Below are 115343 nucleotides of genomic sequence, written 5' to 3' on the forward strand. Positions count from 1 at the left end.
GTCCCTTTGCCTCTGGTTCCCCCAGGCAGAGTGCCAGGTCCAGCTCTGCCGGTACCTCCCGGGTATAGGGCTCGAGGGTGTGCAGGCGCAGGGTGGCTTCGGGATAGCGCGCGCTGAACCGCGACAGCAGTTCCGGCAACCAGTTAATCGACATGGTGGCCGTAGCGCCCAGCGCCAGTTCGCCTTCGAGGGACTCGTGATCGAGGTCGTCGACGCCCTGTTGCAGAATGGCCAGGGCGCTCTGTACCGCTGTCAGGAAGCGTTGGCCTGCCGCGGTCAGGTGCAGGCGGTTGCCGGCCCGCTCGAACAGGCTGACTTGTAAGCGCTGTTCCAGGTTGCGGATCTGGCGGCTCAGGGCCGTATGGCTCAGGTGTAATTCTTCGGCCGCCGCCCGTACGAACCCGTGCCGCCCTACGGCTTCAAAGGCGCGCAGGGTATTGAGTGGCAAGCGGCGATGGTCCAGGGCCAGTTGGTGCGTTTTTGTAACCAATATCGTGCAAATAAATCAATTGTGGAAACAAAATAATCACATAGAATTCCATCAACAGCCATAACTTCCTGCCCTCCCGGTCGTGGGGCTGAATTGGCGGTAACACTGTCGGCAGGCGACGGAGGCAAAATGACCCAGCGACACACATTACGCATCAACGGCGAGCGCCTGTGGGCGCGGCTGGAGGAGATCGGCCAGATCGGCGCGACCGCCGGTGGCGGGTGTAATCGCCAGGCACTGACCGATGAGGACCGTATTGGCCGCGAGCTGTTTGCCAGCTGGTGTGAGCAGGCCGGTTGCAGCCTGCGTCGCGATGCCGTCGGCAACCTGTTTGCCCGGCGAGAAGGAACCGAACCGGGCCTGGCGCCGGTGATGACCGGCAGCCACCTGGATACCCAGCCCAGCGGTGGCAAGTACGATGGTATCTACGGGGTGCTGGCTGGCTTGGAAGTCCTGCAGACGCTGGAGGAGGGGGCGCTGCATACCCGTCACCCGCTGGAAGTGGTGGTCTGGACCAACGAGGAAGGTTGCCGCTTCGACACCGCCATGATGGGGTCTGCGGTCTGGTCTGGCGCGATGTCACTGGAGGATGCCTACGCCCTTGCCGATCGCACGGGCGCCAGCGTCAGGGACGAGCTTGAGCGCACTGGTCAACTGGGCGACCTGCCCGCCGTGGCCGGGCCTGTACACGCCGCTTTCGAGTTGCACATCGAACAGGGGCCGGTGCTCGAGGCAGAGCGCAAAACCATTGGCGTGGTCACCGGGGTGCAGCATATGAGCCGCCACCGGGTGGTGTACTACGGCCAGGAAGCCCACGCTGGCCCGACTCCCATGACCCTGCGCAAGGACCCGATGATGGCCCTTGGTCAGTGCCTGCCAGAGCTGTATGCCATGACTGAACAGCACGGTCCGGATGCGCGGGTCACCTTTGGCTTTGTGCACGCCGAGCCGGGTTCCAGTAACACGGTCCCCGGGCGCCTGGAGTTCACTGTAGACCTGCGCCATCCCGACGCCGGTCAGTACCAGTCGATGCTGCAGGCCTACGAGGCCATCATCAATGCGGCCGCCCGGCGGTTCGACCTGGCAATGGAATACGCGTGTTTCTGGGAGGCCCCCGGTGTTGAGTTCGACTCTGACTGCGTGGCTGCGGTGCAGAGTGCGGTCGACAACCTGGGTTACTCGTACCGCCGCATGGTATCCGGTGCCGGTCACGATGCCTGCAACGTCTCCAGGGTTGCTCCCACCTCGATGATCTTCATTCCCTGCGAAGGTGGCCTCAGCCACAACGAAAAGGAAGCTGTCAGTGCGGCGGACGTCGAGGCGGGCGCGAACGTCCTGCTGCAAGCCATGCTGGTGCGGGCCGAACTGGATAGCTGAACACACTGACACACTATTAACGGAAACCTCGATGAAATTTGCCAATCGCATCTCCGGTGGAAAGTCCCCGGTACTGGAGCAGTGGGGTATGGACTCCGAGTACGGCGTGCTGGAGAAAGTCCTGATCGGCCCTATGGATCACTACAACTGGCAGACCGGCAACGCCATGTCGCGCCGGTCCCTGCGCCTGGGTCGCGAGTTTGATCACGCCGTTGCCAGAGCCCAGTACCAGGAGATGGTCGAGGCCTATCAGCAGGCTGGCGTGGAAACCCATATTCTGGAAGCCGACGCCAGCCTGCCCTACCAGTTGTACGCCCGCGACTCCTCTGTCATGACCCCCTGGGGGCCCATCGTGACGCAGATGTACAGCCCCTGGCGTCGCGGGGAGTGGAAGGCCGTGCTGGAGTTCTACCAGAGCCAGCAGATTCCGGTGTATGACATTGTCACCGCCGGTACCCTGGAGGGCGGCGATTTCATGGTACTGGAACCGGGCCTGATTCTGTGTGGTTACACTGGCGAGCGCACCAGTGAAGAAGGGCTGGCCCAGGTGAAAGCCTGGGTCGAGGCCGAGGGCTGGGAATTCAGGAGCTACAAATTCGACCCGTACTTTTTGCACCTGGACGTGAAGCTGGCGATGCTGGCGCCCAAGCTGGCGGCGGCCTGCATCCAGGCGCTGGAGCAGGAGTTTGTCGACTGGTTGCAGGGCCGCGGCATCGAGCTGATCGACATCTCCTACCGCGCCATGCTGGAGTTGGGCTGCAACGTGGTGGCCCTGGGCAATGACCGCGTCTTGCTGCCCTTCGACAACCTCGAGCTCAAGGAGAAGTGCCGGGCCCGCGGCCTGACCGTGATCGACCCGGACGTGAGCATGTTTACCTCCGGCGGTGGTGGCGTGCATTGCATGTGCCAGCCGCTCAAGCGACAGCCTGGCTAAGCGCGCAGCGGTCGTGAAAACGTGCCGGATCTAAAAAAGCCCCGCCAGAACTGACGGGGCTTTTCATTTTCAGGTGGCGTAACGCCGGCCTAGATTGGATCACCGGGCGGCAGTACCAGTACTTCACTGATGGCCTTGTCGCTCCCTGCCTGCCAGCTGCGGATATCGGCGGCTACGCTCACTGCGAATGCGCCGGGCTTTCTCCTGCTTTCCAGTTCCTCGGCCAGCGTCTCGAGGCGGCTCGACAACACCGCTCGTACTGCCGGTGAACTTTCCGCGCTGCGGGCTTGCCGCATCATTTCATCCACCGTGACACGCCGGACCACGTCGAGCACTTGCTGCTGGTAGTCATTCCCGGGTGCGTCCGCCCCCCAGGTGACTTCCAGCAGGCGTTCGATGACTTCTTCCAGGTCGGGATAGTCCCCCATGGCGCCGTAGGCAACGATCCGGGCCATGCGCGCCGGGTGCAGAATCTGTTTGACCGACAGGCTGGCCGAACCTTCCGCCGCACCCAGTGGGTCGAACATCAGCCCGGTCCTGCCGGGGAAGGGCTCGGCGGGATTGTGGCGATAGGCGGGGGCGCCGCCTATCAGGGACAGGGTGTCTTGCGGCAGGGCCAGGAATTCCAGCGTCAGTGTGGAAAGCACGGTCTCCAGCGCGTCGCGTTGCTCTTCGGCATCGATGATCTGGAAGGCCGTCTGGCCATCACCACGAACCGCGTAGCGGTAGTCTGCACCGCCGATGCTCTGGGCTGCCGAGTTCAGCTGGAAGCGATGATGCATGTACAGGGGTAGCAAGACATCCTCCAGATTGGACAGGGGTTCGCCGGGCCGGATATTCGCTTCCCCGAAGTTCGCGAGGCCAATACGGCGCACCTCGATTTCATGCTTCAGATGGTCGACCAGGTTTTCGCCGTTGTCCCAGACCCCCGCATACTGGTGGCCGGCACCGATAAAATTGTTGTTGTTGTGGGCCATGAACAGCAGGCCGCTGTCCAGGCTCTCCTGCACGATCTTGCCCAGTTCTTCGGCCTCGTCTGCACCGGCGGGGAACTGGGTGTAGGAGTAACGCACCGCCAGCTTGTCGTATTCGCCGATACGCTGGACGTAGGCCGTAGAGAAATCCAGTCGTCCATCATCGGTGATCTCGACGCGGGGCGCCGGATAATCCATTACGCTTTCCCGGCCGTAGGTGCTGGCCAGGTAGTTGTGCGGGTAACCCAGGGTGTGGCCCACTTCGTGCGCCGACAATTGGCGAACCCGGTCCAGTGCCATGTTGACCGCGGCGGTGTGCGTGGCAGCGGCGGCATTCTCCGCGAGTGCATCCAGGTATTCAAAACCGGGGATCATACCCTGGCCGTGCAGGTAGTCCTGGCGCAGGCGCAGGCTGCCCAGATTGACGTTGCCCTTGAGGATTTCGCCGGTGCGAGGGTCCTGCACACTCATGCCGTAGGAATAGCCCCGGGTGCGGCGGTGGGTCCAGTGGATCATGTTGTAGCGCACGTCCTGCGGGTCCACGCCTTCGGGCAGCTCCCTGACCTGGAAGGCGTTGATGAACCCGGCAGCCTCATAGGCCTGGTTCCACCAGCTGGCCCCTTCGATCAGCGCGCTCTTCACCGGCTCCGGGGTGCCGGAATCGACGTAGTAGACAATGGGCTCCACCGCTTCGGAGCGGGCAGCATCCGGGTCTTTCTTTTCCAGTCGGTGGCGGGCCACCAGCCGAATGTCGGTATCCCGGCCGATCTCGGCACTGTAGTTACGGATGACGGGGCCATTGGTACCGATGCGTGGGTCTGCCAGGCGGATAGCCATTTTGCTCTCTGGCAGTTTTACCAGGGAGTGGTGCTGGCGCAGGGTCACGGCGTTGCCGGACGCGGCCACCTCGTTGACCAGTTGCCCCGGGTTGTCGCTGGTAAAGGTCAGGGTTACTTCCACCTCCACGTTCTCGGGGAAGGCCTTGGTGTTGTCCAGGTAGAAGGCGCTGCGGCTTTTGTCGAGGGTGAACTTGCCCTGGTCCCGGCGTGCTATTGCCGCGGTGACATTGCGGGCATCCCGGACGAAGAAGTCGGTGGCATCTACCAGTACCCGGCCGTCGCTTTCCGCGGCAATGTCAAAACCCCAGATAATCGAAGGGGCGAAGGCGTCCTTCACCGCCAGGCGTTCCAACGGGTTGTCGCTCAGGGCCTGGTAGGCGTAGTTGGGTTGCTTCAATAGTACTCGCGGCCCGACGCGGTTGGCTTCCAGCACCCAGGTGCCGCGTAACTGGCCGCGGTCGATGCCGATGGGATTGGCGCCCAGGCCCGAGCCCATGGAGACCTGGTAGAGAAATTCGGTATCGAGCTGGTCGATTTCCCAGTACATCTTGCCACTGGTTTCGTCCCAGTAGAGGTTGAAATACCCGTCCAGTTTGTTGCTGCCGGCGACAACTTCGGTGATGGAGGGCAGGGCGCTGGCCTTGCCGATGGTGGAAAGCAGGAGAACAAGAAAGGTCAGGACAGGCCGTGTAAAGCTCCCTGGCGGGCAGGGTAGCCAACCTGTTCTGAAATCAGTTGACGCCATATTCAATTACCTTTTCGAGTGATGTTGGATGCCGGCAATGCCGGCATTGGCTGGTGGATAAAAGGGTATATTGTATGCAATATCAATGCCACGACATTCCACATTGTGGCAAGCACACAGCGAGCGGCCTCGTTCGCTCGGAGCACGGTCGCACAGCCAGCTTGTGGTGCATTTCGTGCAATCGCGCACCAAACTGACAAGTTGCTCGACAAAGCAGCCTTAGCCAATTGGGCTACACTCGTTTTGGAGGACTGCTTCCGGCGGTTTTGAGGACGGTTTCCGGCAGCCCAGCCTGTCTTTCGGTGGCGGCCGCTTGCGCACTCTCCCAATTGACGGCAGAAGGAATCTGCATCGTAGGCACTAAAACACTCATCTTCGATATCACCAAGGACAGCAGCGGGAACGTGGTCTACAGCAAGGGCTCCGGCGCAGACAATGGCAGGCTGCTTGGAACGAAAGTAGCCAGTAAACCGACCTGCATTCAACAGCCGTTTTGCGAGTGTTAACATTCGAAACTGGTGTAAGCGGCCCGGCGTGCCGCCGATTCCTGCAACGCACTTACCTGACGAGACGAGAGAGGCCAGGTGGCTAATCCAGCAATTCCAATCAGTGAGATCCAGCCTGTCAGGGAAGTCATTGCCGGGATAGGGATATGCCCTGATGAGTTGAGCAACGCTTTCGACCTGCCGCCGGGCGCGTTCAGCGGTAGCGCTACCCAAACACTGCTGCTCTCTGATTATTTCAGAATCCTCGAGTATCTGACCGCGCAAGCGGGTGATGAAACCGGGCGCCTGTCCACGCGTTCGATCATGTCGGGCAGCCTGGCGTTCCTGGTAAACCAACTCGACGACTGCAATACGGTCTTCGATGTCATGCGAAAAGTGGCCGATACCTGTAACTTTCTGCACGGTGGACCCTATAACCAGATCGAAAAGCGGGATGGGTACATTGCCTATCTCATCAATGATGAGGACTTTCCCTATACCTTGACGAACCATTCCTATCAGTACCTGACCATGGAGTGTGTACTGATTTTCCTTCACCAGTTGTTGTCATACTTCAGTGTGGAGCCCCTCACGCCCTTGTTGAGGAAAACCTATACCCGGCGTCCGCGACCGAAAAGCAATGTACCCCTGTCATGCTGGGATCTGCCGACCCGTTACGAATCCGCAAATTACGCCCTGATCTATGATCGCCGAATCGAGCGACAGCCAGTTCGAGGCGATAGAGTAATGCCCTCTACCGAGTCGCTCCTGCGCATGGTGATCGATACCCTGTCGGCCAATGATGACAACCCTCCGCGCTTCAAGAATTTTTCCGAGGCGGTGACATCCCTGTTCGAGCAGGGAATCTATGATCAGCGCGTTATCGCCAAACGCCTGCATATCAGTGTTGCCACTCTGCGTCGGCGTCTGGAAGACGAGGGGCGGCAGTTTCGCAGCTTGCGCCTGGCCGCACAGAACCAGCAGGCCCTGCAACTCTTGCGGCAGCCCCGCTCGATCAGGGACATCTCCGAGCACCTGGGATTTTCGGATATTCGCAGTTTCAGCAGGGCCTTCAAAAAGCTCAACGGGGTGACGCCAAAGTCCTATCGTCAGGAACTTGCCGACGCCCCGTGACTGGCAGATCTGAGCGAAAGTGTTCACTAAAGTTGAATGCTTGGGTCGTGGTGCCCGCCTCCCGGTTTTTCTAGCATTAGCGCAATAAAAATAAAGGGAGCTAATGATGAAAAAGACCCTGCTGGCCGCCGCCTTGCTATCCACCGTAGTTCCCGCCTGGGCCCAGGAACTTGAAGAGGTCGTCGTGATCGCGCAGAAGCGCGAATCAAATCTTCAGGAAACACCCATTGCCATCACGGTCATGAGTGAAAGTTTTATCCAGACTAACCGGATCGAAGATTTTCGTGATATCTCGGCCTACACCCCCAACATGGTGTTCTCCTCCAGCCAGGGTTTCTCGCTGATTGCGCTGCGCGGCGTAGGCCTCAATATATCCAATCTGGCAGGCGAGGCCGCCGTCGCGATGTATGTCGACGGAGTCTACAACGGGCAGACATTCCTTTATGGCGTGCCGGACTTCGACCTCAAGCGTATCGAAGTGCTGCGCGGGCCGCAGGGTACGCTGTACGGCCGCAACAGCACCGGGGGTGCGGTCAATATCATCACCCGCAAACCGTCGTTTGACCCGGAACTCGATATCGCAGCGACCGTCGAGGAATATGAGCGCTACCGCCTGGATGCGGGTGGGTCGTTGCCGCTGACAGACACCATTGCCCTGCGCGGTAGCGTGGTAGCGGACAAGCAGGAAGAGGGGTACCGGGACAATCCGGTGCTGGGCACAGACCAGGACAAGGGCGATGTCTATTCCACGCGGCTGTCGGCCCTGTGGCAACCCGTCGACACTGTCGAAGTGCAATGGGCCGCCGATTATCTGAATGAAGACCGCAGCAGTTACGTGCTGGAAAGTCTTGCGTCTGCGCCCAATGCTGCGTTTATTTCTCCTTCCAATGTCGGCGGCTTTCTCGTGTTACCCAATCCGGCACTTGGAGGACTCAGCCTTGCCGACCTGTTCGGACTGGAATTTCCGGTTGTGGGTACAAGCGCCGAATACGACCCCGATGACAAAACCTGGTATTCCAATGAGTCATCAAACCAGGAAGTCGAGAGCTATGGCTCCAGCCTCACCATCAGCTGGGCCGGCGAAGGGCTGGGGTTCAAGTCCATCACGGGCTACCGGGACGCAAGCCTTGATCGCCGCTCCGACAACGACGGTACTGATCTGACATTGCTGCACCTGTCCGCCTACCAGGAAGCGCAGCAGTTTACCCAGGAGTTCAATCTCACCGGCGAGTCATTCGACGACAGGCTCGAATGGATTGTCGGCGCTTTCTACTTTGATGAGGATGCCAGAGCGGACTTCTTCTTCGACCTGGACGATTTCCAGACGACCTACGAGGCATTGTTTGGCCTTCCCGCAGGCGCGCCGCTTCCTCCTGGATCGTTCCTGGCATTCGGTCCACGCCTGAAAACCGGTGAGGGTAGCCCCTATCCGTTTCTCGATTTCTCGATGAAGCAGAGCTCGGAGTCGGTGGCGGCGTTTACGCAACTGGACTACGCCATAAGCGAGCACTGGTCTGTGTCGGGCGGCTTGCGCTACACCGTGGACAAGAAGCAGGTCAACCGGAGTCTCACCGGCAATATTGCGGGCGGCATACTCTGCATGAATGACAGGGAGTCGGAAACCTGGGAAGAAGGTACCGGCATGCTGGGTGTCGAGTACGCGCTGTCCGACACTGCCATGCTGTTTGCAAAAGCGTCATCCGGGTACAAAGCGGGAGGGTTTAACCCCGGTGAGTGTTCCGGCAGCTTCGATCCGGAGACGCTGCTGGCCTACGAAGTGGGTGCCAAGACACGATTGCTCGGCAACTCGCTGCAACTCAATGTGGCGGCTTTCAGTTATGACTACGAGGATATCCAGGTTAATCGCTATATCAACAACTCAGCGTCAATCGCCAACGCGGCGAAAGCCGACGTGTACGGTATCGAGGCCGAGTTCGTATATGCACCGACAGCCGGTTTGCAACTGGATGGCGGGTTTGGATTTCTCGACTCCGAATACGGCGAAGCCTACTTTTCCGATCCAGTGCTGAATGACGATCCGGTGAATATCGAGGGAAACCGGCTGATCCGTGCGCCAGAATGGACTGCGGTTCTCGGCGTTCAGTATTCGTGGGATACCAGAGCCGGATTGTTTGTTCTCAGGGCAGACACCAGTTACAAGAGCGAGTATGCCTTTGATGTTTTCGAGGCTTCTTTACCCAATCAGCAGTCCCTGATGCAGGACGCCTACACCCAGTCAAACCTGCGACTGACATGGATCAAGGACCACTTCAGTGTGCAGGCGTTTGTGGAAAACATAGAAGACGAGGTCTACGGCGAGTCGATCACCGCGGTGGGTACCACGGGCAGTGTGGTCGGTTCCTTTTCCCGGCCGCGTGTATTCGGCGGCAGATTGACGTACTCAATGTAGGCACCGAGAGAGGCGCGCTACCAATTCATCGACTCACCGGATTAATCATGGATCACGCATCGCGAGCGCTGTTGGCTGAAATCAATAAACCTGACCGGTATCCGGCAGAGTTTGACATCGAGTCCGTCCGCGCGTCAGGACGTGACACCTGGCTACGGTTCGCCGGCCCGGTCAACGCCGACTGTAGCGTCGAGGAGCTGGCAATCAATGAGTCGGTGTCCGCGAGACTCTATCGTCCGCTGTGGACCGGCAAGCCTGCGACCATAGTGTATTTTCACGGTGGCGGCTGGACCATGGGCGACCTCGATAGCTATGACGGCCTGATGCGTTATCTCGCCGGGGTGGGCGGCTACACCGTACTGGGCGTGGAGTACCGGTTGGCTCCCGAACATCCATTTCCAGCGGCCTTTAACGATTGTCGTGCGGCCGTGAAGTGGGTGCTGGATGACGGGGTGCTGGCAGGCGAAGCCTCTCCTGACCTGTTCCTGATGGGAGACAGCGCCGGGGCCACCCTGGCCGCCGGGCTAGCTATCGAAATGATCCGTGAGAAGGAAGTCGAACTGCTGGGGATATGCCTTGTTTACCCCGTGGCTGACCTTTATTCCCCTCATGAAACCTACCCATCCCGCCTGGAGTTCGGCGACGGCAATTATCTGATCGGAAGAGACGGGATCGACCTGGCTCGGGCCCTTTATCTACAACCAGGCCAGGACCCGAGGGACCCGCGCGTTTCCCCGATATTTTCCGAGGAGCTGCACTGCTTACCTCCGACCATCGTCATAACCGCGGGCTACGACCCGCTGAAAGACGAGGGGCGTGTACTGGCCGAGCGTATAGCGTCCACGGGGGTAGTCGTGCGGCAGCGTTGCTTTGAATCCACCATGCATGCGTTTCTGTCGTTTGGTGAGCTCCCGGTTGCCATTGAGGCACGAGATTACGTGATCCGGGAGCTGGATGATTTAGCTGCAGGGCGGTGTGACTCCAGTTGATGGCATGCGGGGCAGGGTCCTGTGCGCCAGCCAATAATCCAGGTAAGCGAAATCGACTCGATTATACGCAGGTCTTTTTAAGCTATGGTCAGGCCAGCGTTAAAGGGACCGCAGTCCCTTGGTGATACTCCATCAAATCCCGACGCGGGTCAGGCCGTGGTTAAAAGGGTCAGAGCCCATTAATGCATGGGTGGCTTTTGTGGCAGGGTTAAAGGGCCAGAGCCCTTTAATTTAGGAAAGAGAAAACTGGAAAGTGGGGGCTGACGCGTGAATGCTCGGCGTGAATAGTTTTATGGTAAACCGGAAAATCGATCGGCGTTCGATGAGTCAGCCCCGGATGGCGAGCACTTGCTGTTCAAAGTCTGCGCGCGCCTGTTTTAGTGCTGGGCTGTATTTACCATTGCGGGGCGTGAGCTCAAGGTATTTCTCAATAATCAGAGAGCAGCGCCTGGCCTTGTAAGACAAAAGGTAGGGACCTATCGGATAAAGGATTTGCAGGGCCTGGCGGTTGTACAAGGCGTAGGTGTAGCTCTGCCGGTGGTGTGACTGATACCGGACTTTGGTGGTGATCTTGCCCACCCCCGTTTTGGTCAGCACGAAGTCGAGCAACGGGCACTCGGTGCTGCTGATGGAAAGCGACAATTGGCGGTTTTCGGCCCGGTGTTTGCGTACCAGGGTGACGGTGCCTTCTCCGTCGACGACCGGCAGTATAGGCGGCTTCGCTGCTGGTCAGCGAGCGAGCAATGCGGGGCGCAACCATCCTTGTTACTCCCGAATAAGGGATCGCCGCCCCGGAGTCGGGACGGCGGAATTGGTGGAGGCGGCGGGACAGCTGATCCATGCCTTTCGACATGGGCTGGACTATTCCTTCACCTGCGATACTGCTGCAGGGGAGAGCGTTTGTGAGCTTGCGCCCACCCTAGTACTCCGTGGGTTTCCCGTTAGGAGCCTATGAGTCTCTAGCCGGCTTACTGGTTTCCCATTCACCGGACGGCGTTGGCATAGGGCATTGCCCCTTAGCGTTCACCGTATGAGCTCTCTTTTTCCAATGGGGATCACTCCCCATGGCGACCATTGTGTTAATCGAACCCGCGTCCGCCAGCACTCTGCCTTCGGCTCTACATGCTTAGATTCCGTTAATTAGTTTAACCGCACACAGCCCAACGGGCAGGACGTGATTGGCGAGCCCTGTAAAAGTTTAGCAACGCGGCCCAGGGCGCGCTTTGCTGCGATCCAGTTCTATATGACGGTCAGTAGCGCGATACTGGCACCTTGCTAAAGACCGCTAGCGGGGTTTATGCCGCCAGAGCGTAGTTGTCGTCGTTGGCAACTATAAGTTTACAGCTTTTGATTAACGTGATTCGCTGCCATCACGGCATGCACCTCAGGGTTCGTTACCGTCGTCGAATCCAGATCGCCCCCATAAGTGAGTTGCGGAGTATACCGCAATCTGTGAGGAATAGACCGGGTTTTCTGGTAAAAGTTCCGCGATCCGGCCATGACCAGGTGGCGATGTAGCTCAAGGATTCGGTCACTGGGCTCCGGGGAGATTCGAGCCGACAGGTGGCTTGAAGGCAGTCGGTCCTATCCTTTACCGTGGGGGTGTCTTGTTTGGGAACCTCGTTATGAGCCATCGCTACACCGCCACCGAATTGCAACAGTCTGTCACCGACCTGTTCTGCGCCGCAGGTTTGAGTGGCGACCGCGCCCAGGTGCTCGCCGAGGTATTTCTGGAGGCGGACCTCATGGGATTTTCCACCCACGGCCTGAACCGGGTGCCCCACAACCTGCGCTGGCTGCTGGACGGTGATAGCCGCGCTCAGGGTGAGCCAGAGGTGCTGGCTGACCGCGGTGCCCTGTTTAACTGGGATGCCAACTTCCTGCCGGGCCCCTGGGTGGTTCGGCAGGCGCTGGATACTGCCATGGCGCGAGTACCGGAGCATGGTGTGGTCACCGCTACCCTGCGCCGCAGCCAACATATCGCCTGCCTGGCGGCCTATCTGCCGCGCGTGGTGGAAGCGGGTTACGCGGTCCTGATGACCTGTTCCACCCCGGCTGAGAACACGGTCAGTGCGTTTGGCGGCATTACACCCCTGTTCTCCGCCAACCCCATCGCCTTTGCCGCACCGGGGGAGGATTGCCCGCTGTTTTTCGATATCAGTATGTCGGTTACCGCCGGCGGTTATGTCGCCCGGGCCCAGCGCGAGGGCAAAGCCATGGCCGAGCCCTGCCTGAAAAACAACCGGGGCGAGGTGACCGATGACCCTGCTGCGCTGGATGAGGGCGGCAGTATCATGCCGATTGGGGGCGCCTCCCACGGCTACAAGGGGGCAGCCCTGTCCCTGTTGACGGAGGTTCTGAGTATGGCGCTGGGTGGCTATGGACGGGCGGATGCCAGCGCCGCGGGCGACGGCGAGGCCAACTCGGTGTTCCTGCAGGTGATGGACCCGGGCGCCTTTACTTCACCGGAAAACTTTCGCCAGCAGATGGCCGCGCTGCAGCAGCTGTGTGAGCAGAGCGCGGTGGCGGAGGGGGCACCACCGGTGCGTTTCCCCGGGCGCCGGGCCTGGGAGTTGCGCCGGCGTCAATTGGTGGAGGGTGTCGATCTCTATCCCTCCATCATGACGGACCTGGCCCCCTGGTCAGAGCGGCTGGGTGTAGCACTGCCCTCGCCATTGGCTTGAGCCCCGGCCGCTAATCACCCGACTTGGCCTGATTTAACCCTTCTGGCGGGTGCCGGGCTTGTCTAGACTTCCGCCCATTATGTTAACAATGAATGGGCGGCCGCAGCCCGGGAGCTTTCATGCACTACGACCTGAAGATCATCAACGGCACGGTATTCGACGGTGAGGGTAATGACCCTGTCCAGGCCGGTGTGGCCGTCAAGGACGGCATCATCGTGGCGCTGGGCGACTGCGAGGGCGAGGCCACTCGCGTGATCGACGCCGCGGGCAGGATTGTCACCCCGGGTTTTATCGACCTGCATACCCATTACGATGGCCAGGTTTCCTGGGACGCCGACATGCAGCCGAGCGTCAATCACGGTGTCAGCACGGTGGTGATGGGAAGCTGTGGCGTGGGGTTTGCCCCGGTGCGGGAAGCGGATCGCGACAAACTGATCCGGATCATGGAAGGGGTGGAAGACATTCCCGGGACGGCGCTGGCAGAAGGTATTACCTGGGATTGGGAAACCCTGCCCGAGTATATGGATGCCCTGGATGCCAAGCCCCACAGCATTGATTTTGCGGTACAGGTAACCCACGACCCCCTGCGCGTGTATGTCATGGGGGACCGGGCAGTATTCGACGAAGAGGCCACCGACAGCGATATCGCCGAAATGCGCCGCCTGACCCGGGAAGCCCTCGAGGCGGGCGCCATCGGGTTTTCCACCGGTCGTTCCGATGTGCACCGCAGCGCAGACGGCGAGTGGACCCCGGCGTCGGAAGCGTCCTCGGGAGAGCTGGCGGGTATCGCCAGCGCCTTCGATGGCCTGTACCACGGTGTCCTGCAGGCCGTGAACGATTTCAACCTGGAGCGGGTGGCGGACGATGGTGACCGTTTCGACGAGGAGTTCGACCTGCTGGAAAGCTTTGCCAGCGCGGCCAATGGCCGGCCCTTTTCCCTGTCGCTGATGCAGCGTGACTTCGCGCCAGACCAGTGGTTGCGCATTATCGATCGCGCGGAACAGGCGATCGGAAAAGGCCTGAACATGCGCTTGCAGACGGCGCCCCGGGGAATCGGGGTCACGGTTGGCCTGCAGTGTACCTTCCATCCTTTTATTGGCTTTCCCAGCTACAAGCGCATCTGTCACCTGTCGCTGGCGGAGCGGGTCGAAAAAATGCGCGACCCGGCCTTCAAGGCCCAGTTACTCACCGAGAAATCGGAGCCCGTGGCGGGCGACGGCACCCCGGTGCCCCCGATTGCCGACGCGCTGCTGGCGGCGGTGGATTTTGTCGCCAGTAAAACCTTCCGCCTGGGCGAAAACCCGGACTACGAGCAGACCGAGGAAACCTCGGTGTTGCAGATGGCGAAAGACAAGCGGGTACCGACCCTGGAAATGATCTACGACCTGATGCTGGAAAGCGACGGCAAGGAACTGCTCTATTTCCCGATCTACAACTATACCGAGATGAACTACGACAACGTGTTCACCATGATGAAGCACCCGCTGTCGATCATGGGCTTGTCAGATGGCGGCGCCCACGTGGGTACGGTCTGTGATTCCAGCTTTCCCACCTACCTGCTGAGTTACTGGACCCGCGATCGGCAACGCGGCGGCAAACTCGAGTTGAAGGACGCCGTGCGTCGCCTCACCAGTGATATCGCCGACTATTGCGGCATGGTGGATCGCGGTCGACTGCGGGTGGGCCTGAAGGCCAACATCAACGTGATCGACATGGATGGCCTGCGGCTGCACGCGCCGCACATGGAGCAGGACCTTCCGGCGGGCGGACAGCGCCTGCTGCAGGAGGCGACGGGCTATAACGCAGTCATTGTGGCTGGCGAGGTTGTCGTCGAGAACGATCAGCTCACCGGGGCCTACCCCGGTCGACTAGTGCGAGTGAACCAACTGGCTCGGGAACTGGCCGCCTGAAGCCAGCCTGCCGGCGCAGCCGGATCTCCTCGTGAGCCTGCTGGGCGAACTGCTCGCGGGCCTCGACCTCGCCCGCATGGTGCTGGTGTGGGGCGTGGTGATCTTTGCTGCGGTCATGCGCGCCTTTACCGGTTTCGGCTTTGCGCTGGCGGCGGTGCCGGTGTTCTCCCAGATCATGGCGCCGTCGGAAGCGGTGGTGCTGAGTGCGTCGCTGACCCTGGCGGTCAGCCTGTTGACCCGCAAGACCTACTGGGGCGAGAGCTCCCTCAAACCGATGATCCCCATGCTGCTCCTCGCGCTGCTCGGTACCCTGCTGGGCGCCCGGTTGCTGATGGGCTTGTCACCCGCACAGTTCCAGTTGTGGATCGGGCTGGCGGTAGTGGCGGCGTCCCTGGTGTTGTCGCTGTACCGGCCAGCCCAGGGCGCGCGCCTGCCTGGCGGTGTGTGGCGGGCCGTGGCCGGCGCTGCTTCCGGATTATTGAACGGGGCATTCGCCATCCCCGGCCCACCGGTAGTGGTGTACGCGGTGGCTGCAGAACCGGAGCCGCGGCGGGCGCGAGCGCTGCTGATGACCTTCTTCCTGTTTTCCGCGGTGATGGCGCTGGCATCCTATGCCCTGGCGGGGCTGGTGACGCCGCAGGCTCCGCTACTCTTTGCGCTGGCTTTTCCCGCCATGTACCTGGGTGACAAGCTGGGCTATTACCTGTTCACGCGCTATGGCAGCCGGTTTTACCGCCGGGTCGCGGTGGCAGTGCTGTTGGCGGTAGGCGTGACCACGACGGTCAGGGCCCTGCTGCAACTGGGTGCGTGGAACGGGTAACAGGCGGGCATAAGAAAGCCGCAGTCGACTGGCAGAGTGCCACCCGAGTGCGGCCGGGACGGTTTGTCAGCCATAGGCGGGGGGGTTGCGTCGCGCAAGTGCCCCTCGCCGGGCACTCTCCTCCATGGGAGAGTATTGCGGTGTGTTAACCGTATTACCAGTAAGCCGGGGTTGTTGCCGTTGCCAGATGTAGGGCGCGAGCGCCGGTTACGGTTTTACTATGGTAGCCGGGGGCCGGTTTCGCAAGTGCAGACTTAGATCGATCCTGCATAAGCAAAAAGGGCGGCAAGAAAACCGGTTATTGTTTGACGTTTTCGCGGATGATGCGCTGCTTCTGGCGGCCCCAGTCGCGATCCTTCTCGGTGTCGCGCTTGTCGTGGCTCTGCTTGCCCTCGGCCAGGGCGATGCGCGCCTTCACCAGGTGTCCCTTCCAGTACAGTTGCGTGCACACGCAGGTCTGTCCCTTTTGCGACACGGCCGCGCGAATCCGCGCCAGCTCTTTCTTGTGCAGCAGGAGCTTGCGGGTGCGAGTGGGGTCGGTCACGAAGTGGGTCGATGCCGTTGGTAGGGGGGTAATCTGTGCACCGAGCAGCCACGCCTCGCCGTCCTTCATCAGTACGTAGGAGTCGGTGAGCTGTGCCTTGCCGGCACGCAAGCTTTTCACTTCCCAGCCGCTCAGGGCCATGCCGGCCTCAAAGGTGTCCAGCAGGTGGTAGTCAAAGCTCGCACGCTTGTTGCGCACGATAACGTTGTCCGGGGTCTTGTGCTTCTTCTTTGCCATGGCGCGCATTATACGGGCCACTGCGATTGGGGGAAGGTGAATCTTTCCCTTTTCATGACACCTCGCCTGATACATCCTAAGCCCATGATTAAAAGGCGTTTTTCATTTGTTGCAACGTAATCCTCCGGGCCCTGTCCTGTGGCGCTCGCGAATGACCTTTGTGCTCGCGCTGGCTGTTTTCGCGGTGGGGCTGGGTAATCTCTGGCGTTTCTCCTACCTCACCGGCGAACACGGTGGCGGGGCATTTGTCCTGCTGTATGTGATCTGCCTGTTTGCGCTGGCCGTGCCGGCGCTGATCGCCGAAGTGGTGCTGGGCAATTACACCCGCGCCGGCCCCCTGCTGGCGGTGCGGGATGCCGCGGATCGCTCGCTGCGCTCCCGTGGCTGGACGCTGTTGGCCATCATGGCCAGCGCTTCCGCCCTGCTGGTGCTGGCTTATTACGTGGTGGTGGCGGGGTGGGCCCTGTCCTTCGCCGGCAGCATCCATGCTGGCGCATTTTCCTCCGCCAGCCTGGTGAACGTTGGCGAGTTCTTCGACGCGTTGTTGCAGGATCTGCCACGCCAGCTGCAGGGGCAGGGCTTGTTCCTGCTGCTGGTCCTGGGGGTTGTCGGTGTCGGGGTGCGTCGCGGCACCGGGCTCGCCGTATGGTTACTGTTGCCAGGCTTTATCGCCCTGCTGGGGGTTCTGGTGCAATTCGCCTTCGAGGAGGGCGACCTGGCCGCCACCCGGGAGTTTCTGTTCTCCGCGCAGTTACTGGATTTCGACCGCCGCTCCCTGCTCGCCGCCATGGGGCAGGCATTCTATACCCTGGGTATTGGCCTCGCGGTGGGGGTGGTTTACGGTGCCAGCGCGCCAGAGCGCGTTCCGGTAGGGCGCAGTGTGATTGCCGTCGCCCTGTTCGATACCCTCATCAGCATTGCGGCGGGCATTGCCATTTTTCCGGTGCTGTTCGCCCATAACGTAGCGCCGGCGTCAGGCCCGGGGTTGCTGTTTATCGCCGCGCCCTACGCCTTTGGCAATACCGTGAACGGCGAGCTGTTTGGGGCGTTGTTCTTCCTGCTGGTGGTCGTGGCGGCCCTGGGCGCGGCCATTGCCCTGCTGGAAGTGGTGGTGTCGGCACTCTGTGCCTGTCTGCCCCTGCGCAGGCGGGCGGCGGTGCCGGTGGCCGGCGGCTTGTGCGCGATACTGGTGGTGTTGTTGACCGAGTCCCTGGCGATGAATCCGTCCGGGCAGGGCGGGTTGTTCGTCTGGCTCGACCGGCTTACCGGGGAGTGGCTGTTACCGGTGAACGCCCTCCTTCTGTGCCTGTTCGTGGGCTGGCGGATGCGCCGCGAACTGCTGCGGGCCTGCCTGTACCGCGAGCAGGACGGATTTTTTTCGCTTTGGTACGGACTGATACGCTATATTGCCCCGCCGGCAATCGCCCTGGTGCTACTGTCGACCCTGTGGTCGCAGTGGTGGCCAGTCGCAGGCTGAAGTGACAGGAAGCATGACGAATATCAATCGCAGCGCGCTGCTGCCCTACCGGGCCGCGCAAATCTATGACCTGGTCAACGACATTGAGGCCTATCCGAGTTTCATGGAGGGCTGCGTGGGGGCCACCGTGCTGCACCGTGAGCCCGGTCTGGTGGAGGCGCGCCTCGACCTGTCCAAGGGGGGCATCAGCCAGAGTTTCAGTACCCGGAACTTCCTGGAGGAAAACCGTGCCATCCGCCTGGAGTTGCTGGACGGCCCCTTCGATCGTTTCCACGGCTGTTGGGATTTCAAGGCCCTCGGCGAAACGGCTTGCAAGGTGAGCCTGCAACTGGAATTCACCGCATCCAATGCCGTGCTCGGCTTGGCCGCAGCGCGGCTCTTTGACAAGGTGACCAATAACCTGGTCGATGCCCTGGCCCAGCGAGCCATGCAGGTCTACGGCAAGGAGGGGGCGCTGTGAGCGAAAGTATTCACGTGGAAGTGGCCTACGCACTGCCCGACAGGCAGGCGATTGTGCCGCTGCAGGTTCCGGCCGGGACCACGGCCATCGAGGCCATTCACCAGTCGGGGCTGCAGCGCCAGTTCGAGGACCTCGATCCCGACAGCGCCAAGCTCGGTATTTTCGGCAAGGTCGTCAGTCCGCAGCAGGCACTGCGGGATGGTGACCGTGTGGAGATCTACCGGCCGCTGATCGCCGACCCGAAAGAGGTCAGGAAAGCGCGTGCGGCAAAGGCGAAGGAGCGTCGCAAGGGCGAGGCTGAAGGCTGAGGTATTTCCGCGGGCTGATCAGGCGTCGCTGTCGTTCTCGTCGCTGGACTCCTGGTCGGAAGCGGCGCCACTGGCCCAGTCGGGTTGATAGTCGCCGGTCACGTCGACCAGTCGGTCCCCATCAAAATACACACTCATCTGCGCTTCGCGGATGACCTTGGTGCCATTGCGGATCACGTAGGGGTAGTCCCAGCGAGTCGGGTTGAACGGGTCTTCCACCAGCGGCGTGCCGAGGATGAACCGCACCTGGCGGCGGCTCATGCCCGGCTGCAGCTGATCCACCATGTCCTGCTCGACAAGGTTGCCCTGTTCCACGTCGATGCGGTACACGCCGGGAAAGCCCAGGGCGCCGCAGCCGCTCAGGGAAAAGGCAATCAGTAGCAGGAGGATGCTGCGCATGGGGACTAAACTTCCACTTCAGTAACAGGGGTGGCATCATACCCCCACTGCAACGCAACGAGAACCCCTCCCCAATGGCCGTAGAGAATCAGGAACTGCGCAAAGCAGGCCTTAAAGTCACCCTGCCGCGTGTAAAAATCCTGCAAATTCTGGAGTCCACCGGCGATACCGCCGAGCATCTCAGCGCCGAAGATGTCTACCGCGCGCTGCTGGATGCCGGTGAGGATGTGGGGCTTGCTACGGTGTACCGGGTCCTCACCCAGTTCGAGACGGCCGGCCTGGTGACGCGCCACAATTTTGAAACCGGCCACTCGGTCTTTGAACTGGCCCGGGGCGAGCACCACGATCACATGGTCTGCGTGAGCAGTGGCGATGTGGTCGAATTCCACGACGAAATCATCGAGAAGCGGCAGCAGGAGATTGCCGCGGAGCACGGCTTCGAGCTGGTGGACCACTCCCTCGTTCTTTACGTTCGCAAGCACGGCGAAAAGTAAGCCCCGCTGTCAGGGCGGCCGGTCGCAGTCTGCACCAGGGCCGCCATTCCCCCCCCCTCCAGAGTTCCCCCGAGCTGCCTCGCTGGCTGGGCCATACTGTGCCTGACCGTCGCGAGTTTGTGCTCCCTGTCTGTCGATGGGCCCTCCCGGGGGCGCCGCCCGAAGGTGACACATCTCTGAAGCCGGTTATTACCAAAAGTAAACTTGTGAGCAAGAATGCACATATGTATATTTGTGCCCAGTAGCAGATCGCCACAGGAGCGAGTCCATGACCGCCGCCACAGAAGCCAGCACCGAGCAGCCTGTCGAAGCGCTGTTTGATCCCTCCTCGCAAGCCTATCTGACGGATCCGGTGCCCCAGTGCCTGGCGCTGGCCCGGCGTGGGCCACTGGTGTGGTACGCGCCCTGGCAGGCCTGGATCATGACCCGCATGCCTGACATCATGGATTGCTGGCGCCGGGAGTACCTGTCGTCGGATTTTTACGACTGGGAGTTCGCCCCACCGCGCCCGCCAGAGGATCAGTGGAGTAACTTTGAGCGCGCCATGATTGGCCATAGTCTGCTGGCGGATCACGACCACCACCGCCTGATTCGCAAGGTGGTGTCGCCGGCGTTCTCCCGCAACGTGGTGGACGAGATCCAGCGCCGGATCAAGCCCGATGTGGAAAAGCTGTTTGACGAGTTGGGTGAGGTCGAGCGCTTCGATTACATCGACAAAATCGCCAGCCGGATTCCCTTCATCTCCATCAGCCGGATGGTGGGCGTACCGGAGCGCTACTGGCCCGAGATTGAGCGGGTGGTGATGACCTTCACTGAAACCTGGAACCCGACCATCTCTGACGAGCGTCGTGAGGCCGCCCGCCAGGACAGCAACCGCGCCATCGATATCCTGCACCGGGTGATCGCCGAGCGCCGGGAAAATCCTGGCGAGGACGACGACTTCCTCAGCGTCCTGCTCAGGATCGAAGCGGAGAACGACAAGTTTACCGAGTGGGATATTGTTACCCTGATCCTGGCCCTGATTGGCGCCGGGGCCGATACCACCCTGGTCGCCCAGCAGTGGACGGTGTACTCGCTGCTCAAGCACCCTGAGCAGATTGCCACTGCGCTGGCTTCACCAGACGCCTTCTCCAACGCCTTCAGCGAAATCATGCGCTGGTCCACCCAGTCCAAGATGGGCTTTGCCCGTTATGCGCCGGCCGACATGGAAATCCTTGGCCAGCAGGTACGAGAGGGGCAGATGGTATTGATGATGCCTCACCTCAAGGACCACGACCCCGAGTACTACCCGGCGCCTGAGCAGTTTGATGTGCAGCGCCAGTTCGATCCGGATGTGCTGTTTGGCTACGGCCCGCGCTACTGTATCGGCGCTGCCCTGGCCAAGCGCCAGCTGTACCTCACCATGTGTGAGCTGTTCCGCCGCTTCCCCAATCTGACCCTGGACGGCGAGCCCGAGCGCGACGGAGACGACCACAACGCGGTGGTCTTCCGCAATCTCTGGGTCAAAACCAACCTCTGAACATAAGCATAATTACCAGACAGGAGAGCAACATGCAGGACTTCAAAGGCAAAGTGGCCGTGGTCACTGGCGGTGCCAGTGGTGTCGGCAAGTCACTGGCGCGCAGTTTTCTCAAACAGGGGGCCAGGGTGGTGCTGTCCGACGTGGAGGCACCGGCACTGGAGGCGACGGCCGCGGAGCTGGCCGGGGAAATCGACGGCGCCGTGATCCGCGCCGTGGTCACCGACGTGTCCAAACCGGAGTCGGTCGATGCGCTGGCGGATGCGGTATTCGACGAGTTTGGTGCCTGCCATGTCCTGTGCAATAACGCCGGGGTGTCGGTGACCAACGCCAATGTGTGGGATACCACACCCAATGACTGGCTGTGGGTGCACGGGGTGAATGTGCGCGGGGTGGCCCATGGCATCCAGGCCTTTGTGCCGCGCATGCTGGCCTCCGGTGAGGAGGGCATCATCATGAACACCAGCTCTGGCGACGGTGGCATCTCGCCGCTGGCGGACCAGTCGGTTTACGCCTCCTCCAAGGCCGGGGTGTCCATTATTACCGAATGCCTGAACGCCCAGCTGGTGGGCCAGGACAGCAAGCTCCGGGCCTGCATTTTCTATCCCTCGGGGGGCATTCTGCCTACCGGTATCTGGACCACCCGGCGCAACCGGCCACCGGAACTGGCGCGGGAAAAGCCAGTGCCGGCGGGGGGCGAAATGACCTTCGACGAGTTCATGGAGGGGATGAAGGCCATCGGCGTGGAACTGCCCGTGCAGGATCTGGACGAGTTGGCCGAGTTTGCCCTGGACGGCCTCAAGAAAGGCGACTTCGTGATCATGATCGGCCGCGAGGCCATGGAGGAGACACTGGTGGAGCGGGCCCGCAAGCTGGCCCGGGGTGAGTGCCCGATCGAGGCGGGTTTGCACGGTTGAGGGGAGGAGCGGCGGTCTCGCGCTGGGGGGCGCGGGACCGCCGGCTACTCCAGGGCATTACACTGCTGGCTGGGCTTCCTCGGCCTGTGCCAGCATTTCCCTGGCGTGGGCCAGGGTCTGTTCGGTCATTTTCACGCCGCCCAGCATGCGGGCGACTTCCTCGGTGCGCGCATCGCCATCCAGCTGCGACAGGGTAGTGTGGGCGCTCTTGCGGTTGCTGACCTTGGTCACCTGCAGGTGCTGGTGACCCTGTGAGGCAACCTGCGGCAGGTGGGTTACGCAGAGTACCTGGGTGTCGGCGGCCAGTTGTCGTAACAGGCGGCCGACCACCTCGGCCACCGCACCGCCGATACCGACATCTACCTCGTCGAACACCATGCAGGGCAGGGCACTCTTGCTGGCGGTTACCACCTGTACCGCCAGGCTGATCCGCGACAGCTCGCCCCCCGAGGCAATTTTGGCCAGGGGTTGGGCAGCACTGCCGGGGTTGGTGCTGATCAGCAGTTCCACCTCTTCCCGGCCCTGGGGGTGAGGGGCACGGCTCTCCCGCTGTGGCAGCGCGATCTCGAAGCGGCAGTGCTCCATGGCCAGGGTGGCGAGGATCCTGCCCGCGTCCTTTTCCAGCTTGCGCGCGGCTTTTGCCCGCTGGGCCGACAGTTTGCCGGCGTCGGCTTCGTAGGCTTTGGCCAGCACGGCCAGGCTCTGTTCCAGTTCCTCGATGCGGGCGCTGCCGCCCGCCAGGCTGGTAGCTTCTTCGGCCAGTGAGGCGTGCAGCTCGGCCAGTTGCTCCGGTTGCACCCGGTGTTTGCGGGCGATGTCGTAGATGGCTTCCAGCCGTTGTTCCACCTCCTGCAGGCGCTCGGGATTGACCTCCACAGCGTCGATGTGGTGCTGGATTTCCGAGCGCGCTTCCTGCAACTGGATGGCCGCCGAGTCCAGTAATTCCCGGGCACTGGTCGCGGCGCGGCTGTTGTGGGTGTCGTCCTCCATCAGGTGCAGGGCGCGGCGAGTGCCACTCTCGTATTCCTCGCACATTTCCAGGGCCTGGTGGGCGCTGCGCAGGATGTCCTCGGCATTGGCCAGTTGTTTCAGTTCGGCTTCCAGCTCTGTCAGTTCGCCGTCCTTGAGGGCCAGGGCATCCAGCTCCTCCACCTGGTAGGCGAGCAACTGGGCGCGGGCGGTCTGTTCGTCCCGGGCGCCGGTGAGCAACTCCAGTTCGCGCTGCTGGCGCAGCCAGTCGGAGGCGCTGTGTTCTACGCTGCGGGCCAGTTCCCGGTGGTTGGCGAAGGCATCCAGCAGTTGCCGTTGCACGCCTTTGCGCAACAGGGACTGGTGGGCGTGCTGGCTGTGAATGTCGATCAGCAGGCCGCCGAGTTCGGCGCAGTCCTGTACGGTGCTGGCGCTGCCGTTGATGTAGGCGCGGCTGCGACCCTCGGCGGTGACCACCCGGCGCAACAGGCATTCGTCGCCCTGTAGCAGGTCGCGACCGGCCAGCCAGTCCCGGGCGGCACTGTTGCCGGCGACGTCGAAGGCGGCGGTGATTTCGGCGCGCTCCTCCCCGTGGCGCACGGCCTTGGGGTCGGCCCGGTCGCCCAGGCACAGGCTGAGGGCGTCGAGCATGATGGACTTGCCGGCGCCGGTCTCGCCGGTGATGACGGTCATACCCTCGCTGAACTCCATCTCCAGGGCTTCGACAATGGTGTAGTTCTGGATGCTGATATGGGTGAGCATGGGGCGGGCGGCCGTTGCGATAATTGGCATCCTTTATATCGCAGGTGGTGGGGGCACTGGAACATCAGGTTGGTCTGACCTGTCCATTTTTCAGTGGGGTCAGAGCCCTTTTTCTTGTTAACAAGAAAAAGGGCTCTGACCCCGGAGCGGACTCCCGTCTTGCTGCCACTTTGTAAATTCCTGACCCTGTGATACAAATCGGGGCGTAGATAGCAGCGAGATCCCATGGCAGCACCCGAACTTTCAGACCGCGCGCGCACCCTGTTGAAGGCCCTGGTACAGCGGCACATCCGCGACGGCCAGCCCGTGGGCTCGCGCACCTTGCTGGAGGAGGCCGGGTTGCCGGTGAGCGCGGCAACCGTGCGCAATGTCATGTCTGACCTGGAGGAGCTCGGCTACCTGCATTCACCCCATACCTCTGCCGGGCGGGTGCCCACCGCCGCCGGTTACCGCCTGTTTGTCGACCAGTTGCTGCAGGTACAGCCTCTGGAACTGGACGCTATTCGCATCCTCCGGGAGGAGCTCAATCCGGACCGCTCGGCGGGCGAACTGGTGCAGTCCGCCTCCAACCTGGTGTCATCCATCACCGCTCACGCCGGGCTGATTACCGTACCGCGCCCAGAGGCCAGCCAGTTGCGACAGGTGGAGTTCCTGCCCCTGTCGGGCAATCGCGTGCTGGTGATCCTGGTGGTGAACGAGCGCGAGGTGCAGAACCGTATCATCCACACCCAGCGGCCCTTCAGTGAAGAGGAGTTACGTGAGGCCGCCCGCCTGGTGAACCAGCGTTTTGCCGGCCAGCCCCTGTCGGCGGTGCAGAATCGCATCCTGCGGGAGATGGAAGAGGCGCGCAGCCGCATCGACACCTATCTGCAGGCTGCCCTGGACCTGGCCAGCAAGGCCCTGGACCAGGATGAGGGCGACGACGAATACCTGGTGGCGGGGGAATCCCGCCTGTTGGGTAACGCCACCCCCGGTGAGCTGGACCGGCTGCGGGAGCTGTTCGACGCTTTCGAGCAGAAAAAGGACCTGCTGCACCTGCTGGAGCGCTGCTCCCGGGCTGAGGGGGTGCAGATTTTCATCGGTGAGGAAGCCGGGTACGAGGTGTTCGGGGACTACAGCGTCATCACCGCGCCCTACACGGACGGCGCCCGCACCCTGGGGGTGCTGGGGGTGATCGGCCCTACCCGCATGGCCTATGAGCGGGTGATTCCCATCGTCGATATCACCGCGCGGATGCTGTCGTCGGCACTTTCTCACTAGCGGCTCGCTAGCAGCTCACTGACGGCTCACAAGCGGCCCACCAGTGGTTTCAATCCGGGGTTAACATCAGCCCTTGAATTCCCGGGGTCCCGGCCCCACATCCCAAGCGTAACTTTTGACAGCGGGTGGCCGGCTGCGCCGCTCGCCAGACGTATTTGTAACGATAATGCCAGTAATGGAGTGAGATCGTGGCCGATCAAGACCCGAAACAGCCAGATATCGACCCGGTAGCCGAGGCCCCGGAAGCACCTGAATCCCCCGAAGCCGTTGCCGCAGCGGAATCCACCGAGGCCGATGAGCCCACGGAGGAGGAGCAGTTCGCCAAGTTGCAGGAGGAGTTGACCCAACTCCGTGACGTGGCCCTGCGCGCCCAGGCCGACGCCCAGAACATCCAGCGTCGCGCCGAGATGGACGTCGAGAAGGCCCGCAAGTTCGCCCTGGAAGGCTTCGCCAAGGAGTTGCTGCCGGTGGTGGACAACCTCGAGCGCGCCCTGGTATCGGGCGTTGAGGAGCCTCAGTCAACTGCCCTGGTCGAGGGTGTGGAACTGACCCTCAAGAGCCTGCTGGACGTGCTCAAGCGCTTCAAGATCGAGCCGGTGGACCCCCAGGGCGAGCCCTTCGATCCGCAGCTGCACCAGGCCATGAGCATGGTGGAAAACCCCGAGGTCGAGCCCAATACCGTGATTGCGGTGATGCAGAAGGGCTACACCCTCAACGAGCGGCTGGTGCGCCCGGCCATGGTGATGGTGAGCAAGTAAAAAGTAAAAAGGGGTCAGAGCCCTTTTTGATGGCGGAATGTGGCAGAGCGCGCCGGAATGGCGCCAAAAAGGGCTCTGACCCCATTGAAAAGCAGCAGATAGCGCCAATATAGAGAACATCGCATTCAACATGGCTGGCAGAGCCGGCCATAGAAGGAGGAACAACAATGGGCAAGATTATCGGTATTGACCTGGGTACCACCAACTCGTGTGTATCCGTGCTGGACGGCACTCAGGCCAAAGTGATTGAGAATTCAGAGGGCGACCGCACGACCCCCTCCATCGTCGCCTACACGGAAGACGGTGAGATCCTGGTGGGCCAGAGCGCCAAGCGCCAGGCAGTGACCAACCCGCAGAACACCCTGTTCGCGGTGAAGCGCCTGATCGGCCGCAAGTTCAAGGACGATGTCGTCCAGAAAGACATCAAGATGGTCCCCTACAAGATCATCGAGGCCGACAATGGCGATGCCTGGGTCCAGGTGAAGGACAACAAGATGGCGCCGCCCCAGGTGTCTGCTGAAGTCCTGCGCAAAATGAAGAAAACCGCCGAGGAATACCTGGGCGAGAAGGTCGACGCCGCGGTGATCACCGTGCCGGCCTACTTCAACGACTCCCAGCGCCAGGCCACCAAGGACGCCGGCAAGATCGCCGGTCTGGAAGTGAAGCGCATCATCAACGAGCCCACCGCGGCAGCGCTGGCCTACGGCATGGACAAGGCCAAGGGCGACCGTACCGTGGCGGTTTACGACCTGGGTGGTGGTACCTTCGATATCTCCATCATCGAGATTGCCGAAGTGGACGGCGAGCACCAGTTCGAAGTGCTGGCCACAAACGGTGACACCTTCCTCGGTGGTGAAGACTTCGACATGCGCCTGATCGAGTACCTGGCGGCCGAGTTCAAGAAAGAGAGCGGTATCGACCTGCACAACGATCCGCTGGCCCTGCAGCGCCTGAAAGAAGCTGCCGAAAAGGCCAAGATCGAACTGTCCAGCTCCCAGCAGACGGAAGTGAACCTGCCTTACATCACTGCCGACGCCACCGGGCCGAAGCACCTGGTTGTGAAGCTGTCCCGCTCCAAGCTGGAATCCCTGGTTGAAGAGCTGGTGACCCGCTCCATGGAGCCGGTGAAGGTGGCCCTGAAAGACGCCGACCTGAGCCCCAGTGAAATCGACGAAGTGATCCTGGTGGGCGGCCAGACCCGCATGCCGATGGTACAGAAGGTCGTCGCCGACTTCTTCGGCAAAGAGCCGCGCAAGGACGTGAACCCGGACGAAGCCGTGGCCATGGGTGCTGCCATCCAGGGCGCCGTACTGTCCGGCGACGTGAAAGACGTGCTGCTGCTGGACGTGACCCCGCTGACCCTGGGTATCGAAACCATGGGTGGTGTGGCCACGCCGCTGATCGAGAAGAACACCACGATTCCGACCAAGAAATCGCAGACCTTCTCCACTGCGGAAGACAACCAGACTGCCGTGACCATTCACGTGGTACAGGGTGAGCGCAAGCAGGCCACGGGCAACAAGTCCCTCGGCCGCTTCGACCTGGCGGACATCCCGCCGGCACCCCGCGGTATGCCCCAGATCGAGGTGACCTTCGACCTGGACGCCAACGGCATCCTGAACGTGTCCGCCAAAGACAAGGCGACCGGCAAGGAGCAGTCCATCCGTATCACTGCCTCCGGCGGCCTGTCCGAGGAAGAGATCGAGAAGATGGTGGCCGACGCCGAGGTGAACGCCGAGGCCGACAAGAAGTTCGAGGAGCTGATCACTGCCCGCAACACCTGCGAAGGCCTGATCCACGCTGCCAAGAAGACCATCGAGGAAGCCGGCGAGCACGCCACGGACGATGAGAAATCCGCCATCGAAGCGGCGATCTCCGAAGCCGAGGAAGCCATCAAGGGCGACGACAAGGACGCCATCGATGCGGCAGCGACCAAGCTGACCGAAGCGACCGGCCCGGTTGCCCAGAAGATGTACCAGGCCCAGGCCGCTGCCGGTGAAGGCGCAGCCGACGCCGCGGGTGGCGAGTCGAGCCAGAAGGACGCCGGCGACGACGTGGTCGATGCCGAGTTCGAGGAAGTGAACGACGACAAGAAGTAAAACTTGTCGCCCCCGACGCCCTGCCGTTGTCAGCAACGGCGGGGCTTTGGAGGGCTGAATTGTCCACTTGCCGCGGCACACTGGCCCGGCAGTGGAATTGACGCGGGACATGTGCCCGCGTAGTCATTTGTAAACAGGGTGTAAACCGGGGCCACGGCCGAACATGTCAAAACGCGATTATTACGAGGTGCTTGGAGTCGATCGCAGCACCGATGAGAAGGATATCAAGAAGGCTTACCGCCGGGTGGCGATGAAATACCACCCGGACCGTAATCCCGACGATCCCGATGCCGATGCCAAGTTCAAGGAGGCCACCGAGGCCTACGATGTGCTGATGAACAAGGAGAAACGCGCGGCCTACGACCAGTTTGGTCACGCCGGCGTGGACCCGAACATGGGCGGTGGCGGCTTCGGCGGCGGCAGCTTCAGCGACATTTTTGGCGATGTCTTCGGCGACATCTTTGGCGGCGGTGGTGGCCGCGGACGTGGCGGCCCCCAGCGCGGTTCCGACCTGCGCTACACCCTGGATATCACCCTGGAAGACGCGGTGCGTGGCACCACGGTGGAAATCCGTGTGCCGACCCTGGCCAGTTGCGAAGAGTGCGACGGCTCGGGCGCGAAGAAAGGCTCCTCACCGGTTACCTGTAATACCTGTGGTGGCATGGGCCAGGTGCGCATGCAGCAGGGCCTGTTTGCCGTGCAACAGACCTGCCCCAGCTGCCGCGGTCGCGGCAAGACCATCTCCGACCCCTGCCGCAGCTGTCATGGCCAGGGCCGGGTGGAAAAGAGCAAGACCCTGTCGGTCAAGGTGCCGCCTGGCGTGGATACCGGCGATCGCATCCGGCTTTCCGGAGAGGGCGAAGCGGGGCCCGATGGTGGGCCGCCCGGCGACCTGTTCGTGCAGATGTCGGTGCGCCAGCACCCCATCTTCGAGCGTGACGGCAAGAACCTGTACTGCGAAGTGCCCATTACCTTCGTGGACGCTGCCCTGGGTGGCGAACTGGAAGTGCCGACGCTGGACGGCCGGGTGAAACTGAAGATCCCGGCCGAAACCCAGACCGGCAAGCTGTTCCGCCTCCGCGGCAAGGGTGTGAAGCCGGTGCGTGGCGGCAGCGTGGGCGACCTGCTGTGCCGGGCTGTGGTGGAAACCCCGGTCAACCTGAGCAAGAAGCAGAAAGAACTGCTGAAAGAGTTCCAGGACAGCCTGGGTCAGGGCGGCGGTTCCCAGTCTCCCCGCCAGAGCAGCTGGTTCGAGGGTGTGAAGAATTTCTTTGAAGACATGAAGCCATGACCGTACGAGTAGGAATCACCGGCGCCGCCGGACGCATGGGCCGGACCCTGGTGGAGGCAGTTGCCGCCGCCGAGGGTGTGCAACTCGCTGCGGCGCTGGAGCGCCCGGACAGCAGCCTGATCGGCGCTGACGCCGGGGAACTGGCGGGTCTGGGCAAGAACGGCGTTGCCGTCGCTGGCGATCTCGCGGAGGTGATTGGCGATATCGACGTGCTGATCGACTTCACCGTTCCCGCGGCGACCCTGGCCAATGTGGCCCTGTGTGCCGAAAACGGGGTGGCTGTGGTGATCGGGACCACCGGTTTTACTGCGGACGAGCAGGCCCGGATAGACGCTGCTGCCGGCAAGACGTCGGTGTGCAAGGCCTCCAACTTCAGCACCGGCGTCAACCTCTGCTTCAAGTTGCTGGACATGGCCGCCCGGGTACTGGGCGATGACGTGGATATCGAGATCATCGAAGCCCATCATCGGCACAAGATCGATGCGCCCTCCGGCACTGCCCTGAGCATGGGTGGCGTGGTGGCCAATGCCCTGGGGCGTGACCTGGCAGAAGTCGCCGTCTACGGCCGTGAGGGCCAGACCGGCGCCCGTGAGCGGGAGACCATCGGCTTTGCCACGGTGCGTGCCGGCGACGTAGTGGGCGACCACACGGTGCTGTTTGCCGCCGACGGTGAGCGCATCGAGATTACCCACAAGGCCTCCAGCCGCATGTCTTTCGCCCGTGGGGCGGTCCGCGCCGCCGGCTGGCTGGCGGCGAAGGAACCGGGTCTCTACGATATGCAGGATGTGCTGGGCCTGAAGGCGGATAGCGAGGACGCCGGCCAGTTGGCCCGGTAAGCAGAGGAAACAGACGTTATGAATGCCGCAGCCGATATTATTGTCGACATCGACGAAACCAATGCCGCCCAGCTGCTGATCGAGGAATCCCACCAGCGCCCGGTGGTGGTGGATTTCTGGGCCGACTGGTGCGAGCCCTGCAAGGTACTGATGCCGGTGCTGGAGAAAATCGCCAACGAGTACAATGGCGCTTTCCTGCTGGCCAAGGTGAATGCCGACCAGCAGCAGATGATTGCTCAGCAGTTTGGCGTGCGCAGCCTGCCCACCGTGATGGTGATCCAGGGTGGGCAGCCGGTGGACGGTTTTGCCGGTGCCCAGTCTGAAGCCCAGGTGCGTGAAATGCTGGCCAAGTACCTGCCCAAACCCTGGGACGGCCTGCTGCAACTGGCCCAGGAGGCCATGGCGAGCGGCGACTTCGCCACCGCTCTCACTCCCCTGCGACAGGCCTGGGAAGAGTCCGGTCACGAGCATGAAATCACCCTGGCCTATGCCCACTGCCTGATTGAGGCCATGCGCCTGGACGAGGCGGAGCAGGTGCTGGATACCGTGCGCATGGCGGACCAGGACCCGACCTGGGAACAGCTCAAGGCCCAGGTGAGCCTCAAGCGCGAAGCGTCCAAATCCCCGGAGATCGAGTCGCTGGAACAGCAGCTGGATGCAGATCCAGACAACCACGACCTGCGGGCCCAGCTCGCCATTGCCTATTCCGGCAGCGGTTACAGCAAGGACGCCCTGGAAAATCTTTTCCTGATCCTGCGCAGCGACCTCAATCACGCCGACGGCGCGACCAAGAAGTCCTTCCTCGACGCCATTGCCAGCCTGGGCAAAGGTGATCCTCTGGCAGCGGAGTACCAGCGCAAACTGTACAGCTTGCTGTATTGATCCGCCGGGGCGCTAAGCCCCCTGTTGATCAGCGCGCGGTGCCGCTCCGCTCATCGCGCGATGATCGCCTTCCCCGTTTTCTCCGTACCATCATCTATGCTGTAAACACGCGCGGCGGCTGCGCGTGTCGAAGACTGGTATGTCGAGGATGAAGGCAGATGCGAATTCTGATTACCGGTGGAACCGGCTTCATTGGGCGGGCCCTGGTACCTGCGCTGATGGAGCGTGGTGATAGCGTGGTGATTCTCAGCCGCCAGCCGGACGAGGTGACGGTACAGCCGGGTGTGACTGCTGTGAATGCACTCGAGGATGTAACCGGCGATGTCGAAGCAGTCGTCAACCTGACCGGTGCGCCAATTGTGGACAGGCGCTGGAGCGCCAAACGTAAAGCGCTTTTGCGATCCAGCAGGATCGAAACGACGGAAGAACTCGTGCGCTGGATGTCGGGGCGGACGGTCCCGCCGTCGGTTCTGGTAAGCGGTTCGGCAGTGGGCTACTACGGTTCCCAGCAGGACGGAGAACTGGACGAGGAGTCCGCGCAGGCTCCCTGTTTCCCTGCCCAGCTTTGCTCCGACTGGGAGCAGGCCGCGCTGGCGGCAGAGTCTGCCTCGACCCGGGTCTGCCTGATTCGCACGGGCATCGTGCTGGGGGCGGGAGGGGCACTGGCTAAAATGCTGCCCGCGTTCAGGATGGGCCTGGGCGGCCCTATCGGTGACGGGCGCCAATGGATGTCCTGGATACACATCAATGATGAGGTGGGCGCGATCCTTCACCTGCTTGACTCGCCGGGCCTTCGCGGCGCTTTCAACCTGACGGCACCTGAACCCGTTACCAACGAAGAGTTCACCAGGACGCTCGCCGGAGTACTGCGACGTCCCGCGGTATTTCGTGTACCGGCGCGTGTGATGAAGGTGATGCTGGGAGAGGCCAGCGAATTGCTGGTAGAGGGGCAGAGGGTAGTGCCTGTCAGGCTGCAGGCTTCAGGTTATGCTTTTGTGTTTCCCTCGCTGGCGCCAGCGCTACGGGCTGTTATCGGCAGGGACTGAAACCTGGACGCCTCCTCTCGGCTCAAGCAACGAAAACGGCTCCGGCAGGAGCAGGTTGGAGATCGGCCTGAGCGGGCTGATGGCCGAGGTAATGGTGCTGCCGAGACTATTGACCAGTGTGCCATCCGGCAGTACGGCGGTAATACCGGAGGAGTCATCGGCCAGGTCGACCAGTTCCCCGGTGGCTTTGCCGGTGCGTGGGTCGAGAGCAATCACCGTGGAGCGGAAAGGCAGGTTGATAGCGGTAAAGGGTAGTGCGTAGCCATAGAGTACGGGCACCAGAATGGCGTTCGCGGCGACTGCAGGATTGCCGTTGGCCACCGCCACAGGGTCTCCCAGAATGAGACTGCCGGGTAAATCCCGGAGCAATGGGCTGGCATCACTTTCCCAGAGGATCTCGCCCCTTGGGCTCACGGCGATGACGGCGGGGGCGGGGTGTTCCTGCAGTGCATAGACTGTTCCGTCGGGCCCGACGGCAGCGGCTCCGGCCGCTGCAGCCGTTTTCACTTTCCAATCCACTTTCCCTGAATCGCTGTCTATCGCGTAGAGCCAGCCTTCCTCGTCGCTGACGTAGACCTGTTGCTCGGACGGCGACAGGGCGGGGCTCGAGCCACTGCCGATACCGATCCTGGTGCTGAAGGCGACACTGACTTCGTATGGTTGTACCGAGCTATCCACATCCAGTGCGAACAGCGCGCCGATACCTGATTCATTGCTGCTGCCAACCACAAAGATCCGCCCGTCGCTGGATACCGCCGGTGTATTGGCCGAGCGCATGTTACCGGCGAATATCACCTGCCACGCCCATTCGCGAAAGGCGGGATCCATCAGTCCATCGCTTAGCAAGCTATCGGGTAGCCTGTGCTTGCTGGCATAGGGTGCCAACACGGCGGGCAACCGGAAGGGAGCGTTCAGTATCGCTCCAACATCCCGGTCAGTAATCACCACGTCACCAAAATTGGTGACTCCCATCACATCGCCATCCGCGGTGAAGGCCGCAGTAGTAAATGCATTCACCGGGTGATCCCCGGCCGCGACCCAATCACCCTCTTGCAGCGCAGGCAGAGGTGTCACCCACTTGCGGGTGCCATCGGATGCAAACGCGAACAGCTGGTTGCAATCACTGATGTAAATGTCACCGTTACTGTCCACAATCGGGCTGGAGAGAATGGCGCAGGGGTCGACACCCTGGTCGGCATCAGTCCAGGGACTGCTTTCCCAGATCACCGAACCGTCGATTGAGACCGCGTGCAGGTTCGCATGTCCTCGAGGGAGCCCCGTGGTCAGGTAGAGCTGTTGACCGTCTGGGCTGGTTACCGGAGCAGTTAACACCGATGCACCGGCGAGGGCTGTCCAGTGGTTATAGTCGCGTCCGGTAACGGCGGCGCTGCTGCTGCGCCGATTGCCCGCGTCCTTATGCAGAGTCGGCCAGCCTCCAGGTGAATAGTTGTTCCCGGCAACGCTCGATGTACTGCTGATTAACACGACAAGGCTCACGGCGCTGATGACAACCGGGTTTCCCAACCACTTCGTTACGCGAGCAGACATCCTGCCTCCTTTTCTTATTGGGCCCACACAACGTGTGTTGATGGCTGTAGTGAGGCTAGCACGACAGTTCCGTTTCACTGTCAGTCGTCAGTGGGATAGATCCATAAGCAGCGCCGTTGAACAGCATTCTGAACTGCGCATTGACTGTATCGCCAATGAGGGGATTCGATTCATTGACTACTATGGCGAACGGAGCTGCGGCCCGGTCGCTTGGCCTTCATTATCGCGCAGTCTCCCATTCGCAAGGTCGTAAAACCTAGCGAATACCAGCACCTGCGCGATGCCGGGCTTACGGGAAGTCGCGCACCGCATGCTGATGGCCAGGGTGAAGAGGTAGCCGCCACAACCTGGATTTTGGCCAAGTTTGGCAGGGCAAGCGCCGGATCACGTGCTACTTTTCTAGACAGGACGTCTTCACTTCAATAAGGAAATTCGACATGGGACGCAATTTGCTCGTGAGCTTCGACGGCACCTGGAATACGCCGGACGACAACGGCGATATCGACGGTAACACCAATACCAATGTCAGGCTGTTCTACGAAGCTTGCGCCGCGACGACCCAGCAGGGGCGAACGCAGTTGAAATGGTACGACAAGGGAGTGGGGACACGGTGGTATAACCGCCTCGCCGGCGGCGTGTTCGGTGTGGGGCTGTCGCGCAACCTGGTCCAGGGCTATACCTGGCTGGTCGACAACTACCAGGATGGTGACGATATTTTCATTATCGGGTTTTCCCGCGGTGCTTACACGGCCCGCAGCCTGGTGGGCTTTTTGCGTAACGCGGGCCTGATCAAGCGTACGAGCGGTGGCAAGAAGCAACGCGACGAGCTGATCAATGAAGCCTACCAACTGTATCGGGCCCGCGACGAGGGGGCGGATTCCCCGGCGGCGACGCGTTTCCGTGCCCAGTTTTCGCAAATGGTGCGGGTCAGGTTTCTCGGTGTCTGGGACACCGTGGGTGCTTTGGGTATTCCGGTCAACTCCTTCGACTGGTTCAATCGCCGCTATTATCAATTTCACGACACAGAGCTCAGCAGCATCGTCGAGAATGCGTTCCATGCCCTGGCCACCGACGAGCATCGCGAGAACTATGCCGCCACGATGTGGGACCCGAAGGAGAAACCGCGGCAGACGGTTGAACAACGCTGGTTTGTCGGTGCCCATTCCAATGTGGGGGGTGGCTACAAGACCCGGACGCTGTCCAACCTGACCCTCCGCTGGATGGCGGACAAGGCCGGCACCTGTGGCCTGGCGCTGAAAACAACTGATCTGCCAAAAGTCAGCCGGCGCAACTACACCGGCAAGGCAATCGACTCCTACGAGGAGTTTCTCTCCGGCCTTTACCGTATCACCAGCGACCGCTACTACCGTCCGATTGGAGAAACCGCTAACGGGGGTGAAGGGGTAGATGAAGCTGTGCTGGAGCGCTATCGATCAGATACCAGTTACCGGCCCAAAAACCCGGTGGGTGTTCACGTGGAAGGACTGCCGGATGCCGCTATCGGTCGTATCCGCGGTTGAGCCTGGCACTTGGAAAACGTGGTTTGAGGGCTTCTATAGCCAGGAAGACTGAACACACCGCGGCGTGAAGCGTCTTCCCGGCAGACGGCTACAGTCCGCAATCAGGCTGACCGGACACTCAGGGCGGAGCCCACTTTGGAGTTATTGGGCCGCCCGAGTAAATCACTGATGAAGCTCCCCGTAGCGACCAGTTTGGGGAGGTCGATCCCGTGTGCTATGCCCAGCCCATCGAGCAGATAGACGACATCCTCGGTGGCGACATTTCCCGTTGCACCCTTGGCGTAGGGACATCCGCCCAGACCGGCGACAGAGCTGTCGACAACGGCGATGCCCATTTGCAGCGATGTCAGAATATTGGCGATGGCCATGCCATAGGTATCGTGGCAATGCACCGCCAGGTAGTCGGCGGCAATGGAGGGTAACAGCCCCTCGAGCAGTGTTTCGAAATCCCGGGGGGTACCGACACCGATGGTGTCGCCGAGCGAGACTTCGTAGCAACCCAGTTCCAGCAGCGCCTCACTCACCTGCCTGACCGGCTCGGGGGCAATCTTCCCTTCGTAGGGACACCCCACCACACACGACACGTATCCGCGAACGCGAACGCCCGCGTCCTGCGCCGCCTTCACCACCGGCTTGAAGCGAGCAATGCTTTCTTCGACAGAGCAGTTGATGTTCTTCTGGCTGAAACTCTCGGACGCCGAGCCGAAGATGGCCACTTCGTCCGCCTGCGCCTCCATGGCGCGTTCAAAGCCCTGGAGATTGGGCGTGAGGGCTGCGTACACAACCCCCGGTTTGCGCTCCAGGGAACCAAACACCGCCTCGCTGTCCGCCATTTGTGGAACCCACTTCGGGTTCACAAAGCTCCCGGCTTCAACGTAAACGAGGCCACTGTCGACCAGGCGCCGGATCAACTCGATCTTGCTGGAAGTGGCTACCGGCTTTTTCTCGTTCTGTAGCCCGTCGCGGGGGCCAACTTCAACCACTCGGACGCGCGCTGGCAGTGCCATGAAAGCTTCTCCAGGGGATACAAACAGGGTGAATTCAGGCGCACTAGTGTATTCGCTATTCGATATCGAGTCGACTTGGCGGATCCGGCCTGGTAACCCATTGAAAAATATGATGAAAATACTCTTCCGGAGACGTGTTTTTTGCGCTGGATTCGGCGCGGTGCCCGGGGTTGTACGGACGCCGCCTTATACCCCGGCGCGGGAAATTACTCGGCTCTGGCAGGCCCTGACAGCTATCCTGTCTTGTGTCACTCCAGCTTTCTCGCTATCGTACATGCCCGTTTGATAAAAAACATACTTGAAAGTCAAATCCAGCTGCCAGGAGATTTCCATGGATACCCGTTTCGCGCCAGAGGACATCGCGTTTCGCGATGAAGTGAGGGCCTTCTTCGACAAGGCTTATGACGACGAGTTGCAGGCGCGGCTCGCGCGGAAGGACACCTTCAAGGACGCAGTGATCGACTGGCAGAAGCGCCTTTTCGAGCAGGGCTGGATTGCGCCGAACTGGCCGGAGGAGTTCGGTGGCACTGGCTGGACTCACACCCAGAAGTACATCTTCGATTCCGAGCGCGCCTCCCGCGGTATCCGGGATGTCGTGCCCTTTGGGCTGCGCATGGTGGCGCCGGTCATCTATACCTTTGGCAACGAAGAACAGAAGTCCCGCTTCCTGCCGCGCATTCTCAGTAGCGATGACTGGTGGTGCCAGGGTTACTCGGAACCCGGCTCCGGCTCCGACCTGGCCTCCCTCAAGACCAAGGCCGTACGGGAAGGCGACGAATACGTGGTGAACGGCGCCAAGATCTGGACGACCTACGCCCAATACGCCGACTGGATATTCTGCCTGGTGCGCACGAGTAGCGAGGGCAAGAAGCAGGAGGGCATCAGCTTCCTGCTGATCGACATGAAGTCCCCCGGCATCAAGGTCAACCCGATTGTCTCGATCGACAACCACCACAGCCTGAACGAGGTGGAGTTCAATGATGTGCGGGTTCCTGTTGCCAACCGTATCGGCGAGGAAAACAAGGGCTGGACCTACGCCAAGGCGTTGCTGGCCCACGAGCGCACCACTATTGCCGAGGTCGCCGACAGCAAACGCGGGTTCCAGACTGTGTGCGACGCCGCGGCCGCCGAGGTGAACGGCGGCAAGCGTCTGATCGACGATCCCCTGTTCCGCAAGCGCCTCTCGGATATCGAAATCGAATTGATGGCTCTGGAGTTCACCGAGTTGCGGGTACTGGCGACAGTGGCCTCTGGCGGTGCCCCCGGGGCGGAGTCCTCGTTGCTGAAGATCAAGGGAACGGAACTCCAGCAGGCCATCCAGGAGTTGCGCATGGAAGTCGCCGCCTATTACCAGGGCGTGCTCCCTACCGACCTCAGTGCTGAGGAACTGGGCCACAGCTTCGGCAGTGCTGCCCGGCAGTCGTACATGTACGGCCGGGCCGCGACTGTCTATGGCGGCTCCAACGAAGTGCAAAAGAACATCATTGCCAAGGCCGTACTGGGCCTGTAAGCGCGAGGGATAACAGACCATGAATTTCGACTTTACTGAAGAACAGTCCATGCTCCGCGACAGCGTGGCGCGCTACGTGCAGGACAGCTACGACTTTGACACTCGCCGGGCGATCGCAGATTCCGAAGAGGGTTTCAGCCGCGAACAGTGGCAGACGTTCGCCGAGTTGGGATGGCTGTCGGTACCGTTTGCCGAAGAGCACGGCGGCTTTGGCGGCGGCCCGGTGGACACGATGCTGCTGATGGAGGAACTGGGGAAGGGGCTGGTGCTGGAGCCTTACCTGGCCACTGTACTCCTGTTCGGCGGCCTGCTGCAGCGCAGCGGCAATACGGCACTGGCGGCTGATTACCTGCCGCGGGTAATCGAGGGGAGCTGTCTCGGTGCTTTTGCCTACCTGGAGCGCCAGAGTCGTTTTGAGCTGAGTGACGTTCTGACCCGCGCCGAGCCCGAGGGCGACGGCTACCGGCTCAGTGGTGAAAAGGTGGTGGTATTCAATGGCGCCACTGCCGATACCCTGATTGTCAGTGCCCGCACTGCCGGAGAGCAATACGACCGGGCGGGTATCAGCCTGTTCCTGCTGCCCGCGGGTGCCGACGGTGTGACCATTACTTCCTTCAAGCAGATGGATGGCCAGACCGTGGCTAATATCGCCCTGGACAGTGTTCAGGTGGGTTCCGGGCAGTTATTGGGCGAAGCGGGCGCCGCCATGGACCTGATCGAACCCACGGTTGAGGCAGCCATCATCGCCCTGGCAGCCGAAGCGTTGGGGATCATGTCCCAGCTCAATGCCAAGACCCTGGAGTACACCAAGACCCGCAAACAGTTCGGCGTTGCCATCGGCAGCTTCCAGGCCCTGCAACACCGCATGGTGGATACCTTCATGGCCTACGAGCAGACCAAATCCCTGCTTTACCGCGCGGTGTGTGAACTCGAGGAGGGGGCTGATACCGCAGCCGCTACGGTTCACGCCCTGAAAGTCATGGTGGACCGGGCAGGCAAGCTCGTTTACGGCGAAGCCATCCAGATGCATGGCGGCATGGGGCTCACCGATGAACTGGATATCGGCCATTACGCCAAGCGCCTGATGATGATCAATGCGACCTTTGGCAATGGTGACTTCCACCAGGCGGTTTTTGACGAACTGCGCTACGGTTGAATGCTCTGTGGCCGTCGGGTATTTGCCCGTAACCGGCCACAGGCGTAACGTAGATCACCCACAGTGATATCGCGGCACCCACCGGGTGCGCTTTCCGGAGAAAAACGATGAAACTCGGATTTTTGCTCGGCTATTCAGGCAAAGAGATACACATCCCGCTGGATTTGATCAAACAGGCGGAGTCGATGGGATACGACTCCGTATGGACCGCTGAAGCCTACGGCAATGATGCCGTGACCACTGCGACCTGGGTTCTGGCCAATACCACCAAAATTCGTACCGGTACTGCCATTATGCAGATGCCGGCGCGTACGCCTGCCATGTGTGCGATGACCGCAATGTCGCTGGACCAGCTTTCGGGCGGACGGTTTATTGTGGGCCTTGGCGCTTCCGGCCCCCAGGTGGTGGAAGGCTGGCACGGCGTGCCCTATGGCAAGCCGGTGACACGCACCCGCGAGTACATTCAGATCATGCGCAAGATCATGGAGCGCGACGGGCCGGTTGAGTTCGATGGTGAGATGTACCAGTTGCCGAACAAGGGGGAGGGCACGACAGGGCTGGGGAAACCCCTCAAGTCCATCCTCAGCGGCAGCCCCGACATCCCCATCTATACTGCATCGATTACCCCCGCCGGGCTGCGCTGTGCCGGCGAAGTGGCGGATGGTGTCTTCCCGGTGTGGATGGACCCGAACAAGTTCGATGTGCTGGGCGAGCACATCGAGAAGGGCTTCGCCAAGGCCGGCAACGGCAAGAGCCTCAAGGATTTCGATGTCGCGCCTTTCGTCTCAGTGGCGATGAACGACGACCTGGACGCCGCCTACGATTCCCTGCGGCCCTGGCTCGCACTCTACATTGGCGGCATGGGTGCCCGGAACAAGAACTTCTACAATGACTACGCGACGCGCCTGGGCTACGGCGACGCGGCGGCGCAGATTCAGGACCTGTACCTGTCTGGCAAGAAGGCCGAGGCCGAGGCTGCCGTACCCAATGAGCTGCTGGACGATGTCGCCCTGGTGGGTCCGAAGGAGCGCATTATCGAACGCCTGGCGCCCTGGAAGGAAGCGGGTAAGCGCGGTGAAGTGGGAACCATGTTGCTCGGTGTGCACGATACGGAAGTACTCGAACTGTTTGCGCAGGAGCTGCTCTGATGCAGGTGGCGGGTAAGATCATCGTCGTTACCGGTGGCGCCAACGGCATCGGCAAGGCCCTGTGTGAGCGCTTTGCCGCAGAGGGCGCCGAGCGGGTCGTTGTTGCCGACCTGGAGCGCGATAACGCCCGGGTGGTAGCGGAAGCCATTGGCGGTGATGCCTACGGCGTCGATGTACGCGACGAGCAGCAGATCGCCGCCATGGTACTGGAGGTGGAAGCGAAGTACGGTCGCATCGACCTGTTTTGCAGCAACGCGGGAATCATTGCGGGTGACGGTGAGCCCTGGTGGGCCACCTCTGCGCCCAACAGCACCTGGCAGGCCATGTGGGACATTCACGTGATGTCACATGTCTATGCTGCGCGCGCTTGCCTGCCGGGCATGATCGAGCGAGGAGAGGGCTACTTCCTCAACACGGCCTCAGCGGCTGGCTTGCTTAACCAGGTGGGTGACGCGGCTTACTCCACCACCAAACACGCCGCCATCGGCTTTGCCGAGGCCCTGGCCATTACTCATGGCGACGACGGTATCAAGGTGTCCGCGCTCTGCCCACAGGCTGTAGCCACACGCATGATTGGTGAGAACAAGGATGGCGGCACCGCCGGGGTCGATGGTGTGATTACACCGGAAGCTGTCGCCCAGGCAGTGGTGGAAGGGCTCGAGGAGGAGGCGTTCCTCATCCTGCCCCATAAAGAGGTGGTGGAGTACCGGGCCCATAAAGCGGCCAACTATGACCGCTGGCTAGGCGGTATGCGCAAGCTGCGTCGCAAGTTCGGCAATCCGAAGCTCTGACGGAACCGGGTATGTCGGATGCGTTGACGGATGTCAGCCAGATTGAGAAAAAGGAGCGCTTTGCCCGCTCCATTCTCAACGGGTTTGAGTCCTACTTCGCCGAATTCCAGAACATCACCCTGGCCGCTCGCACCCGCTTTGAAAATGCCGATTGGCACGGGATGCATGCTTCCTCGATAGATCGCATCGATCTTTACAAGCACAAAACCACGGCTGTACTGGATGTTGTGGAGCTGATCGCGGGTGACCAGCTGCGTGACTTTCAGTTCTGGACAGATACCAAGGCAGTGTATGCCGGCCTGATCGAAGGGCACAACAATTTCGAGATGGCCGAGACATTTTTTAACTCGGTGTATTGTGCGGTTTTCAAGCACCGCAAGATCCGCGACGAGCACGCCTTTGTATTTTCACCCCAGGGCGACATGCCTCCCTCGGATTTCCGCAAGGTGGTCCGGCGCTACCCGCTGTCGGGTACGCTGGCGGAATTGCTGCGGGACTTGTTTGCAGATTATGCCTTCAGCCTTCCCTACGAGGATCTCGAGCGGGATGTTGGCTTTGTTATTGACGCCATCGACGATTTTCTCGCCCCGCGCTTTGATATCGGTCGCGAGGGCGTAGAGTTCCAGATGCTGGAACATTACTTTTTCCGCAACAAGGGTGCCTACATTGTAGGGCGTATTGTATCGGGTTCCGACTCCATGCCCATCGTGTTCCCTCTCATGCAGTCGGCAGATAGTGAAGTGTTTGTGGACACGATTCTGTTCGGGGCCGACAAGTGCAGTGTGCTGTTCAGCTTCACTCGCTCATATTTCATGGTGGATGCGAGTATCCCGTCGCAGTATGTGTTGTTTTTGCAGCAGTTGATGCCCGCCAAGCCAATCTCCGAAATATACAGCGCCATGGGTTACAACAAGCACGGTAAAACCTACTATCACCGCTGTGCATTCCGCCACATGACCCGCACTTCCGATCAGTTCATGATCGCCCCGGGAATCAAGGGCATGGTAATGAGCGTGTTTACCATGCCGTCCTATGACTTCGTCTTCAAGATTATCAAGGACCGGTTTACGCCACCCAAGGAGATGACCCACGAGCAGGTGAAGGAAAAGTACCGCCTGGTTAAGCGCTGGGACAGGGCGGGGCGCATGGCAGATACCCAGGAATTCACCAACCTGGCCTTTGCCAGGGAGCGGTTTTCTGACGAATTGATGGCCGAGCTGCACAAAGTGGCCCCCTCGCTCATCGAAGAACATGGCAAGGCGCTGGTGATCAAGCACGTGTATGTCGAAAGACGCATGATTCCCCTCAACCTGTACCTGCAGGATGCCACCGACGAACAGGTGGCGGCGGTCATGGATGAATATGGCAATGCCATCAAGCAGCTGGCCTCGGCCAACATTTTCCCGGGTGACATGTTGCTGAAAAATTTTGGGGTGACGCGTCATGGCCGGGTTGTGTTCTATGACTATGACGAGATCCAGCCGCTGATGGACTGCAACTTCCGCAAGATTCCCGAGCCGAGAAACGAGGCCGAGGAACTGGCCAGCACGCCCTGGTACTCTGTGGGCCCCAACGACATTTTTCCCGAAGAGTTCCGCCTGTTCTTCTCGGGTAACCAACGCGCACGAAAGGTATTTGACGCCATGCACAGCGATATTTACGAAGTGGACTTCTGGCAGGGACTGCAACGACGAATCAGCGAGGGATACATCGAAGACTTCTTTCCCTATCGCCGTAAATTGCGTTTTCCCCGGGAAGACGCCGCTGCCAGGGAGGCGGTGTAATGGCGACGCTGTATCTCATACGTCATGGCCAGGCGTCTTTCGGGGCCGACGATTACGACAAACTGTCTGAGCTCGGTTGCCGGCAGGCCTCGGCCATGGGGCGCTATCTGGCCCTGCACGGAATACACCTGGATGCAGCCTACAGTGGCAACTTGCTGCGCCAACGGGAAACAGCCCAGCTGGCGCTCGCAAGCCAGGCTCAGACTGTGCCTCACCATGTGGATCCGCGCTTCAACGAGGTCAACAATGACGAGCAACTGGAACACCTTGTACCGGAGCTGGTCGCAAGCAATGATCGGCTGCGGGCACTTATGGACAAGGGCTTGCGCGAAAGCAAGGACTACCAGAAGGTGATCGAGGCGGTATTCAATTACTGGGTATCGCCCGCGTGTCAGCATCCCGACATCCAGAGCTGGGAGGATTACTCAACAGGTGTGCGTAGCGCTGTCCGCGACCTGATTGCCGAACAGGGCGCCGGAAAGACTGTGGCCGTGTTCACCTCGGGCGGAACCATTGCGACCATCGTGGCGCAGGTGCTTGGCCTTGGGGGCGAGCACACCTACAAGTTCTACGAACCCATCTTCAATTGCTCGGTGACCCAGCTTTTCTACAGCGGTGACAAGGTTTCCCTGTCGTACTTCAACGATCGCTCATTCCTGCAGATGATGGGGCGCGAGTCAGACGAGAACCTGGTGAGCTACCGGTGACCCGGATACTGCTGGTGCGCCACGGCGAGGCCGCGGCGGAGTGGGGGCAACACGAGGACCCGGGCCTGAGCGAGCTGGGGTGGGAGCAGGCCGCCAACAGCGCCGCTGAGCTGGCTTCGCAGGTCGATAGTCAGTGGCAACTGGTCAGCAGCCCCAAGATGCGTGCCCGCGAAACGGCTCAGCCGCTGGTGGATGCGACGGGGCTAGCGGTGCGTATTGATCCTGTGTATCGCGAAGTGCCGGCACCGGTGCCCATGGCCCAGCGCAAACAGTGGCTGCGACGGTTCATGCAACAGCAATGGGCGGATCAGCCTGATGATCTCTGGCGTTGGCGCCGGGATATCGTGGAAGCCCTCTCGGTCCTGGAGCGGCCGACGGTGATCTTCACCCATTTCCTGGTCATCAATGCGGTGGTTTCGGAAGCACAGGAGAGGGGCGAAGTGCTGTGCTTCTGGCCGGATAATGCCTCCATCACCGAACTGCATCTGGAACAAGGCAGGCTGCGCCTCGAGTCCCTCGGTCGCAGCCTGCAGACCGAGGTCAATTAACATTTGTGGCGCTAGGGCGCAGCGCGAGGTGTCCTTTGCAGGGACTCCTGCGCGGTGGAGGCCACCAGTACACCGTCCCTGGTATAGAACTCGCCGCGGCTGAATCCCCGGCCGCCGTTAGCGCTCGGGCTGTCCATTGAGTACAGCAGGTAGTCGTCTACCCTGGCAGGGCGGTGGAACCAGATGGCGTGGTCCAGGCTCGCAGTTTGCATACCCTTGGTATGCCCGGTGTAAGGGTGTGGCAGCATGGCCGTACCAAGCAGAGCGAAGTCTGACATGTAGGCGAGCAGCATCTGGTGACGGGTTGGATCGTCCCCGATATCCCCTGGCACCTGGAACCAGCAGTGTTGTACTGGCTCAGCAGGTTGAGGGTTGTCGTAATTGCGCCGGTTGGCCGAGCGCCGTTCAATGGGGTGCATGATCATCCCCTCATTGTGGGAGCCGGGCTTCTCCCGCATCCGTCGCTCCCAGAACTCCGCATCGGTTTCCAGCTCTTCCGGCGGAGTGACCTGCGGGGGGCGGGACTGGTGCTCGAGGCCACCTTCCTGCTCGTGGAATGAAATGGCGGTGTTAAAAATAGCCTTACCATCCTGCTTGGCCACTACGCGGCGTGTAGTGAAACTGCCGCCGTCCCGGATGGGGTCCACCTCATACACAATTTGTTTGGACGGGTCGCCCCCGCGCAGGAAGTAGGCGTGCATGGAGTGGGCCGGGCGGACACCCTCTACGGTGAGACTGGCGGCATAAAGCGACTGTGCTAATACCTGGCCACCGAACACCCGAGGCGGGAATTTGGGGCTTCGGCCGATGAACAGGTATTTGTCGATGCGTTCGACTTCCAGCAGCCTGATCAGTTGTTGCAGCAATTCACTCAAAATACAACTCCGTGCGCAGTGCCGCGTGCGCTATTCGCGCGGCAACAGGCCATTCAAAAATATGTCGAAATAGTCATAGGCTGCGCTGTCGAGGTCATCTACGCGGCGCCAGAGTCCTATTTCCATAGAGGCATTAATGGCGCCGGCGATGAGTTGCTGGGCGATTTTTACGTCGACCTCGCGCACACTGCCGTCGTCGATTCCCTGGCGAATAAAGCTGCCAAAACGGGCACTGGAAGCGTCGGTACGCTCCAGAATTTCCCGCCGGCGCTTCATCGGCAGGGCGGTAATGGTGTTATAGCGGATCAGGGGGCCTTCTTCGGAATTCTGCAGGTGAAACACCTGGCGACAGCTGTGGGCGACCTTTTCCAGCCCCGATCCGGGTAATGCGGTAGCCTCGTCATAGATCCGTTCGATGGCATCCTGGGAGTAGGTATAGCAGCTGTAGAGCAAGTCTTCCTTGTTCTTTATGTGGTAGTAGAACGCGCCCTTGGAGACGTTCAGATGTTCTGCGATTTCGTCCAGCGAGGTGCCATTGAAGCCCTGCTTGTTGAAGAACCAGGTGCCAGCCTTGTAGAAGGCCTGCTGCTTCAAGCGGTTCTGCTCTTCGCGGTCGAAGCCGTGTACATACTGGCTAACGGGCGTGGTAACGGCGGGGGACGCAGGTCGATAATCTCCCCGGCCGGCGTAAAGGCCCCGGCACAGCACATCGAAGGCCTGCTCGGCAGTCTCCTGGACCCGGTTCCGCTCTACCTTGTGGAGCCAGGAGAACACCCAGTCCACCGAGCCGATAATGGCTCGGGTGGCAGCGGTGCACTCCATGGGGCGCAGGCTGCCATCGGCGACGCCGTCGCGCAAATACTGACGCAGCCGCTTGAACATGGCGATGTAGCTGGCTTCGACTTCCTTGCGGTGAGGACCTTTGAGCGAAGCGATCTCCAGCAGCGCGGCAATATGTGGGCCGCGGCCCTCCTGGGCTGCAAGCCAATTATCGAAACTGGACAGGAAGAAGGCCCGGGTTCGCTCCAGCGGTGAGTCGTACTGCTCCTCAATGGCATCCATCTGGCGAAGGTGATGTTGCAGTGCAGCCATGTAGCACTGGTAGATCAACTCTTCCTTGGTTTTGACGTAGTAATAGAGGCTGGTTTTGGTGAGACCGAGGGTGGCGGCAATGTCCTGCAGCGTGGTGGCGCGGGAGCCCTTGTAATTGAACAGCTTGGCCGCCTGGGACAGGATGGCCGCCCGCTTGGCGTCGTGCTGCGCCGAACGGTTGAAGGGTGAGGCAGTGGGTTTTTCCTGGCTCATGCCGAATTGGGCTTCCTGGCTGGCTTATACCGCGAAGTGGTGCGCAGGGGAGCTGCGCGCATACTTATCCGTCTAAAATTTCAACTTTAAGTATTTTTTTTGTGACTGTCCAGTCTGACGATGCACTGGGCCTTGGTCGCAGGCCTGTACTCGCTGGCCTGTATCAGGTGAGCCGGGCGCATTCCTGGTGGCGGAAACAGTCTACGGTGTGATCATTCACCATCCCGGTAGCCTGCATATGTGCATAGATAATAGTGGACCCCACAAAGGTAAAGCCGCGCTTTTTCATGTCCTTGCTGATTTTGTCAGAGAGGGGAGTCGTGGCGGGGACCTGCTTCATGCTTTTCCATTGATTCTGCAGTGGTTGCCCATCCACAAAGCTCCAGATGTAGTCACTGAAGGAGCCAAAGGCTGACTGGACTTCGAGAAATGCCCGGGCGTTGGTTCTGGCACCGAATACCTTGAGACGGTTGCGGACGATACCGGGATCCTGCAGCCGCTTTTCCAGTTGTGCGTCGGTCAGTCGGGCGACTTTAGCGGCGTCGAAGTCGGCGAACTGCTGCCGGTAGCCCTCTCGTTTACGGAGTACCGTGATCCACGACAAGCCCGCCTGGGCACCCTCGAGCAGCAGGAATTCAAAAAGGGTCTTGTCGTCGCGCACTGGCACACCCCATTCCGTATCGTGGTACTGAACATAGAGGGGATCGTCTCCGCACCAGGTACAACGCTGCTTCATGGATAGTACTCCTTGCCTGTTGGCCGGAGTATGTTCCGGCCACGTGGGAGTGTCCAGCCTGTGTGGTGGCCGCCGGGTTACTGTGGGAGAATTGCGCGCTTTGAGGAGGAATGCAATGACCGACACGATTCTGTACGAGCGTCGCGGAGAGGTAGGGCAATTGACGCTCAATGTGCCAGAGCGCCACAACTCGCTGGGCGAAGAGCAGTTGCTGGGTATTCGCGACATACTTTCGGGGTTTGTCGGAGAAGAGGCCCCGCGGGTGCTGGTAGTCAGTGGGGCGGGGGATCGCACTTTCTGTGCTGGTGCCTCGCTGAAGGAACTCAACAGCGGACGGATTTCTGGTGAGTTGTTCCAGGAAACCACGGACCGAATTGCTGCGCTCCCCATGCCGACGCTGGCCGCCATCAACGGCAATGTGTTTGGCGGAGGTGTGGAACTGGCACTGAGTTGCGACTTTCGGGTGGGAATAGAAGGAACGCGCCTCAGGGTTCCTGCTGCTGCCATTGGCCTCTGCTACCCGATTGGGGGAATTCAGCGTTTCGTCGAGCGGTTGGGCGTGTCAGCATCAAAACGATTGCTAATGGCTGCCGAGGAGCAGGACAGCGATGCGATGAGAGAGCTGGGGTTTCTCGACTATGTGGCAACACGAGAGGAGTTTGCGAGTACGGTGCAAAAGCTGGCAGACAACCTTGCTGGTCTCGCGCCCCTGGCGGCACGGGCGATGAAACAACTCATTGGCCAGAGTGCGCTGGGTACCCTGGACCCAGCCGAGGCTGAAGTGCTGGTGGCGCGGTGCAGGGAGTCAGCTGACCTCGTTGAGGGCTTCGCCGCCCAGCGTGAGAAAAGAACCCCCCGGTTCCGGGGCTGCTAGTGTGTTGACGTCAGGGGTGGCGCAAGCGGTCCCTGACTACCCAGTTTCCTGTCTATACCCAGCCAGGGCAGCCCCAGGCCCTCGAGCCACTGAATGGCGTTGCCTTCGGTCAGGCAGCGGCCTGCGTTAGCCGCTGACGCGGCTTCGACACAACTGCTCGCGGCTACCGAAACAGATAGCAACCCGGGCACCGGGTAGCCGTCAACCGGACTGAAAGTACGGCTGAAATTTTCCCCGTCGAGTTGCAGGCGGCGCTCGAAGTTGCCCCTTGACGAGAGGGCCTGGCCGTTGAGCTTAAGGCGGTGGATGGCGGCGCGGGCGCCGTGAGGGTACCGTAAGCCGATCAGCCAGTTGGAACCGTCTGGCTGTCGACCGATAGTTCTAACATCCTTGTCCAGGTCGATCAGGGCGGAAGTAACCCCTGCGGTTGATAGCAGGTTGTACACCCGATCCACCGCATAGGGGCATAGACAGCTGGCCAGGTTCACACGTAGGCCGTCGATGGCTGTCTGTATCCCCGATTCATTGAAAGCCAGGTGTTGCCAGCCTGAAGTCCTCAGTGCGGCATCGATTGCTTCAGGTGTTGGCGGAGTGCGCTGCTCGGTACTGCGCCATAAATTGCTCACAGTCTGGATGCTAGGGTCAAAAATGTTATTGGTTTTGTGTCGTAGGGCGGCTACAAGATTGATTAACCCCAGGGCCTCCCGGTCGAGCGAGTGCGAACCGGCCCTGGAAAGTGAGGCTGTCAGGCTCGCCCTGTTGTGTACGTCAAACCGCTCCTGGAGCCGCAGTAGTTCCATTTTAGCGGAGTCCAGCAACTCAGCAGCGTCGCCGCGGTTATCGGCCACCGCAAGATGGCACGCCCGGCCCATAACGTGAAAGCGAATCTCAAGCAATCCATGCATCGCGGAATGAAAGCCTCCCCAACTGTGGCACTCATGACGAATTTACAACGCTGGCAGAGAAGCATCCAGCAGATATTTCAGTCAGGGCCGGTACCGGGAATCGTGAAAGTGAAAGACGTGCCTTGCTCGCGATCGACTGAAATAACTCCTCCCATGGCGTTGATTAGCTCTGCTATCGTCGCCAATCCTTCGGTTTCCGGCGCTTCCAGGTTCATGCTGATGGGAAGTCCAAGGCCGTTATCCGCCACGGTAAACTCAAAGTCACTCGCAGGTGCAGGTGCCAGCGGATCACCGTAGTTCGCCCTGATCACCAGATAAGATCCTTGAGCGTTCGATGCAAAGGCGTGCTGGATGGCATTTTCAATCAATTCGAAGAGCACAAGAGAAATGGGCAGTGCCTGTCTTGCGGATACCAGTCGATCTGGTACCTCATTGATCACTGTTATCTGTTCGCCCGACTCAGATTCACTCAGTAAATGGTTGGTGAGCTCGTTTGTATAAGCATACAGATTGCAAAGCAGTTGCTCGTGCTTGTACAACAGCGAGCGTTCCAGGCATAGCATGGCTAAAAGCCGCCCGCGAGTACTTGTAAGGTTTGCTTCATCGAACGAGGGAGGCAGGAAGTCAGTGTGGCGAGCCAGGCAGTCGCGCAACAATTCAAGACGTTCAAGATTGAAAAAATGGATAGACTCAATCAACTGAGCCTGCTCATCCAACTGCTCCTGAACGTCATCCATGGCACGATCCGCGGTGATCTGCATTTCCTCCGCGAGTTTTAGCGCTTGATTACGAATCGCATAATTGTCGTAAGCCTTTTTGATGAGCCAAACGACGATGGCGCCTGCCAATGCATACAGACAGTAAGCCCACCACGTGTACCACGGGGCGGGGTTCATCCGCAGAGCGATATCGATTCCATCCTGATTCCATATACCCGACGCGTTCGCTGCCTGGACGCGAAACCTGTAGTCACCAGCGGGAAGGTTTGTATATGTGGCGGTATTTCGATTGCCGATGTCTATCCAGTCAGGATCGAAGCCTTCGAGTTTATAGCGGTAAAGATTGTTTCCCGGGTCGATGAAGTCGAGGGCGCTGAATTCGAAGGTTATGTAGTAGTCGGTGTGGGTGAGGGTTATGGATTCAAGCCGGTGGGCTGCTGTATTGACGGCGATATTTTGCGCTGCTGATTGAATACTAGTTAGCACCAATGGGGCTTGTTTACTACTTAGTTGAATTGTCGATGGATCTAATCGGTTGTAGCCGTTACTTCCGCCAAAAAAAATATGGCCGGAAGGCGCTTTATGAACGGCTCCAAAGTTAAAGTCGTTGCCTTGCAAGCCTTCCCCGGCACTAAACCTTCTAAGCATGTTTCCAGATAGATCTAGAACGTAAATTCCACTGGAACTAGAAACCCATAATCTCTGAGTCTCATCTTCCACAAGACCGTAGATGGATGAAGTCGAGAGCACATTGCTATATGTTACCGGCGAGAATATCAATTGATTTGACTTAGATAGGCTGGAATCTGAATAGAAAAGGCCACTATTCAATGTGCCAAGCCAGATTCCACCAACGCTATCCTCAAAGATACTTAGATAAGTCAACTCCTCCCTAGTATTATTTATGGAAACTATAATAGGGGTCATCTTATGACCACGCCCAGAATACAAATATAGAGCTCGTTCAGATCCAATGAGAACTCTGTCCTTTTTTCTCAATTGCTGTATAAATGTGATAGACCTTTCTGAAGGGCCATTACCATCATAAGAGTCAAGGGGGGAGACTCGTTCTCCGTCGTGCAACAAAACTCCGTAGTTAAAGGTACCCACCAAGGTAGTTTCAGGACTCAAATGTAAAATTGAGGTTACAGCTGCATCAGCATATTGTTCTTTGTGTAGTTGAGTAATATTTCCGGTATTTGTGTCAAGGATCTGTACTCCGTGGCCTCTTGTGCCAATCCACAGTTTTTCTCTATTAATCGCAAGTGCCATTATTCGTGGGTCAATTCGATTTTGGTTATGAACTGCTGTATGAGTCGTTGTTTTGCCCGTGGCGTCTGTCTGCAACTTATAAAGACCCTCAAACGTGCCAATCCAGTGCTCTCCTGAACTGTCTGTTTCGAATGAAAGCACCTCATTTGGTATTCTGCTGTTCTTACTGTTGAACCACTCAAACTGCGAGCGAGTAATTCTGCTAAGCCCCCTGTATGTGCCAATCCACACGCTTCTGTCGGTTACTAGAACAGAGGAAATATGTACATTACCCAGTGAGGAGTTCTTGGCGTTAAATTCAGTAAAATATCCCGTGTCTGAAGACAGGATATATAGTCCCTTGTCAGTTCCGACATATAATGTATTCTCACTGACCTTAAGATTTGTAATGGTGGTTCCAGGATTGTCTTTGATAAGGGAAGAGAAAAGCTTGGGTAATCCATCGTCATCTATTCGATATATCTCTCCCTCCTTGGTGCTGATCCAAAGAGTCTTGGTCGATTTGTTGTAAGTGGATGCAGAGGGGGAAAGGCTGTTATTAGACTTTGCTGAGCGAACAGAGATATTTCTAGAGTTCTTTAATTCGTGAGCAAAGTATATCCCTTGCTTTGCTAAAAATACGACGCCAGTTTTATCAATACACTCTAGATCGTAGCTAAATTCTATCTCATCGCCATTCTCCGCCTTGAGCTTATTGTCTACAACAATGCCGAGATCAGAGTTGAACAGTAAAATGCCAGATTTTGTGCCAATCCAAACTCGGCCATCTTCACAGGAAGCTATATCTGTAATAGACGTGGTCTCGGGTAGATATTCAGAGAGATCGAAGTGCTGGAAGCCATTGGTCAGGGAGTTGTATTTAGAAACTTTAGAGCCGTTGCTTGCAACCCATAATCGATTTCTACTATCGAGTGTAAGGGAATATACTTCATGAAATGAAAATGACTCTTCCGTGGTCACCTTTTTTAGACCGGTACCGTCATACCTATATAGTCCTCTGGGAGTACCTATCCAAACATGTCCAACCATGTCTTGAGCTAGGCTATTTACCGTATCTTTAATACGGTCGAGAGTGTAATTATTTTGTGCTATAACGACATGCTCTGGCGTACCAATTGCGATAGGTGCTGAAAATGCTATCACTATCGTTAGAATTAGCCCGATGAGATAAAAAACAAAATTCATTCAAAAACCTTAAGCATTCCCTGCTATAGGCAGTCAGTTTCGCCGCTAGAGTTCAGGTTCCAGCTCGTCCTCCATGGAAATCGCTGTATCTCGAAATTGTATGTGGAACGCTTCTAACCTGGTTTTCAGGCTGCTTACATCCCCAGTTGCCTCGCCCTTTGCAATTTGTTCAATTAGAGAGCTTACATACGCTACTCTATCTGCGCCAAGGTTTGCGCTCATCGATTTAATCGCGTGTGCAGATAGCCTCGTTGCATGCTTGTCTCCATCGCGAATAGCATGATCAAGTTCATCAAGCTTCTCCAGCATCTGAGTCTCATAGCTTTCCAAGAGGATGTTGAATATCCGCCGACCAGTAGATCTTTCAACCTCTCTAATGTTATCTACTGACTTAGCATTTACTACATTAATGCTTTCAAATTCGACAAATAGGGTCGTGTCATCTATTCCCGTCGAATCCGGGATACCGTTAGCTAGTTGTGGCTCTGCACACCTAGGGGCGCTACCAACTTGCCGTAAGCAATTTGTAAGTACTTCTAGCGTGTACGGTTTAGTGATGTAGTCGTCCATTCCGGCTGAGAAACATTTGTTCTGGTCTTCAGATGAGAGTCCTGCGGTTAGTGCAATTATTGGGGTTCTCTTCAAGTTGCGTCGAGCTTCATCTTCTCGAATTAAAGCAGTTGCTTCGAAGCCGTCCATTACAGGCATTTGACAGTCCATTAGCACTAGATCGAAGTGCTCTTTGTTGAATAGTGAGCAGGCTTCTTTCCCGTTTTTTGCTATTGTTACTGCGCAATTGAGCAATTGAAGCATCTCTGTAGCAATACGCTGATTGATTTCTACATCTTCCGCTACTAGCACTTTGTAACCATGCTCTGCGGAAATATCTCCGTGTTTCTTGGAAACGACTGGGTTCGGCCTTGAGTAGTCCAATTTCATCAAGCTATTCATGGAGGCGGTAAGATTTTCTAACGTGATGGGCTTGTTCAGCACAATCCAATTCTCTGGAACCTGTTGTGCATGTATTTTTGACAACTTACAGAGTGCAATTACTTTCTGGTCAGCTAATTCAGTTAGTTCTTGGGAATTCCTATTTCCGTAATAGTCTAGATCAATAAAAAGTGCTTTAGTGTTCTCAGTTGCTGATGGTGTTTTCAAGTCCTCGATTGAGTTGTAAACATTGAGACTAAGAATACCTAAACGTTGAAGGTGAGATTCCAGCATCTCTCCGACTCGTAGATCATTCGACAGAAGTCTCGCAGGAGAAGTATGTGGAAATGAAGCGGTGCTTCTGCCTGAAGGAGCTTCGAGCGCCTTAAAGCTCATTGTGAAAGTGCTTCCTTTCCCAGGCTCCGATGAGCACGTTAAGGACCCTCCCATTAGTTCCATGTACTGCTTTGAAATGGCCAGTCCTAACCCGGTGCCACCGTATTTTCTGGTGGTCCCCGCATCAGCCTGTTTAAATGCTTCAAATACACTTGTCTGTGTTTGTTCGTCCATTCCTATGCCGGTGTCTTCAACATCGATAGCAATAGAAATATTGTCACCTATTCGTTGTTTGATTTTTGCATGAATGGTGACGTGACCTGATTCGGTAAACTTAATCGAATTGCTTACCAGGTTCATTAATGCTTGGCGGATCTTGGTTGAGTCAGCGAGAAGAATAGTTGGAATTTCTGGACTAATAATATTGTGAATATCTATATTTTTTCTCGAGGCGGGTTCCCCCTGTAGATATGCTACTTGATCAATAACTTCGATAAGGGAAAATTCAGTAGTGTCTAGCTCTATTTTTGCGGCTTCAATCTTTGAGTAGTCTAAAATTGAATTTATCAACGAAAGGAGTGACTCCCCACTTGTTTTCGCAGCCTCAGCAAATCTTTTCTGTTGTTCTGACAGATTCGTATGTAGTAATAGCTCGGTCATGCCAATCATTCCATGCATTGGCGTTCTAATTTCATGAGTCATTGTGGCCAGGAATTCAGATTTGGCTTGGTTTGCATCCTCGGCAGCACGCCTGGCTTCCTGGAGATCAAAGGTGCGCTCCTCGACTTTGAGTTCTAGCTCCTTTTGTCGTTCTCTGGACTGTTTAGCCTTATTGTTCTGACGTCTAAGAAAAAGTGCAATCAAACCTAGTGCGCCTAGAACGTAGCTGGTATAGGCCCATGGGCTTAACCAAGGTGCCGTTTTTACTGAAATATCGAGCCTAATACCTTGTGGGCTCCATACGCCATCAGAGTTGGACCCTTCTACTATCAGATTGTAATTACCGCTAGGCAAGCTTGTGAATGAAATCGTCCTGTCGTTGCCTAGATCTACCCACTCCTCATTAAACCCCAAGAGCTTATAGCGGTATTGGTTTAGTGTAGGATTTGTATAGTCGAGGGAAGCAAATTTGAATGTTGCGAACTGAAAATCGTAATCCAAACTTATGCTAGATGAACCTTGTTCTGGTTCTTTATATAAGATTATGTCGTTTAGGATACGGAATTCTGTGAGGCGTAAAGGTGGGAGGAACGAGCTTTTAATTAGGGTTCCGGCCTTAACAATATTGAATCCATGATTTCCTCCAAAATATATATCACCACTCTCTCTCTTGTATACGGCCGCATAGTTGAATTCTTTTCCTTGCAGTCCGTCGCTAACATCAAAGTTCTCAATGTCTTCCGAGATTGGATTAAACTTTGTAAGTCCCCTATTGTGAGAAAGCCAAAGGTTCCCCAAATCGTCACTACTTACTCCGTAGATATCTGCACTAGGTAGTCCTATATTCTCAGAGTACTGAACGAAATTTCCCTTTTTTTTGCGTATCGAGGCTCGATCCCATTTATTCAGACCTCCGCTTTGTGTCCCAATCCAAAGTGTGCCAGCGGCATCTTCATGTAATGCCCACGCCATTGAACTTGATATAGAGGTTGGATCTGACGGATCGTAGTTGAAACGGGTGAATCGCCCTAGTTCAGGTTCAAAGAGATTTAATCCATTCTCAGTTCCAACCCAAATGTAGCCATCCGAGTCCTGCAGGAGCGCGATTACATTTTTACTGCTGATAGATTTTGGGTCATTTGGTATTGGTACATACTGGCGAAATGTTTGGCTTGCATCATCGAATACGTTCAATCCACCACCGTATGTGGCGATTAGGAGAAGTCCATTTTCCGTACGCTTGATCGCTGTTACGCCATCCGATCCTATTGAGTCAGGTTCTGACGTGTCGTGCTTGAATACTTTGGTCTTTCTTGATGAGAGGTCAATTCTGTTGAGGCCCCCTTTGAAGGTACCTGCCCAAAGGACATCAACATTGTCGGCGTACAAACTCATGACATTTGTATCAGACAATTTGTATATGTTTGTGGGGCTCTCGTCGTAAAATTCCTGAGAGTTTTGTTCTGGCTGGTATTTTGCTAATCCACTACTTGTCCCGATCCAAATATTCCCGCTGGAACCTTCTGTGAATGCGTATATAGGGTTTAGAGAGCTAGACGGCGACTCAATTCGAGTGAACTTTGAGCGAGTGCCATATGCCAACCCTGCATATGTTCCTACCCAAATGATCCCGGATGCACTTTGATAAATTCTGGGGATTTGGTTGTCCGGTAAATTTGAGTTTCCACTGTGAATCCATGTGAATTCGTCCTTCTGAATATCAAGAACACTCACACCATTTCTTGTTGCCATCCATACATTGCCTGTTGAGTCTTGCATGGTCATATAAACTTGGGAGTCGGATATGCTGTCTCGCACCCCAGCGCCCTGATTTGGTGACGGCATGTATTGTTCGAATTTTGAAGTATGCGGATCAAATTTGATAACGCCTGACTCGAACGTGGAAATCCAAATATTTTTGTCTCTATCTGTCATTAAATGCGTCGGGCGAGTGGCAAGAATTCTTGGGCCCAGAGTTGACTCTATATCGATTTCCTCAATGGTTTTTGATTGTGTATCTATTCGAACAAGGCCCTGGTTGTCTATCGCCGCCCATATCAAGCCATTCTCGGTCTCAGTAAAGGAAGTTGTTTCTGTTTGTATGCTTTGCTGCCTGAGGGGAAAGTGAGTAAAGGTTTCTGTGGATGGATTAAACTGACTGAAGCCGAATCCCGACTGGTAGCCGATCCATATGGAGCCGTCAGAAGCCCTGAAGATACACTTTATGGAGTTGGAGAGCGGAGTTTTTGAGGAGATGGAGTTCGCTGCTTGTATGGATGTGAAGCTTTGTGAATTTGGATCGTATTTATTCAGGCCCCCACCTGCAGTAGATATCCAGAGGTATCCATTTTTGTCTTCAACTATCCCCGTGGTTAGTTGATGGCTAATTGACCCAGCAAACCGGTTAGATGCTCTAAATTCGATTACGCTATATCCGTCGTAGCGGTGCAGCCCTTCTTGGGTAAGTATCCAGATATATCCCGAGGAGTCTTGGAAAATATCTCGTACGGATTGCTGTGCTAGTTCGCGGGAAGCAGGGGATAACTGAAACGCGTAGTCTTGCGGTCGCAGGGCTTCAGATGCAGGTGTGTATAGAAGCAGCAGCGCAACGAATAGTAGTAAGCGCTTGCACAACATCCGAGACAGTCCCTTTCAGTGTCGAGGCAACTATGTTAATGGATGCGTGAAGGAATTGTGAAATAAATTGATTGAGTTGTGAGAAGGTTATAAATAGCGTGCCGGGGGAGGCAGAAATCCCCCGGCTTGCAAATTTATTCCTAACTAGCGGATACCCCAGCGATAACCGGTTTGCTCAGCGAAGCTTCGAATGCCCCAGCGGTAGCCAGACTGATCCGAGTTGCTGCGGATACCCCAGCGATACCCCGACTGGTCGGCGAAGCTGCGAATACCCCAGCGATAACCTGACTGGTCGGCAAAATTACGAATACCCCAGCGGTAGCCTGATTGCTCGGGGTTGGACATGGTCGCCCAGTTGTAGTCACTTCCAGAGGCAACTTGCTGGCCTGATTTTTGGTTAACTTGGCCGTGTGATGCCCACTTATATCCATTGGTCGGGGCAGGTTGGCTATCCCAGGTCGCTACCTCGACATTTGTGCTCTCAGAGGAGTTTGTTGTAGCCCACTTGTAAGAAGAGGTATTGGCGGAGTAGCGATTTTCACCGGCTAAGGCTTGGCTAGCGATGCTGTGGCTCACATTTGCCACAACTTTGCTTGAAGTTGTGGATTCAGCCATAGCTGACGTAGAGAGAGCACTTAGTGCTACCGCGGTACAAATTGCTCCAGTGCACACTTTGACCAATTTGAATGCTTTCATTGTTCTGCCCACCAATAATTAATTTCTGATCTTCTCTTCCACATCCTTTCCAGGTGCTCTTTGTGACCTGGTTCCCTAATTCACATCCGTCCCTGAGATGCTAGTCACAGCCATTAATTGTGACGCTTGACTTTGTTATACGGATGCGAGTGAAAAGGTTGAAGGGTGGTACATACCCATTTTGGGTTAGTAGGCGAGTCGGAGATTGTGTGCGGGCCAGTTGGCCTAATTAGGCCGGAATGTAAGTTATTGATTTATAGGAGATAAGCGGGGGGTTTTTGCGGTACCGGCAGATCGTGAAATTTGACCGTTTGCGGGCTATTTTTTGCTCGGCGGTGGTTGTGAGAGGCGTTCGATAATGGCGCGTTCCTCTTCGTATTGCCCCGGCCAGTCGATGGGGGAGGTGTTGGCCAGTGGGGCGCCGGATCGTTCGATATGCGCCTTTACGCCCCACCGGCGGTTGTCGCTCATGCCCTTCTCGGTGGCCTCTCCGGCATAGAGTTCCTTAAGCCCTGGCAGGCTTGCTTCACCTTCTTCAGAGACGATTGCTGGGCCCTCATAGTGCTGTGCATTGTCGATTTCGGATGTGATGTCCATGCCGACATTGCCGCAGCCCCGTTTACCCAAAGTCACTGCGCGGGTGGCGTTAACGTATCCGTTCCCCTGCTGGAACGGACTGTAGGAGAAGCGCCCGTCATTGTTGATAGCGGGTTCGGCGCTGGAGGTCAGTTTGCACTTGATGTCGTCCGGTGAAAGGTCCGGCTCAAGCTGCAGCAACAGGGCTGCGATGCCGCTCACCAGCGCGCTGGCCTGCGAGGTCCCTGTCATGACAAATTCACCGGTACTCAGGATGTAATCCGGGTGCTCCAGCGTCAGGGTGGAACCCGGGCGGGTAAGGCCTGCAATGTGGCCCCCCGGGGCAACGATGTCGGGCTTGATGTGGGCACTGGGGGTGGGGCCGCGGGAGGAAAAATCCGGGATGTAGTCGTCGTTCCTGTTATCGGGAGTCCAGGAATCGGTTACCGCGCCCACGGTAATGATGTAGGGCAGGTTACCCGGGGAGCCAATGCTCATGGGCTCTGGTCCTTCGTTTCCAGCGGCGGCCACTACGACGATCCCGGCATGCCAGGCCCGCATGACAGCCTGGTTGATGGGGTCCAACCAATAGGGCCAGCGTGGGCGGGCGGCGAAAGAGAGGTTCATCACGCGAATGTTCAGGGCCTCGCGCTGGTCAACGATCCACTGGATGCCGCGCACAATATCAAGAAAATCACCTTGCCCCGATTTGTTGAAAGCCCGCACGGCCACGATATCGACATCCGGGGCAATGCCCATAAAGCTTCGCGTTTTCTTCCCGTCGTGGGTAACCGGGCTACTGTTGGCCAGCACGCTGGTCATATGGGTGCCGTGCCCGCTCTCGTCAAACACCTCCTGGCCCGTTACGTTGGCGATCGCATCGTAGCGACCCGTGACGCGGTAGCGCCCCAGGGTGTTGTGGCTCAGTGAGGCGTGTTCCCACAGCCCGGAATCGAGCACTGCCACGGTGACGCCCTGTCCGGTAATCCCGAGTTGATGCAGGGCCGATGCTCCGGCAACAGAGGGGAAATAGGTGTCGGTGCCGTAGGTCGCATACCCGGGTATCAGTTCGGCAGCGCAGCCCTCCCTGAAACGGGCGCTCAGGCTGATCTCGTGTTGCTGCAGCGGCGCCCTGGCGTCGGCGGGGTGGTCAAACCGCAGGGCCACGAGGCTGCTGAGCCCCGGGGTGAGTGGTGTGCTGCCGCTGATCTCAAGCGTGAGGCTGCGGGATGCCTTATCGACTTCCGGGGTATAGGGAAGGAGCTTGCCGTCGTAGTACACGCCCTGCAAAGCGCCAAGCCGTTCTGGCCATTGCAGTTCCAGCGTCTGTAGGGAAACGTCTGCCTCTCCCTTGTTGTAGAGCTGCCAGCGCAGGGCATTGGAGCTGATTTCCAGTTCCAGGGCGCCGCCGACATTGCACAGTTCAGGCTCCTCTTCTGCCGGCGCCAGTGCCAGGTCGTCGATATGGCGAGTCACCAGCGGCGAGAGGAGGACGCCGTCGAGTTGATCTCGCGTCAGAACGGCACCTATGGCATTGATAATGTGCAGGTCGTGGGTGACGATGCCGCCGCGCTGCCGGACCAGGGCGGCCAGTTGTTCGCTGGACTCGCCCTGCAACATGACCCGCAACAACTCGTCTTCCGCGCTGGCCTGCCTCCCGAGTGAAAGAAGTGTCAGGGTCACAGTGGCCAGGCAGTGAATAACGCGAGCCATGCTGCTATGGATCAGGCCTGTGCGAATCGGGTCAGTACAGGATTGAAGTCCTGCTTCAGCAAGGTGGGAACGTCCTCAGGATAGATCGGACGTGAAAAATAGTAGCCCTGGAGCAGGTCGCAGTCGCGCTTGAGCAGATAGCTCAGTTGCTCCTCGGTTTCGATCCCTTCCGCAATGACCTGCAGATTGAGTGACTTCGACAAGGCCATGATGGCATCGACGATTGCGGCGCCGTCCGGGCTGTCCAGGTCGGTCACGAAACTCTGGTCGATTTTCAGGGTGTCGATGGGGAAACGTTTGAGGTAGCTGAGGGATGAGTAGCCGGTACCAAAGTCATCTACCGCCAATGCCAGCCCCAGCTTTTTCAGCTCGCGGAGCTTGGCGATGTTGGTGGGTGCGTCGGTCATAATCGCGCTTTCAGTGAGTTCCAACTCCAGGCGGCTGGCAGCAAGGCCAGCTTTCCCCAGGATTGTGGCGACCTGGGCGGCCAGGTCCCGCTGGCTGAACTGCATGGACGAAATGTTCACGCTTACCCGGAACTGGGGCAGCGAGAGGGTATCCCAGTAGGCGCAGTGCCTTGCCACTTCCTCGATCACCCACTTGCCGAGCTCGATAATCTGCCCGGTGCGCTCCGCTACCGGAATGAATTCGTTGGGAGGAACCATGCCGCGGACGGGGTGTTTCCAGCGCACCAGCGCTTCCAGGCTCACCACATTGCCGGTCCGGGTGCAGACCTGGGGCTGGTAGCGCAGCTCCAACTCCTGGTTCTGCATGGCGTGGCGCAACTCCTCTTCCATCTTGAGTTGCTCTACCGCCTTGGCGTTCATTTCTTCGTTATAGAAACGGTAGCAGGCGCGCCCCTCGGCCTTGGCGGCGTACATCGCGGTGTCTGCATTGCGCACCAGGCTGTCGGGATCGGTGCCGTCCTGGGGGTACAGGGCAATGCCGATGCTCGGGGTGACTACCGGGTTGTGGGATTGCAGGGCGATCGGCTCAGACAGGCTGCGCAGGATGCGTCGGGCCACGGTTTCCACGTGGTCGGTGTGGGGTACATCCGACAGCACCACGGTAAACTCGTCTCCGCCCAGGCGCGCAATTTCTGTGCTCGCATCCACCATGTCCTCCGCATTCTCATCGGAGAAGTAGTTGATCGCGTCGTCCTCGCGCAGCTCGCTGCTCAGGCGTTTGGCAATCTCCACCAACAGGCGGTCGCCGCGGCCATGTCCGATAGAGTCGTTAATCCGCTTGAAGTGGTCCAGGTCGATGAACATCAGCGCGGCGTTGGAGCCGCGGCGCTGGCTGCGCTTGAGAATACGATTCAGCTGCTCGTTGAAGCTGCGCCGGTTGGGCAGGCTGGTGAGGGGGTCGTAATACGCCAGATAGCGCAGGCGGTCTTCCTGGCGCTTGAGCGCGTTGAAGGCATTGCTGGCGCGCAGCATGTACTGCACGTCGCGCCCGAGTAGCGACCAGTTGACCGGCTTGGTCTTGTACTGGGTGGCGCCGGCTTCAAATCCCTGGTCGATGGACTGGCGGTCATCCGAGCCGGTGACGATCATGATGGGGATGGATTCGCCCTGGGGCATCTGGCGGATACGTTTGCAGACCTCCAGCCCGCTCATGCCCGGCATTTCCACGTCCAGGAAAACCAGGTCGGGCCGCTCGCGCACGAATACGTCGATGGTCTCGGGGCCATTGCTGGCCTCAACCACGGTCATGTCCTCGGCTTCCAGGCACTGGCGCGTCAGCAGCCGGACGTTGATGTCGTCGTCGCTGACCAGAATTTTGGCGCGGAGCCGGGACGGAGTATCAGGTGGCATATGTAGTTATGACCGGGCCCATTCGGTTTGCCTCTAGGCTACCACTACCGCCTGTGTAAACCCAGCGGGAGGCCGGTTTAAAGCATCATGAGGGGATGCGTTCACGGCTCTTGAACCGCTGCTCCTGGACGAAGCGGGTTAACTGTTGCAGGGGAATGGCGGGGCTGTAGTAGAAACCCTGCACCTGGTGGCATGCCTGCTCCCTCAGGAAGCTCACTTGTTCGTAGGTTTCGGCCCCTTCGGCGATGACTTTCATGCCCAGGCGCTGCGCCATCTCGATAATCATGCAGCACACGGCAACCTGCTGCTGGTTGTGGGGCACTTCACGGACAAATCCGGCGTCGACCTTCAGGGCGGAAATGGGCAGCTCGGTCAGGTGGGAAAGCTGGGAAAAGCCGGTGCCGAAGTCGTCCAGCGAGAAGGAAATGCCCAGCAGCCGCAATTCGTCCATGCGTGTCTTGATGGCGGCGGGACTCTTGAGAATGGTGCTCTCGGTGAGTTCGAACTCCAGCCGTTCGGCCTCGGCGCCGGTGCGCTGCAGAATGTCTTTCACCACGCCCACAAAGCGTTCGTCCTGGATCTGGGAGAACGACACATTCACGGCCACGTCAACGTGCTGCATGCCTTTGTCCTGCAGCCAGTTGAGGGCGTGGCAGGCGTGCTGGATAACCTGGTAGCCGATGGTCTTCATCAGCCCCATGTCTTCGCATTCCTTGATGAACTCGCCGGGGCAGACCAGGCCACGCTCGGGGTGGTTCCAGCGCAGCAGGGCTTCCAGCCCCACCAGCAGGCCGGTGTTGAGGTCCACTCGCGGTTGATAGTGCAACTCAAACTGATTCTTGCGTGCGGCTGTCCGCAACTCCGCGGCCAGCGTAGTGCCGCCACTCACGTCGAACTGGATCTGCCCGCAGTAGCGAATGAACTTGCTTCCCTGAACGGCCTTGGCCTGTTGCATGGCATTGCGCGAGGCCTCGATCAGGTCGCTGATTTCCAGTCCATCCTCGGGAAACAGGGCCGCACCGACACTGCAATCGATCGACACCTGGTGCTCGTTCAGGACGACCGGGGTGGCGATGGATTGCAACATCTTGCCGACAATCAATTCCACGTCGGCAGCGGAGGCGACGTCTTCGAGTATCACTGCGAACTCATCGCCGCCGAGGCGGGCGAGGCTGTCGGTATTGCGTAACTTGTTCTGCAGCCGCCGGGCCAGGGTCTGGATGAGCAGATCGCCGTTGACCTCGCCGTACTGGTCGTTGATGTTGGCGAAGCGGTCCAGGTTGATATAGAGCAGGGCGGTGCTGAACGAGTAGCGCTGGGAGCGCTCAACGGCGCGTTCGAGGTGGGCCCGGAATCCGGTGCGGTTAAGCGCGCCGGTGAGGCTGTCGCGGTTGGACAGCTGCTCAATCTTCAGCCGGGCCTGCTTGAGCTGGATGGCGTAATCCAGCACGCGATGTACCAGGCCGTCCTGAAGGTGTCCGCGCTGCAGGTGGTCCTGGGCGCCAATCTCACGCAGGCGGTGCGCGGTGTATTCCGTCATCTCATCCAGTAGCAGGATGATGGGGGCGGTGACCTGGTTTTTCTGGGCCAGGCGCAGCAGGTATTCGGATTCCGGCCCTTCCGCCAGGATCACCGCGTCCAGGTTGGCGTCGAGCAGGGCTTCCAGGGGGCGGTCCAGGTTGTCGTGGCTGGCAACAGTGAAACGCCGGGGCACGGCGCGCTCAAGACAGGCAGACAGCACCGCATGGTCTGTCCGGTTGTCCGAGATGATCAGAACGTTATGTTGTTCCACCCTTGCCCCTGAATGGTCTGCCGGGCTCTACACACCCGCTACCCTTGCCGTCGCGCGGCATTTGCTAATTCTTTATATAACATGAAGTTATACGCAGATTGTAAAACAAATTCTAGTGATAGTTTGTGAAAAAGTTGCAGGCGAGAGGGTGTTTTCCCCGCGTTCAGGGGGCACTCTGGGCGGTTGGTCTGAAAAGGGGCGGGACGCCGCCCCCGTCGGGGAGCGGCGAGGGCCTCAGCGCCCGGTCAGTTGCCGTGTGCGTTTCAGGTAGTTGCTGCCGTTTTCCAGTACACGGTCCCGTTGCAGTTGCTCCGAGCCCTGGTGCACTTCTTCGAGGTTGGCGGCAATGCCATCGAGCTCTTCTTCAATGCGCTCGAGGGCATTTTCAAGCGTGTAACTCAGCTGGTGGATTTTGCCCATGTCGGCATCGCTGAGGCTTTCCCCCTTGTCCAACAGGGATTCCAGGAATTCGTTATAGGCCTCAAGGTTGCTCAGGGCCTCCTGAATGGTGGCGGCGGGGGCGCCCTGGTAGTGGTCGAAGCGTTCGGCAGCGCCCGCCCCGGTGGAGAGCAGAGTGAGGGGGAGGGCAATCGCCAGCAGAGCTGCCGTGGATTTCATGTTTGGGAGTCCTTCAGCTAAATAAGAATCATTCTCGCCAAAGGTAGGGCATTGCCGCCGGCTTTACAAGCGCCAGTGCCGGATCAGCGGCTGCAGCGGAATACCGGGATGTCCCTGTCGGTGCGGGCCTGGTATTCGTCGAAGTCCGGGTAGAGGGAGCACAGGTGCGGCCACAGCTCGGCCTTTTCACTGGCGCTTACCTGCCTTGCTGTGTAGCTGTGCTCCTCCCCGTCGACCATGATCTCGACCTCGGGATTGGCCTTGATGTTGTAGTACCAGGCCGGGTTGCCTGGCATGCCACCCTGGGACGCTACCAGCAGCTTGTCGTCTCCAAGGGGCAGGTGGATCAGGGCGATGCGGCGGGGCTTGCGGCTCTTCGCCCCCAGGGTAGTGACCACACACACCGGATAGCCGCCCGGGAAGGTGTTCATGATACGTCCCTTGCTGGCGCGAAACCCCGCTACCTGTGCCCGAGTGGCCCATTTGAGGATAAACCGCACCAGTGGTACCTGCTTCTCGGGTATCGGGCGCACGTCTTCACGTCGGGTTTTTACATAGTCAAAGCCGGTCACGATGAGGTTCCCTTTGTTGGTTTTATCGGCGAACGTCCAACACTCTACGGCAGAATTTGCAGCGCGCCAATCTGTGTTAGAATTCCGCGCATCTACCCCCGATTTTCCTCGCAGTATCCTCATGAGCATAGCGTCCGACAAACTGGAATCCATTCGCCAGCAAGTGCAGTTTCACCTGGACAAAGCCGAGCACAGCCAGCTTTCACCCGAGCAGGAGGACGCGCTAAAGGCGCGTATCAAGGCGCAACTCGCAGAGCACAACGCGGTGATTGTGGCGCACTACTACACTGCGCCCGTGGTGCAGGCGCTGGCCGAGGAGACCGGCGGCTGTGTGTCCGATTCCCTGGAAATGGCCCGGTTTGGCCACGACCACCCGGCAGACACCCTGATTGTGGCCGGGGTGAAATTCATGGGTGAAACCGCCAAGATCCTGACCCCGGAAAAACGCGTGTTGATGCCGACGCTGGAGGCTACCTGTTCCCTTGACCTGGGCTGCCCCATCGACGAGTTTTCCGCTTTTTGCGATGCCCACCCCGATCGCACGGTGGTGGTTTACGCCAACACCTCCGCCGCGGTGAAGGCCCGGGCCGACTGGGTGGTGACCTCCAGTATCGCCCTGGATGTCGCCGAGCACCTCGCTGCCAACGGTGAAAAAATCATCTGGGCGCCCGATCGCCACCTGGGCGACTACGTGCGCCGGGAAACCGGTGCCGACATCCTCATGTGGGACGGCGCCTGTATTGTCCACGAAGAGTTCAAGGCCCGCGGCATCGCCGACCTGAAAAAGGTGTATCCCGACGCGGCGGTGCTGGTTCACCCGGAGTCGCCGGCTTCGGTGCTGGAACTGGCAGACCGGGTGGGTTCCACCACCCAGATCATCCGCGCCGCCCAGGAAATGGACAACGAGCGCTTTATCGTGGCCACCGACCAGGGCATCTTTTACAAGTTGCAGCAGCAGGCCCCGGGCAAGGAATTCATCATTGCGCCCACGGCCGGCAATGGCGCCACCTGTCGCAGCTGTGCCAACTGCCCGTGGATGGCCATGAACGAACTGGAAAGTCTGGCGCAGGTGTTCGAGCGCACAGACAACGAGATTTTCGTCGACCCGGTGGTCGGCGAGCGCGCCATGGTGCCCCTGCGGCGGATGCTGGATTTCGCGGCGGGCCTGAAGTTGCAGGTCAAGGGCAACGCCTGAGCCCTCGCGGTTCTTCCCGGAGGGCGCTCAGCCCTCCATCTGCTCTCGCAAATCGGCGACGTCGCGCAGGCGCTGTTGAATCTTTGCCGTGGTGGGGTAGTCCTGGGTGGCCAGCTTCAGGGCGTAATTGAGCTGTTTTTCCGCCTCGTCCAGAATTCCGTTAAGGATGAAGAACTCTGCCCGTGACTGGTGCAGCCCTACGATGTTGCCCGACAGTCCCTGAACTTCCGCCAGCAGATACCACAGGCCGGGGTCATTGGCCTTGCGCTTGCTCTGCTCTACCAGGACCTCTTCGGCCACGTGGGCCTGTTGATTGCGCATCAGGGCCCTGGCGTAGGTCATGGTCAGGGGGTGGTTGCCTGGTGAGCGCTTGAGACGCTGGGCCAGCTTTTCCGCCGCCTTGCCCGGTTCGTTGCGGGCGATATCGATCTCGGCGTCGGCGATGATGTATTCCAGCCGGGATGGATCCTTCGACCAGATGCCGTCCAGCTCCAGTGCGGCCTCGTCGGTGCGACCCGCCTCTGTCAGGGCCATCACCAGCCCGTATTGCGCCGCCTCGTGAGAGCGGCTGTTGCCGTCCAGCTCACTGCGGAATTTCTGTACCGCTTCCTCCGGTGTATTGGCCAGCTGGTTCACCACCCGGGCGCGCATCAGCTGGTAGTTGAGGCTGGTCTCTGCCGGCTGTTCCGGGTACAGCCGGGCGCGATTGCGGGTGTCGGCAATACGGTTTTCGCTCAGGGGGTGGGTGCGCAGGAATTCAGGCACCCGGTTGCCACCGGCGTAGCGCGTGGCCTGCAGCATGCGCTCGAACATGGCGGGGGCGGCGTGAGGGTCGAAGCCGGCGTCGGCCAGGGTCTGCATACCCACGCGATCGGCCTCGGCCTCGTTGCTGCGGCTGTAACGCAGGGCCGAATCCTGGGCAGCGGCCTGGGCGGCGGACAGTGCAGCCATACCCGCTTCACCACCGCCTGCGGCCAACAGGACGAAGCCCGCCAGCATGGCGGCCAGGTTCAGGGGCTGCTGGTTCTTCTGGAATTCCACCCGGCGGGAAAAATGCCGCTGGCTGAGGTGGGCAATTTCGTGGGCCAGCACGGTGGCCAGTTCATCTTCGGTCTGGGCATACATGAGGAGGCCATTGTTGACCCCGATCACGCCTCCCGGTACCGCAAAGGCGTTGATGCTGGCGTTGTCGACCACCACCAGTTCGATACGCCGGTCCTTGAGTTGGCTGTGGGTAACCAGCTCGTAGATCAGGTTCTCAAGGTATTCGTGCAGCAGCGGGTCGTCGACGGTGGGCACCTGGCTGCGGAAAATGCGCAGCCAGGTGCGGCCGAGCTGGTGCTCGTACTCGGTGGAGAACAGGCTGGTGCTGGCTTCGCCGAGGTTGGGCAGCTTCAGGTTTTCCGTGCCCTGGGCCAGCACTGGTTCACACAGCGTTCCCGCCAGCAACAGAGTGCCGAGGGTTCGGGTCAGGAGGCGCTCTGGCTTACAGCGGAACGGCACGTGAAAAAACTATCCATCCAATTGAAACTCGACCGGCATTGTACGCCATGCACAGGGTGCGGTGTATGCGCGGTACTGATACTGCTGAGAGTAGTGCCAGCCTAAAAAGTTCAGCCTGTGTTGGGTGCTCAGGGGTGAATGGCTATACTGGGCGCGCACTGATGACAGGAAACCCGCCAAACATGCCTTCGAGCCTCGTCCAGGAAGTGGATGCCACCGGCCTGCAATGTCCCATGCCACTCCTGATGGCCAAGCGAGCACTCAACGCCCTGGCGAGCGGTGACCAGCTGCGTGTTATTTCGACAGACCAGGGTTCACTGCGGGACTTCCAGGTGTTCGCGCAGCAATCGGGGCACCGGCTGCTGGCCTCGGAAGATCGCGACGGCCTCTATATCCATCTGCTGGAGAAGGCCTGAGCCCATGCTGGACATTTTCAACAAGTGGTACCGGCGTTACCTCTTCGAGGAGGAGTCGGTCCTGCTGCTGGTGTTGCTGACGCTGTCGGTTGTCCTGCTGATGACCATCGGCGATATCCTGGCCCCGGTGCTGGCCTCACTGGTACTGGCCTACCTGATGCAGGGGGTGGCCGGCCAGTTACAGCGTCACGGCCTGCCCCAGTGGCTGGGCGTGAGCGTGGCCTTCCTGCTGTTTGTCGGCGCCTTCTTCTTCTTCATCTTCGGGCTGCTGCCGATGGCCTGGCGCCAGTTACTGGCCCTGGCTGGGGAGATGCCGCGGATGCTGGACCAGGGCCGGCAGCTCCTCGGCGTACTGCCTGCGCGCTATCCGGAGTTCGTCAACCCGGAGCAGCTGAACCAGGTGATGGGAGTGGCCCAGAAGGAACTCGCCGAGTTCGGCCAGGCCCTGGTCACCCGTTCCCTCGCCAGTATCCCGGGGATTCTCACCGTGCTGGTGTACATCATCCTGATCCCGATCCTGGTGTTTTTCTTCCTCAAGGATCGCCAGGTCCTGCTGGCCTGGTGTGCAACGTTTCTGCCTCAGGAGCGGCCGCTGCTGCGCCGCATCTGGGGGGAGATGAACGTCCAGGTGGCCAATTACGCCCGCGGCAAGGTGCTCGAAATACTCATTGTTGGCGCCACCAGTTATATCGCGTTCACCTGGATGGGGCTGAATTATGCCGCCCTGCTGGGGCTGCTGGTGGGCTTGTCGGTCATCATTCCCTACATTGGCGCCGCCCTGGTGACCCTGCCGGTGGTGATGGTGGCCCTGTTCCAGTGGGGCTTCGCCAGTGAATTTTATTACCTGGTGCTGGTCTATTTCATCATCCAGGGGCTGGACGGTAACGTGCTGGTACCCCTGCTGTTCTCGGAAGCCGTCAACCTGCACCCCGTGGCGATCATCATCGCGGTGCTGTTCTTCGGCGGTATCTGGGGGCTGTGGGGCGTGTTCTTCGCCATCCCCCTGGCAACCCTGATCAAGGCGATCATTAACGCCTGGCCTACCCCTGCGGATGAGCCGGCAACCATTCTTGAAGCAACGGAGTAAACCATGCCGGTTAACCCCCTGATGCGGGGCTTCCAGCCCCTGCTACTAGTTGTATTGTCCCTGCTGTTTGTGGGGTGTGCTAGCGCCCCTCCCCGGGAGGTGACACCGGCCCAGAGCCCCAACGACGAGCATGCCTACCGCTTGCTGACGCTGGAAAACGACCTGCAGGTACTGTTGGTGTCAGACCCCGATACGCCCAAGGCAGCCGCGGCACTGGATGTCATGGTGGGCAGCGGGGATAACCCCGAGGGGCGGGGCGGGCTGGCCCACTTTCTCGAGCACATGCTATTCCTGGGTACCGACAAATACCCGGACCCGGCGGAGTACGAGGAGTTTGTGACCGAGCACGGCGGTTCCCGTAACGCCTATACCAGCTTCGAACACACCAACTACTTCTTCGACATCAACGCCGACTACCTGCCCGAGGCTCTCGATCGCTTTGCCCAGTTTTTTATTGCGCCGCGGTTTGATGCCGAATACGTGGACCGGGAGAAAAATGCGGTGCAGGCCGAGTACCAGATGGGGCTCAAGAGTGATTCCCGTCGAGGCCTGGATGTGCTGCAGGAGGTCATGAACCCGGAACACCCCTTCAGCCAGTTCGCCGTGGGCAGCCTGGAGTCGCTCGCCGACAGGCCGGATTCCAGTATCCGGGATGAGCTGCTCAGCTTCTACGAGACGCACTACTCGGCTAACGCCATGCGTCTCGTGGTGATGGGGCGCGAATCGCTGGACGAGTTGGAAGCGCTGGTGACACCGATGTTCAACCAGGTGCCCAACCGGCGCTACCAGGCAGCCGATATCGATGCCCCGCTGTTTGCAGCTGGTGCCCTGCCCCTGCTGGTCGAGGTGGAACCCCAGGCTACGCTGAGGCAGCTGGATGTGTCGTTCCCGGTGGCGGACTATCGCGACGATTACCGGGCGCAACCGCTGTCGTACCTCGGCAACCTGGTGGGCCACGAAGGGGCGGGTAGCCTGCTGTCGCAATTGAAGGCCGAGGGCCTTGCCGAGAGCCTCTCCGCGGGATCGGGCCTGGCCTGGCGTGGCGGTGCACTGTTCAGCGTCAACGTCTCCCTGACCGAGAAGGGCGTCACTGAATACCAGCGCGTGCTCCAGCTGTTGTTTGCCTACCTCGATATGTTGCGCGAGGAAGGGCCCCAGCAATGGTTGTACGAGGAACAGGCACAGCTGTCAGCGCTGCGCTTCCGCTTCAAGGAGGCCCCGGAACCGATCAACTACGTGAGCGGCCTGGCCAGCGGGATGCACTACTTTGCGCCGGAAGACGTTCTGCAGGGTCCCTACCTGATGACGGATTATGAGCCACAACTCCTCAGCGGGCTGCTGGCAGGGTTGAAGCCGGATAATGCGGTAATCACCCTGACCGACGCTGGCGTCAATACCGATCGGCGCAGCGCACATTACGAGGTTCCCTTCGCCACCGCGCATGCGGACAGCGCCGCCCGCTCCAGCTGGCACAGCCCCGACAGCGAGCCCGAACTGCATCTCCCTGCGGCCAATGAATTCATTGCTGAAGATGTGTCGCTGGTCGACCTGGAGGAGCCGGTCTCCGATGTCCCCGAGCGCATCCGGCAGGAAGACCGGCAAACTCTTTGGTTTGTGCAGGATGAGGAGTTCCGCCTGCCCAAGGGCGCGACCTATGTGAACTTCCGCTCTCCGCTGGTGGGCCAGACGGCGGAGCAGACAGCCACGGCAGTGCTCTACACCGCGCTGCTCAAGGACGTTGTCAACGAATTTACCTACCCGGCGCTGCTGGCGGGGCTCAACTTTGACCTCTACAAGCATGCCCAGGGTATCAGCCTGCGGGTCAGCGGCTACAACGATAAGCAACCGGTACTGTTCGACCGCCTGCTGCAAACGGTTCGCAAACCGGAATTCGATGCGGCGCGTTTTGCCAACATTCGTGCAGACATGATTCGCGGCCTGCAGAACTCGGTGGCCAAGCGCCCCTCGAGCCAGGTCATCGACGACCTCCGCGAAGCGCTGCTGTACGGTGAGTGGGGCGAACAGGACCTGATTGCTGCCCTTGACGGCCTGTCGCTGGAAGACGTTGAGCGCTACGCCGCCGATTTCTGGCAAAGCGCCACGGCAGAGACCCTGATGTACGGTAATTACAGCCGCGGCGACACCGACATCGTGGCCGCAGAGCTGGGCGATCTGCTGGTGAGCGGCGAGGCGCCCACCCTGGCGCCGCTGCAGGTGCTGAAGCTGGAGGAGGGCGAGCGCCTGCAGCTGGCGGCGGATGTGCCGCACGACGACTCGGTGATTGCCTGGTACCTGCAGGGCGAGGGCGAAAGCTGGTCTGACCGCGCCGCCACGGCCCTCACCGGGCAGATCATCAAGTCGGGATTCTTCCAGCAACTGCGCACCGAGCAGCAACTGGGCTACGTGGTGGCGGCGATACCCTGGCCGCAGCTGGATGTGCCCGGGCTGGTGCTGCTGATCCAGTCGCCCAATGCGTCAGCGCCTGAAGTGGCCGCGGCGATCGATCGCTTCATGGCGGCGGTGCCAGACAGCATCGACGAGGCGCAGTTTGAGCGGCACAAGGGTGCCCTGGTGCACGAAATCACCAAGCCAGACAAGAACCTCTGGGAGCGGGCGGAGTTTTTCTGGCAATCCATCGCCAAGAAGCAGTACGGCTTCGATGGTCGCAGTGAACTGGCTGGCGCAGTGGGCGGGATCACCCTGGCCGACTGGCGGGATTACTACCAGCGGGTGTTCCGGTCCCAGCCACGCTCCCTGCAGGCGGTAGCTCCGGGGCAATGGGGAGAGCTCCCGCCCGACGCAGGCCAGACCTTCCACAGTCCTCGAGAAGTAAAGACGGGGCATGCGACCTATGTCATTGAGTAAGCGGGTAGCAAATAAGTCTTACGGAATGTTATCGCTGTAAATTTACTACATTGGATTCAACAGAAACCCCGCCCTGGGTTCCACGGCGGGGTTTTTTTGCGCCTGAAAGCGGTAATTTATAGTTCTGTATTAGAACTAATGTTCCATTTCAGTGCATGTTGAGGTAGTATTTTTACATTCCGGTGCGTGGGAAGGTGCATTTACAGGCGCAATTTACCATCGTCACCTATACTGTCGGGGCCGTTTTCAGGGCAATGAGTTTTTAAATAGAACCCACTCGTTGCCGCTTTCAGGCCTTCGCATTCAAACAGGAGCGATATCGCTTATGACGGAAGACAAGGATCCCATCGAAACACGGGAGTGGCTCGAGGCGCTGGACGCGGTGCTGAAATACAGCGGCCCCGAGCGCGCCAGCTGGCTGCTCTCGGAACTGGCCAAGCATGCCACTGACACCGGTGTGCGCCTGCCCACGGCCATTACCACCCCCTTCCGCAATACGATCGCCCCGGCCGATGAGAAGCTGATGCCGGGCGACCTGTTCATGGAGCGCCGGATTCGTTCACTGGTACGCTGGAATGCACTCGCCATGGTGATGCGGGCCAACGACAATGACGAGGGGCTGGGTGGGCACATCTCCAGCTTTTCCTCCAGCGCGACCCTCTACGACGTGGGCTTCAACTACTTCTTCCGCGGTACCGAGAGTGGTCACCCCGGCGATCTGGTGTTCTACCAGGGCCACAGTGCGCCCGGCATGTATGCCCGTTCCTACCTCGAGGGGCGGCTGGGCGAGGAGCAGCTCGACAACTTCCGCCGCGAGGTGGATGGCAATGGCCTGTCCTCCTACCCGCACCCCTGGTTGATGCCGGATTACTGGCAGTTCCCCACGGTATCCATGGGCCTGGGCCCGATCCAGGCGATTTACCAGGCTCACGTAATGAAGTACCAGCAGAGTCGCGGGCTGGTCGAGCACGGAGACCGCAATGTCTGGTGCTTCATGGGCGACGGTGAATGTGACGAGCCGGAATCCCTGGGCGCCATCTCCATGGCCGGCCGGGAAAAGCTCGGCAACCTCATCTTTGTGGTGAACTGCAACCTGCAGCGCCTCGATGGCCCGGTGCGCGGGAATGGCAAGATCATCCAGGAGCTGGAAGGCGTATTCCGCGGCGCTGGCTGGGATGTCCAAAAAGTCATCTGGGGCCGCAAGTGGGACCCGCTGCTGGAGAAGGACGAGTCCGGCCTGCTGCAGCAGCGCATGGACGAGGTCTGCGACGGGGAGTTGCAGAACTACAAGTACAATGGTGGCGCCTACACCCGCGAGCACTTCTTCGGCAAGTACCCGGAAACCCTGAAGCTGGTGGAAGACCTGTCCGACGACGACATCATGTACCTCAACCGCGGTGGCCACGACCCCTACAAGGTCTACGCAGCCTATGCAGAAGCCGTCGCCCAGAACCAGCGTCCCACGGTGATTCTGGCAATGACCGTGAAAGGCTACGGTACCGGTGAGGCAGGGGAGGCCAACAACGAAACCCACTCCCTGAAAAAACTGGACATGGACAGCCTCAAGGCGTTCCGCGATCGCTTCGGTATCCCGATTTCGGATGCCGAATTGAAGAATGTCCCCTACTACCGTCCGGCGCCCGACAGCCCCGAAATGCGCTACATGAAACAGCGCCGGGAAGAGCTCGGTGGCCCGCTGCCGGCGCGCCGCGCCCAGCCGGAACTGTTGAACACTCCGCCGCTGGCGACCTTCGACAACCAGCTCAAGGGCAGTGGCAAGCGCGAGATTTCCACTACCATGGCCTTCGTGCGGGTGCTCTCCGCCCTGGTCAAGGACAAGGAGATTGGCGAGCGTGTAGTGCCCATCGTGCCGGACGAGGCGCGGACCTTCGGTATGGAAGGCATGTTCCGCCAGCTCGGCATCTACTCATCCGTCGGGCAGCGCTACACGCCCCAGGATGCCGGCCAGATCATGTTCTACAAGGAGGACCAGAAAGGCCAGATCCTGGAAGAGGGGATCAACGAGGCGGGTGCCTTCTCCGCCTGGTTGGCGGCGGCCACCTCCTACAGCACCAGTAATTACCCGATGGTGCCGTTCTATATCTTCTACTCCATGTTCGGCTTCCAGCGTATCGGCGATCTGGCCTGGGCGGCAGGCGACAGCCAGGCGCGGGGCTTCCTGATCGGCGCTACCGCGGGTCGGACCACGCTGAACGGGGAGGGCCTGCAGCACCAGGATGGCCACAGCCATCTGCTGGCCAGCACCATTCCCAACTGCATCAGCTACGACCCGGCCTACGCCTTCGAGCTGGCCGTCATCATCCAGGATGGCCTGCGGCGCATGTACCAGGAGGGTGAGAACAAGTTCTACTACATCACCACGATGAACGAGAACTACCTGCAGCCGGAAATGCCCCACGGCGCCGAAGAGGGCATCGTCAAGGGCATGTACCTGCTCAAGCGCGGGCCGAAGAAAAAGGGCCACCGTGTGCAACTGATGGGGGCCGGAACCATCCTGCGCGAGGTGGAGGCCGCTGCCGAAATTCTCGAAAAGGACTACAAGATCACCAGTGATATCTGGAGCCTGACCAGCGTCAACGAGCTGCAACGCGAGGGCAAGGCCGCCCTGCGCTGGAACATGCTGCACCCGGAGGAGACTCCCCGAGTGCCCTATGTCACCCAGCTGCTCGAAGGTGAGGAGGGGCCGGTGATCGTGGCCACGGACTACATGAAGGCCTACACCGACCAGCTGCGGGAATTCATTCCGCGGCGCTATGTCACCCTCGGCACCGACGGCTTTGGCCGCTCGGATACCCGCGACAAGCTGCGCAAGTTCTTTGAGGTGAGCCGGGAATACGTTGTGGTGGCCACGCTGAAAGCGCTGGCTGACGAGGGCAAACTGGAGGCCGGGGTGGTGGCGGAAGCCATGCGCGCCCTGGGAGTTTCTCCCGACAAGGTGGATCCCCTGTCCGTTTAGGCAGGCCGATCGCGAACCGAATAGAAGGAGACACTCATGGCGAAACAACAAGTAACAGTACCGGATATCGGCGGTGCCGAAGGCGCTGAGGTCATTGAACTGCTGGTGGCCGTTGGCGATACGGTGGAGGTCGAGCAGAGTCTGATCGTACTCGAGTCCGACAAGGCATCGATGGAAATTCCCTCCAGTCATGCCGGTACGGTGGTCGAGCTGCTGGTGGCCGTTGGCGACGAATTGGCCGAAGGCGCCCCCATCCTGGTGCTGGAGTCCGAAGGTGAAGAGGCGGCCGAGCCGGCGGTGGAAGACGCCGCGGAGCCCGCCGCTGCAGAAGCTGAGCCGGAGCCGAGTGCGCCCGAGCCCAGCGAGGCCCCCGCGGCGGCGGAGCCTGCCGCCCAAAGCAGTGAAATTGTGGTCAGCGTGCCGGATATCGGTACCGACGACGCGGTGGACCTTATTGAAGTCAGCGTGGCGGTGGGCGATACCATCGCCGAAGGTGATTCACTGGTGGTGCTGGAATCGGACAAGGCCTCCATGGAGGTGCCTTCCACCGATGCCGGGGAAGTACTGGAGATCCTGGTCAAGGAAGGGGACAGCGTGCGCCAGGGCGATCAGCTGGTGAAGCTGAAGGTCAGCGGCGGTGCTGCTGCGGCACCTGCACCGGCACCCGCCGCCGAGACGGCTGCTCCGGCGCCGTCAACGCCCGCGCCGAAAGCAGCCGAGGCCGTAGCCGCCAAGCCCGCCAGTGCCCCGGCCCAGAAGCCGGCAGGCGCCAGCGGTGGCCCGGTTTACGCCGGCCCTGCGGTGCGCAAACTGGCACGCGAACTGGGCGTGGATCTGGCGAAAGTGAGTGGCACCGGCCCCCGGGAGCGGGTGCTCAAGGAGGATGTGCAGACCTTCGTGAAGGCTGCGCTGGAAGGTGGTCAGGCGACTGTCACGGGCGGCGCCGGCATCCCGCCGGTACCGGAGGTGGACTTTGCCGCCTTCGGCGAGGTGGAGCCCGTTCCCCGCACCAAGATGGACAAGCTCACTGCAGCCAACATGCAGCGCAACTGGCTCAACGTGCCCCACGTCACCCAGTTCGACGAAGCCGACATCACCGAGCTGGAAGCCTTCCGCAAGGAGCTCAAGGGCGAGGCCGACAAACGCGGCACCAAACTCACCCCGATGCCCTTCCTGCTCAAGGCCTGCGCCGTTGCCCTGCGGGACAACCCCAAGTTCAACGCCTCGCTCTCTGTCGATGGCGAGGAGCTGGTGTACAAAAAGTACGTGCACATCGGCATGGCCGTGGATACCCCGGCGGGGCTGCTGGTGCCGGTCATTCGCGACGTGGACAAGAAGACCCTGTGGGAACTGGCGGAAGAAGTCCTGGAGATGGCAGCCAAGGCGCGCGACCGCAAACTCAAGCCGGCGGAAATGCAGGGCGGTTGTTTTACGATCTCCAGCCTCGGCGGCATAGGTGGTACTGGCTTTACGCCCATCGTCAATGCGCCGGAAGTCGGCATCCTTGGCGTATCCCGGGCGGAGATCAAGCCGCGCTGGAACGGCCGGGAGTTTGAGCCGCGCAACATGCTGCCGCTGGGGCTGTCCTACGACCACCGGGTGATCAACGGCGGTGATGCCGGCCGTTTCTGCACCCAGCTGGTAGGTCTGCTGGGCGACATCCGCAAACTGTTGCTGTAACGCGGCACCCTTGCATCCCGGGCGCCCTGGCGGGCGCCCGCTCTTCACCGCGGGTTATGCCGGACTTGTGCGTAATTGGCACGAATTCTGCTCTTGGAATAGGGTGTTCCATGGCGACAGTGACCTGAGAGACGCATCCGGTGGCGCAGACACCTTCCCAGAGCGATTCCCGAACCGATTCCCGAACCGGTTCAATGTGGCAGCAGGACTTTCTGCGTCGGCACCAGTTGGGGGCGGAATACCTCAAGGTTGCCCGACTTTGGTTCGACCCGCTGGCGGAAAATCTGGCAATGCACCATAGTGGTGCATCTCGTCCGTTGCTGCTGGGTATCAATGGCTGCCAGGGGTCGGGCAAGTCGACGCTGGTCGATTATCTCGCCCATTGCCTCCAGGCGGAGCACGGTCTGCGCTGTGTGACGCTTTCGCTGGATGATTTTTACCTGACCCGGACCGAGCGCGAGCGCCTGTCACGCGAAGTGCACCCGCTGTTTGTGACCCGGGGGGTGCCGGGCACCCACGATGTTTCCCTTCTCCTCGATACCCTGGATCGCCTGTTGTCCGCGAGCGAGGGAGAGCTGTTCGTGCCCCGCTTCAACAAGGCCGAAGATGACCGCCATCCACCGGAGCAGTGGACGAAGATCATGGCGCCGGTGGATATCATTCTGTTTGAAGGCTGGTGCCTGGGAGTGGAAGCCCAGCCCACCGCGGCGTTACGGGAGCCGGTCAACGCGCTGGAACGGGACGAAGATGCCGGGGGCATCTGGCGCGGGCACGTCAACAGGGCGCTGGCCACGGAGTTCCCTCCGGTCTACGCCCTGGTGGATCGCTGGCTGATGCTGCAGGCGCCGTCCTTTGCCTGTGTGCAGCAGTGGCGGCAGGAGCAGGAGGACAAGCTGCGGCAGCGCCTGGGCCCCGATCATCTCGGTAAGTCCATGACCCCGGAGCAGGTGGCGCGCTTTATCCAGCACTACCAGCGCCTGACCGAATGGTCCCTGGTGAGCCTGCCTGAGCGGGTGGACGACTGCCTGGTGCTGGACGAATCACGGAAGATTCTGCGGAGGGAGGGAGCATGAGCGCCGAGCCACAACGCCTGGTGTTTACCGATCTGGACGGGACCCTGCTCGACCACCACACCTACAGCTACAGTGATGCTATGCCCAGGCTGCGGGCGCTGGAGCGGATGTCCATCCCTGTCATACCCGTGACCAGCAAGACCCGGGTAGAAATCGAACAGCTGCGGAGAGAACTCGGCAACCGGCATCCCTTCGTGGTGGAAAACGGAGCTGCGGTGTTCATTCCGGAGGGCTATTTCCCCGAGCAGCCCGCGGATACCCGTTCCTATGGCGGTTACTGGCTGCATGAATTTGCCCCGCCACGCTCGCGCTGGCTGGAATTGCTGGAGCGCATGGAGGACCAGTACTCCGGCGAGTTTTCCAGCTTTTTCCGCCTGGGCACCCGCGGCATCATGGAGTTGACGGGGCTGACCGAGGCCCGCGCGCGGCAGGCCAACCAGCGTGAGTACAGCGAGCCGGTGCACTGGATCGGCCGGGAATCACGCAAGCAGCGTTTTACTGCCGATCTGGAGGCGGCTGGTGCTACAGTATTGCAGGGGGGCAGGTTTCTGTCGGTGAGCGGCAATGCCGACAAGGGGCGCGCCCTGCGCTGGTTGCGGGCCTGTTACCCGCCGCCGGTGCTGGACATTGCCGCCGGCGACAGTGGCAATGACTGCGCCATGCTGGAAGCCGCCGGCACTGCCCTGCTGGTGCGCTCCCCGTCCCACGCCTTTCCCGCGCTGCAGCGCGATGAAGGTGTATTACATAGTCGCGCCCTTGGTCCTGCAGGGTGGTCCGAGGGCATCGCTCGCTGGCTGAGCGACGCAGCAGGCCCACAGGAGAGCTGATCATGGGTGATTTCTATCAAAACGGTATCATTACTACCCTGCACAATATGGCCGACCGGCCACTTGAGGAACTGGAGCAAGAGCTGACGCGTTTTGCCCGGCGTCGCCCGATGGGGCTTATCCTGCCTTCGCTGTACTCCGAACTGGAAGGCGAGGCGCTGCCGCGCATCGTCGATCAGTTGGCGGCGGTGCCCTACCTGTCGCAGATCGTGGTGGGGCTCGATCGCGCCGACCGGGGTCAGTACGAAAGCGCACTGGAGTTCTTCTCGCGCCTGCCTCAACACCACCGTGTGCTGTGGAATGATGGCCCGCGGCTGAAGGCGCTGGATGAGGAACTGCAGCGCTTTGACCTGGCGCCCAGGGAAATGGGCAAGGGGCGCAATGTCTGGTACTGCATGGGCTATACCCTGGCTTCCCAGAAAGCCGAGTCCGTCGCCCTTCACGACTGCGATATTCTCACCTACGACCGCTCCCTGCTGGCGCGTCTGATCTACCCCGTGGCGCACCCGCAATTCAACTACGAGTTTTGCAAGGGCTTCTATGCCAGGGTGGCCGACGGCAAGATCAACGGCCGGGTCAGCCGCCTGCTGGTGACGCCCCTGCTGCGGGCATTGAAGAAGACCCTCGGGGATATGGAATTTCTCGAGTACATGGACAGCTTCCGCTATCCGCTGGCGGGCGAGTTTTCCTTCCGCCGGGATGTGCTTATCGACATCCGCATACCCAGCGACTGGGGGCTGGAAATCGGCGTGCTGTCGGAGATGTACCGCAATTACGCCAACAATCGCCTGTGCCAGGCGGATATCGCCGATACCTACGATCACAAGCACCAGGACCTGTCCGCCGAAGACGCCAGCAAGGGCCTGTCGAAGATGTCCACCGATATCGCCAAGGCCCTGTTTCGCAAACTGGCCACTCGCGGGGTGACCTTCAACACCGAGACCTTCCGCTCCCTCAAGGCCACCTATTACCGCATCGCCCTGGATTTCGTGGAGACCTACCACAACGACGCTGTAATGAACGGTCTCACTCTCGACATACACAACGAAGAGAAAGCCGTGGAGCTCTTCGCAGAAAACATCATGAAGGCCGGTGAGGCCTTCCTGGCAAGGCCCATGGAACGGCCGTTCATCCCGAGCTGGAGTCGGGTGGAGAGTGCCATACCCGATATTCTCGAGCGTCTTCTGGATGCGGTAGAACAGGACAATATTGACTACGCGGGGTAACGGAATGCTGCAAGGGGAGGGGGCGCTGACGCTAAGGGACCGGGTGGAGCAACACCTGCAGGCAATCTATCACGATATTTCCCTCGATATATCCTTCACCGAGTTCGCTGACGACCTGCTCGGTCTGATGCGCCTCGAGGTGGACGAAAACACGCCCCTGCAGCACACCAACCACTGGAACCAGTGCGATACGATCCTGATCACCTACGGTGACAGCCTGCTGGCAACCGACGAAAAGCCCCTGGTCACCCTGAAGCGTTTTCTCGATGACAACAGCGAGGGGCTGCTGAGCGCCGTTCACATCCTGCCGTTCTATCCCTGGAGTTCCGATGACGGTTTCGCGGTGCTCGATTACTCCAGCGTGAACGAGGCGCTGGGCGATTGGAGTCATATTGGCGAGATCGCAGCCGGCTACGATCTCATGGCCGATCTGGTCATCAATCACTGCTCCAGCCGCAGTCTGTGGTTCGAGAACTTCATCAAGGGCGTGGAGCCCGGCAAGGGTTATTTCTACACCGCGAGCCCGGAGGATGACCTGTCGTCCGTGGTGCGCCCGCGGACCTCACCGCTATTGAAAGAGGTGGAAACCGACGAAGGCACGCAGTACGTCTGGTGTACCTTCAGCCACGACCAGGTCGATCTGGACTTTCGCAATCCGGAGGTACTGAAACAGTTTGTCAGTATCGTGCGCCAGTACCTGGATGAGGGAGTGCGCATTTTCCGGCTCGATGCCGTGGCCTTCCTGTGGAAAGTCCCGGGTACCACCTGCCTCAATCTCGAAGAGACCCACGAGGTGGTGCGCCTGCTGCGCACCCTGGTGGAGCACGCCCGGGCGGACGCGGTGCTGATCACCGAGACCAATATTCCCAACCGGGAAAACCTGTCCTATTTCGGCAATGCCAACGAGGCCCACTGCGTCTACAACTTCTCCCTGCCCCCACTGCTGCTCAATACGCTTGTAACCGGCGACTGTAGCTACCTCAAGCAGTGGGTGATGAGTATGCCGCCGGCCCAGAACGGCACCGCCTACTTCAACTTCATTGCCTCCCACGACGGCATCGGCCTGCGCCCGGCGGAAGGCCTGCTATCGGACGAGGAACTCGATGCGCTGATTGTCACCATGCAGTCCTTCGGCGGGCACGTGTCCTACCGGGCGCTGGAAAACGGGGAAAACCGGCCCTACGAGATCAATATCGCGCTCTACGACGCCCTGCAGGGGACGGTGGATGGCCCGGACGACTGGGGGCTGGAGCGCTTTGTCTGTGCCCACGCCATCATGCTGGGGCTGGAGGGCATCCCGGGAATCTACCTGCACAGCCTGCTGGGTACCCACAATGACCACCAGCGGGTGGAGAACACGGGCCATGCCCGTTCCATCAACCGCCACCAGTGGAATCTCGATCTGCTGCAGGAGGCGTTGGAGGATACCCAGAGCAGTCACAGCCGGGTGTTTTCCAGGCTCAAGGCCCTGCTGGCCACTCGCCGTCGGCAGGCCGCCTTCCACCCCAATGCTACCCAGTTCACCCTGCATCTGGGGAGCGCCATTCTCGGTTTCTGGCGCCAGAGCATGGACCGCCGTCAGAGCGTGTTCTGTATCTCCAATATCAGTCCACAGCCGCAACCGCTGAACCTGCGGGACATCAACCTGATCGATGCCCACCAATGGCAGGACCTGATCGGCGGAGAGGTGTACGAGAGCCACGACCAGCAACTTGAACTGCGGCCCTACCAGACCCTGTGGATCACCAATCTACCGGATCATCGGTGAGCCCGGAGAGAGCGCTGATTCGCCCGTTCTCTGTGCTAAACTCCCGAGTCCCGCAGCACTTGCCAGCCCTGCTGGCGGTGCCGACCCAAGGCATGGAATCAGGAAGCGACACATGATAATCAAGCCCCGCGTTCGCGGCTTTCTCTGTACCACTACCCACCCGGTCGGCTGCGACGCCAACGTGCGCCAGCAGATCGACTATGTCAGGGCCCAGGGCCCCATCGAGAACGGCCCCAAAAAGGTATTGGTGATCGGCGCCTCCACCGGTTACGGCCTGGCCTCGCGGATCAGCGCGGCCTTCGGCGCCGGCGCGGCGACCCTGGGTATCTTCTTTGAGAAAGAGGGTACTGAGAAAAAGCCGGGCACCGCGGGCTGGTACAACTCGGCTGCCTTCCACAAATATGCCGAGGCCGAGGGGCTGTACGCCAAGAGCATCAACGGCGACGCCTTCTCCGACGAGATCAAGCAGAAAACCATCGACACCATCAAGGCCGACCTGGGGCAGGTCGACCTCGTGGTCTACAGCCTGGCCGCTCCGCGGCGCCAGCACCCGGTGACCGGCGTGGTGCACAGTTCCACCCTCAAGCCCATCGGCAGCGATACCGTGCAGAAGGGGGTGAATACCGACAAGGGGGAAATCCAGGACTTCCACCTGGAGGCCGCGTCGCAGGAAGAAATCGACAACACCGTGGCGGTGATGGGCGGCGAAGACTGGCAGATGTGGATCGACGCCCTCGACGAGGCCGGTGTGCTGGCGGAGGGTGCGAAGACCACGGCCTATACCTATATCGGCGAAAAAATCACCTGGGATATCTACTGGCACGGCACCATCGGCGCCGCCAAGAAGGACCTCGACAAGCGGGTCGTGGACATTCGTGAGCGCCTGGCCAAAAACGGCGGGGATGCCCGGGTGTCCGTGCTGAAGGCGGTGGTCACCCAGGCCTCTGCGGCGATTCCCGCCATGCCCATCTACCTGGCTATCCTGTTCAAGGTGATGAAAGAGCAGGGCGTCCACGAGGGCTGTATCGAGCAGGTGGACGGCCTGTTCCGCGATTCCCTGTACGGCGCCACCCCCAGGCTGGATGACGAAGGGCGCCTGCGCGCCGACGGCAAGGAACTGGCACCGGCGGTACAGGAAACCGTGGCGGAAATCTGGGGACGCATTTCCACGGAAAACCTGACCAGCGAATCCGATTTCGACGGCTATCGCCAGGAATTCCTGCGCCTGTTCGGCTTCGAGATCGACGGTGTGGACTACGAGGCCGACGTCGACCCGGTCGTGCCCATTTCCAACTTGGTGTAACAACCATGCTCGAGCACGGCGTCCCGTTTGCCTTGAACAGCCGGGTGCGGCGCCTGGTTGCGCCCAATCCCGGCATGATGACCGGCCCTGGCACCAACACCTACCTGCTCGGCAATGAGCAGGTGGCAGTATTGGACCCCGGCCCTGCGATTCCCGAACATATCGAGGCAATTATCGCAGCGGGCGCCGGGCGCATTCGCTGGATCGTGTGTACCCACACTCATCCGGATCACTCCCCGGCGTGGCAGGCGGTGGCCGAGGCCACCGGTGCCGAAGTGCTGGGTGCCCTGCCTGCGGACGACCGCTTCCAGGACGATACCTTCCAGCCCACTACGGAACTCTCCCACGACTACCTGCTGGAGACCCCCGAGTTTCGCTTGCGGGCGCTGCATACCCCCGGGCATGTCAGCAACCATTTCTGCTTCCTGCTGGAGGAAGAGGGGATGTTGTTCGCGGGCGACCACATCATGAAGGGCTCAACCGTAGTGATCGTGCCCCCGGGGGGCGATATGAAAGCCTATATCGAGTCCCTGCAACTGCTGCTGGATTACCCGCTGCAGAACATCGCCCCCGGTCACGGGGAAGTGATCGATGATCCCCGGGCGGAAGTGGCTCACCTGGTAGAGCACCGCCTCAGGCGCGAGCGCAAGGTAGTCGCCGGGTTGACGCAGTTGGGGCGGGCCCATGCGGACGCACTGGTCAAGGTGGTTTACGACGATGTCGACGAAGATCGCCACGAGTGGGCCAAGCTGTCCATGGCCGCCCACCTGATCAAACTCCAGCAAGAGCAACAGGCCCGACAGCACCCGGACGAGAGCTGGGAACTGGAAGAGGACGGGGCCAGCTGACCTGCTGGCAGCCCGATTGCGTCGCCTTCCTGACAGTTATCCACGACGCGAACAACAATAATGGCGTCACCTGAAAATTAAAGTAAGACAGGAGATCAATATGAACGGCCTGATGATGAACACCGACCTGACGGTGACCTCCATCATGATCCACGCGGAGAAGGTCAACGGCAGCGGAGAGATCGTCTCGGTGACCCGTGACAATCCGCGTCATCGCTACACCTACCGTGATGCCTTTGCGCGTACCCGGAAACTGGCCAATGCCCTCTCGGGTTTCGACCTCGACAAGGGCGCGTGTATTGGTACCCTGGCCTGGAATGACCACCGTCACTTCGAGACCTATTACGCTGCGACCTGCTCGGGCTACGTGTGCCACACCATCAATCCGCGCCTGTTCCCGGAGCAACTGGTCTACATCATCAATCACGCCGAGGACCAGTTCGTCTTCCTCGACCCCGATTTCATGCCGCTGGTGGAAGCCATAGCCGACCAGTGCCCCGGGGTGAAGGGATGGGTGGTGCTGACCGACGAGGCGCATATGCCCGAAAGCGCCGTGCCGGGGCTGCTGTGCTATGAGACCCTGATCGCCGACCAGCCCAGCGAATTCGAGTGGCCGCAACTGGACGAAAACAGTGCCTGTGCCCTGTGCTATACCTCCGGCACCACGGGCAACCCGAAAGGTGTGCTGTACTCGCACCGTTCGACCATCCTCCACGCCTACGCTTCCATGATGCCCGACGCCCTGGGTCTGGCGCGCAAGGACGCGGTGCTTCCCATTGTTCCCATGTTTCATGTGAACGCCTGGGGCATTCCCTACTCCTGCCCCATGGCGGGGGCCAAACTGGTCTTCCCCGGCAGCAAGGTCGGCGACGGTGCGACCCTCGCCGCCCTCATTAACGAGGAGGGCGTGACCCAGTCTGCCGGTGTGCCGACGGTGTGGCTGGCGCTGCTCGCCTACCTCAAGAAGTCCGGTGAAACCGTCGATTCCCTCAAGACCGTGGTGATCGGCGGTGCCGCCTGCCCGCTGTCGGTGATGGAGGATTTCGAGCGCTATGGGGTCGATTCCCGGGTCGGCTGGGGTATGACCGAGATGAGCCCGCTGGGCAGCATCAATGCCAGTGCCGAGAGCCGCGAGCAGTACAGCCCGGAAGAGTTTGCCAAGGTGCGGCTCAAGGCCGGCCGCCCCGTGTTCGGGGTGGAAATGAAAATCGTCGACGAAGCAGGCGAGGAATTGCCCTGGGACGGCGTCGCTTTCGGTTCCCTCAAGGTGCGCGGCCCGTGGATCTGTTCGAGTTACTTCAAACTGGACGAGAGCAGTGCCCACGACGAAGACGGCTGGTTTGAAACCGGTGACGTGGCCACCATCGACCCCGACGGTTACATGGCGATCACCGACCGCACCAAGGACGTGATCAAGTCCGGGGGGGAGTGGATTTCCTCCATCGAGGTGGAGAACGTCGCCACCGACCACCCCAAAGTGGCCGAGGCCGCGGTAATTGGCCACTTCCACCCGAAATGGAGCGAGCGTCCCCTGCTGGTGGTCGTACGTGCCCCGGGTGCGGATGACCTCGACGAGGCGGAAATGCTGGCCTGGTTCGAGGGCAAGATCGCCAAGTGGTGGACGCCCGATGCGGTGCAGTTTGTCGAATCGCTGCCCCACGGCGCTACCGGCAAGATCCAGAAAGTGGCCCTGCGCGAGCAATTCAAGGACTACGCCTTCCCGGGCGCCTGAGTCCGGGGCTCCTCCCTCCCTGTCGCGGGCCCAACCCCTCATTGGAGCCCGCGCAGTCAATTATTTGCACTATGCGTAGAAAACTGGACTGAAATCTACGCATGTTGCTTGTTGAACCTGCAGCTCACTTCTATATTTGCCTCCCAGATTCACCCCAAATGGCCCGGGAGGCCCCTGAATGCCAAGCCAGAGTTACCGCCAGAGAACGGTCCCCCAGGTCGTCGCCGAAGCCGCTGCCGAGCACGGCGATCGCGTCGCGATCCAGGATGGTGACACCCGGCTCTCCTTCAGGGATCTGGACGCGGCGCGCCTGCAGGCAGCGGCGGCCCTGGCGGCCCTCGGCCTCAGGCAGGGTGAGCGCATTGCCATCTGGGCACCAAACATGGTCCAGTGGATTGTCGCCGCACTGGGGGCCCAGAGCCTGGGGGGTGTCCTGGTGCCACTCAATACCCGGCTCAAGGGGAGTGAGGCGGGTTATATTCTGCGCGCCAGTGGCACTCGCTGGCTGTTTACGGTGCCTGAATTCCTCGGTGTCAGTTATCCCGCGCTGATCAAGAATGAGACGTTGCCAGACCTGCAGGGCACGATTCTGCTGGAAGGGGTCGCCGATGGATGTACCGGGTGGGACACGTTCCTGGCCGGGGGCGCGGTGATTGATCCTGCGACAGTGGCGGCGCGGGCCGATGCCGTAACCCCGGACGACACCCTGGATATCCTGTTCACCTCCGGTACCACCGGCAAGCCCAAGGGGGTGGTGACCAGCCATGGCCAGAATATTCGCGCCTTCGAGACCTGGAGCCAGACCGTAGGCCTGCGCTCCGATGATAACTACCTGATTATCAATCCGTTTTTCCACTCGTTTGGTTACAAGGCCGGCTGGCTGGCGGCCATTATCCGCGGTGCGAAGATACTCCCTGTCCGCAGTTTCGACCTGGACGCCGTGCTGGAGCAGATTCCTCGCGACCGGGTGTCGATGATCCCTGGTCCGCCGACCATCTACCAGTCCCTGCTGGCGCATCCACAGCGCGACAAGTACGACCTGTCCAGCCTGCGGCTGGCGGTAACGGGCGCCGCGCCGGTTCCCGTGAGGCTGGTGGAGCAGATGCGCGACGTGCTCGGATTCGAGGTGGTGGTCACCGCCTATGGCCTGACCGAGTCCTGTGGTGTGGTCTCCATTTGCCGCGCGGACGACAGCGCCGAGCGCATTTCCCATACCTCCGGGTGCGCGATGGAGGGAGTGGAAATGAAGTGCGTGGACAGCGAGGGCAATACCGTTCCGACCGGTTCCGAGGGCGAGATCTGGTTCCGCGGATTCAACGTCATGCAGGGCTATCTCGATAACCCTGAAGAAACGGCGAAGACCATCACCGCCGATGGCTGGCTGAAAACCGGTGACGTGGGAGTAATGGATGCCGATGGTTATGTGCGTATTACTGACCGCATCAAGGACATGTTCATTGTCGGTGGGTTCAACTGCTATCCGGCCGAAATTGAAAATGCCCTGTGCAGTATGCCGGGCGTCGCGCGAGCGGCGGTGATCGGCGTGCCCGATGAGCGCATGGGCGAAGTGGCCCGGGCCTACCTCGTGCCGGAGGCCGGCGCTGATCTGGATGAAGCCACGGTGATTGCCTGGGCCCGCGACAACATGGCCAATTACAAGGTGCCGCGCTCGGTTCGCTTCCTCGATGCTCTGCCGATGAATGCGGGCGGTAAAGTGCTCAAGAACGAACTGCGGGACCTGTCCGCGCGGGAAAGCGCGTGAACACCGCTGCCCCGGACATCTACCCACCGCTGGACGATGTCGATCAGCGCATCATCTCCCTGTTGCGCGAGGACGGCCGTATGCCATTTCGCGCGCTGGCCAAAGAACTGGGCCTGACAGAGAGCACCATCCGGGCCCGGGTACGTCGGCTGGAAGAGTCCAACACCATGCGTGTGGTGGCCGTCACCGATATTGAAGCCGCGGGCTATAACCTGCTACTTGCCGTAGGCGTCCAGGTCGAGAACCGTACTCCCGAAAGTGTGGCGCGGGAACTGGCGGCGATACCGGAGGTGTTTTCCGTCAATGTGGTGGTGGGCACCCACGATATCGAAGCCCTGGTCGTCGCGCCGGACCAGGCCGGGCTCCACGCGTTATTGAATGAGCGGCTGGCGACACTGCCCGGTGTGCGTCGCCTGACCCCGGCACTGGCGGTGAACGTGTTGAAGAACCAGCCCGACTGGGTGCCCCTGTGACGCGCCGCAAGCTGGACGACGTGGATCGCGCCATCGTCAACCTGCTGTCGCAGGATGCGCGGGTGAGCAACCGGCAGATTGCCGCTGAGCTCGGAGTCACCGAAGGCACCGTGCGCACCCGGGTCAGGCGGATGGAAGAAGAAAAACAGATTCGCATTACTGCGGTCACCAACATCGACCGTTTTCGCGACGCCAGCCTGGCTTATATCTGGATAGAGGTGGAGCGCAGCCACCAGGTGGGTGAGATAGCGAGCCGGCTGGCAGAAATACCGGAGCTGGGCTTTGTCGGGGAGATGCTCGGGCGCTCAGACCTGCTGGCCATCACCATGGTACGCAACAATGAACATCTCGCCGAGTTTGTGCACGGGCATATCAGCTCTATCCCCGGGGTACGGCGGACCGAAAGCACGCTGGGCGTCAATTTTGTAAAACACGATTACCGCATGGCGCGGATCGTCGACTAGACACGGCAACACAAGACTGGACAGGACCTGTTATGGACAAACGCATTTCAGCCGCTGAGGCGGTGGCGCAAATTTCTGACGGCATGACCGTGGGCATCGGTGGCTGGGGCCCCCGGCGCAAGCCCATGGCCCTGGTGCGGGAGATTCTCCGCTCCGACCTGAAGGACCTCACCATCGTCGCCTACGGCGGCGCCGACGTGGGCATGCTGTGCGCTTCGGGCAAGGTGAAGAAGGTCATCTTCGCTTTTGTGTCACTGGATTTCATTCCGCTGGAGCCCTACTTCCGCCAGGCACGCCAGAGTGGTGCCATTGAAGTGATGGAAGTGGACGAGGGCATGATGCTGCTGGGCCTGCGCGCTGCTGCCTGGGGTGTGCCCTTCATCCCCACCCAGGTGGGCCTGGGCACCGATATCCTCACCCACAACCCCGACCTCAAGGTGATCGACAGCCCCTACGACGACAAGGAGTGGGTGGCGATGCCGGCGCTGAAGCTGGACGTGGCATTGATCCACGCCGACCGCGCCGACGCGCGCGGCGTGTGCCAGATCGAGGGACCGGATCACTACCTGGACGACTGGATTGCCCGCGCTGCCGACAAGACCATCGTGTCTTGCGAGGAGTTGGTGGAGTCCAGCTATTTCCAGGATCCGGCCCGGGCGCGGCAGGTGTTCTGGGAGCGCAGTATCACCGACGCCGTGGTCGAGATTCCCGGCGGTGCTCACCCCACCTCCTGTAACCCGCAGTACGGTTTCGACGTGCCGCACTTCAAGGCCTACAACGCCAGCGCCAAGGAGGGGGGCTTTGCCGCTTACAGCGAGCAATTCCTGGGAGCGAACGAGGCGGAGTACCAGGAGCGCGTGGGCGGCCTGGATGCCATTCGCGCCATTCCCCTGCCCGTTTACTGATCAGCCAAGGAGACTTGTTCAATGACTGCAGCTACCGAATACACCCTGGCTGAACTGTGCATCGTGGCCGCCGCGGAGGCCTTCCGCGACGACGGAGAAAAGCTCGCCACCGGAATCGGCGTGATTCCCCGCCTGGGTGCCAGCCTGGCCATGAAGACCTTCAATCCGGATCTCATGATGACGGACTCCGAGGCCTTCATGCTGTCCGAGCCCAATCCGCTGGGTAATCGTGGGGACGACTTCGTCCAGGCCAACGAAACCTGGATGGGTTTTTCCCGCATCTTCGACAATGTGTGGAGCGGCAAGCGTCACGCCATGCTGGGCCCGACCCAGATCGATCGCTTCGGCCAGACCAATACCTCTGCCCTTGGCGGTACCTACCAGCAGCCGAAGGTAATGATGCTGGGCGCTCGTGGTTTTCCGGGGAATTCCATCTGTCACCGCAATAGCTTCTTTGTGCCCTCGCACAATGACCGGGTGTTCGTCGATGGCGAGTGCGATTTCGTCTCCTCCATCGGCTACAACCCGGCGCGCCTGCCCAAGGGGCACAGCCTGGACGATGTATCGATTCACCGGGTGATTACCAACCTCTGCGTGATGGATTTCGGTGGCCCCGATCACCAGCTCCGCCTGTTGTCCCTGCACCCGGGAGTACAGGTCGAGGAAGTGCTGGATAACACCGGTTTCGCGGTGCATGTTCCTGAGGACGTGCCGGTAACGGCTGCGCCGACCGGGGAGCAGCTGGCCATCATTGCTGCCCTGGACCCTCACAACCAGCGGGCCTACCAGATCAAGGATAACCCCCCCGGTATGCGCGGTTAGGGGTGGCGCGCGCATGAATCTCGAGACACGCCTCACCGAACTCCTCGGTTGCCGCTATCCCGTCGTGCAGACGGCGATGGGGTGGGTCGCCGACCCGCGTCTGGTGGCCGCCAGTTGCAATGCGGGCGGTTTCGGCTTCCTGGCGGGGGCTACCATTCCGCCGGCGGAGATGGAGCGGGACATCCTGCGGGTAAAGGAACTCACCGATCAACCCTTTGGTGTGAACTTCCATATGTACCAGCCCAATGCGGCAGATATCGTCGACATGGTGGTTCGGCACGGCGTTCGGGCGGTGAGTTACTCCCGCTCCCCGGGCCCCGAATTCATCCGCAAGTTGAAAGACGCCGGGGTGATCTGCATGCCCACGGTTGGCCTGCCCAAGCACGCCACCAAGGCCGTGGAGCTGGGTGCCGACGTGGTGACGGTGCAGGGCGGTGAGGGTGGAGGTCATACCGGTGCTGTACCCACGACGCTGCTGATTCCCCAGGTAATCGACGCTGTCGGCGACAAGGTGCCCGTGGTGGCGGCCGGCGGTTTCAAGGACGGCCGGGGCCTGGTGGCGGCTCTGGCCTGGGGCGCTGACGGCATCGCCATGGGGACCCGCTTCCTGTTGACCCGCGATAGCCCGGTGCCCAATGCGACCCTGGAGCGCTACCTGGCCTGTAAGGACCCGGCCCAGATCATTCGCTCCACCGCGATGGATGGCCTGCCCCAGCGCATGATCATGAACGAACTGCTGGCCGAGCTGGAAAAAGCCGGCGGCCTGAAAAAGCTGCTGATTGCCATCCGCAATGGTCTCGCCTTTCGCAAGCACACCGGCGCCAGCCTGACGAGCCTGTTGAAGTCCGCCGTGGCCATGCGTGGCGCCGGCGACCTCACCGCGGCCCAGGCGATCATGTCCGCCAATGCCCCGATGATTATCCAGAAAGCAATGGTGGATGGCCGCCCCGAGGAAGGCGTGCTGCCCAGCGGCCAGGTGGCGGGCGTCATTGACCAACTCCTCAGCTGCGAAGAACTCATCAGTGGTATCGCCAGCGAGGCAGAACAACGACTGGCGGTGCTGGCACAGCGCGCAGCCGGGTAACTTTTGCAAAATGCTCACACAGCAGCATCAGGGAACAGACTATGACAGCTGTATTCAAAACTACGATTAGCGACGGCATCGCCGAAATGATACTGGACCACCCGCCGGTCAATGCCTTCGACAGTGCTGGCTGGATGTCCGTGGCCGCAGAGATCGACGCACTGGGAGACAACGAAGCCGTCCGTGTCATCGTGATCGCCGCAGAAGGCAAAGGGTTTTGTGCCGGTGTGGATATCAAGGAACTGGCTGCCCATCCCGAGCGCATTGTGGCGGTGAACAAGGGCAACTACGAAACGTTTCGCGCCATTCACCAGAATCCGAAGCCGGTAATCATTGCCCTGCACGGCTTCGTGCTCGGCGGCGGGATCGGCATGGCCGGCGCGGCGGATATTCTGGTGGCCTCTGAGTGTGTACGGTTTGGGGTGCCGGAAATTGACCGCGGCGCCATGGGTGGGGGCGCACACCTGCAGCGCATGTTCCCGGTGCAGAAGGTGCGCTACATGTACTTTACCGGCGAGTTTATCGACGCTGCCGAGGCCTACCGCCTGGGTGCTGTCGAGAAGGTGGTGCCGAAAGATGAGCTGCGCGAGACGGCCCGGGAAATCGCCGCGAAAATTGCCGCCAAGTCACCCGCCATGGTCAAGCTGGCCAAGGAGGCACTGACCGGCATTGAGGACGGCAATCTGGAAGACAAGTACCGCTGGGAGCAGGGGTTCACCCTGGAGGCGTATACCGTGGGTGACTCGCAGGAATCACGGGATGCCTTCGTGGAAAAACGTGACGCAAAGTTTTAAGGCAGGATCATGAACCTCAATTACACCGAGCAACAGAATGCCTTCCGCCAGGAAGTGCGCCAGTGGCTGGCCGGGCATGTACCCGCCGAGCCGCTGAAAACCTTCGATACCGCGGAGGGCTTCCAGCAGCACCGCGAGTGGGAAGCCACATTGAACCAGGGGCGCTGGGGTATGGTCACCTGGCCCGAGGAGCTAGGCGGTCGCGGCTGCGACCTGATCGAATGGCTGATCTTCGAGGAAGAGTATTACCGCGCCCGCGCGCCCCTGCGGGTGAACCAGAACGGCATCTTCCTGCTCGGCCCGACCCTCATGGAGTACGGCACCGAGGAACAGAAGGCCCGTATCCTGCCGAAAATGGCGAACGGCGAGGAAGTCTGGGCCCAGGGCTGGTCTGAGCCCAACGCCGGCTCTGATATGGCAGCGATTCGGTCCACCGCCCGCAAACAAGGCGACAAGTACATTATCAATGGCCAGAAAACCTGGTCCACCCGTGCAGTATGGGCGGACTGGCTGTTCGGCATGTTTCGCACCGACCCGGATTCCGAACGCCATCGCGGCCTGACCTTTATCCTGGTGCCGCTGGATACTCCCGGGATTACCGTGCGACCGATCCCCCAGTTGGACGGACTGCCGGGCTTTGCCGAAATCTTCTTCGACAACGTAGAAGTAGACGTCAGTAATCGCCTGGGCGACGAGGGCGCCGGCTGGAGTGTCGCCATGGCCACTGCCGGCTTCGAGCGCGGCCTGATGCTGCGCTCTCCGGCCCGCTTCCAGGAAACCGCCCGTCGCCTTGTGGAACTCTACAAGGCGAATCAGGACAAGGCGGACCGCGACCCCGCCGTGCGCGACGCGGTGATGCGCGCCTGGATGGACGCCGAAAGCTACTGCCTGACCACCTACGAAACGGCCTGCCGGCTCAGCCAGGGTGGAAAAATCGGTGCGGAGTCCTCCACCAACAAGATTTTCTGGTCCGAGCTCGACCAGAACATGCACGCCACGGCCATGAGCATTCTCGGCGCCCGTGCAGAGCTGCTGCCCCACGCTCCCGACGCGGGCGAAGTCGGAACCTGGCTGGACGGTTGGCTGTTTTCCCAGTCGGGGCCGATCTACGCGGGCACTAACGAAATTCAACGCAACATTATCGCCGAACGAATGCTCGGTATGCCGAGGTAGCAGGAGAGTTACGATGAATTTTACGTTTAGCGAAGACCAGCTCCTGTTCCGCGACTCCGTGCGGGATTTTCTGGTCAACGAAGTCACCCCGGAACGCGTTCGCGGGATCTGGGAAAGCGAGAATGGCCGCGACGACGGCCTGTGGCAGCAGTTGGCCGAGATGGGCCTCACCGGCATTACCGTTCCGGAAGAACACGGCGGCCTCGGTATGAACGAACTCGATTTCGTGCTGCTGGCGCAGGAGTGTGGTTATGTCGCCCTGCCGGAACCCCTGGTGAACACTGCCCTGGTGGCGGTGCCGGTTATCAGCCAACTGGGTGGGGAAGCCGCCGGAAAATGGCTACCGCAGATTGCCGCGGGGGAAACCCGGGTAGCGGTGGGCTGTAGTGAGAATGGCCTCGCCGAGGACGCCGCCCAGGCGGGGTTGCTGTTGTGGGCTGAACCGGAGGCTGTGTACCTGCTGGAGCCGGATCAGTTCAGCGCGCGCTTCAATGAGTCGATCGATCCTTCAAGACGCCTCTACGCCATCGACATCAATGCCGGTGTCGCGCCGATGGCAACCGGAGAACAGGCCGCGGTGCTCTACCAGGCCGTGCTCGACCGTGGCGCGTTGGGTGCCGCTGCCCAGGCGCTGGGGCTGGCTCAGCGGATGATCGATATCTCCGTGCAATACACCAGCGAGCGCCAGCAGTTCGGCAAGGTCATCGGCAGCTTCCAGGCGGTGAAACACCACATGGCGAACGTCGCGGTGCGCCTGGAGTACGCCAAGGCGCCGGTGACCCGGGCCGCCTATGCGCTGGCGAATGCCGAGCCGGGCGCTGGCAAGGCGGTGTCTCACGCCAAGCTGGTCGCGTGCGAGGCAGCTAACCTGGCGGCCAAAAACAGCATCCAGGTGCACGGTGCCATGGGCTACACCTGGGAAGTGGACCTGCACATCTTCATGAAAAAAGCCTGGGCCATGGCCGGGACCTTTGGCGACACCGGTTTTCACAAGCAGCGGGTGGCCGACCACATTTTCGCCGACGGTGTCGCCCTGGGCGCCGGCAGCACTTTTTGAAGAGAGGAAGAGATCATGCCTGAAGCCTATATAGTCGATGCCGTACGTACCCCTACAGGCCGCCGGCGGGGTAGTCTCGCCGACGTTCATGCCGCCGATCTAGGTGCCCATGTCCTGAAAGCCCTGGCCGGTCGCAACGGCATTCCCGATAGCGAATACGACGACGTTATCTTCGGCTGCGTCGATACCATCGGCCCGCTGGCGGGCGACATCGCCCGCACCTGCTGGCTGGCGGCCGGTCTGTCCGACGAGGTGCCCGGCACCACCGTGGACCGTCAGTGTGGTTCATCGCAGCAGGCCGTGCACTTTGCCGCCCAGGCCATCATGGCTGGCATCAACGACGTGGTCATTGCCGGTGGCGTGCAAACCATGAGCAGCATTCCCATTTCTTCCGCGATGCTCGCTGCCGAGCCCCTGGGTTTCAAGGACCCCTTCTCCGGCAGCCAGGGTTGGGTGGCGCGCTACGGCGATACGCCGGTATCCCAGTTCAACTCGGCCCAGATGATTGCCGACAAGTGGGGCTGCAGCCGCGAGGACATGGAGTTGTTCGCACTGGAATCACACACCCGGGCATTGCGCGCTATAGAAGAAGGCCGTTTCGATCGTGAAATCGCGCCGCTGAATGGCCTGGATATGGACGAGACTCCCCGCCAGACTTCTCTGGAAAAAATGGCCGACCTGGACCCTCTGGCGGAAGGCGGCACCATTACCGCCGCTGTCTCCAGCCAGACCTGTGACGGTGCCTCGGCCATGTTGATCGTCTCCGAAGCTGCCCTCAAGCGTTACAACCTCACTCCGCGCGCCCGTATCCACCACATGAGCGTCCGCGGCGCCGATCCGATCTGGATGCTGACGGCTCCGATTCCGGCGACTGAGTACGCACTGAAGAAGGCAGGAATGAAGATCTCTGACATCGACCTCGCCGAGGTCAACGAGGCTTTTGCGTCTGTGCCGATGGCGTGGATGAAGGAGACGGGCTTCGCCCACGAGAAGATGAATGTGAACGGCGGCGCAATTGCGCTGGGGCATCCGCTGGGTGCGACCGGAACCAAACTGATGACGACGCTGTTGCATGAGTTGGAGCGGACGGGGGGGCGGTATGGGCTGCAGACGATGTGTGAGGGTGGTGGTCAGGCGAATGTGACCATTCTGGAGAGGCTCTGAGTCTAGTGGTGATTCATCGCTTGGCGATATTGCTCTAACGGAGCTTCGTCGCACGGCGAATCACCGGGCAGGGGCCTTCCGGGACACGCCGTGAACCCATCCATGGGGGCTTCTCTTCGACATCCATGTCTCAGAGAGTCCCTACAGGCCCCTCCCCGGCGCTTCACCTCCAGTGGAGCAGGCTGATCGATGGCGCCAAAGGTAGATATTGGCGCAGAACGGAAAATCTGATGCTGGGTCTCTGATGACACGACGCGGTCTTGAGAAGTACTCAGTAGGTAGCGACAGGAGGTGTGAGGGAGCTTTTCGGGACCGTGTGAGACATGGATGTCGAGCACGAGCGTACATGGACGTATTCACAGCGTGTCCCGAAAAGCTCCCTCACGCCGCCGGAGCGGGAAGCAATTGCCGCAACCAGAAAGAATGCGACACGAACAAAGGATCAGAAGAGTATGAGCGAAATCTGTGAAGGACGAGTAGTGATCATCACCGGGGCCGGCGGCGGTCTCGGTGCGGCGCATGCCAAAGTACTGGCCAGTGAGGGCGCCAAAGTTATCGTTAACGATATCAATGAAGAGGCGGCAGCCGCCGTCGTCGAGGAGATAAAGGCTGCCGGCGGTGAAGCCGCGGTCAACACCTCCGACATCACCAACTACGACGACAGCCTGAATGCCGTCAAACAGGCTATCGACACCTTCGGCGGGCTGCATGCAGTGGTCAACAACGCCGGTGTGAACCGCGACCGCATGTTTGCCTCCATGACCGAGCAGGAGTGGGACGCCATCATGGCCGTGCACCTCAAGGGCCACTTCTGTATCTCCTCCCACGCCGTGCACTACTGGCGCGGCCAGTCCAAAGCCGGCGAGGCGGTGGATGCGCGGATCATCAATACCACGTCCGGCGCCGGCCTGCAGGGTTCCGTCGGGCAGTCCAACTATGCCGCGGCCAAGGCCGGTATCGCGGCACTGACACTCAACCAGGCAGTTGAGCTGGCGCGCTACGGTATCACCGCCAACGCGATTGCGCCCTCCGCCCGTACCGGCATGACCACCGCGGTACCGGAAATGGCCCAGCGTATGGCCAGGCCGGAAGATGGCAGTTTCGACCACTTTGCCCCGGAAAACGTCTCGGTGCTCGTTGCGTTCCTGGCGTCGGCAGAATCTGCGGGTGTTACGGGTAAGGTCTTCGAGTCCGAAGGCGGGCGCATCTGCATCTGTGATGGCTGGCGTACTACCGAAGGGCTGGACAAGAAAGCCCAGTGGCAGCCCTCCGAGCTGAAGGACGCTGTCGCCAAACTGATTGAAACCGAAGTACCGGCACAGAAAGTCTGGGGTACCTGAGATGGAATTTGCCTTCACCGACGAACAGCAGATGATCCGCGACACCGCGGCGGACTTCCTTGCCGAGGTGTCGACCAGTGAGGCGGTTCGTGCTGCGATGGACACGGAGCAGGGCTACGACGCCGCCCTGTGGGATCGCGTGTGCCAGGAGATGTTCTGGCAGGCCATTCACATCCCCGAGGCACACGGCGGCATGGGGCTTGGCTATGTGGAGCTGGTGGCCATGCTGGAGCAGATGGGGCGCTTCCTGTTCTGCTCGCCGTTCTTTTCCACCGTCTGTCTGGGGGTGAATGCCTTGCGGGTGGCTGGCACCGCCGAGCAGCAGGCGCAGTACCTTCCGGAGATCGTGGCCGGCAAGACCGCGACCCTGGCTTATGCTTCCGCCAATGGCGGCTGGAACAGTGACAGTGTAACGGCAACCTGTCGTAGCGAGGGTGAAGGCTATCGCCTTGATGGCAGCTATCGCTACGTGACCGATGGTCATACTGCGGACCTGTTGATTGTCGCGGCGCGTGCGCCGGACAGCGCCGGTGACGAGGATGTCAGCCTGTTTGTACTGGATGCGAATACCGCGGGTGTCAGCCGTCGCTGGCTGCCCACCATGGACCAGACCCGCAAGCAGGCGGAAGTAATCCTCGATGGTGTGGTGCTGCAGTCGGGCGCGTTGATGGGCGAAGCCGGCAAGGCATGGCCTGCATTACAGACGGTGCTGGACCTCGCTCGAGTGGCTGTTGCGGCAGATCAGGTCGGCGGTGCCCAGCAGGCTTTGGATATCACCGTCGACTACCTGCAGGAGCGGGTCCAGTTTGGCCGGGTGATTGCGTCCTACCAGGCGGTCAAGCACAAGGCAGCCGACATGATGGTAAAAGTCGAAGCGGGACGCTCTGCACTGTATTACGCAGCTTGCGTGGCGGACGAGACGCTCAATGGGGGCGCCCTTGGCAGCGAACTGGGGGAGGCGGCCAGTGTCGCCAAGGCCTGGTGTTCCGACGCCTACTTCTTTAATGCAGGCTGCGGCATCCAGTTGCACGGGGGTGTCGGTTTCACTTCCGAGTACGACATCCAGCTTTACTTCAAACGGGCCAAGTCGACCGAGACCTTTCTCGGTGACGGGGCCTGGCACCGCGAGCGCCTGGCGCAACAGATTCTGGACGGGGAGGCAGCGGCATGAAACTCAGCTTCAGCCCGCAAGACGAACAATTCCGCGAAGAGGTCGCCAACTGGTTGGCGGAAAACCTGTGCGGCGAATTCGAGCGTGTCCGCCACCGAGGCGGCCCGGGGGACGAACATCACCTGGTGGAGGAGCGCAAAGCCTGGGAACGCAAGCTCGCCGAGGGTGGCTGGACCTGTATCGGCTGGCCGCAGGAACATGGCGGCCGCGGCGCCAGCATCGAGCAGCAGGTGATCTTCAACGAAGAGTACGCGCGGGCCGGCGGCCCCGGGCGAATTGGCCATATCGGCGAAACTCTGGCGGGTCCCACCATCATCGCCTTTGGCAGTGATGAGCAGAAGCAGAAATACCTGCCGGGCATCCTGCGTGGCGAAGTGTTCTGGTGCCAGGGATACTCCGAGCCGAGCGCCGGCTCCGATCTTGGCAACGTCAAGACCAAGGCGGAGTTCGACGAGGCGGCCGGCAAGTGGCGCATCAACGGCCAGAAAGTATGGACCTCACTGGCCCATGAGTCGGAGTACTGCTTCGTGATTGCCCGCACCGATCCGGCCAGCGTCGGTCATAAGGGCCTGGGCTTCTTCCTGGTGCCGATGGATCAACCCGGCGTGACCGTGCGCCCCATCGAGCAGATTACCGGAACCTCTGAATTCAATGAGGTCTTTTTCGACGACGCCGAGTGCGACGCGACCGATATCGTCGGCGCCCCCGGAGATGGCTGGAAGGTGGCCATGGGCCTGTTGGGCTTCGAGCGTGGCGTATCCACCCTCGGCCAGCAGATGCTGTTCCAGAACGAGTTCGACGCCATCGTCAAAGTGGCGAGAGAAAACGGCGCCGCTCGCAATCCAGCCCTGCGTCAGCGCATCGCAGACGCCCACGTCGGACTGAAGATCCTGCGCTACAACAGCATGCGCATGCTTTCCGGCGGCGAAGACGGCAGCCTGCAGAAGGAGGCGATGATCTACAAACTGTACTGGGCCACCTGGCACCGCAACCTCGGCAAGCTGGCCATGGATGTGCTGGGCCAGGAGAGCGAGATCCTGGACGACGCGCCCTACGAGCTCAACCGCCTCCAGTCCATGTACCTGTTCACCCGCTCCGACACCATCTACGGCGGCACCAACCAGATCCAGCGCAACATCATCGCCGAGCGCGCGTTGGGCATGCCCAGAGAACCTCGCGGCTAGCGCGCGACATTTTTGAGGAAACCATGAAATGGCATTGAAAGAACCACCACCCTACGTCAAAGGGCACAACCTGCTCGAAGGCAAATCTGTCCTCATTACTGCCGCTGCGGGGGCCGGTATTGGTTTTGCCGCGGCGACCCGGGCCGCAGAAGAGGGCGCCCGCGCCGTCACCATCAGCGATATTCACGAGGGGCGCCTGGAAAAAGCGGTTGCCACCCTGAAAGAACAGACCGGTCTCGAGGCGGTGTACGGCAAGGTCGCCAATGTCACTGTCGAGGAAGATGTCCAGTCCCTGATCGATGAGGCGGAAGCCAGCATGGGCGGGGTGGATGTGTTGATCAACAATGCGGGCCTTGGCGGCACCAAACTGCTGGTCGACATGGAGGACGACGAGTGGAGCCGGGTGCTCGATATCACCCTGACCGGCACCATGCGCATGACCCGCGCCATGCTGAAAAAAATGCAGCCACGCGGCGCCGGCGTCATCGTCAATAACGCCTCTGTGCTCGGCTGGCGCGCCCAGAAAGAGCAGTGCCACTACGCGGCCGCAAAGGCCGGGGTGATGGCCCTGACCCGTTGCTCCGCGCTGGAAGCGGCAGACCACGGCGTACGCATCAACGCAGTATCACCCTCAATTGCCTTCCACGAATTCCTGAAGAAGACCACACCGATGGAGTTGCTGGAAGAGCTGGCGTCGAAAGAAGCCTTCGGGCGCGCGGCGGAGGTCTGGGAAGTGGCCAACGTGATGATGTTCCTGGCGTCGGATTACTCGGGCTACATGACAGGTGAGATTGTGTCGTGTTCGAGTCAGCGGGCCTGAGAAAGGCGGTTTGAGCGGATCTGCACTGGATCCAGTTCCGTTGCTCCACAGGTAGGCAAGGAAGCGGGGCGAGCTGGAGCAAACCTTCGCTCGCATGGATGCGAGCGAGGAGCCTCCATGGACGGATTCACGGCGTGTTTGCGTAAGCTTGCCCCGCTTCCTTGCCGGGAATAATGCAAATACCCTCCCGGAAATTTGGGAATAATTCACAATCCGAAACGTATTTACCGAAGAGATAGAGGTTTCCAATGAGAGAAGCAGTCATCGTCAGCACTGCCCGCACCCCGATCGGCAAGGCCTTCCGGGGCGCCTTCAATGATACCGAGGCTCCGGCCATGGGCGGCCACGTCGTGCGCGCGGCCGTGGCGCGGGCCGGGATCGACCCGGCCATGGTCGACGACGTCATCATGGGCGCGGCGGCCCAGCAGGGTACCCAGGCCTACAACCTCGGCCGGCTCTGCGGCATTGCCGGTGGCCTGCCGGATACTACCGCGGGCATGACCATGGATCGCCAGTGCTCCTCCGGCCTCATGACCATCGCCACCGCGGCCAAGAGCATCATCTGCAACGAGTACGACGTGGCCGTGGCCGGTGGGCTGGAGTCCATCTCCCTGGTGCAGAACAAGCACAAGAACAGCTATCGCAACGTCTCCAAAACCGTACTGGAGATGTCGCCCAAAGCCTACATCCAGATGATCGAGACCGCCGAGGTGGTCAGCGAGCGCTACGGAATTTCCCGGGAAGCCCAGGACGAATACTCCCTGCAGAGCCAGCTGCGCACCGCGCAGGCCCAGGAAACGGGTGCCTTCGATGCTGAAATCGTCCCCATGGCGACCACCAGGGCCGTGTTCAACCGGGACACCAAAGAAACCACCTACGAACAGGTGACGCTGGAAAAAGACGAGGGCAACCGGCCTTCTACCACCCTTGAGGGCTTGCAGAGCCTGGAGCCGGTCTTCAAGGACGGCCAGTTCATCAAACAGGGGCAGTTCATCACCGCGGGTAACGCCTCGCAACTGTCCGATGGCGCCTCGGCCTGCCTGTTGATGGAGGCCAGCCTGGCCGAGCGGCAGGGGCTGGTGCCACTGGGTTACTACCGCGGTCTGGCAGTGGCCGGTTGCGCGCCGGATGAGATGGGCATCGGCCCGGTGTTCGCGATACCCAGGCTGCTGCAGCGGCACAACCTGAGCGTGGATGACATCGGCCTGTGGGAACTCAACGAGGCCTTTGCCTGTCAGGTACTGTACTGTCGGGACCACTTGGGCATCGACAACGATAAACTGAATGTAAACGGCGGCGCGATTGCCATCGGTCACCCCTTCGGGATGAGCGGTGCGCGCATGGTGGGCCACGCCCTGATCGAGGGTAAACGGCGCGGTGTGCGCTACGTGGTGATCACCATGTGTATCGGCGGTGGTATGGGCGCGGCGGGGCTGTTCGAGGTCGCCTGAGCCCATCCACTGGCGGCTCCCAGCCTCGGCGGGGAGCCGCCGTAGCGTGCTACAATGGCGCCGTTTACGGGCCCGGTAACTCATTGCCGGGCTCTGACCTATGGGGCAAAGACGGCGTTAATGAGCAAAATCGGCGAACTGCTGGTACAGCAGGGCAAAATTTCAGAGCGGGATGTGGAACGCACCCTGCTGGCCCAGAACGAAATGGGCGATATGTTCGGGCAGGTGCTGATAAAGCTGGGCCTGGTGTCCGACCAGGACGTGGCCGAGGCCCTGTCGCGCCAGCTCGATATTCCCCTGCGCGAAGCCGCTGCCTACCCCGAGGAGCCTATCCGCCTGGACGGGGTTTCTCAGGAGTTCCTGTTCAGCAATGCGGTAGTGCCCGTCGCCATGGCAGGTGATCTCATCACCTTTGCCGCCACCGTCCCCCAGGACCCGTTTATCGCCAAGGCGCTGAGTATGGCGCTGGACAAGCCGGTGGCCATCCAGCTCGGGCTGGAGACGGACATCAGCAAAGCCCTGCAGCGCTACCTCCAGGCGGACGAGCAGGAGGAGGGCGACGAACTGTCCGACCAGTTCGCCGGCCAGAGTGACGACGAATTCATCGAGCATCTGCGGGACCTGGCCAGCGAGGCGCCGGTGATTCGCCTGGTCAACCAGATCATCCATCGGGCGGTGGATATGGGGGCCTCGGATATCCATATCGAGCCCTTCGAGGACGGCCTGCACCTGCGCTACCGGGTGGACGGCGTGTTGCAGGAATCCCGGGACGCCCCTGCGCCCAGCCTGGCGCCGGCCATCGCCTCGCGGATCAAGCTGCTCTCACACATGAACATAGCGGAGCGTCGCCTGCCCCAGGACGGCCGCATCATGACCCGGGTCAAGGGTCACGAGCTCGATCTGCGGGTGTCCACCATTCCCACGGTACACGGTGAGAGTATCGTGATGCGGGTCCTGGACCGCGGCAGTATCCGCCTGAGCCTCACCGACATGGGCTTTTCCGAGGACACGCTGGCCCGCTACCAGACCCTGATCAACCGGCCCCACGGCGTACTGCTGATGACCGGGCCCACCGGTTCGGGGAAGACCACCACGCTCTATGCCTCGCTGGCCTCGCTGGATTCCGAGAAGCTCAAGATCATCACCGTGGAAGATCCGGTGGAGTACCAGCTGCAGGGCGTCAACCAGATCCAGGTGCAGTCCCAGATCGAGCTGAGCTTCGCCCGGGCCCTGCGCGCCATCCTGCGCCAGGACCCGGACATCATCATGATCGGTGAGATGCGCGATACCGAGACGGCCCAGATTGGCGTGCAGTCGGCACTGACCGGCCACCTTGTGCTCTCGACCCTGCACACCAATACGGCCGCTGGCGCTATCACCCGCCTCGAGGACATGGGGGTCGAGCGCTTCCTGATTACCTCTTCGGTCAATGGCGTGCTGGCGCAACGCCTGGTGCGAACCCTGTGCAAGCATTGCAAGCATGAGGTCGAACTGGATGACCAGACCATCAGGCATTACGGCCTGCAGCGCTTCCTGCCCCAGGGGCAGACCACGGTGTTCCAGGCCGCAGGCTGTGAACACTGCCTCGACACAGGATATGCCGGGCGGACTTCCATCCATGAGCTGTTCGTACTGGATGAAGACATGCACCGGGTGATCATGTCCGGCGCCGACGCCACTCTGCTGCATGCCGCGGCCCGTAAACAGGGCATGATCACGCTGTACGAGGATGGCCTGCGCAAGGTGGTGGCGGGCAAGACCTCGCTGGAAGAGGTGATGCGGGTCACCCAGGACCAGACCGAATCCGAGGAAGAGGCCGCCGAGATGGCCGCCCAGTTAGCCGCTCACCTCGACCAGCCGGCGGCCTGATCCCGTGCCTCACTTTGTGTACAAGGCTATTGGCCGTGACGGCAAGGCCACCGAGGGTGGTATCGAGGCTGATGGCCTGGAGGTCGCTTCACGCCAGTTGCGCAGCAAGGGCCTGACCCTGCTGAAACTCGAGCCGGGCATGGCCGCTGCCAACAGCGGCAAGGCCGCCGGAAAAGCCCCGGGTCGCCAGGAAGTGCTGTCGATGACCACCGAGCTGGCCGTACTGCTGCGCGCGGGCCTGCCGCTGGACCGGGCCCTCAAGGTGCTGATCGATATGGCGGCCGAGCCCGCCATGCACGGGCTGCTCAACGACCTGCTGAAGGACGTCAAGGGCGGCAAGGCGCTGAGTCAGGCCCTGCAGCCTCACGAAAACATCTTTGGTTCCTTCTATATCAACATGGTGCGCTCGGGCGAGGCCAGTGGCCATCTTTCCGCCGTGCTGGACCGGCTGGTGGAGTACCTGGAGAACGCCAAGGCCAATCGCGATGCGGTGGTCTCGGCTCTGATTTATCCGGCCATCCTGCTGGTGGTGTCGGTGCTCTCCATTTTTGTCATGCTGGGCTTTGTCGTTCCCCAGTTTGAAACACTGTTCGAGGACATGGGAGATGCCCTGCCCGCCATGACACAAATGGTGATCGCCGGTGCGGATTTCGTGAAATCCTGGGGCTGGCTGCTGGCCATCGCGGTGGCCGGTGCTGTGGTCTATACCCGAAGCTGGCTGCGCACCGCTGCCGGGCGCGAAACCCTGCACAAGCGCATGCTGGGAATGCCCCTTGCCGGGGGGATCGTTTTCGAGTTCGAGATGTCCAAGTTCGCCCGCACGGTGGGCACCCTGGTGGGCAATGGGGTATCCCTGTTGAAGGCGATCTCCATTGCCATCGATACGGTGGACAACACGGTGCTGAAAGAGGCGCTCGGAGTGTTGCCTCCCGCGGTCAAGGCAGGCAAGCGCATGTCCGTCGCCCTGGAAGAGACCAAAATGTTTACCCCGATGGTCATCCAGATGACGCGGGTGGGTGAGGAGTCCGGCAGTCTGGACAAGATGATGCTGGAGCTGGCCAAGGTATTTGATGATCACGTGCAGTCGGGCGTCAAGCGCGGCCTGACCCTGTTGGAGCCGGTACTCATCCTGGGGATGGGGGCGATCATAGCGGTCATCATTATCGCCATCCTGATGGGCATCCTGTCGGTCAATGATCTGGCAGCCTAGGGCGTGGCTTCCCTGACATATTTGAACAATCCCCGCGCAGGCGGGGGCCAGTATTCCGAATCCTGCGAGGACAATTAAAAATGAAGCATCACCGTAACCAATCCCGTCGCCAGCGCGGCTTCACCCTGATGGAACTGCTGGTGGTACTCGCCATCCTGGGCCTGTTGATGAGCCTTGTCGGGCCGCGGGTCCTGAACCAGCTGGGTGGCGCCAAGACCAAAACGGCGGGTATCCAGGTCAAGGATCTGGAGCAGTCGCTGGAGATGTACAAGCTGGATGTCGGGCGCTTTCCCTCCAACTCCGAGGGCCTTGACGCCCTGGTGCGCAAACCCTCCGGCGCCGCTGGCTGGAATGGCCCCTACCTGAAGTCCAAAGACGTTCCTCTCGACCCCTGGAACCGGGAGTACCATTACAAGTACCCGGGCGAGCGGTCGGAGGTGGACATCTTTAGCTACGGCCAGAATGGCGTGCCGGGCGGTGAAGGTGAAGACACTGACGTGGGCAACTGGCGCTAAGGCGCAGCCGACAACACAGGTGTTCCGCCGGTCACAACCCGCGAGGGGTTTCACTCTGCTGGAGCTGGTGGTGGCGCTCGCCATCGCTGGCCTGCTGATGGCATTGGTGGTGCCCGCTGCCGGGCGCCTGTATTCGGGTATGCAGTACCGGGAGGGTATTCGCGAGGCCATGACTGTGCTGACCGCGGCGCGCATGCGTGCAATTACCTCCGGAAAACCCCAGGATGTGGAGGTCCGTCCGGACAAGCGCAGCATTTACTACGCGGGTAAAACCCACACCTTGCCGTCGGGTGTGACGATGGCAGTTCACTCGGCCCGTGAGCTGAACCGGGAGGGTACCGGGGTAATCCGGTTTTATCCCGAAGGCGGCGCTTCGGGCGGCGGTATCGATATCGAGAGTTCCCGCGGAGACGGGGTCAGTGTGGAAGTGGACTGGCTCACCGGAGCCGTGAGCCAGGCGCGTTATGCGAGCAACTGATTTCAGGGCGTCTCGCGCGCGCCGCCCCCATCGGCAGCGCGGCTTTTCCCTGCTGGAAATGGTAGTAGCCATTGCCGTGCTGGGGGTGTCCCTCGGCGCCCTGTACCAGGCAGCCGGAGGCGCGTCGCGCAATATTCGCACGGATGAAAAATACGCTTTTGGCGTTGAGCTCGCTCAGTCCCTGCTGGCGGATGTCGCCCAGGTGCCCGTGAGTGGCTTCCGCGATGGCGGAGCAACAGAAGGCGGTTTTCTGTGGGAGGTGGTGGCGACCCCGCTGCCTCAGATAGAGAAGGGTCTACCTGCCGGTGTGCTGCAGGATGTCGAAGTGGTAGTGGCCTGGCAGGATGGCCGTCATCGTCGGGAGGTGCGTCTGAACTCGGTGGTCGAGGGAGTGCAAACACGCTGATGGCCGGCTCTGCTCCCAGGTTACCGCGCGCCACCATGCCGGGTTTTACCCTGGTGGAGGTGGTGGTGGCCCTGTCCATCCTGTCGATGATCATGCTGGCGACGGTCACTGCACTGCGCACCTTTGGGCGCACGCAGGCTACCCTGCAGTCGGTCACTGAGCGCGTTGACGAGGTGCGCCTGGGCAGCAGCCTCTTGCGGGACCTGGTGGCCTCGGCCGTCGTGGGTACAGAGGGTGGCAGTGGCGGCCTGGGCCTGGGTGGCTCAGGTGGAAGCTCACGTCAGGCCCTGATGCGTGGTGACGACGACAGCGTTATCTGGCGCGCTACGGTGTTGTTCGGTGAGTCCTATGGCGGTGCCTATGTCCTGCGCCTCGGGCGAGCCGATGACGAACTGGTGCTCGCCTGGAGCGACCAGCCGGACCTGCCCGAGGACATCGACTGGAGCCGGGCACCGTCGAAAACCGTGGTCAGCGGACTGCAGGATTTTTCGGTCGGCTATCGCGAGGCTTACGGCGAACCCTGGACAAGCGAGTGGACGGGAGAGGGGACGCCACTCCTGGTGCGCTTCAGGATAAAAACCCGTGATCGCTACTGGCCGGACCTTGTTGCCCTGGTGCCGGGTAAATGACCAGGGAATTTTTACCGCGGCAGGGCCGTCAACCTGTACGTCAGGCCGGTGTGGCGCTGGCGATGGTGGTGTGGTTTCTGGCAGCCATGTCTTTGCTGGTGGCGGGTATCGTGCACCAGGGCCGTATCGACAGCCGCCTGACGCAGGCGCACCTGGCGCGGGCCAAGGCGGTTGCTTCAGGAGATGGCGCCAGTCAGCTGATGATGGCGCAGTTCACCCGGGCGCAGTCTACCCGGGCACAATCCGGGCGGGCGCCGGGTGAGCAGGGGCGCGTTATGCGCGCCAGTTTCGAACTCGGCGACACCGAAGTGGATGTGACGCTGACGCCGGCGTCGGGCTTGCTGGACATCTACAGCGCGCCGCCGCAGGTACTGGCGCAACTGTTTGCCCGACGCGGGAATCTGCCGATGGGTGAGGCACAACGGCTGGCGGACAATGTGGTACAGTTGCGCACGCCCGTCAATCGGGGCGAAGGGCCAGTTCTGACCCGCATGAGTACGCAGGAAGACATGCTGAAAGTGCCCGGATTCAACCGGGTGCTGCTGGACGCTTTGCGCGATGATATTCGCGCGGTCTCCGGTGGTGCCGGGTTCAACTGGGCGGCGGCACCGGATGAACTGCTGAGCGCGGTTCAGGGTGCAAACCAGCGTGCTGCGGACCGGGTGATGTCCCGGCGAGCGGAGAATGGCGGCCCGGGTGCTGCCGGGCAAAACGACAGCCACTACCGGGTCGACGCGGTAGTGCATTACGGTGGGCGCTCCTGGTTGCGCCGGCGCTGGGTAGTGATGAGCGGTGCCCCGGGGTCGCGCCTGGGCTGGCGCTTCCTGCGAACCGAGAGCCCGCGGGTGATTGCACAACAATGAATTGGGACAGGGAAATAAACGCAGCGACATGCTAGATGCAAGCCAGAAATGGCAATTGTTCGGCTTCGATGTTCGGGAGATCGGCAAATACTGGCAGCACGCCTGGGCGGAATTTCTCTGGGGCGATCGCTCGCCGGTGCGTGCCCATCTCGACGAAGTGGTACGCCTGCGGGCACCTGCCGGCGACGCCCGCTTCTATCACGGCGGGGAGCAAGTCGATCCCGGTAGCGCCGAACTCTGTGAAGCCATTGAGCTCCCCGCCGACCTGGTGCTGTCGCGCTCACTGCGCCTGCCGTTGGCGGCCGAGGCGGACCTCGATTCAGTCATGCGGCTGGAGGTGGCCTCCAGCAGTCCTTTTCCTGGCGATGATACGGCGGCGGGCTGGACCGTTCAGGCCCGGGAGGAGTCCTTTCTGAGGGTGCAGTTGGCCATCGCCTCGCTGAGCGCGACTATGGGCTACCTGGGAAGCGAGTACGACATCCACCGGGTGGATGAAGTGGAAGTCTGGGCCGAAGGGCCCGAACGGCCGATCGTATTACGTGGGTTTGGCGAGAGCCAGCGCCTGACGCGTTACAAGCGCCGCCTGCTGCGCATCGGCTCGCTGCTCGGCGTCGGCCTCGCGCTGGTGCTGGCGATGTTGCTGGTGGCTGCCGGCGGCAAATTCCTCGAACTGCGTCATGTGGAGTCCCTCGCTCAGTCGGTGCAGGTGGATTCGGCAGAAGCCCAGTCCGCGAAGACGGCACTGCAAACGGCCAACGAAACTGCCGGGAAGATGAACGAGGTGCTGGTCCAGTACCCCAATCCTCATTTCGAACTGGCCCGGATCAGTGCCCTTCTGGGTGACGACGCCTATATCTCCCAGTTCACCATGCGCGGCAACGAGATTCGTTTGCGCGGCAGGGCAACCGATGCCGCCGGAGTGATGCAGAAGCTCAGTGGAGTAAGGGCGTTTGCCGAGGTCTCGTCTCCCGCCGCTATCACCCGAATAGCCAACACGGGGCTGGAACAGTTCACCATCAATATCAAGTTGCGAACCGATGCATCGGCTGAGGGTGATGGTGATGGTGGGGAGAGCGCGTCGTGAGCTGGTTCCGTGACAACCGGCGCGACGCCGTTTTCGTCGCTATCACCGTAGCGCTGCCCCTGTTCCTGTTTGTTTATTTTGCCCTGCAGTTGCTCTCCGTCAGGGCGGGCTACCAGGCGGATATCGAACGTGTGGCGCCCCGGGTCGCGCGGCTCGAGGGGATTCGGCAGCGCGAGAACGAACTCAAACAGGCGCTCAGCTCGGTAGACGGAACCGTGACCAACCTGGTGTATCCCCCGGGTCGGGACCGCGCCTCGGTGGCTGCGACCATGCAAAAGGATGTTCGCGAAATTCTGATAGATGCCGGCCTGGCGGTTGCCAACAGCCAGATATTGCCGGATGACAGCGACGAAGGATTCGAGGTCGTGCGGCTGGATGTCACCGTGTCGGGAGACCTCTCCGCCCTGGACGTGGCGCTGGCGGGCCTGAGCGCCTACCGTCCGCGGCTCATGATCGAGTCGCTGGATATCTGGCCGGAGCGGGCCACCCGCCGCAACCAGGATCCCGGGCAAACGGTAACGATTGGCATGCAGATGATGGCCTTGAAGGTGCGGTCGTGAGTTTCCTGGACCGCTACCGGGAGTCCTCTGAACCGTTGCGGACGGAGCGCAGGGTGGAGTTGGTGTGTCTCGGGCTGGGAGTGTTGCTTGCACTCCAGGTTGTCTGGGTTTTGCTGCGCGCGGTTGTGCCGGCCGGAATCGAACCTGTGTACCCCGCCGAGAGCTCACTGCGTGTGGCCGATATCCACTCGTTGAACGCCGTGGGCCAGAAGGAGAGCGCGGAGATTCGCTCCCGTCCGTTGTTCTGGGAAGGGCGCCGGCCCCAGGACAGTATTCCTGTCGAAGAGGATGCTCCTGTGGAGCAGAAGACGAAGCAGGGGCTGCCTCCCGTCAAGCTGCAGGGTGTGTTTGGCAGCCGGGGTGTGATTGCGACCGTCAAGGGCAAGCAGGAGCGTTTGCTGGTAGGCGACGAGGTGGCGGGATGGACGTTGAAGGAAATCAAGCCAGACCTGGCGATCTTCGAAAGCAGCGGTCGTCGTGAGGAGGTTGGCCTGAAACGAAACGTAAGCGTTAGCGTGGGGTCTGTGGAAGAGGTCGGTCCTGGCCCTGGCCCTGGGCCACGCCCGGGACCGGGCGTGCCCGCAGCGCCAACAGGCAACTCCGAGGCCGCACCCGGGAAGATACCACCGGAGCCGCCTGCGAAGTTGGGCTTGGGTCGAATGTAAAACGATCGGTATCGGATGAATACAAGCCCGCGCAGCAGTGCGGGCCCTGGACCAGGAAATGAAGCAAATGCAAGCCAAGAATACTTTCATGGTGAAGAGTGCGCTACCGCCGCTGTTGCTGCTGTCACTGCTGCTTGCCGGTTGTGCCGAGCTGCAGCAGGAAGCGCCCAGCCATGATGCGGCAGTGACCCGCGAGCCCGTGACCGGGGCTGCAGATGCCGCCGCCGGCGCGGTCGGCACTGCCGAGCTACCGAAGGAGCCGTCGTCAGCGGATGACGATCGCGTGGCGCCTGTCATATACAAGGGTACAGATCGCCAGGTGCGTATGCCGGCCGCTGCCGAGCCGATCCGCCTGGTGGGCAAGGATGTCAGCCTGAATTTCGAAGAGGCACCGCTGGGCGAAGTGGTACACGCTGTGCTCGCCGACATCCTGAATCTTGATTACATCATTGACCACCCCGTGCAGGGTAAGGTTACCCTGCGTACCCGTACGCCCATTCCCCGCGACCAACTGCTCGGTGTTCTGGAGTCGCTGCTTCAGGCCAACAATGTCCTGATGGTCCGCGGCAGCGACGGTCGTCTGGTGATCACGGGCTCCCAGCAGGCGCGGCGGATGAATCCCTCCGTATCGGGGCCCGGCGGCCAGGGCGCCGGCTACACCACCACGATCATCCCTCTGCGCTACATCAGCGCCACCAACATGGCGGAAATCCTCAAGCCGGTGGCGGACGAGTCGGCCTTCCTGAGGGTCGACAATACCCGCAACCTGCTGATGCTGGCGGGTACCCAGGCCCAGCTCAGCGGCTGGATGGAGATGATCACCACCTTTGACGTCGATCTGCTCAAGGGCATGTCCGTGGGCCTGTACCCGCTGGAGCACAGCGGCGTGGAAAATACCGCTGACATCCTCAACGGCATGCTCGGTGGCGCCAGTGCCGGCGGCAAGGGCGGGGCTGGAGCAGGCGGGGACTTCGGACAGCTGGTCAAAATCATCCCCATCAAGCGCCTGAACAGCCTGTTGGTGGTCACCCCGCGGGCGCACTACCTCGAGACGGTAGGTACCTGGATCGAGCGCCTGGATGCGGCGCCGGATTCCAATTTTGCCAAGAAGCTGTACGTGTACCCGGTGCAGAACACGACTGCCAGCCGTCTCTCAGACCTGCTGAACAGCATTTACAGTGGCGGTGGCAGCAAGAAATCCTCTGGTTCCATTGGCTCCAGCTCGAGTGGCCAGAGTGGCAGGAACGTGGCGCCAGGGATGAATATCGAGAGTATCGGCTCCTCCTCTGGTGGTGGTAACGCGCCAGCCAGTTTTGGCAGCCAGCAGAATCTCGGCGCAGGGATTGCCGCTACGACTGTCGGGGCGGGGGGCGAAGAGGATTCGATCATTGAGGATGTTCGGGTCGTTGCCGACGACGAAAACAACAGCCTGATGATCTATGCCACTGGCAGGCAGTACGAAATTATCAAAGAAGCGCTGGACCAGCTGGATGTGATTGCCACCCAGGTCATTATCGAGGCCAGCATCCTTGAGGTCAGCCTTACCGAAGGGTTGGAATACGGTCTGGAATGGACCTTCAAGAATGGACTTGGCAGTAGTTACAGTGGCTTCGGCCAATTGGCCGGTGCGGTATCCGGTCCGGCTGCTGCCGCGGGCTTCTCTTATTCCATCACCAACAGTGCGGGAGATATTTCCGCGGTTCTTAATGCCCTCGCGGAGGATTCGTTGGTCAATGTGATTTCTACGCCCTCGGTGATGGTGCTCGACAACCAGACTGCCTATATCCACGTAGGTAACCAGGTGCCGGTACGCACCAGCCGCTACGGGAGTGTGGCCGGGAACACCGACTCGATTATCGAGAACATCGACTACCGCGATACCGGTGTGAAGTTGACCGTGCGCCCCTCGGTGAATGCGGGGCGCCTGGTGACCATGGATATCGCGCAGTCGGTGACCGACCTGGGCTCGATTGACGCCGCCACGGGGCAGCGTGCCTTCCTGGAACGCAATATCCAGAGCCGGGTGGCGGTGCGCTCCGACCAGGCCGTAGTTCTGGGGGGGTTGATTCAGGACAATGCGACCAGCACCAACTCCGGGGTTCCGCTGCTGAAGGATATCCCTGGGCTGGGTGCCCTGTTCAGCAGCACCGACAATGAAAATCGCCGTACCGAGTTAATCGTCATCATTACCCCCAGGGTCATCGCCAGCGAAAGCGAACTGCAGGACGTCAGCGCCGAGATGCGCTCCCGCATGCGCCACATGGAGCTGATCGATGTCGACCCATAGGGTGATTGGCGCACGCCGGCCCGGTGCTTGTGCGGGCCGGTCTCGCGCGTATAATCCGCTCGTTTGAATTCTGTAATCACTTGGAAATCAGTATGTTGCAATTGAGTAAGGCCTTTGCCTCGGGCCTGCTGGTCGCACTGGCGCTGTTGGCGTTAGCGGCTTGTGAAAATAAAGAGGGAATAAACACCGAACCCGAAACGTTAACCGAGACTCAGGAGGCTGCGCTGGTTCAGCGGGTCACTGAAAGGTGGGCTGCGCTGTCTGCACTGAACTATGATCGCGCCTGGGAATATTCTTCACCTGCTTATAGAAAAGTATTCCCTAAACGGTTGTTTGTGCGAAATTTTTCCTATGTTGTGGAAAGAGAGTTGACAGGGGTTAAAGTCCTTAACTATGATGCCGAAGCAGCTGTGGCAAGTGTGTCGGTCAGGGTCATGTCCAGGCCGACCAAGTCGACCTCAGAGGCTTCCCGGGCGCTCGGTGCGCTGCCGGTCTCCATTCATGAGAAGTGGATTCTCGAAGATGGTGAGTGGTGGTTCAGTGTGAGCGGCAGGTAGGCCTTATGGCGGTAGATTGGTTGACAGCTAGCTGCAGTTAGCAATAATAGCGCTAGCAATCTGTACTTATTTTGGTTGTGACGTAAAACACATTAGGAGTCTCCTCTTATGAAAGCTTCATTCAAGCCCTTGGGTCTTGCTGCTGCCGTTGCTGCTGCAACCGCTGGTTACACCGGCGCTGCAAACGCGACTGTTGCCGCTAACCAGCTCGGCGACCTCGCCCTGGTTCCCTATTACACCGTTCAGAACGGTTTCGTAACCGGTGTTCATATCATCAATACCAGCGAAGCCACCCAGGTTGTCAAGCTGCGCATGCGTCGTGCCAGCGACTCCATGGACGCCCTCGACTTTAACCTGATCATGTCCCCTAAAGATGAGTGGACTGGCTGGATCGATATCAGCGACTCAGGTGAGATTGCCTTCAACACTGGCGACAACACCTGTACTGCTCCGCAGCTCACCAATGGCCGCTTCGTCATGCCTGACGACATGAGCGACACCACCCTGGTTGACTTCCGTACCGGCGCTGAAGAAGGCTACATCGAAGTAATCGGCATGGGTCAGCCCGATAGCGAATCTGCTCCGATCGCTGTTGCCGCCAAGCACGGTTCTGACGGTGTTCCCGCTGACTGTAATGCGGTCGCCTCTAACTTTTACCGCGCGACCTCTTTTGCAACTGCTACCGGTGTGATCACTGCCACCCCTACGGAAAACGGCGTGCAGTCACCGATCCTGACCCATCAGTGTAAAGCTGATGCCGTAACTGGTCTGGCTCCGGAAAACTGCTCCGGCGCGGCTTCTGTCGTACCGAACAACTATGTCGACTCCGAAAACGCCCTGAAGGTATCCTACTTCATTCGTGATACTGCGGGCGGTCTGGAAATGGGCAGCAACGCTGTGCACATTGAAGACTTCAGTGCGTCCACCGCTGATGCGATGATCACTAACCAGCAGACCCAGCTGGCGGGTAGCTTCGACCCCATGGGTTACCTGTTCCCTGATCTGGATGGTGGTTCTCCGTTCGTAGACACCGCTGGTAACACCAACGTTACTACTGTTAACCGCGGGCTGTTTGACACGGTTATCCGTCCCGACTTGGGCGCCTTGGAGATCGTTAACGACTGGTCTACCAACCCCGCCAACAACGTGCGCACCGACTGGGTTGTTACCTTCCCAGGCCAGTACACCATGCTGAACATCTTCAGCTATATCGCGGCCCTGCCCGATGTCACTGTCACTACTGACGGCACTGGCACCTGTACCTTCGCCAACACCTGTGACCTGCGTGACATCCCGGTAGACGTGTCCCTGACCGTTTACGACCGCGAAGAGCAGAGCTTCACGCCGGCCGAAGGTGGCCTGGTAGTGTCTCCCTCTATCAGTGCGACTCCGGAAGGCTTCATTCTGCCTAACGAAGTTAACGTGATTGAGTGGGCCTCCGTGGGCGTAACCCCCGAGCCGGTTTTGGGTAGTGATTACGCAGTGACCAATACCGTGCAGCTGGCTGACGCTGTTGCAGGCTGGGCCGAACTGGATGTGAAAGCTGACCCCACTAAAGGCGGCGCACAGTCAGTGTTTGAGTACATGATCGACCCGAACCTGCCCGGCGCTGCTCTGGGTCCGGTTGCCGTCACTAGCGTAGAGCAGGTGCCCATGATTGGCTTCACCGCTTGGGAGCGTTCTTTCCCGAGCAACCCCGATGCCAACTACGGTCGTATCATCGATCACAGCTTCGTGGTATCTTCCTGATATCCTTCGGCTAACGCCGAAAGCTGTACAAAAGACCGGCGCCCTTGTGGCGCCGGTTTTTTTTGCGCACGTGATTATTTTCGGTCAAAAAACTGTAAAATCCCCTTCTTGCTGAAGCGAACTTCAATCCGGGTTTCTACTCAAATCTGGTTCCTATTGTAATTCTGGAGAATTCAACCGTGTCTATGCGTACATGCATCATAGTATTTGGCCTGCTGGTTTCGTTGAGCTTGGGGAGTACAGCTCAAGAACTTGCCGATGATAAGGTCGTTGTCAGTGATGGCAGTACGACTGTGAGCGAGGACGAGCTCCGTTATATTATCGAACACTGGACACCGGATTTACGCCAGGCCGCGACCGATGGGGGCGACCGAATTGAGCTGCTGAACCAGGTCCTGGCGATCAAGAAAATCGCCAGTGAGGCAGAGAAAATTTCACCCGAAGAGGACAGAGAAGACTACTGGAAACTGGAAATGGCGCTGCGTCAGGTGAAGCAGCGTTTCATGGTTGGGCGTTACATCGAAAACCTGGAAGTGCCAGATATGTCCGATCTCGCCAAGGAACGCTATGAAACGGAGAAAACCAAATACGCATCGGTGCCGGAGCAGCGTCAGTCATCCCACATTCTGGTGCTGTGCGACCCTCGTACCTGTGACGGTGACGAGGAGCAGGCTCGCCTGGAGGCGGTCCGCCAGAAGCTGGTTGCAGGAGAAAACTTTGCTGACCTGGCCAGGGAATTTTCAGAGGACCCAGGCTCAAAAGACAGCGGCGGAAAATTTGATCGATGGCTGCATAAAGGAACAACTGATGTCGATGGCGCCTATCTGAAGACGGTGTTTCTGCTGGAAGCTGTGGGTGACTACAGTGAAGTGGTTCGTAGCCGCTTCGGTTTCCACATTATCAAGCTCGACGAAATCAAGCCTGCGTATGAGCGGCCTTTCGAGGAGGTAAAGGCCAATATCATTGCTGAACTGACCAATGAGTATAAGAAGCTGCAGGTTAAAGCCTTCGACGACAACTACCGATTCACCGAAGAGTACTTCATCGATAACGACGCGGTTGACGCCCTTTTGGCGCCTTACCTGTCTGAAGAGAAGTAGCGTGAACTACAACGCGAGCTTCTGATTTGAAGTGGCTCGTGAATCACCGCAGCGTCGCGTTTGCCTGCCCTGCGGACGATAAGAAAGCATCTCAATGACTAATATTGTTGTACTCGGAATGCACCGCTCCGGCACCTCAATGGTAGCCGGTGCGCTAGTGCAAAATGGCATGTACGTTGGTGCTGACGACGAATTGCTCGCCCCCCAGAAAGGTGAGAACCCACTCGGTTTTTTTGAGCGTACCGATGTCGTCGAATTGAACGATGGATTACTGGCGGAAGCCAGCGGCAGCTGGTACTCACCCCCTTTGTCGGTCGATGATATCCGGGGACATGGCAGCGAGCAGAAGCGGATTATCAGTGCTCTGGAGCAGCGCTCGCCATGGCTCATTAAAGATCCCAGGATGATCCTCACATGGTCCTGCTGGTCGGAACTGCTCGCTGGGTCGCTGGCAATTTATGTCTACAGAAACCCTCGCGACGTCGCGGTATCCCTCCATCGCCGCAACGGCTTCCCGCTTGCGCTGGGTTTGCTCCTGTGGGAGCGATATAACCGCGAAGCACTGGCAGTTGCTGCTGGTATGTCCCATGTTTGTGTCAGCTTTGATGCGATTCAGGCGGACCCTGGGGCGGAGCTCGGGAAATTATCTGTAGCGCTAGCTGCGCACGGCCTTGCTAGTCGACTGGGGCAGGAAGGCTATAGCCCGACTCTTCCCCATAGTCGCAGTGCACTGTCCAGTGTCGCAGACTCGCTGATGACGGAATCGCAGCGAGCACTGGAAAACTACTGCGAGGCTGTTTGTAACGGTGCTCAACTGGACCTGGCCGCCATTCCGGCGACAGATGACATAGCAGCCGCTCGATTGAGTGACCTCGCAAGTTCCTTGAGCGCCCTTGCGAGCCTGCGTGAAACCGAAGCGCGTCTGGCGGAAGAGCGTGCTCTTACGCTGGAGCGTACTGAGGAGCGAGACCGTTCCCTCTCACAGTTGAGTTCCCTGGAAGTGGAGTACCGTGCCCTGGACGAAGCCCACAAGCATGAAGTGAGCGCACACCATTCACTGCAGGCAGACCATTCCGGCCTCGTACAGGCCCACCGCAGGGAACTCGATGCCCACGACCAGTTGCGCCACTTGCATTCGGAACTGGAAGCCAAGACAGACCACCTGTTTCACGAACTCAGTGAGACCTCTCGCTACCTGCTGGAATACGAACCCTCCCGGAT

94 protein-coding genes and 1 other RNA gene (2 of these 95 cut by a window edge) are annotated in these 115343 nt (G+C 60.1%); 73 read left to right on the forward strand and 22 right to left on the reverse strand.

Annotated features, from left to right (window positions below):
• Positions 1-448 carry the 5' portion of a LysR substrate-binding domain-containing protein gene (locus FV139_RS16030; RefSeq protein WP_148069485.1) on the reverse strand. It extends 437 nt beyond the left edge of the window, so 448 of the gene's 885 nt are visible here — the first part of the coding sequence; it begins with the start codon at positions 446-448; the stop codon falls past the left edge of the window.
• Positions 449-619: 171 nt separating this feature from the next.
• On the opposite strand from FV139_RS16030, the gene FV139_RS16035 reads away from it, so the two are divergent.
• Positions 620-1867, forward strand: coding sequence for a Zn-dependent hydrolase (locus tag FV139_RS16035; protein ID WP_148069486.1), 1248 nt, complete (start codon positions 620-622; stop codon positions 1865-1867).
• A gap of 31 nt (positions 1868-1898) precedes the next feature.
• The gene (locus FV139_RS16040) at positions 1899-2801 is read left to right on the forward strand and encodes a dimethylarginine dimethylaminohydrolase family protein (protein ID WP_148069487.1); all 903 of its coding nucleotides are present in this window, start codon (positions 1899-1901) and stop codon (positions 2799-2801) included.
• An 89-nt stretch (positions 2802-2890) separates the two neighbouring features.
• On the opposite strand, the gene FV139_RS16045 is transcribed toward FV139_RS16040, so the two are convergent.
• A complete protein-coding gene (locus FV139_RS16045) occupies positions 2891-5359 on the reverse strand; it encodes a zinc-dependent metalloprotease (protein WP_148069488.1) in 2469 nt (822 codons plus the stop codon).
• A gap of 584 nt (positions 5360-5943) precedes the next feature.
• Here FV139_RS16045 and FV139_RS16050 point away from each other — a divergent pair.
• From FV139_RS16050 to FV139_RS16060, 3 genes are all read left to right on the forward strand, one after another.
• A complete protein-coding gene (locus FV139_RS16050; RefSeq protein ID WP_148069489.1) occupies positions 5944-6978 on the forward strand; it encodes a helix-turn-helix transcriptional regulator in 1035 nt (344 codons plus the stop codon).
• A 106-nt stretch (positions 6979-7084) separates the two neighbouring features.
• Positions 7085-9388: a TonB-dependent receptor gene (locus tag FV139_RS16055; RefSeq protein ID WP_187276594.1), complete on the forward strand. Its 2304-nt coding sequence runs from the start codon at positions 7085-7087 to the stop codon at positions 9386-9388.
• 47 nt (positions 9389-9435) lie between these two features.
• Positions 9436-10377, forward strand: coding sequence for an alpha/beta hydrolase (locus FV139_RS16060; RefSeq protein WP_148069491.1), 942 nt, complete (start codon positions 9436-9438; stop codon positions 10375-10377).
• 327 nt (positions 10378-10704) lie between these two features.
• Here FV139_RS16060 and FV139_RS16065 read toward each other — a convergent pair whose 3' ends face one another.
• On the reverse strand, positions 10705-11019 hold the full coding sequence (locus tag FV139_RS16065) for a hypothetical protein (RefSeq protein WP_213004142.1): 315 nt from the start codon (positions 11017-11019) through the stop codon (positions 10705-10707).
• A gap of 438 nt (positions 11020-11457) precedes the next feature.
• Positions 11458-11791: a transfer-messenger RNA gene (gene ssrA / locus FV139_RS16070) on the reverse strand.
• Between the two features lie 211 nt (positions 11792-12002).
• Between ssrA and FV139_RS16075 the strand changes: the two genes are divergently transcribed.
• From FV139_RS16075 to FV139_RS16085, 3 genes are all read left to right on the forward strand, one after another.
• Positions 12003-13061: an Ldh family oxidoreductase gene (locus FV139_RS16075; RefSeq protein WP_148069492.1), complete on the forward strand. Its 1059-nt coding sequence runs from the start codon at positions 12003-12005 to the stop codon at positions 13059-13061.
• A gap of 119 nt (positions 13062-13180) precedes the next feature.
• Positions 13181-14971 (forward strand): N-acyl-D-amino-acid deacylase family protein, encoded by a 1791-nt coding sequence (locus FV139_RS16080; protein WP_148069493.1) that lies wholly within the window; start codon positions 13181-13183, stop codon positions 14969-14971.
• Between the two features lie 31 nt (positions 14972-15002).
• Positions 15003-15791 carry a sulfite exporter TauE/SafE family protein gene (locus FV139_RS16085; protein ID WP_213004143.1) on the forward strand — a complete coding sequence of 263 codons (789 nt, stop codon included), beginning with the start codon at positions 15003-15005 and terminating at the stop codon, positions 15789-15791.
• A gap of 298 nt (positions 15792-16089) precedes the next feature.
• Here FV139_RS16085 and smpB read toward each other — a convergent pair whose 3' ends face one another.
• Positions 16090-16572: an SsrA-binding protein SmpB gene (gene smpB / locus FV139_RS16090; RefSeq protein ID WP_148069638.1), complete on the reverse strand. Its 483-nt coding sequence runs from the start codon at positions 16570-16572 to the stop codon at positions 16090-16092.
• A 151-nt stretch (positions 16573-16723) separates the two neighbouring features.
• On the opposite strand from smpB, the gene FV139_RS16095 reads away from it, so the two are divergent.
• Genes FV139_RS16095 through FV139_RS16105 form a run of 3 tightly spaced genes read left to right on the forward strand, consistent with a single transcriptional unit; the run spans position 16724 to position 18817 of the window.
• A complete protein-coding gene (locus FV139_RS16095) occupies positions 16724-18049 on the forward strand; it encodes a sodium-dependent transporter (RefSeq protein ID WP_148069494.1) in 1326 nt (441 codons plus the stop codon).
• Between the two features lie 13 nt (positions 18050-18062).
• Complete coding sequence (locus FV139_RS16100; protein WP_148069495.1) at positions 18063-18509, forward strand: type II toxin-antitoxin system RatA family toxin; 447 nt, start codon at positions 18063-18065, stop codon at positions 18507-18509.
• Positions 18506-18817 carry an RnfH family protein gene (locus FV139_RS16105; protein ID WP_148069496.1) on the forward strand — a complete coding sequence of 104 codons (312 nt, stop codon included), beginning with the start codon at positions 18506-18508 and terminating at the stop codon, positions 18815-18817. Before FV139_RS16100 ends, FV139_RS16105 begins: the two co-directional genes overlap by 4 nt.
• A gap of 18 nt (positions 18818-18835) precedes the next feature.
• On the opposite strand, the gene FV139_RS16110 is transcribed toward FV139_RS16105, so the two are convergent.
• Positions 18836-19216, reverse strand: a complete 381-nt coding sequence (locus FV139_RS16110; protein ID WP_148069497.1) for an outer membrane protein assembly factor BamE — start codon at positions 19214-19216, stop codon at positions 18836-18838.
• Positions 19217-19290: 74 nt separating this feature from the next.
• Between FV139_RS16110 and fur the strand changes: the two genes are divergently transcribed.
• The 3 genes from fur to FV139_RS16125 all read left to right on the forward strand — a co-directional run bounded on the left by fur (position 19291) and on the right by FV139_RS16125 (position 22146).
• Entirely contained in the window at positions 19291-19710 is a 420-nt protein-coding gene (fur, locus tag FV139_RS16115; RefSeq protein WP_148069498.1) for a ferric iron uptake transcriptional regulator, read from the forward strand.
• 268 nt (positions 19711-19978) lie between these two features.
• The gene (locus tag FV139_RS16120; protein ID WP_148069499.1) at positions 19979-21229 is read left to right on the forward strand and encodes a cytochrome P450; all 1251 of its coding nucleotides are present in this window, start codon (positions 19979-19981) and stop codon (positions 21227-21229) included.
• 32 nt (positions 21230-21261) lie between these two features.
• Positions 21262-22146, forward strand: coding sequence for an SDR family NAD(P)-dependent oxidoreductase (locus tag FV139_RS16125; RefSeq protein ID WP_148069500.1), 885 nt, complete (start codon positions 21262-21264; stop codon positions 22144-22146).
• Between the two features lie 57 nt (positions 22147-22203).
• Here the strand turns inward: FV139_RS16125 and recN are convergent, their stop codons facing one another.
• Positions 22204-23907: a DNA repair protein RecN gene (gene recN / locus FV139_RS16130; RefSeq protein ID WP_328592294.1), complete on the reverse strand. Its 1704-nt coding sequence runs from the start codon at positions 23905-23907 to the stop codon at positions 22204-22206.
• 195 nt (positions 23908-24102) lie between these two features.
• Between recN and hrcA the strand changes: the two genes are divergently transcribed.
• From hrcA to FV139_RS16165, 7 genes are all read left to right on the forward strand, one after another.
• Positions 24103-25137, forward strand: coding sequence for a heat-inducible transcriptional repressor HrcA (gene hrcA / locus FV139_RS16135; protein ID WP_148069501.1), 1035 nt, complete (start codon positions 24103-24105; stop codon positions 25135-25137).
• Between the two features lie 188 nt (positions 25138-25325).
• Positions 25326-25895, forward strand: a complete 570-nt coding sequence (grpE, locus tag FV139_RS16140; protein WP_148069502.1) for a nucleotide exchange factor GrpE — start codon at positions 25326-25328, stop codon at positions 25893-25895.
• Positions 25896-26062: 167 nt separating this feature from the next.
• Positions 26063-27994: a molecular chaperone DnaK gene (gene dnaK / locus FV139_RS16145; RefSeq protein WP_148069503.1), complete on the forward strand. Its 1932-nt coding sequence runs from the start codon at positions 26063-26065 to the stop codon at positions 27992-27994.
• 163 nt (positions 27995-28157) lie between these two features.
• Positions 28158-29285, forward strand: a complete 1128-nt coding sequence (gene dnaJ, locus FV139_RS16150; RefSeq protein ID WP_148069504.1) for a molecular chaperone DnaJ — start codon at positions 28158-28160, stop codon at positions 29283-29285.
• Positions 29282-30121: a 4-hydroxy-tetrahydrodipicolinate reductase gene (gene dapB, locus FV139_RS16155; RefSeq protein ID WP_148069505.1), complete on the forward strand. Its 840-nt coding sequence runs from the start codon at positions 29282-29284 to the stop codon at positions 30119-30121. Before dnaJ ends, dapB begins: the two co-directional genes overlap by 4 nt.
• A gap of 18 nt (positions 30122-30139) precedes the next feature.
• Positions 30140-31003: a thioredoxin gene (trxA, locus tag FV139_RS16160; protein ID WP_148069506.1), complete on the forward strand. Its 864-nt coding sequence runs from the start codon at positions 30140-30142 to the stop codon at positions 31001-31003.
• Between the two features lie 158 nt (positions 31004-31161).
• Positions 31162-32049 (forward strand): TIGR01777 family oxidoreductase, encoded by an 888-nt coding sequence (locus tag FV139_RS16165; protein ID WP_148069507.1) that lies wholly within the window; start codon positions 31162-31164, stop codon positions 32047-32049.
• Here FV139_RS16165 and FV139_RS16170 read toward each other — a convergent pair.
• Positions 32023-33597 carry an outer membrane protein assembly factor BamB family protein gene (locus FV139_RS16170; RefSeq protein WP_148069508.1) on the reverse strand — a complete coding sequence of 525 codons (1575 nt, stop codon included), beginning with the start codon at positions 33595-33597 and terminating at the stop codon, positions 32023-32025. The two genes, FV139_RS16165 and FV139_RS16170, sit on opposite strands and share 27 nt — an antisense overlap.
• A gap of 437 nt (positions 33598-34034) precedes the next feature.
• Between FV139_RS16170 and FV139_RS16175 the strand changes: the two genes are divergently transcribed.
• Positions 34035-35117: a DUF2235 domain-containing protein gene (locus FV139_RS16175; RefSeq protein ID WP_148069509.1), complete on the forward strand. Its 1083-nt coding sequence runs from the start codon at positions 34035-34037 to the stop codon at positions 35115-35117.
• Positions 35118-35218: 101 nt separating this feature from the next.
• Here the strand turns inward: FV139_RS16175 and FV139_RS16180 are convergent, their stop codons facing one another.
• A complete protein-coding gene (locus tag FV139_RS16180) occupies positions 35219-36124 on the reverse strand; it encodes a hydroxymethylglutaryl-CoA lyase (protein WP_148069510.1) in 906 nt (301 codons plus the stop codon).
• Between the two features lie 331 nt (positions 36125-36455).
• Here FV139_RS16180 and FV139_RS16185 point away from each other — a divergent pair, with 331 nt between their 5' ends.
• The 7 genes from FV139_RS16185 (at position 36456) to FV139_RS16215 (ending at position 43768) form a co-directional block, all read left to right on the forward strand.
• Entirely contained in the window at positions 36456-37634 is a 1179-nt protein-coding gene (locus tag FV139_RS16185) for an acyl-CoA dehydrogenase family protein (protein ID WP_148069511.1), read from the forward strand.
• Between the two features lie 19 nt (positions 37635-37653).
• Complete coding sequence (locus FV139_RS16190; protein WP_148069512.1) at positions 37654-38790, forward strand: acyl-CoA dehydrogenase family protein; 1137 nt, start codon at positions 37654-37656, stop codon at positions 38788-38790.
• Positions 38791-38897: 107 nt separating this feature from the next.
• A complete protein-coding gene (locus FV139_RS16195; protein WP_148069513.1) occupies positions 38898-39938 on the forward strand; it encodes an LLM class F420-dependent oxidoreductase in 1041 nt (346 codons plus the stop codon).
• Positions 39938-40729, forward strand: a complete 792-nt coding sequence (locus FV139_RS16200; RefSeq protein ID WP_148069514.1) for an SDR family oxidoreductase — start codon at positions 39938-39940, stop codon at positions 40727-40729. The genes FV139_RS16195 and FV139_RS16200 overlap by 1 nt, the downstream gene beginning before the upstream one ends.
• A gap of 11 nt (positions 40730-40740) precedes the next feature.
• Positions 40741-42513 (forward strand): bifunctional isocitrate dehydrogenase kinase/phosphatase, encoded by a 1773-nt coding sequence (gene aceK / locus FV139_RS16205; RefSeq protein ID WP_235898682.1) that lies wholly within the window; start codon positions 40741-40743, stop codon positions 42511-42513.
• Positions 42513-43220, forward strand: a complete 708-nt coding sequence (locus tag FV139_RS16210; RefSeq protein WP_148069515.1) for a histidine phosphatase family protein — start codon at positions 42513-42515, stop codon at positions 43218-43220. Before aceK ends, FV139_RS16210 begins: the two co-directional genes overlap by 1 nt.
• On the forward strand, positions 43217-43768 hold the full coding sequence (locus FV139_RS16215) for a histidine phosphatase family protein (RefSeq protein ID WP_148069516.1): 552 nt from the start codon (positions 43217-43219) through the stop codon (positions 43766-43768). The genes FV139_RS16210 and FV139_RS16215 overlap by 4 nt, the downstream gene beginning before the upstream one ends.
• An 11-nt stretch (positions 43769-43779) precedes the next feature.
• Here the strand turns inward: FV139_RS16215 and FV139_RS16220 are convergent, their stop codons facing one another.
• The 3 genes from FV139_RS16220 to FV139_RS16230 all read right to left on the reverse strand — a co-directional run bounded on the left by FV139_RS16220 (position 43780) and on the right by FV139_RS16230 (position 46684).
• Positions 43780-44643, reverse strand: coding sequence for an acyl-CoA thioesterase (locus FV139_RS16220; protein WP_148069517.1), 864 nt, complete (start codon positions 44641-44643; stop codon positions 43780-43782).
• 30 nt (positions 44644-44673) lie between these two features.
• The gene (locus FV139_RS16225; protein WP_148069518.1) at positions 44674-45948 is read right to left on the reverse strand and encodes a TetR/AcrR family transcriptional regulator; all 1275 of its coding nucleotides are present in this window, start codon (positions 45946-45948) and stop codon (positions 44674-44676) included.
• A gap of 163 nt (positions 45949-46111) precedes the next feature.
• The gene (locus tag FV139_RS16230) at positions 46112-46684 is read right to left on the reverse strand and encodes a DNA-3-methyladenine glycosylase I (RefSeq protein ID WP_148069519.1); all 573 of its coding nucleotides are present in this window, start codon (positions 46682-46684) and stop codon (positions 46112-46114) included.
• Between the two features lie 115 nt (positions 46685-46799).
• Here FV139_RS16230 and FV139_RS16235 point away from each other — a divergent pair, with 115 nt between their 5' ends.
• A complete protein-coding gene (locus tag FV139_RS16235; protein WP_148069520.1) occupies positions 46800-47558 on the forward strand; it encodes an enoyl-CoA hydratase/isomerase family protein in 759 nt (252 codons plus the stop codon).
• On the opposite strand, the gene FV139_RS16240 is transcribed toward FV139_RS16235, so the two are convergent.
• The 9 genes from FV139_RS16240 to FV139_RS16280 form a co-directional block, all read right to left on the reverse strand.
• Positions 47555-48463, reverse strand: a complete 909-nt coding sequence (locus tag FV139_RS16240; RefSeq protein ID WP_148069521.1) for an FAD:protein FMN transferase — start codon at positions 48461-48463, stop codon at positions 47555-47557. The genes FV139_RS16235 and FV139_RS16240 overlap by 4 nt on opposite strands.
• A gap of 77 nt (positions 48464-48540) precedes the next feature.
• The gene (locus FV139_RS16245) at positions 48541-51639 is read right to left on the reverse strand and encodes a ligand-binding sensor domain-containing protein (RefSeq protein ID WP_148069522.1); all 3099 of its coding nucleotides are present in this window, start codon (positions 51637-51639) and stop codon (positions 48541-48543) included.
• A 45-nt stretch (positions 51640-51684) separates the two neighbouring features.
• The gene (locus tag FV139_RS16250; RefSeq protein ID WP_148069523.1) at positions 51685-56202 is read right to left on the reverse strand and encodes a two-component regulator propeller domain-containing protein; all 4518 of its coding nucleotides are present in this window, start codon (positions 56200-56202) and stop codon (positions 51685-51687) included.
• 144 nt (positions 56203-56346) lie between these two features.
• The gene (locus tag FV139_RS16255) at positions 56347-56898 is read right to left on the reverse strand and encodes a hypothetical protein (protein ID WP_148069524.1); all 552 of its coding nucleotides are present in this window, start codon (positions 56896-56898) and stop codon (positions 56347-56349) included.
• A 318-nt stretch (positions 56899-57216) separates the two neighbouring features.
• Positions 57217-59187: a S8 family peptidase gene (locus FV139_RS16260; protein ID WP_148069525.1), complete on the reverse strand. Its 1971-nt coding sequence runs from the start codon at positions 59185-59187 to the stop codon at positions 57217-57219.
• 11 nt (positions 59188-59198) lie between these two features.
• On the reverse strand, positions 59199-61004 hold the full coding sequence (locus FV139_RS16265; protein ID WP_148069526.1) for a two-component system response regulator: 1806 nt from the start codon (positions 61002-61004) through the stop codon (positions 59199-59201).
• A gap of 85 nt (positions 61005-61089) precedes the next feature.
• On the reverse strand, positions 61090-62796 hold the full coding sequence (locus FV139_RS16270) for a putative bifunctional diguanylate cyclase/phosphodiesterase (protein ID WP_148069527.1): 1707 nt from the start codon (positions 62794-62796) through the stop codon (positions 61090-61092).
• A 234-nt stretch (positions 62797-63030) separates the two neighbouring features.
• Positions 63031-63414: a DUF6746 family protein gene (locus FV139_RS16275; RefSeq protein WP_148069528.1), complete on the reverse strand. Its 384-nt coding sequence runs from the start codon at positions 63412-63414 to the stop codon at positions 63031-63033.
• Positions 63415-63497: 83 nt separating this feature from the next.
• Positions 63498-63986 carry a nitroreductase family deazaflavin-dependent oxidoreductase gene (locus FV139_RS16280; RefSeq protein WP_148069529.1) on the reverse strand — a complete coding sequence of 163 codons (489 nt, stop codon included), beginning with the start codon at positions 63984-63986 and terminating at the stop codon, positions 63498-63500.
• A 121-nt stretch (positions 63987-64107) separates the two neighbouring features.
• On the opposite strand from FV139_RS16280, the gene nadA reads away from it, so the two are divergent.
• Positions 64108-65181, forward strand: coding sequence for a quinolinate synthase NadA (gene nadA, locus FV139_RS16285; protein WP_148069530.1), 1074 nt, complete (start codon positions 64108-64110; stop codon positions 65179-65181).
• 27 nt (positions 65182-65208) lie between these two features.
• Here the strand turns inward: nadA and FV139_RS16290 are convergent, their stop codons facing one another.
• The gene (locus tag FV139_RS16290; RefSeq protein WP_407946829.1) at positions 65209-66630 is read right to left on the reverse strand and encodes a M48 family metalloprotease; all 1422 of its coding nucleotides are present in this window, start codon (positions 66628-66630) and stop codon (positions 65209-65211) included.
• Positions 66631-66866: 236 nt separating this feature from the next.
• On the opposite strand from FV139_RS16290, the gene FV139_RS16295 reads away from it, so the two are divergent.
• The 42 genes from FV139_RS16295 to FV139_RS16500 all read left to right on the forward strand — a co-directional run.
• Positions 66867-67100 carry a sulfurtransferase TusA family protein gene (locus FV139_RS16295; RefSeq protein ID WP_148069532.1) on the forward strand — a complete coding sequence of 78 codons (234 nt, stop codon included), beginning with the start codon at positions 66867-66869 and terminating at the stop codon, positions 67098-67100.
• Between the two features lie 4 nt (positions 67101-67104).
• Positions 67105-68187 (forward strand): AI-2E family transporter, encoded by a 1083-nt coding sequence (locus FV139_RS16300; protein ID WP_148069533.1) that lies wholly within the window; start codon positions 67105-67107, stop codon positions 68185-68187.
• 3 nt (positions 68188-68190) lie between these two features.
• The gene (locus tag FV139_RS16305; protein ID WP_235898683.1) at positions 68191-71052 is read left to right on the forward strand and encodes an insulinase family protein; all 2862 of its coding nucleotides are present in this window, start codon (positions 68191-68193) and stop codon (positions 71050-71052) included.
• 325 nt (positions 71053-71377) lie between these two features.
• Entirely contained in the window at positions 71378-74029 is a 2652-nt protein-coding gene (aceE, locus tag FV139_RS16310) for a pyruvate dehydrogenase (acetyl-transferring), homodimeric type (protein ID WP_148069534.1), read from the forward strand.
• 36 nt (positions 74030-74065) lie between these two features.
• Positions 74066-75709 carry a dihydrolipoyllysine-residue acetyltransferase gene (gene aceF / locus FV139_RS16315; RefSeq protein WP_148069535.1) on the forward strand — a complete coding sequence of 548 codons (1644 nt, stop codon included), beginning with the start codon at positions 74066-74068 and terminating at the stop codon, positions 75707-75709.
• Between the two features lie 194 nt (positions 75710-75903).
• Positions 75904-76782: a hypothetical protein gene (locus FV139_RS16320; protein ID WP_148069536.1), complete on the forward strand. Its 879-nt coding sequence runs from the start codon at positions 75904-75906 to the stop codon at positions 76780-76782.
• Complete coding sequence (locus tag FV139_RS16325; RefSeq protein ID WP_148069537.1) at positions 76779-77609, forward strand: HAD-IIB family hydrolase; 831 nt, start codon at positions 76779-76781, stop codon at positions 77607-77609. The genes FV139_RS16320 and FV139_RS16325 overlap by 4 nt, the downstream gene beginning before the upstream one ends.
• 2 nt (positions 77610-77611) lie before the next feature.
• The gene (locus FV139_RS16330) at positions 77612-78835 is read left to right on the forward strand and encodes a glycosyltransferase family protein (protein WP_148069538.1); all 1224 of its coding nucleotides are present in this window, start codon (positions 77612-77614) and stop codon (positions 78833-78835) included.
• 4 nt (positions 78836-78839) lie between these two features.
• Positions 78840-80603, forward strand: a complete 1764-nt coding sequence (locus FV139_RS16335; protein ID WP_148069539.1) for an alpha-amylase family glycosyl hydrolase — start codon at positions 78840-78842, stop codon at positions 80601-80603.
• Positions 80604-80715: 112 nt separating this feature from the next.
• The gene (gene fabV, locus FV139_RS16340; RefSeq protein WP_148069540.1) at positions 80716-81906 is read left to right on the forward strand and encodes an enoyl-ACP reductase FabV; all 1191 of its coding nucleotides are present in this window, start codon (positions 80716-80718) and stop codon (positions 81904-81906) included.
• Positions 81907-81911: 5 nt separating this feature from the next.
• Positions 81912-82754 (forward strand): MBL fold metallo-hydrolase, encoded by an 843-nt coding sequence (locus FV139_RS16345; RefSeq protein ID WP_235898684.1) that lies wholly within the window; start codon positions 81912-81914, stop codon positions 82752-82754.
• A gap of 100 nt (positions 82755-82854) precedes the next feature.
• The gene (locus tag FV139_RS16350) at positions 82855-84486 is read left to right on the forward strand and encodes a long-chain-fatty-acid--CoA ligase (protein ID WP_148069541.1); all 1632 of its coding nucleotides are present in this window, start codon (positions 82855-82857) and stop codon (positions 84484-84486) included.
• A 178-nt stretch (positions 84487-84664) separates the two neighbouring features.
• Entirely contained in the window at positions 84665-86248 is a 1584-nt protein-coding gene (locus FV139_RS16355; protein WP_148069542.1) for a FadD3 family acyl-CoA ligase, read from the forward strand.
• The gene (locus FV139_RS16360; protein WP_235898685.1) at positions 86245-86721 is read left to right on the forward strand and encodes an Lrp/AsnC family transcriptional regulator; all 477 of its coding nucleotides are present in this window, start codon (positions 86245-86247) and stop codon (positions 86719-86721) included. Before FV139_RS16355 ends, FV139_RS16360 begins: the two co-directional genes overlap by 4 nt.
• Positions 86718-87185: an Lrp/AsnC family transcriptional regulator gene (locus tag FV139_RS16365; protein WP_148069543.1), complete on the forward strand. Its 468-nt coding sequence runs from the start codon at positions 86718-86720 to the stop codon at positions 87183-87185. Before FV139_RS16360 ends, FV139_RS16365 begins: the two co-directional genes overlap by 4 nt.
• A 32-nt stretch (positions 87186-87217) precedes the next feature.
• The gene (locus tag FV139_RS16370; RefSeq protein ID WP_148069544.1) at positions 87218-88090 is read left to right on the forward strand and encodes a CoA transferase subunit A; all 873 of its coding nucleotides are present in this window, start codon (positions 87218-87220) and stop codon (positions 88088-88090) included.
• A 21-nt stretch (positions 88091-88111) separates the two neighbouring features.
• Positions 88112-88912: a CoA-transferase subunit beta gene (locus FV139_RS16375; RefSeq protein ID WP_148069545.1), complete on the forward strand. Its 801-nt coding sequence runs from the start codon at positions 88112-88114 to the stop codon at positions 88910-88912.
• A gap of 13 nt (positions 88913-88925) precedes the next feature.
• On the forward strand, positions 88926-89996 hold the full coding sequence (locus FV139_RS16380; RefSeq protein ID WP_148069546.1) for an NAD(P)H-dependent flavin oxidoreductase: 1071 nt from the start codon (positions 88926-88928) through the stop codon (positions 89994-89996).
• Between the two features lie 41 nt (positions 89997-90037).
• The gene (locus FV139_RS16385; protein ID WP_148069547.1) at positions 90038-90790 is read left to right on the forward strand and encodes an enoyl-CoA hydratase family protein; all 753 of its coding nucleotides are present in this window, start codon (positions 90038-90040) and stop codon (positions 90788-90790) included.
• Positions 90791-90799: 9 nt separating this feature from the next.
• On the forward strand, positions 90800-91963 hold the full coding sequence (locus FV139_RS16390; protein ID WP_148069548.1) for an acyl-CoA dehydrogenase: 1164 nt from the start codon (positions 90800-90802) through the stop codon (positions 91961-91963).
• Between the two features lie 13 nt (positions 91964-91976).
• Complete coding sequence (locus tag FV139_RS16395; protein ID WP_148069549.1) at positions 91977-93020, forward strand: acyl-CoA dehydrogenase family protein; 1044 nt, start codon at positions 91977-91979, stop codon at positions 93018-93020.
• Between the two features lie 15 nt (positions 93021-93035).
• A complete protein-coding gene (locus FV139_RS16400; protein ID WP_148069550.1) occupies positions 93036-94184 on the forward strand; it encodes an acetyl-CoA C-acetyltransferase in 1149 nt (382 codons plus the stop codon).
• A gap of 452 nt (positions 94185-94636) precedes the next feature.
• On the forward strand, positions 94637-95524 hold the full coding sequence (locus tag FV139_RS16405) for an SDR family oxidoreductase (RefSeq protein WP_148069551.1): 888 nt from the start codon (positions 94637-94639) through the stop codon (positions 95522-95524).
• Between the two features lies 1 nt (position 95525).
• On the forward strand, positions 95526-96695 hold the full coding sequence (locus FV139_RS16410; protein ID WP_148069552.1) for an acyl-CoA dehydrogenase family protein: 1170 nt from the start codon (positions 95526-95528) through the stop codon (positions 96693-96695).
• Complete coding sequence (locus FV139_RS16415) at positions 96692-97879, forward strand: acyl-CoA dehydrogenase family protein (protein WP_148069553.1); 1188 nt, start codon at positions 96692-96694, stop codon at positions 97877-97879. The genes FV139_RS16410 and FV139_RS16415 overlap by 4 nt, the downstream gene beginning before the upstream one ends.
• A 28-nt stretch (positions 97880-97907) precedes the next feature.
• Positions 97908-98699 carry an SDR family oxidoreductase gene (locus FV139_RS16420; RefSeq protein ID WP_213004144.1) on the forward strand — a complete coding sequence of 264 codons (792 nt, stop codon included), beginning with the start codon at positions 97908-97910 and terminating at the stop codon, positions 98697-98699.
• 248 nt (positions 98700-98947) lie between these two features.
• Positions 98948-100150, forward strand: a complete 1203-nt coding sequence (locus FV139_RS16425; protein ID WP_148069554.1) for an acetyl-CoA C-acyltransferase — start codon at positions 98948-98950, stop codon at positions 100148-100150.
• 120 nt (positions 100151-100270) lie between these two features.
• A complete protein-coding gene (locus FV139_RS16430; RefSeq protein WP_148069555.1) occupies positions 100271-102019 on the forward strand; it encodes a GspE/PulE family protein in 1749 nt (582 codons plus the stop codon).
• Positions 102020-102023: 4 nt separating this feature from the next.
• Positions 102024-103229 (forward strand): type II secretion system F family protein, encoded by a 1206-nt coding sequence (locus FV139_RS16435; protein WP_148069556.1) that lies wholly within the window; start codon positions 102024-102026, stop codon positions 103227-103229.
• Positions 103230-103309: 80 nt separating this feature from the next.
• Positions 103310-103744, forward strand: coding sequence for a type II secretion system major pseudopilin GspG (gene gspG, locus FV139_RS16440; RefSeq protein ID WP_148069557.1), 435 nt, complete (start codon positions 103310-103312; stop codon positions 103742-103744).
• The gene (locus FV139_RS16445) at positions 103692-104222 is read left to right on the forward strand and encodes a GspH/FimT family pseudopilin (protein ID WP_148069558.1); all 531 of its coding nucleotides are present in this window, start codon (positions 103692-103694) and stop codon (positions 104220-104222) included. The genes gspG and FV139_RS16445 overlap by 53 nt, the downstream gene beginning before the upstream one ends.
• Positions 104209-104628, forward strand: a complete 420-nt coding sequence (locus tag FV139_RS16450) for a type IV pilus modification PilV family protein (protein ID WP_148069559.1) — start codon at positions 104209-104211, stop codon at positions 104626-104628. The genes FV139_RS16445 and FV139_RS16450 overlap by 14 nt, the downstream gene beginning before the upstream one ends.
• Positions 104628-105257 (forward strand): prepilin-type N-terminal cleavage/methylation domain-containing protein, encoded by a 630-nt coding sequence (locus FV139_RS16455; RefSeq protein ID WP_148069560.1) that lies wholly within the window; start codon positions 104628-104630, stop codon positions 105255-105257. Before FV139_RS16450 ends, FV139_RS16455 begins: the two co-directional genes overlap by 1 nt.
• Positions 105254-106120, forward strand: a complete 867-nt coding sequence (locus FV139_RS16460; protein ID WP_148069561.1) for a type II secretion system protein GspK — start codon at positions 105254-105256, stop codon at positions 106118-106120. Before FV139_RS16455 ends, FV139_RS16460 begins: the two co-directional genes overlap by 4 nt.
• Before the next feature lie 28 nt (positions 106121-106148).
• Positions 106149-107204: a PilN domain-containing protein gene (locus tag FV139_RS16465; protein WP_148069562.1), complete on the forward strand. Its 1056-nt coding sequence runs from the start codon at positions 106149-106151 to the stop codon at positions 107202-107204.
• The gene (gene gspM / locus FV139_RS16470) at positions 107201-107764 is read left to right on the forward strand and encodes a type II secretion system protein GspM (protein ID WP_148069563.1); all 564 of its coding nucleotides are present in this window, start codon (positions 107201-107203) and stop codon (positions 107762-107764) included. Before FV139_RS16465 ends, gspM begins: the two co-directional genes overlap by 4 nt.
• Positions 107761-108429, forward strand: coding sequence for a type II secretion system protein N (locus FV139_RS16475; RefSeq protein ID WP_148069564.1), 669 nt, complete (start codon positions 107761-107763; stop codon positions 108427-108429). The genes gspM and FV139_RS16475 overlap by 4 nt, the downstream gene beginning before the upstream one ends.
• 67 nt (positions 108430-108496) lie before the next feature.
• Complete coding sequence (gene gspD, locus FV139_RS16480; RefSeq protein WP_235898687.1) at positions 108497-110716, forward strand: type II secretion system secretin GspD; 2220 nt, start codon at positions 108497-108499, stop codon at positions 110714-110716.
• Between the two features lie 92 nt (positions 110717-110808).
• Complete coding sequence (locus FV139_RS16485; protein ID WP_213004145.1) at positions 110809-111273, forward strand: hypothetical protein; 465 nt, start codon at positions 110809-110811, stop codon at positions 111271-111273.
• 108 nt (positions 111274-111381) lie between these two features.
• Complete coding sequence (locus FV139_RS16490; protein WP_148069565.1) at positions 111382-113022, forward strand: hypothetical protein; 1641 nt, start codon at positions 111382-111384, stop codon at positions 113020-113022.
• 185 nt (positions 113023-113207) lie between these two features.
• Positions 113208-114122 carry a peptidylprolyl isomerase gene (locus FV139_RS16495; RefSeq protein ID WP_235898701.1) on the forward strand — a complete coding sequence of 305 codons (915 nt, stop codon included), beginning with the start codon at positions 113208-113210 and terminating at the stop codon, positions 114120-114122.
• A gap of 94 nt (positions 114123-114216) precedes the next feature.
• On the forward strand, positions 114217-115343 hold the beginning of the coding sequence (locus tag FV139_RS16500; RefSeq protein WP_148069567.1) for a glycosyltransferase. The gene runs 2332 nt beyond the window's last position; the window shows 1127 of its 3459 coding nt (coding positions 1-1127); it begins with the start codon at positions 114217-114219; its stop codon lies beyond the right edge, outside the window.

Origin of the sequence: Parahaliea maris (assembly GCF_008064665.1) — a bacterium.
In the GTDB taxonomy this organism is placed as follows: domain Bacteria; phylum Pseudomonadota; class Gammaproteobacteria; order Pseudomonadales; family Halieaceae; genus Parahaliea; species Parahaliea maris.

What these genes read in the sequence shown, in the direction of transcription:
- FV139_RS16035 (WP_148069486.1), top strand. Translation starts at nt 620, where the DNA reads ATGACCCAGCGACACACATTACGCATCAACGGCGAGCGCCTGTGGGCG.
- FV139_RS16040 (WP_148069487.1), top strand. Translation starts at nt 1,899, where the DNA reads ATGAAATTTGCCAATCGCATCTCCGGTGGAAAGTCCCCGGTACTGGAG.
- FV139_RS16045 (WP_148069488.1), bottom strand. Translation starts at nt 5,359, where the DNA reads ATGGCGTCAACTGATTTCAGAACAGGTTGGCTACCCTGCCCGCCAGGG.
- FV139_RS16055 (WP_187276594.1), top strand. Translation starts at nt 7,085, where the DNA reads ATGAAAAAGACCCTGCTGGCCGCCGCCTTGCTATCCACCGTAGTTCCC.
- FV139_RS16060 (WP_148069491.1), top strand. Translation starts at nt 9,436, where the DNA reads ATGGATCACGCATCGCGAGCGCTGTTGGCTGAAATCAATAAACCTGAC.
- FV139_RS16075 (WP_148069492.1), top strand. Translation starts at nt 12,003, where the DNA reads ATGAGCCATCGCTACACCGCCACCGAATTGCAACAGTCTGTCACCGAC.
- FV139_RS16080 (WP_148069493.1), top strand. Translation starts at nt 13,181, where the DNA reads ATGCACTACGACCTGAAGATCATCAACGGCACGGTATTCGACGGTGAG.
- smpB (WP_148069638.1), bottom strand. Translation starts at nt 16,572, where the DNA reads ATGGCAAAGAAGAAGCACAAGACCCCGGACAACGTTATCGTGCGCAAC.
- FV139_RS16095 (WP_148069494.1), top strand. Translation starts at nt 16,724, where the DNA reads ATGACCTTTGTGCTCGCGCTGGCTGTTTTCGCGGTGGGGCTGGGTAAT.
- FV139_RS16100 (WP_148069495.1), top strand. Translation starts at nt 18,063, where the DNA reads ATGACGAATATCAATCGCAGCGCGCTGCTGCCCTACCGGGCCGCGCAA.
- FV139_RS16110 (WP_148069497.1), bottom strand. Translation starts at nt 19,216, where the DNA reads ATGCGCAGCATCCTCCTGCTACTGATTGCCTTTTCCCTGAGCGGCTGC.
- fur (WP_148069498.1), top strand. Translation starts at nt 19,291, where the DNA reads ATGGCCGTAGAGAATCAGGAACTGCGCAAAGCAGGCCTTAAAGTCACC.
- FV139_RS16120 (WP_148069499.1), top strand. Translation starts at nt 19,979, where the DNA reads ATGACCGCCGCCACAGAAGCCAGCACCGAGCAGCCTGTCGAAGCGCTG.
- FV139_RS16125 (WP_148069500.1), top strand. Translation starts at nt 21,262, where the DNA reads ATGCAGGACTTCAAAGGCAAAGTGGCCGTGGTCACTGGCGGTGCCAGT.
- recN (WP_328592294.1), bottom strand. Translation starts at nt 23,907, where the DNA reads ATGCCAATTATCGCAACGGCCGCCCGCCCCATGCTCACCCATATCAGC.
- hrcA (WP_148069501.1), top strand. Translation starts at nt 24,103, where the DNA reads ATGGCAGCACCCGAACTTTCAGACCGCGCGCGCACCCTGTTGAAGGCC.
- dnaK (WP_148069503.1), top strand. Translation starts at nt 26,063, where the DNA reads ATGGGCAAGATTATCGGTATTGACCTGGGTACCACCAACTCGTGTGTA.
- dnaJ (WP_148069504.1), top strand. Translation starts at nt 28,158, where the DNA reads ATGTCAAAACGCGATTATTACGAGGTGCTTGGAGTCGATCGCAGCACC.
- dapB (WP_148069505.1), top strand. Translation starts at nt 29,282, where the DNA reads ATGACCGTACGAGTAGGAATCACCGGCGCCGCCGGACGCATGGGCCGG.
- trxA (WP_148069506.1), top strand. Translation starts at nt 30,140, where the DNA reads ATGAATGCCGCAGCCGATATTATTGTCGACATCGACGAAACCAATGCC.
- FV139_RS16165 (WP_148069507.1), top strand. Translation starts at nt 31,162, where the DNA reads ATGCGAATTCTGATTACCGGTGGAACCGGCTTCATTGGGCGGGCCCTG.
- FV139_RS16170 (WP_148069508.1), bottom strand. Translation starts at nt 33,597, where the DNA reads ATGTCTGCTCGCGTAACGAAGTGGTTGGGAAACCCGGTTGTCATCAGC.
- FV139_RS16175 (WP_148069509.1), top strand. Translation starts at nt 34,035, where the DNA reads ATGGGACGCAATTTGCTCGTGAGCTTCGACGGCACCTGGAATACGCCG.
- FV139_RS16180 (WP_148069510.1), bottom strand. Translation starts at nt 36,124, where the DNA reads ATGGCACTGCCAGCGCGCGTCCGAGTGGTTGAAGTTGGCCCCCGCGAC.
- FV139_RS16185 (WP_148069511.1), top strand. Translation starts at nt 36,456, where the DNA reads ATGGATACCCGTTTCGCGCCAGAGGACATCGCGTTTCGCGATGAAGTG.
- FV139_RS16190 (WP_148069512.1), top strand. Translation starts at nt 37,654, where the DNA reads ATGAATTTCGACTTTACTGAAGAACAGTCCATGCTCCGCGACAGCGTG.
- FV139_RS16195 (WP_148069513.1), top strand. Translation starts at nt 38,898, where the DNA reads ATGAAACTCGGATTTTTGCTCGGCTATTCAGGCAAAGAGATACACATC.
- FV139_RS16200 (WP_148069514.1), top strand. Translation starts at nt 39,938, where the DNA reads ATGCAGGTGGCGGGTAAGATCATCGTCGTTACCGGTGGCGCCAACGGC.
- aceK (WP_235898682.1), top strand. Translation starts at nt 40,741, where the DNA reads ATGTCGGATGCGTTGACGGATGTCAGCCAGATTGAGAAAAAGGAGCGC.
- FV139_RS16210 (WP_148069515.1), top strand. Translation starts at nt 42,513, where the DNA reads ATGGCGACGCTGTATCTCATACGTCATGGCCAGGCGTCTTTCGGGGCC.
- FV139_RS16225 (WP_148069518.1), bottom strand. Translation starts at nt 45,948, where the DNA reads ATGAGCCAGGAAAAACCCACTGCCTCACCCTTCAACCGTTCGGCGCAG.
- FV139_RS16230 (WP_148069519.1), bottom strand. Translation starts at nt 46,684, where the DNA reads ATGAAGCAGCGTTGTACCTGGTGCGGAGACGATCCCCTCTATGTTCAG.
- FV139_RS16235 (WP_148069520.1), top strand. Translation starts at nt 46,800, where the DNA reads ATGACCGACACGATTCTGTACGAGCGTCGCGGAGAGGTAGGGCAATTG.
- FV139_RS16240 (WP_148069521.1), bottom strand. Translation starts at nt 48,463, where the DNA reads ATGCATGGATTGCTTGAGATTCGCTTTCACGTTATGGGCCGGGCGTGC.
- FV139_RS16245 (WP_148069522.1), bottom strand. Translation starts at nt 51,639, where the DNA reads ATGAATTTTGTTTTTTATCTCATCGGGCTAATTCTAACGATAGTGATA.
- FV139_RS16250 (WP_148069523.1), bottom strand. Translation starts at nt 56,202, where the DNA reads ATGTTGTGCAAGCGCTTACTACTATTCGTTGCGCTGCTGCTTCTATAC.
- FV139_RS16255 (WP_148069524.1), bottom strand. Translation starts at nt 56,898, where the DNA reads ATGAAAGCATTCAAATTGGTCAAAGTGTGCACTGGAGCAATTTGTACC.
- FV139_RS16260 (WP_148069525.1), bottom strand. Translation starts at nt 59,187, where the DNA reads ATGGCTCGCGTTATTCACTGCCTGGCCACTGTGACCCTGACACTTCTT.
- FV139_RS16265 (WP_148069526.1), bottom strand. Translation starts at nt 61,004, where the DNA reads ATGCCACCTGATACTCCGTCCCGGCTCCGCGCCAAAATTCTGGTCAGC.
- FV139_RS16275 (WP_148069528.1), bottom strand. Translation starts at nt 63,414, where the DNA reads ATGAAATCCACGGCAGCTCTGCTGGCGATTGCCCTCCCCCTCACTCTG.
- nadA (WP_148069530.1), top strand. Translation starts at nt 64,108, where the DNA reads ATGAGCATAGCGTCCGACAAACTGGAATCCATTCGCCAGCAAGTGCAG.
- FV139_RS16295 (WP_148069532.1), top strand. Translation starts at nt 66,867, where the DNA reads ATGCCTTCGAGCCTCGTCCAGGAAGTGGATGCCACCGGCCTGCAATGT.
- FV139_RS16300 (WP_148069533.1), top strand. Translation starts at nt 67,105, where the DNA reads ATGCTGGACATTTTCAACAAGTGGTACCGGCGTTACCTCTTCGAGGAG.
- FV139_RS16305 (WP_235898683.1), top strand. Translation starts at nt 68,191, where the DNA reads ATGCCGGTTAACCCCCTGATGCGGGGCTTCCAGCCCCTGCTACTAGTT.
- aceE (WP_148069534.1), top strand. Translation starts at nt 71,378, where the DNA reads ATGACGGAAGACAAGGATCCCATCGAAACACGGGAGTGGCTCGAGGCG.
- aceF (WP_148069535.1), top strand. Translation starts at nt 74,066, where the DNA reads ATGGCGAAACAACAAGTAACAGTACCGGATATCGGCGGTGCCGAAGGC.
- FV139_RS16320 (WP_148069536.1), top strand. Translation starts at nt 75,904, where the DNA reads ATGTGGCAGCAGGACTTTCTGCGTCGGCACCAGTTGGGGGCGGAATAC.
- FV139_RS16325 (WP_148069537.1), top strand. Translation starts at nt 76,779, where the DNA reads ATGAGCGCCGAGCCACAACGCCTGGTGTTTACCGATCTGGACGGGACC.
- FV139_RS16330 (WP_148069538.1), top strand. Translation starts at nt 77,612, where the DNA reads ATGGGTGATTTCTATCAAAACGGTATCATTACTACCCTGCACAATATG.
- FV139_RS16335 (WP_148069539.1), top strand. Translation starts at nt 78,840, where the DNA reads ATGCTGCAAGGGGAGGGGGCGCTGACGCTAAGGGACCGGGTGGAGCAA.
- fabV (WP_148069540.1), top strand. Translation starts at nt 80,716, where the DNA reads ATGATAATCAAGCCCCGCGTTCGCGGCTTTCTCTGTACCACTACCCAC.
- FV139_RS16345 (WP_235898684.1), top strand. Translation starts at nt 81,912, where the DNA reads ATGCTCGAGCACGGCGTCCCGTTTGCCTTGAACAGCCGGGTGCGGCGC.
- FV139_RS16350 (WP_148069541.1), top strand. Translation starts at nt 82,855, where the DNA reads ATGAACGGCCTGATGATGAACACCGACCTGACGGTGACCTCCATCATG.
- FV139_RS16355 (WP_148069542.1), top strand. Translation starts at nt 84,665, where the DNA reads ATGCCAAGCCAGAGTTACCGCCAGAGAACGGTCCCCCAGGTCGTCGCC.
- FV139_RS16370 (WP_148069544.1), top strand. Translation starts at nt 87,218, where the DNA reads ATGGACAAACGCATTTCAGCCGCTGAGGCGGTGGCGCAAATTTCTGAC.
- FV139_RS16375 (WP_148069545.1), top strand. Translation starts at nt 88,112, where the DNA reads ATGACTGCAGCTACCGAATACACCCTGGCTGAACTGTGCATCGTGGCC.
- FV139_RS16380 (WP_148069546.1), top strand. Translation starts at nt 88,926, where the DNA reads ATGAATCTCGAGACACGCCTCACCGAACTCCTCGGTTGCCGCTATCCC.
- FV139_RS16385 (WP_148069547.1), top strand. Translation starts at nt 90,038, where the DNA reads ATGACAGCTGTATTCAAAACTACGATTAGCGACGGCATCGCCGAAATG.
- FV139_RS16390 (WP_148069548.1), top strand. Translation starts at nt 90,800, where the DNA reads ATGAACCTCAATTACACCGAGCAACAGAATGCCTTCCGCCAGGAAGTG.
- FV139_RS16395 (WP_148069549.1), top strand. Translation starts at nt 91,977, where the DNA reads ATGAATTTTACGTTTAGCGAAGACCAGCTCCTGTTCCGCGACTCCGTG.
- FV139_RS16400 (WP_148069550.1), top strand. Translation starts at nt 93,036, where the DNA reads ATGCCTGAAGCCTATATAGTCGATGCCGTACGTACCCCTACAGGCCGC.
- FV139_RS16405 (WP_148069551.1), top strand. Translation starts at nt 94,637, where the DNA reads ATGAGCGAAATCTGTGAAGGACGAGTAGTGATCATCACCGGGGCCGGC.
- FV139_RS16410 (WP_148069552.1), top strand. Translation starts at nt 95,526, where the DNA reads ATGGAATTTGCCTTCACCGACGAACAGCAGATGATCCGCGACACCGCG.
- FV139_RS16415 (WP_148069553.1), top strand. Translation starts at nt 96,692, where the DNA reads ATGAAACTCAGCTTCAGCCCGCAAGACGAACAATTCCGCGAAGAGGTC.
- FV139_RS16420 (WP_213004144.1), top strand. Translation starts at nt 97,908, where the DNA reads ATGGCATTGAAAGAACCACCACCCTACGTCAAAGGGCACAACCTGCTC.
- FV139_RS16425 (WP_148069554.1), top strand. Translation starts at nt 98,948, where the DNA reads ATGAGAGAAGCAGTCATCGTCAGCACTGCCCGCACCCCGATCGGCAAG.
- FV139_RS16430 (WP_148069555.1), top strand. Translation starts at nt 100,271, where the DNA reads ATGAGCAAAATCGGCGAACTGCTGGTACAGCAGGGCAAAATTTCAGAG.
- gspG (WP_148069557.1), top strand. Translation starts at nt 103,310, where the DNA reads ATGAAGCATCACCGTAACCAATCCCGTCGCCAGCGCGGCTTCACCCTG.
- FV139_RS16445 (WP_148069558.1), top strand. Translation starts at nt 103,692, where the DNA reads ATGGCGTGCCGGGCGGTGAAGGTGAAGACACTGACGTGGGCAACTGGC.
- FV139_RS16450 (WP_148069559.1), top strand. Translation starts at nt 104,209, where the DNA reads ATGCGAGCAACTGATTTCAGGGCGTCTCGCGCGCGCCGCCCCCATCGG.
- FV139_RS16455 (WP_148069560.1), top strand. Translation starts at nt 104,628, where the DNA reads ATGGCCGGCTCTGCTCCCAGGTTACCGCGCGCCACCATGCCGGGTTTT.
- FV139_RS16460 (WP_148069561.1), top strand. Translation starts at nt 105,254, where the DNA reads ATGACCAGGGAATTTTTACCGCGGCAGGGCCGTCAACCTGTACGTCAG.
- FV139_RS16465 (WP_148069562.1), top strand. Translation starts at nt 106,149, where the DNA reads ATGCTAGATGCAAGCCAGAAATGGCAATTGTTCGGCTTCGATGTTCGG.
- gspD (WP_235898687.1), top strand. Translation starts at nt 108,497, where the DNA reads ATGCAAGCCAAGAATACTTTCATGGTGAAGAGTGCGCTACCGCCGCTG.
- FV139_RS16485 (WP_213004145.1), top strand. Translation starts at nt 110,809, where the DNA reads ATGTTGCAATTGAGTAAGGCCTTTGCCTCGGGCCTGCTGGTCGCACTG.
- FV139_RS16490 (WP_148069565.1), top strand. Translation starts at nt 111,382, where the DNA reads ATGAAAGCTTCATTCAAGCCCTTGGGTCTTGCTGCTGCCGTTGCTGCT.
- FV139_RS16495 (WP_235898701.1), top strand. Translation starts at nt 113,208, where the DNA reads ATGCGTACATGCATCATAGTATTTGGCCTGCTGGTTTCGTTGAGCTTG.